Annotated in this window: 104 protein-coding genes and 2 tRNA genes (1 of these 106 only partly in view); 56 read left to right on the forward strand and 50 right to left on the reverse strand. The window is 62.3% G+C overall.

Annotated elements, in window-relative coordinates:
- A partial coding sequence (locus ACR0IR_RS00005) for an EF-Tu C-terminal domain-related protein (RefSeq protein WP_217359872.1) occupies positions 1–86 on the forward strand: 86 nt, incomplete at its 5' end.
- Between the two features lie 177 nt (positions 87–263).
- Complete coding sequence (locus ACR0IR_RS00010; protein WP_170365191.1) at positions 264–527, forward strand: hypothetical protein; 264 nt, start codon at positions 264–266, stop codon at positions 525–527.
- On the opposite strand, the gene ACR0IR_RS00015 is transcribed toward ACR0IR_RS00010, so the two are convergent.
- Positions 528–1,232 carry a lysophospholipid acyltransferase family protein gene (locus ACR0IR_RS00015; RefSeq protein WP_170365189.1) on the reverse strand — a complete coding sequence of 235 codons (705 nt, stop codon included), beginning with the start codon at positions 1,230–1,232 and terminating at the stop codon, positions 528–530. It abuts the gene before it with no gap.
- A gap of 144 nt (positions 1,233–1,376) precedes the next feature.
- Here ACR0IR_RS00015 and ACR0IR_RS00020 point away from each other — a divergent pair.
- The 8 genes from ACR0IR_RS00020 (at position 1,377) to lptF (ending at position 14,095) form a co-directional block, all read left to right on the forward strand.
- A tRNA-Trp gene (locus ACR0IR_RS00020) sits at positions 1,377–1,452 on the forward strand.
- Between the two features lie 204 nt (positions 1,453–1,656).
- Entirely contained in the window at positions 1,657–4,971 is a 3,315-nt protein-coding gene (locus tag ACR0IR_RS00025) for an adenylate/guanylate cyclase domain-containing protein (protein WP_170365187.1), read from the forward strand.
- 123 nt (positions 4,972–5,094) lie between these two features.
- On the forward strand, positions 5,095–6,654 hold the full coding sequence (locus ACR0IR_RS00030) for an FAD-binding oxidoreductase (RefSeq protein ID WP_170365185.1): 1,560 nt from the start codon (positions 5,095–5,097) through the stop codon (positions 6,652–6,654).
- Between the two features lie 44 nt (positions 6,655–6,698).
- Positions 6,699–8,399 (forward strand): hypothetical protein, encoded by a 1,701-nt coding sequence (locus ACR0IR_RS00035; protein ID WP_170365183.1) that lies wholly within the window; start codon positions 6,699–6,701, stop codon positions 8,397–8,399.
- Positions 8,392–10,149, forward strand: coding sequence for a ferritin-like domain-containing protein (locus tag ACR0IR_RS00040; RefSeq protein WP_170365182.1), 1,758 nt, complete (start codon positions 8,392–8,394; stop codon positions 10,147–10,149). Before ACR0IR_RS00035 ends, ACR0IR_RS00040 begins: the two co-directional genes overlap by 8 nt.
- Positions 10,146–11,453, forward strand: a complete 1,308-nt coding sequence (locus ACR0IR_RS00045) for a radical SAM/SPASM domain-containing protein (RefSeq protein ID WP_170365179.1) — start codon at positions 10,146–10,148, stop codon at positions 11,451–11,453. The genes ACR0IR_RS00040 and ACR0IR_RS00045 overlap by 4 nt, the downstream gene beginning before the upstream one ends.
- An 11-nt stretch (positions 11,454–11,464) precedes the next feature.
- On the forward strand, positions 11,465–12,904 hold the full coding sequence (qhpG, locus tag ACR0IR_RS00050) for a flavin-dependent monooxygenase QhpG (protein ID WP_170365177.1): 1,440 nt from the start codon (positions 11,465–11,467) through the stop codon (positions 12,902–12,904).
- A 51-nt stretch (positions 12,905–12,955) separates the two neighbouring features.
- Positions 12,956–14,095 (forward strand): LPS export ABC transporter permease LptF, encoded by a 1,140-nt coding sequence (gene lptF / locus ACR0IR_RS00055; RefSeq protein ID WP_170365175.1) that lies wholly within the window; start codon positions 12,956–12,958, stop codon positions 14,093–14,095.
- Positions 14,096–14,097: 2 nt separating this feature from the next.
- Here the strand turns inward: lptF and ACR0IR_RS00060 are convergent, their stop codons facing one another.
- Entirely contained in the window at positions 14,098–14,940 is an 843-nt protein-coding gene (locus tag ACR0IR_RS00060; RefSeq protein WP_170356944.1) for a LysR family transcriptional regulator, read from the reverse strand.
- Positions 14,941–15,038: 98 nt separating this feature from the next.
- On the opposite strand from ACR0IR_RS00060, the gene ACR0IR_RS00065 reads away from it, so the two are divergent.
- Positions 15,039–15,629, forward strand: a complete 591-nt coding sequence (locus tag ACR0IR_RS00065) for an HD domain-containing protein (protein ID WP_170365171.1) — start codon at positions 15,039–15,041, stop codon at positions 15,627–15,629.
- On the opposite strand, the gene speB (ACR0IR_RS00070) is transcribed toward ACR0IR_RS00065, so the two are convergent.
- From speB (ACR0IR_RS00070) to ACR0IR_RS00115, 10 genes are all read right to left on the reverse strand, one after another.
- Complete coding sequence (gene speB, locus ACR0IR_RS00070; RefSeq protein WP_170356946.1) at positions 15,626–16,468, reverse strand: agmatinase; 843 nt, start codon at positions 16,466–16,468, stop codon at positions 15,626–15,628. The two genes, ACR0IR_RS00065 and speB (ACR0IR_RS00070), sit on opposite strands and share 4 nt — an antisense overlap.
- Positions 16,465–17,634, reverse strand: coding sequence for a carboxynorspermidine decarboxylase (gene nspC, locus ACR0IR_RS00075; RefSeq protein ID WP_170365169.1), 1,170 nt, complete (start codon positions 17,632–17,634; stop codon positions 16,465–16,467). Before nspC ends, speB (ACR0IR_RS00070) begins: the two co-directional genes overlap by 4 nt.
- Before the next feature lie 130 nt (positions 17,635–17,764).
- Positions 17,765–18,976 (reverse strand): saccharopine dehydrogenase family protein, encoded by a 1,212-nt coding sequence (locus ACR0IR_RS00080; RefSeq protein WP_170365168.1) that lies wholly within the window; start codon positions 18,974–18,976, stop codon positions 17,765–17,767.
- Positions 18,977–18,999: 23 nt separating this feature from the next.
- Complete coding sequence (gene speA, locus ACR0IR_RS00085) at positions 19,000–20,889, reverse strand: biosynthetic arginine decarboxylase (protein WP_170365166.1); 1,890 nt, start codon at positions 20,887–20,889, stop codon at positions 19,000–19,002.
- Positions 20,890–20,988: 99 nt separating this feature from the next.
- The gene (locus tag ACR0IR_RS00090; RefSeq protein ID WP_170365164.1) at positions 20,989–22,077 is read right to left on the reverse strand and encodes a DUF1513 domain-containing protein; all 1,089 of its coding nucleotides are present in this window, start codon (positions 22,075–22,077) and stop codon (positions 20,989–20,991) included.
- Between the two features lie 3 nt (positions 22,078–22,080).
- Complete coding sequence (locus tag ACR0IR_RS00095) at positions 22,081–23,091, reverse strand: imelysin family protein (RefSeq protein WP_170365162.1); 1,011 nt, start codon at positions 23,089–23,091, stop codon at positions 22,081–22,083.
- Positions 23,092–23,094: 3 nt separating this feature from the next.
- On the reverse strand, positions 23,095–24,630 hold the full coding sequence (locus tag ACR0IR_RS00100; RefSeq protein WP_174825003.1) for a di-heme oxidoreductase family protein: 1,536 nt from the start codon (positions 24,628–24,630) through the stop codon (positions 23,095–23,097).
- Complete coding sequence (gene bfr / locus ACR0IR_RS00105) at positions 24,602–25,087, reverse strand: bacterioferritin (protein WP_149776400.1); 486 nt, start codon at positions 25,085–25,087, stop codon at positions 24,602–24,604. Before bfr ends, ACR0IR_RS00100 begins: the two co-directional genes overlap by 29 nt.
- Complete coding sequence (locus ACR0IR_RS00110) at positions 25,035–25,328, reverse strand: (2Fe-2S)-binding protein (protein WP_170365157.1); 294 nt, start codon at positions 25,326–25,328, stop codon at positions 25,035–25,037. The genes bfr and ACR0IR_RS00110 overlap by 53 nt, the downstream gene beginning before the upstream one ends.
- Positions 25,329–25,444: 116 nt before the next feature.
- Entirely contained in the window at positions 25,445–26,716 is a 1,272-nt protein-coding gene (locus ACR0IR_RS00115) for an imelysin family protein (RefSeq protein ID WP_480778949.1), read from the reverse strand.
- Positions 26,717–27,000: 284 nt separating this feature from the next.
- Between ACR0IR_RS00115 and ACR0IR_RS00120 the strand changes: the two genes are divergently transcribed.
- On the forward strand, positions 27,001–27,519 hold the full coding sequence (locus ACR0IR_RS00120) for a ZrgA family zinc uptake protein (RefSeq protein ID WP_170365153.1): 519 nt from the start codon (positions 27,001–27,003) through the stop codon (positions 27,517–27,519).
- A gap of 12 nt (positions 27,520–27,531) precedes the next feature.
- On the opposite strand, the gene speB (ACR0IR_RS00125) is transcribed toward ACR0IR_RS00120, so the two are convergent.
- Complete coding sequence (speB, locus tag ACR0IR_RS00125; RefSeq protein ID WP_170365151.1) at positions 27,532–28,497, reverse strand: agmatinase; 966 nt, start codon at positions 28,495–28,497, stop codon at positions 27,532–27,534.
- A 350-nt stretch (positions 28,498–28,847) separates the two neighbouring features.
- Between speB (ACR0IR_RS00125) and ACR0IR_RS00130 the strand changes: the two genes are divergently transcribed.
- Entirely contained in the window at positions 28,848–32,516 is a 3,669-nt protein-coding gene (locus tag ACR0IR_RS00130; RefSeq protein WP_170365149.1) for a flavoprotein, read from the forward strand.
- On the opposite strand, the gene ACR0IR_RS00135 is transcribed toward ACR0IR_RS00130, so the two are convergent.
- Positions 32,497–33,714, reverse strand: a complete 1,218-nt coding sequence (locus ACR0IR_RS00135; RefSeq protein ID WP_480778950.1) for a hypothetical protein — start codon at positions 33,712–33,714, stop codon at positions 32,497–32,499. The genes ACR0IR_RS00130 and ACR0IR_RS00135 overlap by 20 nt on opposite strands.
- Complete coding sequence (locus ACR0IR_RS00140) at positions 33,711–37,010, reverse strand: adenylate/guanylate cyclase domain-containing protein (protein WP_170365148.1); 3,300 nt, start codon at positions 37,008–37,010, stop codon at positions 33,711–33,713. Before ACR0IR_RS00140 ends, ACR0IR_RS00135 begins: the two co-directional genes overlap by 4 nt.
- Positions 37,011–37,290: 280 nt before the next feature.
- Between ACR0IR_RS00140 and napF the strand changes: the two genes are divergently transcribed.
- From napF to ACR0IR_RS00180, 8 genes are read left to right on the forward strand one after another with little or no spacing between them, the layout of a single operon-like run.
- On the forward strand, positions 37,291–37,803 hold the full coding sequence (gene napF, locus ACR0IR_RS00145; protein ID WP_170356959.1) for a ferredoxin-type protein NapF: 513 nt from the start codon (positions 37,291–37,293) through the stop codon (positions 37,801–37,803).
- Positions 37,800–38,093: a chaperone NapD gene (locus ACR0IR_RS00150; protein WP_093964450.1), complete on the forward strand. Its 294-nt coding sequence runs from the start codon at positions 37,800–37,802 to the stop codon at positions 38,091–38,093. The genes napF and ACR0IR_RS00150 overlap by 4 nt, the downstream gene beginning before the upstream one ends.
- The gene (napA, locus tag ACR0IR_RS00155; protein ID WP_170365146.1) at positions 38,090–40,582 is read left to right on the forward strand and encodes a nitrate reductase catalytic subunit NapA; all 2,493 of its coding nucleotides are present in this window, start codon (positions 38,090–38,092) and stop codon (positions 40,580–40,582) included. Before ACR0IR_RS00150 ends, napA begins: the two co-directional genes overlap by 4 nt.
- Before the next feature lie 27 nt (positions 40,583–40,609).
- On the forward strand, positions 40,610–41,428 hold the full coding sequence (gene napG / locus ACR0IR_RS00160) for a ferredoxin-type protein NapG (protein WP_170365144.1): 819 nt from the start codon (positions 40,610–40,612) through the stop codon (positions 41,426–41,428).
- Positions 41,425–42,342: a quinol dehydrogenase ferredoxin subunit NapH gene (napH, locus tag ACR0IR_RS00165; RefSeq protein WP_170365142.1), complete on the forward strand. Its 918-nt coding sequence runs from the start codon at positions 41,425–41,427 to the stop codon at positions 42,340–42,342. Before napG ends, napH begins: the two co-directional genes overlap by 4 nt.
- Before the next feature lie 12 nt (positions 42,343–42,354).
- Positions 42,355–42,792 carry a nitrate reductase cytochrome c-type subunit gene (locus tag ACR0IR_RS00170; protein ID WP_170339556.1) on the forward strand — a complete coding sequence of 146 codons (438 nt, stop codon included), beginning with the start codon at positions 42,355–42,357 and terminating at the stop codon, positions 42,790–42,792.
- Positions 42,793–42,822: 30 nt separating this feature from the next.
- The gene (locus tag ACR0IR_RS00175; RefSeq protein WP_093964455.1) at positions 42,823–43,518 is read left to right on the forward strand and encodes a NapC/NirT family cytochrome c; all 696 of its coding nucleotides are present in this window, start codon (positions 42,823–42,825) and stop codon (positions 43,516–43,518) included.
- A 12-nt stretch (positions 43,519–43,530) separates the two neighbouring features.
- Positions 43,531–43,788, forward strand: coding sequence for a hypothetical protein (locus tag ACR0IR_RS00180; protein WP_170340171.1), 258 nt, complete (start codon positions 43,531–43,533; stop codon positions 43,786–43,788).
- 14 nt (positions 43,789–43,802) lie between these two features.
- Here ACR0IR_RS00180 and ACR0IR_RS00185 read toward each other — a convergent pair whose 3' ends face one another.
- The 3 genes from ACR0IR_RS00185 to ACR0IR_RS00195 form a co-directional block, all read right to left on the reverse strand.
- Positions 43,803–44,273, reverse strand: a complete 471-nt coding sequence (locus ACR0IR_RS00185; protein WP_170365140.1) for a phage holin family protein — start codon at positions 44,271–44,273, stop codon at positions 43,803–43,805.
- An 11-nt stretch (positions 44,274–44,284) separates the two neighbouring features.
- Positions 44,285–44,560: a hypothetical protein gene (locus ACR0IR_RS00190; RefSeq protein ID WP_170339561.1), complete on the reverse strand. Its 276-nt coding sequence runs from the start codon at positions 44,558–44,560 to the stop codon at positions 44,285–44,287.
- A 72-nt stretch (positions 44,561–44,632) separates the two neighbouring features.
- Positions 44,633–45,715: an AI-2E family transporter gene (locus ACR0IR_RS00195; RefSeq protein ID WP_170340177.1), complete on the reverse strand. Its 1,083-nt coding sequence runs from the start codon at positions 45,713–45,715 to the stop codon at positions 44,633–44,635.
- A 173-nt stretch (positions 45,716–45,888) separates the two neighbouring features.
- On the opposite strand from ACR0IR_RS00195, the gene ACR0IR_RS00200 reads away from it, so the two are divergent.
- The 4 genes from ACR0IR_RS00200 to ACR0IR_RS00215 all read left to right on the forward strand — a co-directional run bounded on the left by ACR0IR_RS00200 (position 45,889) and on the right by ACR0IR_RS00215 (position 51,560).
- Positions 45,889–47,382, forward strand: a complete 1,494-nt coding sequence (locus tag ACR0IR_RS00200) for a BCCT family transporter (protein WP_170365139.1) — start codon at positions 45,889–45,891, stop codon at positions 47,380–47,382.
- A 472-nt stretch (positions 47,383–47,854) separates the two neighbouring features.
- On the forward strand, positions 47,855–49,312 hold the full coding sequence (xylB, locus tag ACR0IR_RS00205; RefSeq protein ID WP_170365137.1) for a xylulokinase: 1,458 nt from the start codon (positions 47,855–47,857) through the stop codon (positions 49,310–49,312).
- On the forward strand, positions 49,309–50,262 hold the full coding sequence (locus ACR0IR_RS00210) for an aldose epimerase family protein (RefSeq protein WP_302477417.1): 954 nt from the start codon (positions 49,309–49,311) through the stop codon (positions 50,260–50,262). Before xylB ends, ACR0IR_RS00210 begins: the two co-directional genes overlap by 4 nt.
- Entirely contained in the window at positions 50,259–51,560 is a 1,302-nt protein-coding gene (locus tag ACR0IR_RS00215; protein ID WP_170365133.1) for a cytochrome-c peroxidase, read from the forward strand. Before ACR0IR_RS00210 ends, ACR0IR_RS00215 begins: the two co-directional genes overlap by 4 nt.
- Here the strand turns inward: ACR0IR_RS00215 and ACR0IR_RS00220 are convergent, their stop codons facing one another.
- Both ACR0IR_RS00220 and ACR0IR_RS00225 read right to left on the reverse strand, forming a co-directional pair.
- A complete protein-coding gene (locus tag ACR0IR_RS00220) occupies positions 51,561–53,072 on the reverse strand; it encodes a CRTAC1 family protein (protein ID WP_170365131.1) in 1,512 nt (503 codons plus the stop codon).
- Positions 53,062–54,279, reverse strand: a complete 1,218-nt coding sequence (locus ACR0IR_RS00225) for an ROK family transcriptional regulator (protein WP_170365129.1) — start codon at positions 54,277–54,279, stop codon at positions 53,062–53,064. Before ACR0IR_RS00225 ends, ACR0IR_RS00220 begins: the two co-directional genes overlap by 11 nt.
- 151 nt (positions 54,280–54,430) lie before the next feature.
- Between ACR0IR_RS00225 and xylF the strand changes: the two genes are divergently transcribed.
- The 4 genes from xylF (at position 54,431) to xylA (ending at position 58,932) form a co-directional block, all read left to right on the forward strand.
- Positions 54,431–55,450, forward strand: a complete 1,020-nt coding sequence (xylF, locus tag ACR0IR_RS00230; RefSeq protein ID WP_170365127.1) for a D-xylose ABC transporter substrate-binding protein — start codon at positions 54,431–54,433, stop codon at positions 55,448–55,450.
- Between the two features lie 63 nt (positions 55,451–55,513).
- Positions 55,514–56,812, forward strand: coding sequence for a sugar ABC transporter permease (locus tag ACR0IR_RS00235; protein ID WP_170365124.1), 1,299 nt, complete (start codon positions 55,514–55,516; stop codon positions 56,810–56,812).
- 71 nt (positions 56,813–56,883) lie between these two features.
- A complete protein-coding gene (locus ACR0IR_RS00240; RefSeq protein ID WP_093965003.1) occupies positions 56,884–57,615 on the forward strand; it encodes an ATP-binding cassette domain-containing protein in 732 nt (243 codons plus the stop codon).
- Positions 57,616–57,624: 9 nt separating this feature from the next.
- Positions 57,625–58,932: a xylose isomerase gene (xylA, locus tag ACR0IR_RS00245; RefSeq protein ID WP_170356974.1), complete on the forward strand. Its 1,308-nt coding sequence runs from the start codon at positions 57,625–57,627 to the stop codon at positions 58,930–58,932.
- A 172-nt stretch (positions 58,933–59,104) separates the two neighbouring features.
- On the opposite strand, the gene ACR0IR_RS00250 is transcribed toward xylA, so the two are convergent.
- Both ACR0IR_RS00250 and ACR0IR_RS00255 read right to left on the reverse strand, forming a co-directional pair.
- Positions 59,105–59,914, reverse strand: coding sequence for a glutathione S-transferase family protein (locus ACR0IR_RS00250; RefSeq protein ID WP_170365122.1), 810 nt, complete (start codon positions 59,912–59,914; stop codon positions 59,105–59,107).
- Between the two features lie 5 nt (positions 59,915–59,919).
- Positions 59,920–60,363: a cupin domain-containing protein gene (locus tag ACR0IR_RS00255; protein ID WP_170365120.1), complete on the reverse strand. Its 444-nt coding sequence runs from the start codon at positions 60,361–60,363 to the stop codon at positions 59,920–59,922.
- Positions 60,364–60,474: 111 nt separating this feature from the next.
- Here ACR0IR_RS00255 and ACR0IR_RS00260 point away from each other — a divergent pair, with 111 nt between their 5' ends.
- Positions 60,475–61,404, forward strand: a complete 930-nt coding sequence (locus ACR0IR_RS00260; RefSeq protein ID WP_170365117.1) for a LysR family transcriptional regulator — start codon at positions 60,475–60,477, stop codon at positions 61,402–61,404.
- A 23-nt stretch (positions 61,405–61,427) separates the two neighbouring features.
- Here ACR0IR_RS00260 and ACR0IR_RS00265 read toward each other — a convergent pair whose 3' ends face one another.
- The 6 genes from ACR0IR_RS00265 to ACR0IR_RS00290 are packed head-to-tail and all read right to left on the reverse strand — an operon-like array spanning position 61,428 to position 66,022.
- Positions 61,428–62,168: an energy transducer TonB gene (locus ACR0IR_RS00265; RefSeq protein WP_170365115.1), complete on the reverse strand. Its 741-nt coding sequence runs from the start codon at positions 62,166–62,168 to the stop codon at positions 61,428–61,430.
- Positions 62,165–62,560 (reverse strand): ExbD/TolR family protein, encoded by a 396-nt coding sequence (locus ACR0IR_RS00270; protein ID WP_170365113.1) that lies wholly within the window; start codon positions 62,558–62,560, stop codon positions 62,165–62,167. The genes ACR0IR_RS00265 and ACR0IR_RS00270 overlap by 4 nt, the downstream gene beginning before the upstream one ends.
- Positions 62,557–62,886: a biopolymer transporter ExbD gene (locus tag ACR0IR_RS00275; protein ID WP_170365111.1), complete on the reverse strand. Its 330-nt coding sequence runs from the start codon at positions 62,884–62,886 to the stop codon at positions 62,557–62,559. Before ACR0IR_RS00275 ends, ACR0IR_RS00270 begins: the two co-directional genes overlap by 4 nt.
- Positions 62,887–62,917: 31 nt before the next feature.
- The gene (locus tag ACR0IR_RS00280; RefSeq protein WP_170365109.1) at positions 62,918–63,583 is read right to left on the reverse strand and encodes a MotA/TolQ/ExbB proton channel family protein; all 666 of its coding nucleotides are present in this window, start codon (positions 63,581–63,583) and stop codon (positions 62,918–62,920) included.
- A gap of 4 nt (positions 63,584–63,587) precedes the next feature.
- The gene (locus tag ACR0IR_RS00285; protein ID WP_170365107.1) at positions 63,588–64,034 is read right to left on the reverse strand and encodes a hypothetical protein; all 447 of its coding nucleotides are present in this window, start codon (positions 64,032–64,034) and stop codon (positions 63,588–63,590) included.
- 23 nt (positions 64,035–64,057) lie between these two features.
- Complete coding sequence (locus tag ACR0IR_RS00290) at positions 64,058–66,022, reverse strand: TonB-dependent receptor domain-containing protein (RefSeq protein WP_254441573.1); 1,965 nt, start codon at positions 66,020–66,022, stop codon at positions 64,058–64,060.
- Between the two features lie 307 nt (positions 66,023–66,329).
- Between ACR0IR_RS00290 and ACR0IR_RS00295 the strand changes: the two genes are divergently transcribed.
- The 8 genes from ACR0IR_RS00295 to ACR0IR_RS00330 all read left to right on the forward strand — a co-directional run bounded on the left by ACR0IR_RS00295 (position 66,330) and on the right by ACR0IR_RS00330 (position 75,122).
- Complete coding sequence (locus ACR0IR_RS00295; protein ID WP_170365103.1) at positions 66,330–67,382, forward strand: hemin-degrading factor; 1,053 nt, start codon at positions 66,330–66,332, stop codon at positions 67,380–67,382.
- A complete protein-coding gene (locus tag ACR0IR_RS00300; protein ID WP_367647685.1) occupies positions 67,382–68,230 on the forward strand; it encodes a heme/hemin ABC transporter substrate-binding protein in 849 nt (282 codons plus the stop codon). The genes ACR0IR_RS00295 and ACR0IR_RS00300 overlap by 1 nt, the downstream gene beginning before the upstream one ends.
- The gene (locus tag ACR0IR_RS00305) at positions 68,227–69,300 is read left to right on the forward strand and encodes a FecCD family ABC transporter permease (protein WP_170365099.1); all 1,074 of its coding nucleotides are present in this window, start codon (positions 68,227–68,229) and stop codon (positions 69,298–69,300) included. Before ACR0IR_RS00300 ends, ACR0IR_RS00305 begins: the two co-directional genes overlap by 4 nt.
- Positions 69,301–70,077 carry a heme ABC transporter ATP-binding protein gene (locus ACR0IR_RS00310; RefSeq protein ID WP_170365097.1) on the forward strand — a complete coding sequence of 259 codons (777 nt, stop codon included), beginning with the start codon at positions 69,301–69,303 and terminating at the stop codon, positions 70,075–70,077.
- A 347-nt stretch (positions 70,078–70,424) separates the two neighbouring features.
- Entirely contained in the window at positions 70,425–71,375 is a 951-nt protein-coding gene (locus ACR0IR_RS00315) for an ABC transporter substrate-binding protein (protein ID WP_093964480.1), read from the forward strand.
- Between the two features lie 84 nt (positions 71,376–71,459).
- The gene (locus tag ACR0IR_RS00320; RefSeq protein WP_170339611.1) at positions 71,460–72,497 is read left to right on the forward strand and encodes a quaternary amine ABC transporter ATP-binding protein; all 1,038 of its coding nucleotides are present in this window, start codon (positions 71,460–71,462) and stop codon (positions 72,495–72,497) included.
- Positions 72,490–74,079 carry an ABC transporter permease gene (locus tag ACR0IR_RS00325; protein WP_093964482.1) on the forward strand — a complete coding sequence of 530 codons (1,590 nt, stop codon included), beginning with the start codon at positions 72,490–72,492 and terminating at the stop codon, positions 74,077–74,079. Before ACR0IR_RS00320 ends, ACR0IR_RS00325 begins: the two co-directional genes overlap by 8 nt.
- A 62-nt stretch (positions 74,080–74,141) precedes the next feature.
- Positions 74,142–75,122 (forward strand): arginase family protein, encoded by a 981-nt coding sequence (locus ACR0IR_RS00330; RefSeq protein WP_170365095.1) that lies wholly within the window; start codon positions 74,142–74,144, stop codon positions 75,120–75,122.
- On the opposite strand, the gene ACR0IR_RS00335 is transcribed toward ACR0IR_RS00330, so the two are convergent.
- Together ACR0IR_RS00335 and ACR0IR_RS00340 are read right to left on the reverse strand one after the other, a co-directional pair.
- The gene (locus ACR0IR_RS00335) at positions 75,119–76,087 is read right to left on the reverse strand and encodes an agmatinase (protein ID WP_170365092.1); all 969 of its coding nucleotides are present in this window, start codon (positions 76,085–76,087) and stop codon (positions 75,119–75,121) included. The two genes, ACR0IR_RS00330 and ACR0IR_RS00335, sit on opposite strands and share 4 nt — an antisense overlap.
- A gap of 83 nt (positions 76,088–76,170) precedes the next feature.
- Positions 76,171–77,688: a trimethylamine methyltransferase family protein gene (locus tag ACR0IR_RS00340; protein ID WP_170365091.1), complete on the reverse strand. Its 1,518-nt coding sequence runs from the start codon at positions 77,686–77,688 to the stop codon at positions 76,171–76,173.
- 185 nt (positions 77,689–77,873) lie between these two features.
- On the opposite strand from ACR0IR_RS00340, the gene ACR0IR_RS00345 reads away from it, so the two are divergent.
- Both ACR0IR_RS00345 and ACR0IR_RS00350 read left to right on the forward strand, forming a co-directional pair.
- Positions 77,874–80,309, forward strand: coding sequence for a GcvT family protein (locus ACR0IR_RS00345; protein WP_170365089.1), 2,436 nt, complete (start codon positions 77,874–77,876; stop codon positions 80,307–80,309).
- A 90-nt stretch (positions 80,310–80,399) separates the two neighbouring features.
- Positions 80,400–81,371: a LysR family transcriptional regulator gene (locus ACR0IR_RS00350; protein ID WP_170339623.1), complete on the forward strand. Its 972-nt coding sequence runs from the start codon at positions 80,400–80,402 to the stop codon at positions 81,369–81,371.
- Positions 81,372–81,385: 14 nt separating this feature from the next.
- On the opposite strand, the gene ACR0IR_RS00355 is transcribed toward ACR0IR_RS00350, so the two are convergent.
- Positions 81,386–82,411 carry a LacI family DNA-binding transcriptional regulator gene (locus tag ACR0IR_RS00355; protein ID WP_170365088.1) on the reverse strand — a complete coding sequence of 342 codons (1,026 nt, stop codon included), beginning with the start codon at positions 82,409–82,411 and terminating at the stop codon, positions 81,386–81,388.
- Between the two features lie 135 nt (positions 82,412–82,546).
- Here ACR0IR_RS00355 and ACR0IR_RS00360 point away from each other — a divergent pair, with 135 nt between their 5' ends.
- The 11 genes from ACR0IR_RS00360 to ACR0IR_RS00410 all read left to right on the forward strand — a co-directional run bounded on the left by ACR0IR_RS00360 (position 82,547) and on the right by ACR0IR_RS00410 (position 91,553).
- On the forward strand, positions 82,547–82,729 hold the full coding sequence (locus tag ACR0IR_RS00360; RefSeq protein ID WP_170356992.1) for a hypothetical protein: 183 nt from the start codon (positions 82,547–82,549) through the stop codon (positions 82,727–82,729).
- A gap of 24 nt (positions 82,730–82,753) precedes the next feature.
- Positions 82,754–83,899 carry a TRAP transporter substrate-binding protein gene (locus ACR0IR_RS00365; RefSeq protein WP_170365085.1) on the forward strand — a complete coding sequence of 382 codons (1,146 nt, stop codon included), beginning with the start codon at positions 82,754–82,756 and terminating at the stop codon, positions 83,897–83,899.
- 98 nt (positions 83,900–83,997) lie between these two features.
- The gene (locus ACR0IR_RS00370) at positions 83,998–84,510 is read left to right on the forward strand and encodes a TRAP transporter small permease (RefSeq protein WP_093964490.1); all 513 of its coding nucleotides are present in this window, start codon (positions 83,998–84,000) and stop codon (positions 84,508–84,510) included.
- Between the two features lie 11 nt (positions 84,511–84,521).
- The gene (locus tag ACR0IR_RS00375; RefSeq protein ID WP_170365083.1) at positions 84,522–85,850 is read left to right on the forward strand and encodes a TRAP transporter large permease; all 1,329 of its coding nucleotides are present in this window, start codon (positions 84,522–84,524) and stop codon (positions 85,848–85,850) included.
- A gap of 12 nt (positions 85,851–85,862) precedes the next feature.
- The gene (gene hisD / locus ACR0IR_RS00380) at positions 85,863–87,170 is read left to right on the forward strand and encodes a histidinol dehydrogenase (RefSeq protein WP_170365081.1); all 1,308 of its coding nucleotides are present in this window, start codon (positions 85,863–85,865) and stop codon (positions 87,168–87,170) included.
- Complete coding sequence (locus tag ACR0IR_RS00385; protein WP_170365079.1) at positions 87,163–87,924, forward strand: SDR family NAD(P)-dependent oxidoreductase; 762 nt, start codon at positions 87,163–87,165, stop codon at positions 87,922–87,924. Before hisD ends, ACR0IR_RS00385 begins: the two co-directional genes overlap by 8 nt.
- A complete protein-coding gene (locus tag ACR0IR_RS00390) occupies positions 87,921–88,901 on the forward strand; it encodes a zinc-dependent alcohol dehydrogenase (protein ID WP_170340247.1) in 981 nt (326 codons plus the stop codon). The genes ACR0IR_RS00385 and ACR0IR_RS00390 overlap by 4 nt, the downstream gene beginning before the upstream one ends.
- Positions 88,902–88,923: 22 nt before the next feature.
- The gene (locus ACR0IR_RS00395; protein WP_170365077.1) at positions 88,924–89,334 is read left to right on the forward strand and encodes a universal stress protein; all 411 of its coding nucleotides are present in this window, start codon (positions 88,924–88,926) and stop codon (positions 89,332–89,334) included.
- Between the two features lie 49 nt (positions 89,335–89,383).
- The gene (comD, locus tag ACR0IR_RS00400; RefSeq protein WP_170365075.1) at positions 89,384–89,890 is read left to right on the forward strand and encodes a sulfopyruvate decarboxylase subunit alpha; all 507 of its coding nucleotides are present in this window, start codon (positions 89,384–89,386) and stop codon (positions 89,888–89,890) included.
- The gene (comE, locus tag ACR0IR_RS00405; protein ID WP_170365073.1) at positions 89,887–90,441 is read left to right on the forward strand and encodes a sulfopyruvate decarboxylase subunit beta; all 555 of its coding nucleotides are present in this window, start codon (positions 89,887–89,889) and stop codon (positions 90,439–90,441) included. The genes comD and comE overlap by 4 nt, the downstream gene beginning before the upstream one ends.
- Positions 90,441–91,553 carry an alpha-hydroxy acid oxidase gene (locus tag ACR0IR_RS00410; protein ID WP_170365072.1) on the forward strand — a complete coding sequence of 371 codons (1,113 nt, stop codon included), beginning with the start codon at positions 90,441–90,443 and terminating at the stop codon, positions 91,551–91,553. The genes comE and ACR0IR_RS00410 overlap by 1 nt, the downstream gene beginning before the upstream one ends.
- Here the strand turns inward: ACR0IR_RS00410 and ACR0IR_RS00415 are convergent.
- The 12 genes from ACR0IR_RS00415 to ACR0IR_RS00470 form a co-directional block, all read right to left on the reverse strand.
- A complete protein-coding gene (locus ACR0IR_RS00415) occupies positions 91,550–92,779 on the reverse strand; it encodes a membrane dipeptidase (RefSeq protein ID WP_170365070.1) in 1,230 nt (409 codons plus the stop codon). The genes ACR0IR_RS00410 and ACR0IR_RS00415 overlap by 4 nt on opposite strands.
- Positions 92,780–92,843: 64 nt before the next feature.
- On the reverse strand, positions 92,844–94,025 hold the full coding sequence (locus tag ACR0IR_RS00420) for a carbohydrate porin (protein ID WP_170365068.1): 1,182 nt from the start codon (positions 94,023–94,025) through the stop codon (positions 92,844–92,846).
- Positions 94,022–94,825: a DUF3299 domain-containing protein gene (locus ACR0IR_RS00425; protein WP_480778951.1), complete on the reverse strand. Its 804-nt coding sequence runs from the start codon at positions 94,823–94,825 to the stop codon at positions 94,022–94,024. The genes ACR0IR_RS00420 and ACR0IR_RS00425 overlap by 4 nt, the downstream gene beginning before the upstream one ends.
- A gap of 7 nt (positions 94,826–94,832) precedes the next feature.
- Entirely contained in the window at positions 94,833–96,212 is a 1,380-nt protein-coding gene (locus ACR0IR_RS00430; protein WP_170365066.1) for an amidohydrolase family protein, read from the reverse strand.
- A 230-nt stretch (positions 96,213–96,442) separates the two neighbouring features.
- Positions 96,443–96,519, reverse strand: a tRNA-Met gene (locus ACR0IR_RS00435).
- A 71-nt stretch (positions 96,520–96,590) separates the two neighbouring features.
- Entirely contained in the window at positions 96,591–97,565 is a 975-nt protein-coding gene (locus tag ACR0IR_RS00440; RefSeq protein WP_170365065.1) for an alpha/beta fold hydrolase, read from the reverse strand.
- A complete protein-coding gene (locus ACR0IR_RS00445) occupies positions 97,562–99,043 on the reverse strand; it encodes a flavin-containing monooxygenase (protein ID WP_170365063.1) in 1,482 nt (493 codons plus the stop codon). Before ACR0IR_RS00445 ends, ACR0IR_RS00440 begins: the two co-directional genes overlap by 4 nt.
- Positions 99,044–99,115: 72 nt before the next feature.
- Entirely contained in the window at positions 99,116–99,916 is an 801-nt protein-coding gene (locus ACR0IR_RS00450; protein ID WP_170365062.1) for a PaaX family transcriptional regulator C-terminal domain-containing protein, read from the reverse strand.
- 51 nt (positions 99,917–99,967) lie between these two features.
- On the reverse strand, positions 99,968–101,998 hold the full coding sequence (paaZ, locus tag ACR0IR_RS00455; protein ID WP_170365060.1) for a phenylacetic acid degradation bifunctional protein PaaZ: 2,031 nt from the start codon (positions 101,996–101,998) through the stop codon (positions 99,968–99,970).
- 43 nt (positions 101,999–102,041) lie between these two features.
- A complete protein-coding gene (locus ACR0IR_RS00460; RefSeq protein ID WP_170365058.1) occupies positions 102,042–103,394 on the reverse strand; it encodes a TRAP transporter large permease in 1,353 nt (450 codons plus the stop codon).
- The gene (locus ACR0IR_RS00465) at positions 103,391–103,897 is read right to left on the reverse strand and encodes a TRAP transporter small permease (protein ID WP_170339726.1); all 507 of its coding nucleotides are present in this window, start codon (positions 103,895–103,897) and stop codon (positions 103,391–103,393) included. The genes ACR0IR_RS00460 and ACR0IR_RS00465 overlap by 4 nt, the downstream gene beginning before the upstream one ends.
- Positions 103,898–103,953: 56 nt before the next feature.
- On the reverse strand, positions 103,954–104,973 hold the full coding sequence (locus ACR0IR_RS00470) for a TRAP transporter substrate-binding protein (RefSeq protein WP_170365057.1): 1,020 nt from the start codon (positions 104,971–104,973) through the stop codon (positions 103,954–103,956).
- Between the two features lie 166 nt (positions 104,974–105,139).
- On the opposite strand from ACR0IR_RS00470, the gene paaG reads away from it, so the two are divergent.
- The 5 genes from paaG to ACR0IR_RS00495 all read left to right on the forward strand — a co-directional run bounded on the left by paaG (position 105,140) and on the right by ACR0IR_RS00495 (position 108,569).
- Positions 105,140–105,925, forward strand: a complete 786-nt coding sequence (gene paaG / locus ACR0IR_RS00475; RefSeq protein ID WP_170365055.1) for a 2-(1,2-epoxy-1,2-dihydrophenyl)acetyl-CoA isomerase PaaG — start codon at positions 105,140–105,142, stop codon at positions 105,923–105,925.
- A gap of 2 nt (positions 105,926–105,927) precedes the next feature.
- The gene (gene paaI, locus ACR0IR_RS00480; RefSeq protein WP_170365212.1) at positions 105,928–106,356 is read left to right on the forward strand and encodes a hydroxyphenylacetyl-CoA thioesterase PaaI; all 429 of its coding nucleotides are present in this window, start codon (positions 105,928–105,930) and stop codon (positions 106,354–106,356) included.
- A 15-nt stretch (positions 106,357–106,371) separates the two neighbouring features.
- On the forward strand, positions 106,372–107,682 hold the full coding sequence (gene paaK / locus ACR0IR_RS00485) for a phenylacetate--CoA ligase PaaK (protein ID WP_170365053.1): 1,311 nt from the start codon (positions 106,372–106,374) through the stop codon (positions 107,680–107,682).
- 3 nt (positions 107,683–107,685) lie between these two features.
- Positions 107,686–108,282, forward strand: a complete 597-nt coding sequence (locus tag ACR0IR_RS00490; protein ID WP_005978266.1) for a TetR/AcrR family transcriptional regulator — start codon at positions 107,686–107,688, stop codon at positions 108,280–108,282.
- Between the two features lie 71 nt (positions 108,283–108,353).
- Entirely contained in the window at positions 108,354–108,569 is a 216-nt protein-coding gene (locus tag ACR0IR_RS00495) for a hypothetical protein (protein WP_170365052.1), read from the forward strand.
- Here ACR0IR_RS00495 and ACR0IR_RS00500 read toward each other — a convergent pair whose 3' ends face one another.
- The 7 genes in view from ACR0IR_RS00500 to pcaF are tightly spaced (at most 23 nt apart) and all read right to left on the reverse strand, a layout consistent with a single transcriptional unit that may run on beyond the window.
- Positions 108,570–109,328 carry a Phenylacetic acid catabolic protein gene (locus tag ACR0IR_RS00500; RefSeq protein ID WP_170365050.1) on the reverse strand — a complete coding sequence of 253 codons (759 nt, stop codon included), beginning with the start codon at positions 109,326–109,328 and terminating at the stop codon, positions 108,570–108,572.
- A 13-nt stretch (positions 109,329–109,341) separates the two neighbouring features.
- Positions 109,342–110,415 carry a 2Fe-2S iron-sulfur cluster-binding protein gene (locus ACR0IR_RS00505; RefSeq protein WP_170365048.1) on the reverse strand — a complete coding sequence of 358 codons (1,074 nt, stop codon included), beginning with the start codon at positions 110,413–110,415 and terminating at the stop codon, positions 109,342–109,344.
- A gap of 10 nt (positions 110,416–110,425) precedes the next feature.
- Positions 110,426–110,887 (reverse strand): 1,2-phenylacetyl-CoA epoxidase subunit PaaD, encoded by a 462-nt coding sequence (gene paaD, locus ACR0IR_RS00510; RefSeq protein ID WP_170365046.1) that lies wholly within the window; start codon positions 110,885–110,887, stop codon positions 110,426–110,428.
- 6 nt (positions 110,888–110,893) lie between these two features.
- Positions 110,894–111,655, reverse strand: coding sequence for a 1,2-phenylacetyl-CoA epoxidase subunit PaaC (gene paaC / locus ACR0IR_RS00515; RefSeq protein WP_170365044.1), 762 nt, complete (start codon positions 111,653–111,655; stop codon positions 110,894–110,896).
- Positions 111,655–111,939: a 1,2-phenylacetyl-CoA epoxidase subunit PaaB gene (gene paaB / locus ACR0IR_RS00520; protein ID WP_005978248.1), complete on the reverse strand. Its 285-nt coding sequence runs from the start codon at positions 111,937–111,939 to the stop codon at positions 111,655–111,657. The genes paaC and paaB overlap by 1 nt, the downstream gene beginning before the upstream one ends.
- Before the next feature lie 23 nt (positions 111,940–111,962).
- On the reverse strand, positions 111,963–112,955 hold the full coding sequence (paaA, locus tag ACR0IR_RS00525; protein WP_170365043.1) for a 1,2-phenylacetyl-CoA epoxidase subunit PaaA: 993 nt from the start codon (positions 112,953–112,955) through the stop codon (positions 111,963–111,965).
- 15 nt (positions 112,956–112,970) lie between these two features.
- Positions 112,971–114,078: the 3' portion of a 3-oxoadipyl-CoA thiolase gene (gene pcaF / locus ACR0IR_RS00530; protein ID WP_170340300.1), read on the reverse strand. Its footprint extends 95 nt past the window's final position; the window shows 1,108 of its 1,203 coding nt (coding positions 96–1,203); its start codon lies off the right edge, out of view; the stop codon is at positions 112,971–112,973.

Raw genomic sequence — 114,078 nt, forward strand, 5'->3', positions numbered from 1 at the left:
TCGCCATGGAAAACGGTCTGCGCTTCGCCATCCGCGAAGGCGGCCGCACCGTCGGCGCAGGCGTCGTGTCCAAAATCATCGAGTAAGGCGCATCAGCGCATATTGATTGAAAGGGCGTCCCTTGGGGCGCCCTTTTTCTTATTGGGAAGCCGCTCAGACGGTTCCAAGTCTGCCATTGTTTTCGATTTGGTAGTGCCCCCGACCCTCGGCTTGAGAAATCTTAACCTTCCGCCCATCTGCTCCAGAAGCTGAATGTCTACCTGATGTGCAACGCCGAAAGCGACCTGTGCACGCTCGGCAGAATGCCCGAACAGCAGGAGGACGCGATGTTTGGCTTTGAGTTTCTGAATTACGGGGCGCAAATCCTTCACAACAAGGACCTGGAAGACATGCGCGACGCCATTCTCAGCGATGATGATCACGAAGTCGACTGCACCGTCAGCGATTTTTTTCGGGAACGCAGAAGGCTTGGGGGCAAGCAAACCGGTGCCCTTCGCCGTGACTTTGGCGGAAAGCAGGCGGGCTGATCAGAGCTTTGGTTCCCACGGGGCGCGACCGACCATACGATCCGCCTCGGCGGTGATGTCATTCATGTGCTTCTCGAGGCTTTGACGCAGTTGCTCGATCTGCTCTTCCGACGCCTTGCGGGGTACGGTCTCAGTCCATTCGCGGCAAAGGAAGACGCCTTCGTTGCGCCAGGGGCGCGGCAGCAGCAGCCGGTCCCAGGTGCCCGCCTCACGGCCATGGCGGGCCGAATAGGTGATGCCAAAAACGCGTTTGCCCGAGCTGCGCGCCCAGACCAGCGGGACGGTCGAGCACACCCGTTCCGGGCCGCGTGGACCGTCGGCAGCTATGCCGATCGAGATCCCCTGCTTCATCTTGCCCAGCACTTCACGCGACAGGGCCACGTGACGCTTGTGGCTGGACATGGCGATGGTGTCCATGCCGAAGAGCTTCTGCACCCGGCCCACCATGCTGCCGGCGCGCGCGGCCGATGTGATCGAGCAGATGCGCCCTTTTTCCAGCGGAAAGAAATAGGGCGATTGGGCCAGCCGCTGGTGCCACAGCACGACGATGACCGGCTCGCTCTGTTCCGCGAGTTTGTCCAGTTCGTCATAGCCGATCCGCTGCCATTTGGTGTTGCGATGGACCATCCTGATGTAGCTGGCGATGCGGCGCGCGGCCCAGTTCAGGGTCGTCTCGCTGTCGGCAATCTTCTTGCGAAGGCTCAAGGGTAATTTCCTCTCGGTGGGCCGAACCTTGTCTTATAGAACTGCACGACGCACGCAACTTCTTTGTCGATTGCATATGTGCCCGAGAAACTGAAAAAGCCTCTTGAGTCCGTCGCGCCGCTGGCATATCTGATGGCGCACCACAGGGGTATAGCTCAGTTGGTAGAGCGACGGTCTCCAAAACCGTAGGTCGCGGGTTCGAACCCTGCTGCCCCTGCCATTCTCCAAGCAATTCAGCAATGCTGCCTCCACGGTCAACCGTGCTGCGCCGGTTTGGTTCGCCAAACCTCTTGACGTGCGGGTAAAGAACGAAAAGGCTGTTCAGTCAGTTGGATAGTGAACGGGCCACGGTTCGCGACGCGCGATCTGCGCGGGGTGGACCGAGCCAAAACAAACCGGCGTTGGACAGGCCGTTGGGGGAGAAATGACGGATATCGCCGCTTTTCTGGAGAAGTTGGGGCTGTCCAAATACGCCCCCGCTTTCGCTGCGGCAGAAGTGGCCTTGTCCGACCTCGTTCATCTGTCCGAACATGATCTGATCGATCTCGGGCTGCCGCTGGGTCCCAGACGTCGCCTGCTTGCCGCAACCGCGCGTTTTGCCCAGGACACGGCCGGTGACGCCGTGCACACTCGCCGACAGGGCAAAATCGTGGCCGAACGCCGGCAATTGACGGTCATGTTCGTTGACCTCGTCGGTTCAACGGCAATGTCCGAGCGCCTGGATCCGGAAGATCTGGGCGAGCTGGTGCGGCGATTCAAAGAGACTTGCACAACCGCCGTTTCGAAATTCGGTGGTCACATCGCCTGTTTCATGGGGGATGGTGCGATGATCTATTTCGGCTATCCGCACGCGCAGGAGGATGCGGCCTCGCGCGCGATCGAGGCCGGGTTGCAGATTTTGGACGAACTGCCTGCGATCGACCGAAAGGAAGAGCTGCAGGCGCGGATCGGAATCGCCACGGGACTTGTGGTGGTCGGCACCATCTATGGGGACGGGTTGCGGGAAAACGACGTGGTCATGGGGCGGACGCCGAATCTGGCCGCCCGCCTGCAGGGGCTGGCCGAACCAAATTCGCTAATCATCAGCCCCTCGACGCGCCGCCTGATCGGGGGCGCTTTTCGACTGAAGGATGCCGGAAGGCATGTTCTGAAGGGGTTTGCGGACGAGATTCAGGCCTGGACCGTGGAGGGTGCCGCACGGATCGAACGGCGGTTCGAGATCAATCCCGAAGCGGGTTCCGGCCGCCTGATCGGGCGCGGCTCCGAGTTTCGCAAGCTGTGCGACAAGTGGAACGAAGCCAGTCACGGGGCGGGTCAATCCGTTCTGATCTCGGGTGAGGCGGGGATCGGAAAGTCGCGGCTGATCGAAGGGTTGGCGCACGAGTTGCAGGGTCAGGACATTCTGCGTCTGAATTTTCAATGCTCGCCGCTGCACTCAAGCAGTGCTCTGTATCCGATCGTGCAGCAACTGGAACGTTCCGCCGGGTTCGCGCCGGCGGATACGGACGCCCAAAAGCTGGACAAGCTTCTGCCGCTGCTGCGGTATCTGACGTCCGAACAACAGCGCCTTATTGCGGATCTGTTGAGCATCGATGCCGATGATGCACTAGGACCCTTGGACTTGCCGCCGCAGGTCAAGCTTGAAAAGACGCTGGAAGCTGTCACGCAGCAATTGGTGTCGATGGCGCGAAGCAAACCCGTTCTGTTGCTGTTCGAAGATGCGCATTGGGTGGACCCGACCACGCTTTCGCTGACGGATAGGGTGATCGAGCGGATTCGTGACCTGCCGGTTCTGATCGTAGTTACGGCCCGGCAGGGATTCGACCCCAGCTGGGGGCACCACCACAACACGTTGCACATCCCCCTGACCCGATTGTCGAATGCCGAGGTGGCGGAAATCGTCACGGATGTTGCGGGGGGTAAACCTTTGCCGGGACCGGTCTGCGACCTGATTGCCGCCAAGACCGACGGGATCCCGCTCTTTGTACAGGAGGTGACGCGTGGCCTTCTGGAATCCGGCCAATTGCGGCTGACCGAGGATGGCTATGTACTGCGCGGTCCGCTGCCGTCGCTGTCGGTGCCCAGCACGCTCAAGGATTCGCTGATGGAGCGTCTCGACCGCCTGGGTATGGCAAAGGACGTGGCGCAGACCGGTGCGGTGTTCGGGCGACGCTTTTCGGTGGCTCTGGTTGCGGCGGTTTCCATGCTGCCGGCAGCCTCGATGCAGGCCAGCCTGGAACAATTGGCCATGGCGGGCATCATCCAGCGGCCACCGGACGGGGCCGAGGACGAATACCTGTTTCGCCATGCTCTGATCCGGGACATGGCCTATGACAGCCTTCTGCGATCCGAGCGGCAGGTCCTGCACGACCAGGCTGCGGGTGTATTGCTGGACCAGCAACCCTATCTTGCACAGACCCAGCCCGAAGTTCTGGCCCAGCACTATACGCTGGCAAATCGCCCCGAAGAGGCCGTTACTCATTGGCAAAACGCCGGTCAGAGAGCGATCGAGCGGTCGGCCCTGTCCGAAGCACTGACCCATTTGTCCAAGGCGCTCGGTCTTGTCTCAGACCTGCCGAAAAGCCGCGACCGCGACTTGCGCGAGATTGACCTGCAAGTGCTTCGGGCCGGTGTCTTGCGCTCGACTGACGGGATTGCAGGCGAAGCGACAGGCGAGGCCTATGGCCGGCTGCGCGAGCTGTGCCGTCGGGCCCGCGAGACGGAACGCCTTTTCCCGGTTCTCAATGGGCTTTATGCGTTTCACCTTGTGCGGGCCGAGTACCGCCTGGCCGGTGAGGTGGCGGACCAGATCCTGGACCTGGCCGAAGTCAGCGGCCGGACCGAGCACCGGATGGTAGGGCACCGCGCCATGGGGGCCGTACAACTGCACATCGGCAATCTGACCGATGCCAGAGCGCACCTTGAGCAGGCCTGGACCCTTTACGATTTCAAAACACATGGGAAGCTGGCCTATGTCTATGGCACCGACCATGCGGCCATCACAGCTGGCTTCCTGGGGGTCTGTTACAGCCTGATGGGTGAGCCGGCCCGTGCGCGAAAGGTTCAGGCGCAAGCTTTGGACTGGGCCAATGAATTGCAACACGCGCACAGCGTAGCCCAGGTCTTGACCTATACGTGCATGGTCCATCTGTTGCACCGCGATATCGACGCCCTGATCGCGACCGTCGCACCGCTGGAGGAGATATCTCGCGAGCACAGGTTGGCCTTCATGTCGATCACGGCCCGCATGTGGCTCAGTTGGGCACGGGCGCACCGGACCCCGGACGCCGAGCACATCGCGGCCCTACGGCAGGCGTCGGATGACTGGTGGTCCAGTGGCGCCGGAAACTACAAAAGCTTCTTTCTTTCGCTGATCGCGGAACTTCTGGTGCGTGCCGGGGGGCTCAAGGCCGCCAAGCAGGCGCTGACGCAGGCCGAACTTTGGCGCAAAGATACCGACGAAGGCTGGGCCGATGCCGAGGTTTTCAGGGTCCGCTCGCTGCTTGACGATCATGAGCGGAAAGATCCCCAACCGATGCTCAAACAGGCGGTGTCCGAGGCGCGCAAATGCGGGGCCAGCCTGTTCGAATTGCGCGCAGCCGTTGAGCTGACGCGCCGCGTATCCAAAACCGGGGGGCGGCCGGGGCCATGGCTGTCCGATGCTCTGGATCGTTTCGATCCAAAGGCCGAGATCCCGGAATTGCTCGAAGCCCGGGCATTGCTTGAAACGATCTCTTGACCGGCACGGAAGCTTTCTGCCAGCTTGGGACGGGCAGAAATGGGTTGATGGAAAGACCGTAATACGTGCGCGCAGTGTTTTTTCCCTGCGCGTTCTGCATGTTATGCCAAGGGAGCGTCCATCATGCGCAAGATAAGCAAGACCATTCTGGCCAAGGATCGGGTCGCCTCCAGCCGAACGGACCTGTCGCTGCAGCGCTATCATCCGATTACGCCCGAGCAGATACGGGAGTTTGAAAAAGGCCTCGTTGGATCGGTCGTTTTGCCGACGGATCCGAACTACAACACGGATCGTCAGCTCTGGAACCCGGCCTTTCAGGACTACCCGGAAATCATTGTCTATTGCGAAACCATTCAGGACGTGCGGGCCAGTCTGGCCTTCGCGCGGGCCCATGATCTGTGGGTGGTCAGCCGATCGGGCCGGCACAGTACGGCCGGGTACTCGGTCAACAATGCGATGGTGCTGGATACCAGCAGGATGTGTTACGTGACGGTCGATCCAGATACCCCGATGGCCTATGTCGGCCCCGGTACCCCGTTCAAGGTCCTGAACTCGGTGCTGGATTCCTATCATCTGCACGTGCCGGGTGGCGCGTGTCAGGATGTCTGCGTGGCCGGATTCATGATGGGCGGAGGATACGGGTTCACGTCGCGCCTGTTCGGAATGGCCTGCGATAATGTCCTGGGCGTGACGGTGATGCTGTGGGATGGCAGTATCGTAATCGCGGATGACACGACCAACGCCGATCTTTTCTGGGCGATCCGGGGAGGCACCGGCAACAATTTCGGTGTGCTTCTGGAAATCCGGTTCAAGCTGCACAACCTGTACGAAGTCTGGGGCGTTCATATCAAATGGCCACTGGACAGGGCTGCCAAGGCTTTGGAGTTTCTGCAAGCCAACTACATGAAGGACGGACTCTCGGACAAATTTGGGGCCTACATCTTTCTTGCGTATCAAGGAGACCAGAAGGTTCTTTTGGTCTCGGCCCTATATCACGGGCCCGAAGACGAAGGGCGTCGGGTCATCCAGCCGCTGCTGGACGAACCCATTGGCGGCCACATGGAAAACAGCAAGACAGGGACCTACCAGCAGATCAATTCCTGGCTGTATGACGAGAAATACGACATCCCGGTGGTCCCGGATCAAGCCCGCGAAGACAAGCAGGGCGGGTACATCGCCCGCCAGTTGTCACAAGATGAATGGCAAAGGGTCGTCGATTATCTGGACAGCACGCCAAACGCCTACGGGGCCGCGGCGATCGAGCCGTATGGCGGGGCGATCAACCGAATGCCGGTTGGCAAACAGGGAAACGCCTTCATTCACCGCGACGTGTCGATGAATTTCTACGTTGACGTGTTCTGGTTGTCCGAGGATGAGAAAGACGTCGTGGTCCCGTGGCTGGATAGGTTCATGCAGATGATGACGGACGAGGGGTTCTTTATCGACCGCTGTTATCAGAATTATCCGCGGCGGACTCAGTTGAACTATCGTTGGCTCTATTGGGGCGACAACTTCAACTCACTTCTGTTCGTGAAGCAGAAATTCGACCCACAGAACTTCTTTCACTACCAGCAGAGTATTTCTCCGGTTCCGGACGACGCTCCGCCGGACATCATTCGGGACAAGTCGACTCCGTTCTTCTCGGACCCGACGATTACCTATCAAAGCTATTCGTACCCCTGAAAACGGGTTGCGGACCGGCATGGCCAAACTGGAGAGCGCCCGGCATGGACACGATACAGGAAATCTTCTTTCTGCCGCCGATGGCCGTTGCCAGGCTTGGCCCGGGCGAGACCCCGCTGGAAAGCTACGAATGGCAGCAAGATCTGGACGCGCATGGCAACAACAAGACGGTCATACGCTCGAACGTGACTTTGCGGGAAAACGAGGATGGGAGTGTCTCGGCCTACCTGCCGGACCCGCGGAAGATCCGATTTCGGGATGAAGGCACCGGCGCCCTGCGCCCGGTCGCGCCGTTCTTTGAACTGTGGGCGCGGATGTTCGATGCTGAAACCGGCGAGGCCTATGAAACTCCTGTGACTCTGAACCTTCTTGAAGGGCAGGGGCTGTCGCTGAAGAACATCCGCTACACGGTCGCTGTGGGCAATCAGAAAGCCGCGCGCCGCACCGGAGATGCAGCCTGCGGGTTTCGTACACGGGTCGAGATCGCGGCCGAGGATTTTACTCCCAAACCCTTGCTGGCCTTCAGTCCGCACACGTCGGAACAGCAACCGCTGGTCTATGAACACAACCCGATCCCGCTGGGCTCGGTGCGGGTTGTCCGCCCGGTCCAAGGGACGGACGAGCCGGTGCCCGGCGAGATGGTGGACCGCAGTCTTCTACGTTTGCGGTTCACTCCGCCCAAGGGCGAGGTATACGGCCCGCCCGACGCCGCCTTCGGTCCCGCAACCCTTGCTGTTCCGGGATACAAGAATGACCCGCCCAAATCGGAATATGGCCGGATTCATGAGATCGTGCCGGCCCAGAACCGCATCCTGAACCCGGACACGCCGTGGTCGAAGTGGATCATGATGTCGGGGTTGTCTGACGATCCCGAACCGCATGACAGTTATGATGGTGCACGGGTGGGCAACGATCAGTCCTGGGGGGTGGTTGACGACACGTGTGATGGAACGATCGAGGCCACGCTGGCTGTTCGCGGTCAGCGTTTGGTCGCCCGGGCGCGCATCTTCACCGGACCGCCGGATTTCGCACCGGATTGCCGGCCTTTCTACAGCCTCGAAGACGATCTGGCGGATCGCGACATGTCGTTGATCTCGGTCACCGCCGAAAACTACGTTGATGCAAAAACCGAAGTGGTCGACATCTTCCGAAGGGCGTTCGAGACCAACAGCCTGATCAATCTGGATGACATCCGGGCACAGGGCCTCAAGGACAATGCCTCTCTTCAGGCGCAGACCAATATCGCACCCACACCGGGCCTGCCGTCCACCGATGCGGCATCGATGACGGAAAAGGACGCGGTGCCGCCCGACAAGATCGACGAGTTGATCCGCCCACAGCCGATTTCGGTCTTTTCGAACTCGGTCCCGAATGAACAGCTGCCCTATACGGTCGCCACCAAGTTTGTGCACGAGCAGTTGATCGATGAGGAAAACCTTTTGGACTTTCTGCGCCGCAGGCCTGATTTCGTGCGGCGATTGATGCGCCCGCCCTTTGGCGTTCTGGCCGAGTTCGAAGAGGACCCGAACCCTGACCAGACACCCGATCCCGCCTTCCGCGACCCGCGGATCGTGCGCGACATGATGCACGATGCCCGCATGCCGCCCTACATGCGGGATTCAAACTATTTTCCGCTCTCGCTGTCACGGCGGCAGTACCATCTGGTGATGTCTTTCATCGATTACCTCGAGGCGCACCCGCCCGCGCCCGAAACCGAACCGGTAGGAGAGTCTCGGGATGTCTGACAAACCAGCGCCGATCCGCATCAAACCTCGCAACCTGACGGCCCGTGCGGCCTACAAGGTGCCCGGCAACCCTGACAACACCCGGCTGGACGGGTCGGTCGGAAATTGTTTTCCGGGGCTGGAAATGGACGTACGCGACCTCGATCGCCGGTTCTTTCCGGGACTGGTTTTCAATGCCGTACGTGTCCCGCTGAACCCGGTTCCGGAAGCACCCGAAAACACGCAAGGGTTTCATCTGGTCTATGTCGACTATTTCTATGATCCGATGTTGCCCGATGACAGTTCGGCACCTTGGGTGCAGGATTTGCTGGACGCCTATCGTGGCGAAATCGGCGCCGAGCTGTCCAGCGGCCGGTGGTTTCTGGCCTGGGTCGAACAAGGCGGTCGACGTATCTCGTTCCGTGATGACAAGGGCAAACCCTACGACGGCATGCTGGTCTGGCGGTTCATCCGCAGCCTTGAATGCGGCGACGACCATCCGGTGACCATCGCACTGGAGCGGCGCAATCACGACGGTGTCGTCGACGCACCGCCGGTCGTCCTGCACGGATACCGCCGGCAGTATCGCACCGAAGCCGGCGTGTTCGATACGGCCTACGACCCCGGAGAGCTGACGCAAAGCCTGTGCAATCCCTGGTCGCACGACTTTCGGGATTGCGGCTGCCACTACTGGCCATCCAACCACCCGGATGTGGTCACTGCCGAAGTACCGCATGACAACCGCCTGCCGACTGGTGCGCCCGACGATCCGGTTGTGGCAGAAACCTATCTCGATTGGCTGCGTTCGGACAAATCGCCCTCGGGCAATGTGGCGGCGTTGAATACCGTCGAACAGAACCGCCCGTTCCAGATCGACCACTACGAGGTCAACCAGATGTGGAGCGACCTGCCGATCGTCGTCGAGGGACGCGAGACCGGCGAAGTCTATGAGGCCGACACGGACCTGCCCGGTGTAGAACCGTATGAAAGCGTTGCGGCGATGGTCCAGGACCTGCAGACCCGTCTGGCGCCGATGGAGATGACGCTCAGCCTGCAGTACCTCTATGCCTATTTTTCGCTGGCCGATCCCGAAACCGTCGATTCCGAGCGCTGGCCAACGCTGAAGGATGATTTGATCTTTGCTCGGCGCGCCCTGCTTGAAGTTGCGATTGGCGAGATGACCCACATGCGCTGGGCAAATCAGTTGCTGTGGTCGTTGCAGGGCAAGGATTACACGCCAGTCCTGACGCCCGCGCTTGCACTGCCCATCGGACCCAAGCGGATCATCCCACGGTCGTTGCGCCCCTTGACGCCCGAGGCCATCGACGACTTCATCGAGATCGAACGCCCCGACGGATTCATCGACCGCGCTTATGCGCAGTGCGTGGCGACACTGGAACACAAGGCGTTTACCGATCGGCGCCTGTATGCTTTGGCCGTGCGGATCGACACCGACGGCGACGAGCATTTTCTGCGGTTCCGCCAGATGAAGGACGTTCTGGCCAAATACCAAACGAGCCGTGGCACACCTGCCTATCTGCGCCCGATCCAAGTAGGCTCGGAAACGCAGGCGCAAGAGGCACTGGATCTGTTCCGCCGCATCACCGCTGGGCTGGAACAGGCCTATCAAAACGAGGCTCAGAACCGATTTACCGAAACGCAGGAGTATATCCAGCAGGTGCGCGACACGATGAAAAGCTTTCGGGTCGCCGGTGAAGCCTTGGCGGAAAAGGGTGTCGGTATCCCGTTCTGGCCCGAGGTCGAGACATGACCGACCCATCTGCCGAGGTGCATTTTTTCGAAACGACCTTGGGCGAGCACATGCTGGCCGTAGATGGCTCGCGCGTGTTCGACGTGCCCGACGGAACGGCGGATCACTTCGCCCGTATGGCCGCCGAAGGACAGCGAGAGTTTCTGTCGCAGATGGGCCTTGATGGTGTGCCGTTCATTGACGACGCGCCGCCGCGCCGCATGTCGGTCAGGTCTTTGTCGCTGGCGGTTGCGCAGAAATGCAACTTGGCGTGCACATATTGCTATGCCTCGCAGGGCAGCTTTGGTGGTCCTGCCCGCAGTATGGAATGGGAGGTCGCGAAAGCCTCGGTCGATCGGCTGATCATGGACTCGGAACCCGGCACCCGGATCAATCTGGCCTTCCTGGGAGGCGAGCCGTTGATCAATCGCGACCTGATCCGAAAAACGACGATTTATGCTGCTGAGCAAGCGCAACGCAACAACGTGGATGTGGGCTTTTCGATCACGACGAACGGCACGTTGCTGCGCCGGGAAGACGCTGAGTTTTTTGAAGACCACGCCTTTGCCGTCACCATCAGTCTGGATGGCGTTGGCAGGGCACATGACCGGCTGCGCCCCAACCAGGGTGGGCGCGGCAGCTACGACACCATTCTGCGCAAGGTGCAGCCGTTGCTGGACAAACAGCATCGCATGCAGGTGGGTGCTCGGGTCACCGTGACACCGCGCAACCTCGAGTTGCCTGAGACCCTGAGCCAATTCATCGGCTTGGGTTTCCACTCGGTCGGGTTCTCACCCATGCTGGCTTCGCCAACCGGGCGCGAAGAAATGAGCAGCAAGGATATGGCCGAATTGCTTTCGCAGATGATCCGCTGCGGACGGGCTTTCGAAGACGCTGTGCTTCAGGGCCTCCGCTTTCCCTTCTCGAACATGGCAGCCGCAATGCACGAGGTACACCGTGGCACGCACCGGCCCTACGCTTGCGGAGCCGGTGGCGGGTATTTCGGGGTTTCGGCGGATGGCGATCTGTTCGCCTGCCACCGCTTCGTCGAGGATGACGTGGCCGCGATGGGCAACGTCCATGACGGCCCGGATGCGCGGCGAGAAGCCTGGCTGGCCGAGCGCCACGTGCACAACCAATCGCCGTGCAACACCTGTTGGGCACGGTACATGTGCGGTGGCGGTTGCCATCACGAGGTCATTCATCGTGGCCGCCCGGCATGTGATTATATCCGCGGTTGGCTGGATTATTGCCTGCAGGCCTATGTCCGGCTGTCGGCTGCCCGCCCGGATTTCTTCGGCGATGCTGCCCGCCGTTCGGACTGAGGGCGCAGCGGATGGCTGCCGAGATTGAAGCCGAGATCTGCGTTATCGGCGGTGGTCCGGCCGGGGCCGTGACGGCGATGCGGCTGGCACAGCTGGGGCGACGGGTCTGTCTGCTGGAACGCGCCACCTTTCCGCGCCCACACATCGGCGAGTCACTTCCCTCCTCCATCTGGCCCATTCTGCGGTTTCTGGGTGTAGACGATGCGATGAAAGCTGCGGGATTCCTGCAATCGTCGGGTTCCCTCCTTATGTGGGGCGGGGCGTTTGAAAGGAGAGGTGAGCCAGTTGACGATCCGGGCCTTCTGGTGGATCGCGGCCGGTTCGATGCCATCCTGCTGGACGCTGCACGCCAGTCGGGTGTTCGTGTGTTGCAACGCGCACGCGCCTATCGACCACGGCGCACCGGCGCCGGTTGGGAGGTTCCGATCCTGACGGCGCAGGGAAAAGGCCGGCTGCGCGCCGACCTTTTGGTGGATGCGGCGGGCAAGCATGCGGGACTGGGTCGGAGGTTCCGCCCGGCCTCAGCGCCATTGACGGCGCTCTATGCCTATTGGCAAGCCCCTCCGGGTTTTGGCACGCAGGCCCGCGTGGAGGCTGGTGATGCCCATTGGTATTGGGGCGCAGCACAGCCGGATGGTACGGTCAACGCTTGCATTTTCATTGACCCGTCGGATTGCACTGGTTTGTCGCCGGCAGCCCGGCGTGATCTGTATCTGAACCTTCTGGCACGATCGACTCTATTGGCCGGCTGTCTGGAGCAGGCGCGAATGGGCCCGGTGCGCCGGTGTGATGCCAGCAGCCAATGTGAATTGACACCGCCCGCCGATGATCTGCTGCGTGTGGGCGAAGCGAGTTTCTCGGTCGATGCGCTGTCATCGCAAGGGGTGCAACTGTCTATGGCGCAGGCCATGCAGGCGGCAGTGGTTGCGAACACGATTCTGACCCGGCCCAGCGACACCAACATCGCGCTGGGATTCTATTCGGAACGACAGCGCGAACGCGTCGAAACCCACGCCGAATTGGCGGCGGCATTCTATGCACGTCACCACGAGGTCTCCTCTGGGCCGTTCTGGAGCCAGCGCGCGCAGCCGCTGGACTGGCTTCGCCGCCCGCCTGCGGACCTGCAGAACGCCGAGTTGTCCAAGGGTGAGGTGCTTCGCCTGTCGCCGGAGGCGAAGCTGGTACAGGGCGGTGTGCAAGGCGACGCATATGTTCTGCAGTCTGAGATTCTGACCCACCCCAATTTGCCGCGCCCGGTCCACTCGCTGGCGGGGGCCGAGCTGGCGCCGTTGATATCCGATCTGCGCGACCCACTCTCTGTGCCCGATATTTTGCAGCGATGGTCGAGCCGCATCGGACCCACCTCGGCGGCACAGGTCCTGCGGTGGCTTTGGCACACCAAAATCCTTGTGCCGGCCGGTGAGCTGCGGCGCAATCGCGGTTCCCCTTGACTGGCGAATGGCCTAATGTCCCGCCAGGATAAAACAGCCGAAAGAGGTCACATGTCGCGCTTTGATGGGTATTTCCTGCGGCAGCTATTGGTTCTTTTCGGCTTCTTCACGCTTGTTCTGGTGGGCGTGTTCTGGATCACCCGCTCGGTCAGCCTGTTCGAACACGTCATCAGTGGCGGCCAGTCGGCTATGGTTTTTCTGGAGTTCACGGCGCTGACCCTGCCAACACTTGTCCGAACGGTCATGCCGATGGCGGTCTTTGCCGCCGCAGTCTATGCCACCAACCGGCTGAGCCGGGAAAGCGAACTGACCGTGATGCTGGCCACCGGTTCCAGCCCATGGCGGCTGGGCCGGGCGGTGTTGCTGTTTGGTCTGGTGGCGGGGCTGATGATGGCGATCGTCAGCGTCATTCTGCGGCCCGCTTCCGTAGAACAGCTGGAATTGCGCCAGGCCGAGGTGGCAGGTGACATCACCGCGCAGTTGCTCAACGAGGGGGAGTTCATGCACCCGGCTCGGGGCGTGACCGTCTATATCGGTCGGATTGATCTGGATGGCACATTGCGCGAGGTGTTCGTGTCCGACCGTCGCGATCAGGAAAACCCCGCCACATACTCCAGCACGTCCGCCTATCTGGTGAACAACGGATCCGGCGTTCATCTGGTGATGGTGGATGGGGTTGCACTGCGGTTGAACAAGGAAGGCAAGACCCTGTCGTCGACCCTTTTCGACGATGCATCATACGACATTTCGGAGCTGTCCCGAAACACCGACAATGGACGCCGCAGTCTTGAGGCGATTCCGACGATCGAGTTGTTGGGCGATCTTGACGCCGTCGCTGCGGCGGATGGCTACCCGTTGGGGGAATTGGTGGAAGAGCTGCACCAGCGGTTTTCCTGGATCGCGATCTGCATCACCGTGGCGCTGGTGGGGTATTCGACTCTGATGCTGGGTAGTTTTTCCCGGTTCGGCCTTTGGCCACAGATATTCGCAGCATTCACGATTCTTGTCTTGTTGGAAGGCGTGCGTGGGTTCGTATCTCCGGTGGTGATCAAGGATGCGAAGCTATGGCCGCTGCTCTATGGTCCGGCCGTTGTCGGGTTCGCAATATCGGCCGTGTTCCTCGCTTTCGCCGGAAGACCGATCATTCGCCGGCGGGTGAGAACTGCCGCACCCGCGCCATCCCCAGCCTGAGGTCAGCCCCGCAGCTCTGACAGGCACTGGCGTAATTCATCCAACAGTTTTGGGTGGTCATCCTCGGCGCGCGAGACCAAGTGGACCGGTAGAATTAGTGGTGCGGCTTCCTCGACCTTGCGAAGCGCGCCGTTCTCCAAGTGCGGGGCGACGACGCTGTGCGGGAAAAAACCGCGCCCGCCGCGTTGCAGGATATAGCGCAGTGCCATCATGCAATTGCCCAGAAACACGGTTTGCCCAGCAGAGAGCCGGGCCAGACCGCGTATATGTTCCTGATAGCCTTCACCAAGTTCGAGATTGATGAAAACAGGATCGGTACCGGACTCAGCCAGATGGGGCGTCTCGACAAGGATCAAGTGCTCAGGCGGCAAGTCCTGGCACGAAATCCCGGACCGCGATGGCCTCTCATGTGTCAAAGCCACGTCCAGAACGTGCGAAGCAACGGCCTCGGCCATGTTCAGCGTGTGGTCATAGTTGAGCGTCAACAGAAGTTTGCCAAACCTCTGCTCGAACCGGACGGCCAGATCGACCAGAAGCGGGTCCCAGATGCTGAGCTGAGCGCCCAAGCGAAGGGCCACACGACCCTGACTTTGGGCTGGAAGGTCCTGCGAGGCGAAGGACCAAAGCGACAGAATCTGTTCGGCATAGGGTTTGAACTGTGCCCCGAAGTCGGTGAGGCTGGTACCGCCGGCACCACGTGAAAACAGCGTTTTGCCCGTGGCGGCCTCAAGCTGGCGAATCCGTGCACTGACAGCCGTCTGTGTCACATTCATCCGCCGTGCCGCAGCATGAAAACCACCGGTTTCCGCCACGCACAAAAACGTTTCGAGCTCACGCATCTGCATGTGGCACTATTTTTTGATCGCTGTGATAAAATCAATTCATTTTTTCTATTGGTTGGTCGCGACTAGTCTGGCTGTGACCCGCAGACAAAGGACCCGCCATGCTGGACAAAAGCCACAAACCCACCTGGACCAGTTTCGAAGAGGCCACCAAGGCCGATTGGGACGCCGTCATGGAATATGAAGAGGCGTACAACGCGGCTTTGCCCGACCGGATTCTGGACGCGATCCGGTCCTTGGACGAGGAATGGACACCCTATCCGGTCAACCGGTATCAGCACAGCCTGCAGGCCGCGACGCGGGCCTACGAGGATGGCGCGGATGAGGAACTGGTCGTGGCTGCTCTGATCCATGACACCGGGGACATCCTGTCGCCTTACAACCACGGTGAGCTGTCAGCAGCGATGATGAAGCCCTATGTCAGCGAACGGACCCATTGGATCCTGAAACATCACTGCGTGTTCCAGGGCTATTACTACAATCACCACCTGGGCGGAGACCGCAACGCGCGCGACAAGTATCGCGACAGCCCTTACTGGGAGGACTGCCGCTATTTCTGTCACGAATACGATCAAAAGGCGTTCGACCCGGACTATCTGACCAGGCCGCTGGAGTTCTTCGAGCCCATGCTGCGCCGCGTGTTGAACAAGGGCGAGGGGCACATGGAACTCAACGAAACCGCCGAGGACTAGCAGGAGGCCATCAGGCGATAGACGATCTGTGCCGTGGTGAAATCCCACGCCGCGTTGCCGTCCGGGGCCAGTTCGACCACGTCGAAGCCCACGCAGCGGCGGCCTTTCAAGGCGTGTTCGACCAGATGCAGCGCCTGATAGTATCCCAGCCCGCCCGGAACCGGCGTGCCGGTTGCGGGCATCAATGACGGGTCCAGCCCGTCGACGTCAAAGCTGACATAGACCAGTTCGGGAAAGTCCTCGGGCAGGTCGACGGCATGAATGTTGCCGGTAACCAGCTCTTCGGCATCCACATGGAAGACACGGTTCCTCAGACGGCTTTTGGCTTCTTCGGTCGAGAAGGCGCGTACGCCGAATTGCGCCAGACGGACGCCTTCCTCGGCCAGCAGATGCATGACCGAGGCGTGGCTGTGTTTCTCGCCCTGATAGGCGTTGCGCAGGTCGGCATGGGCGTCGATTTGCACGATGCCGAGGGGCTGACCCAATGCGCGGGCCACGCCCATCACCGCGCCATAGCTCAGCGAGTGTTCACCGCCCAGCGTGACCGGCACCTTTCCGGCGTGGATCGCAGCCTCGGTGCGCTGGGCCAGACGCTCCATGACGTCCGGCAGCGGGCCGGTGCAATCCAGCGAAGGTTCGGTGAAGATGCCATCAACACAGGGTTCGGAATGGCCAGTGATGCGTTCGAGTTCATTGCTGGCTGCGATGATCGCGGCGGGACCGCCTGCCGTGCCCGAACCGTAGGAGACCGTGCGCTCCAGCGGTACCGGGATTACACGGAACCGGGCATCTTCGCTGCGTTCGGCCTCGGTCAGTTCGCTGTCGAGAAAAATGCTCATGAAAGCCTCTCTTTGAAGTCGTCGTAGCCGAATTCCCTGATGATCTTCAGGTCATCGGTTTCGCTGTTCCACAGGGCGATGGTGGGCAGAGGCACACCGTTGAACGTGTTGGTCTTGACCATCGAGTAATGCGCCTGATCGAGGAAGGCAAAACGCTGCCCGATCTGCAGCGGCTCGGCCCAGGTGTAGTCGCCGATCACGTCTCCCGCCAGGCAGGATGGACCGCCCAGACGATAGGTGTGGCCGGTTTCGGCCTCGTCCATCAGAGCGGGGCGATAGGGGGCCTCGATCACGTCGGGCATGTGGCAGGTGGCCGAGATGTCGGTGATCGCCAGATCCATGCCGTTGTGCGGCAGGTCGAGGATTTCGCCCACCAGGATGCCCGCGTCCAGCGCCACGGCCTCGCCGGGTTCCAGATAGACCTCGACGCCGTACTTGGCGCGGATGGCCTTGATGAACTCCACCAGCCCGTCGCGGTCATAGTCGCTGCGGGTGATGTGGTGGCCGCCGCCGAAATTCAGCCATTTCAGGCTGTTTAGGAATGGCGCGAGCTTCGGTTCGATCGCCGCCCATGTGCGCGCCAGCGGCTCGAACCCCTGTTCGCAGAGCGTGTGCATGTGCAGGCCATCCACGCCCTCCAGCGCCTTGGCGTCTAGTTGGCTGACCGGGGTGCCGAGGCGCGAGCACGGGGCGCAGGGGTCGTATTTCGCAACCTCGCCTTCGGAATGTTCGGGGTTGATGCGCAGCCCGACCTGCCGCCCGGCGGCCTGTGCCTTGGCCAAAAAGCGGTCTTTCTGCGCGGGGCTGTTGAAGATGATGTGATCTGAGAGCGCAAGGATTTCGTCGATGTCGGTTTCCTTGTAGCCCGCGCAGAAGGTCGCGACCTCGCCGCCATATTCCTCGCGGCCCAGCCGGGCCTCGTGGATGCCGCTGGCGCAGGTGCCGCCGATATACTGGCGCACCAGCGGGGCCAGAGCGAACATGGAGAAGGCCTTGAGCGCGGACAGAATATGTGCGCCGGACCGCTCGCCGATATCGGCCAGAACCGCAAGGTTTCGCTCCACTGCCTTTTCGTCGACGACGAAGCAAGGCGTAGGAACGCGATTGAGGTCGAAGGTGCGGAAGGCACCGGCGTCTCCGGCCTGTGTCTGCATCAGTTGGGTCATGTCCGGCGTCTCCGATTGGTGGATAAGCCGGGGGTGCGACTTGTCGCCATTGTCGCTCGGACCAATGGCGACCCCCCGGGATATTTTGGGCCAGATGAAGCAGGGCGGTCGCGCGGACCGCCCCGAGGGTTCAGAACTCGACCGGGCCGTCGAGTTCGTGGACCTGCCAAGGCAGGCCATGCTTGTTCAGCATGTCCATGAAATCATCCGGGTCGAGCTGCTCCATGTTCCAAACGCCCGGCTCGCGCCAGTTGCCCTTCAGCACTTGCGCCGCGCCGATCATGGCGGGGACGCCGGTGGTGTAGCTGACGGCCTGGCTGCCGACCTCGCGGTAGCATTCCTCGTGGTCGCAGATGTTGTAGATGTAGTAGGTCTTTTCGCCCGAGCCGTCCTTGGCCTGGCCGGTGGCGATGTCGCCGATGCAGGCCTTGCCCTTGGTTTCGGCGCCCAGATCGCCGGGATCGGGTAGCAGGGTTTTCAGGAACTGGATCGGGATGATTTCCTTGCCGTCGTGCATCACCGGGTCGATCCGGGTCATGCCGACGTTTTCCAGCACCTTGGCATGGGTGATGTAGGCATCGCCAAAGGTCATCCAGAAGCGGGCGCGCTCGATCTCGGGGAAGTGGGTGCTGAGCGACTCCAGTTCCTCGTGATACATCAGGTACATGTTCTTGGGGCCGATGCCGGGGAAGTCGAACTCGACCTTGTGGGTCATGGCCGGCGTCACTTTCCACTCGCCGCCTTCCCAGTGGCGGGCGTCGGCCAGCACTTCGCGCAGGTTGATCTCGGGGTTGAAGTTGGTGGCGAATTCCTGATCGTTCTGGCCGCCATTGGCGTCCAGAACGTCGATCTGGCGAATCGTGTCTAGCTTGTGTTTCTTGAGCCACTTGGCAAAGACGCTGGTCACGCCGGGATCGAAGCCCGAGCCGAGGATGGCGGTCAGGCCGGCCTGCTTGAACTTGTCCTGATAGGCCCACTGCCAGTGGTATTCGAACTTGGCCTCGTCTTCGGGCTCGTAATTGGCAGTGTCGAGATAGTGGCACCCGGCCTCGAGGCAGGCATCCATCAGCACAAGGTCCTGATAGGGCAACGCCAGGTTCACCAGAAGCTCGGCCCCGGTGTCCTTGATCAGCTTGACGGTGTCGGCGACCTTGTAGGCGTCAAGCTCGGCAGTCTTGATGTCGACCCCGGTGCGCTCCTTGACCGATTTGGCGATGGCATCGCATTTCGCCTTGGTGCGGCTGGCCAGCGTAATCTCGGTGAAGATGTCGGAATTCATCGCCATCTTGTGCACGGCGGCGTGGCTGACGCCACCCGCGCCAACAACCAGTGTCTTGCCCATGGGAAATTCTCCTTTCGCCGGGGTTATTCGTAGTAGGTATAGCCGTTGATGCTGTCGCGATAGGCAGTCATCAGGGTTTTGCGTTCATTCGCCTTGAGCGTACCGGTCGAGATCGCCTCGTCGACCATCTTGCGGAAGGCAGCGATGCAGTCGCTTGGGTCGAACTCGACATAGGACAGGACTTCGCTGATCGTGTCGCCCTCTTGTTCATGCAGCAGGTCGAACCCTCCATCGGGGCGCAGGTCGATGGTGACCACGTTGGTGTCGCCGAACAGGTTGTGCAGGTCGCCTAGGGTTTCCTGGTAGGCGCCGACGAAGAACACGCCCATGTAATAATCGCGATCTTCCGGCAGGGAATGCACGGGCAGGCTGGGCGCGACGCCGTCGGCCAGGATGAACCGGTCGATCTTTCCGTCGCTGTCGCAGGTGATGTCCGACAGCACCGCGCGGCGGTCGGGGGCCTGGTCCAGCATCTGCAGCGGTACGATCGGGTGCAGCTGGTCGATCGCCCAGACATCGGGCAGCGACTGGAACAGCGAGAAGTTGCAGTGATAGATGTCGGCCAGCTTTTCCAGCTGGTCGTCCACATCGGTTTCAACCTCGTCCGAGGCCGCCAGCGCCTTGATCCGCGCCATCAGCGACAGATAGATGCGCTCGGCCCGGGCCATCTGGCGCAGGTCCACGTAACCGCGGCGGAACAGGGCGCGCAGTTCGTTGCGGTAGAAAGTGGCGTCGTTCCAGCATTCCTGCAGCCGGTCGTGGCTGAGATAACCGTTCACCGCCGCCAGATCGGACACCATGTGGTGGTCGTCGGGTTCCACCTCGGGGCCGTTGGGTGCGTCATAAAGCGTGCTTTCCAGTACGTTGAACACCAGCATCGACGAGGTCGCCACCACCGCGCGGCCGCTCTCGGTCACCAGCGTGGGGTGGTTCACTTCGGCCTCGTCCATGGCATAGGCTACGGTTTCCACCACATTGGCGCAGTATTCCTCGACCGTGTAGTTGATCGAGTTCTCGGTCGCCTTCTTTTCGCCCGTGTAATCGACGCCCATCCCGCCGCCCAGATCCAGGTGCGTCAGCGGCACGCCCTCGCGGGTCAGTTCGGTGTAATAACGGCAGGCCTCACCCACGGCGCGGCGCACGTCGTTCACGTCGGGCACCTGGCTGCCGAGATGCGAATGCTGCAGATTCAGGCAATGCAGCAGGCCCGCATCGCGCAGCTTGTCGACGACCGCGACCAGCTGATCGGTGTTCATGCCAAAGGTCGACCGATCCCCCGAGCTTTCCTGCCATTTGCCGCTGATCTGGTTGGTCAGTTTCACCCGCACGCCCAGCAGCGGCTCGATGCCCAGCCGTTTGTAGACCTCGATGACCGTGTCGGCCTCTTTCGGGCTTTCCAGAACGATGACCGTGTTGAACCCGATCTTGCGGCTGAGGATGGCCAGCTCGATGAACTCCGCGTCCTTGACGCCGTTGCACACGATCAGCGCCTCGGGGGCCAGACGATGCGCCAGTGCGATTACCAGCTCGGGCTTCGATCCGGCCTCGAGCCCGTAATTGTATTGCTTGCCGAACTCGACGATCCGGTCGACGACCTGCGCCTGCTGGTTCACCTTGATCGGGAACACGCCGCGATAGGACCCCTTGTAGCCGGTACGCGCAATCGCATCGCGGAAGCTTTCGTTGATATGCGCGATTTCGCGTTCCAGATACGAGCTGATGCGCAGGATCATCGGCGCCTTGATCCCGCGCTGATCAAGGTCGTGCAGAATACCGGGCAGGCTGATAGCCGCCGCATCGGGTGCCATGGGATTGCGCAGACTGATCTCGCCGTCCTCCGTCACCTCGATGAGACCCTTGCCCCATTTTTCAACCCCGTAGATGGAATGCGGTGCGACGGGCGTTTGTTTCAATCAAGTCAGTCCTTGCGTTGCAGGCGTGGAAATTTCGCCCGCCAATACGGCAGCCGTTCGATTCTTCCAAGTGTAATCTGTATCGGAGGTTAGCCCAATTCAGATCGCAGGGCGAATGGGAACCAGATGGTTGTCCCAACGGACCCCAGTATGGGGCGATACCGCCGGGTTTGACCCAACCAGATGCCCCACATCGCCATGCCCGGTGGTAAAGACAAAGCCGGATGGCCCGGGGCCCAACCCGCACACGTCGCTGAACGAATGGGCGCTGTCAAAACGAGCTGCCTCGGCATCAAAGACGTGCAGCGCGTTGCCGCGTGGGCAGGTGATGGCGACCTGCCGCCCCTCGGCGGAAAAGGCGACACTGCCTGCATAGCCGGCCAGCGTCGCCTGAATGTCATCCGTCGCGGACAGAAGGTGGTAACGGCCACCCCGCCGATGCAGCCCCAGCAGGGCCGGCTTGTGGGACAGGTCGCCCTGCCACTGCATCGCAAAGGCCAGCAGGCCATCCGCGCGAACGGCCAGGTGCCGGATCGAGTTTTTGTGCAGCGCCGCGGGCAGCTCGACCTGTTCCAGAACCGATCCGTCGAGGCTGACATAGGTCAGGTTCGGGCGCATGGTCGGCAGGTTCAGCTTGGTGCGCCCTGTGTCCGGATGGGTTCCGATGCCGCCGTTGGCAATGGCAAGAGATTTACCGTCGGGCATCAACACTACGTCATGGGGGCCGACCCCCGCCGAAGAAAACTCGCCCATTCGGGCATAGCCCTCGGCCGCGTCCCAGACGCCGATGACCCCGGTGCCAGCCTCATAGTCGTTTTCGGTGGTGAACAACCGGCGGCCGTCGGGCGAAAACGCGCCGTGGCCATAAAAATGACGCCCGTCCGGCGCGTCGAGCCGGGCCAGCTGGTCCCCGGTCGCGCAATCGATCACCAGCGCAAATCGCCCCGGACGGCGCGCGAATGCAACGGCCCGCGCCAGATGAGGATGGGCGGCGGCGGCATGCCCGCGGCCGGGCAGGGGGACCGAGAACCGCACATCCCCCGAACTGGTCAACCCGACCAGGCGGTACGACCCGTCGTCGAACAGCGCAGCCGACAGGAAATCGGGCGAACCGACCGCAGCCCAGCCCGGCAGGGGGGCAAGAGTGGCCGCTGCCAAACCGGCCAGAAATCCTCGGCGGCTGGTCATCGGTCAATCTCCGTCCAATGAATTGAACCCGGCGCTGATGCCCAGGGTCGGACCCAACTGCGCGGCGGCCAAGCTGCGGATGTCGTTGATCGACTGCTGCAACGCCTCGATCCGCAGCCGCCCCTGTGGCTCGGCCACGCCAGCCAGCGCGGGATCGTCCAGCGCCTGCGCCCGGGCGATGCTGCGGGCAAAGGCATCGTCCAGCGCGGCGGCAATCTGCGGGTGGTCGGCCGCCAGCCGCGCCGCCAGATCGCGCAGCGCCACCAGCGACAGTTCCACATGCCGCAGCGACCGCAGCGACCGGCGGGCCTCGGCCCGGTTGGGGCGGGGGCGGTCGAAACTGCCCATCGGGCGGCCCAGACGCGTATCGGCCGTGAATTCGAGCCCAGTGGTCAGGGCCTTGTAGAGCTCCTGCAGGGCTTCATCGGCGGACCGATAGGGGCTGTCCGGCCCGGGTTGGGTAAGGATGCGGGCATAGCCGTGCCAGTCCCGGTCGATGGCCCGGGCGGTGCGGTGGATGTCGGCGGCGATGGCGCGGATCAACCCGCAGCGATAGGCCGCATCGCCCTGATCGGCAAAGGCCGGGTCGTACAGCATCCTCTCGAGCGCGAGGAAGCCGCGCCCCGCGATCGAGGTTTCGGCAAAGGCATCGGGGTCGGCAATGGCCGGGTCTTCGGCCGCGATCATCGCCGACAGCGCCTTGGGCGTGAACCCTTTGCTGTCGGGCCAAAAGGCCAGGGCAAAGGCACGGTCTCCGACCTCGGTCGGGCCGAACCGCAGATGGCTGGCGGATATCCAGGCGTCGAAGGCAGCGTGATAGGCCGCGCGCAGATCGGCGGACCCCGGCGCGCAGTCCGCGCGAGCAGTGGCATCCAGCGCAGCCGTCGCTTCGACAAGGTGATCGAAACGCGGCAGGATATGGGCTTGGGTCACGTCGGTCAGGATCTCATCGCGGCTTTGCGCTGTGGCGCAGATGGGGATCAGTATGGAGAGTATCAGGGAAATCAGGCGCATAGGTCAGAGACTCTCCAGGAACCGGATCAATGCATCTCTATCTGGCTTGGGCATGGAAACGACCGCATCGCGCGCGGCCCGGGCCTCGCCGCCGTGCCACAGGACCGCTTCGAGAAGCGAGCGCGCGCGGCCGTCATGCAGGAACTGAGTGTGCTCCGAGACCCGTTTGGTCAGGCCGATGCCCCATAGTGGCGCGGTGCGCCATTCGCGGCCTGTGGCGCGGGCCTCGGGGCGGTTGTCGGCCAGTCCCTCGCCCATGTCGTGCAGCAGCAGGTCCGTGTATGGCCAGATCAGCTGGAAACTGTGCTCGGGCCGGTCGGGCAGGCGGTGGGTGACGAAAGCGGGCGTGTGACAGGACGCGCAGCCAATGGTGTGGAACACCTCTTTCCCGCGCAGAACCTGCGGGTCATCCACATCGCGCCGGGCGGGAACGCCCAGGTTGCGGCTGTAGAAGGCCACCAGATCCATGCCCTGCTGGTCGATCTCGAAGCCGCGTTCGTCGCCGTCACCATGCGGGGCGGTCTGGCAATCGGCCTGGGCCGGGGTGCAGTCGCCAAATGGCGCGGGGTAGAGCGGGCTGGAAATGCCGATATCGCCGGCGAAGGCCGCGGCCGACTGCTCCATGATCGTCGGCATGCCCGCCTTCAGCCCGAACCGGCCCAGCATGGGTTCGCCGAATTCCGTCGACCACACGATGTTGGGCCGCCCCGAGATCCCGTCCCCATCGGCGTCGTCGGGGTCGGCCTTGGCCAGGATGTCCTCGGCCGGGATCGCCTCGAGCAGGCCCAGACCGATCATCTGCGGCGCCACGCGTGGGCTGAGCATCGCGTCCGGGTGCAACGGCCCATAGCCCAGATCGGCCGCTCTGTAGGTGGGCTTGCGCAGCGACACGGTTTCGCCGTCGGACAGTTCCACCGGGATTTCCTCGTAGGTGATGTCCAGCCGGTATTCGGCCTGGTGGCCGGGCAGGGCGAAATCCTGCATCTGGCCGCCATAGGTGGGTTCGGGCAGGGTAGCGAGATACCCTTCGATCCCTTCCGGCGCGTCCGCAGGCGTTCCGGGGATGGAAACGCGCAGGAACATCGAAATGGCGTTGTCTTCGGGTCCGGCCGGGGTGTGGCCACGCCCGTCCTTGATGTGACAGCGCTGGCACGACCGGGCATTGAACAGCGGCCCCAGCCCATCCGAGGCCAGAGTCGAGGACGGAGACGACACCCAGACCTTCTTGAACAGCCCGTTGCCGACCTTGAAATCCAGCTCCTGCTCAAAGCTCAGGTTGGCCGAGGGTTGCGAGAACGCATCCGCATCGGTCCGGGCGCGCACCGTCGCGGCGCCTGCCGGCAGGTCCTCATAGCGCTGGGGCTGCGTGAAATCCGACGGCGCTGCGGTGACTGTGGCGATCCGTGCCCGTTCAGCGTCGGTTCGGGGGAGGGGGTTCAAATGACTGTCCCGCAGATCCTGAGACAGGGAAGGGGTGGCCGCAAAAACGGCCACCACGAAGAGGCCCGTCTTATTCGGCCTCGTCCATTTTCGATGCATTGAGTTGCGCATAATTTGCTTCGCCGAGTCTTTCGTACAGATCGAGCTGGGTTTCGAGGAAATCGATATGGCCTTCTTCATCGGCCATCAGTTGTTCGAACAGCGCCATCGACACGAAGTCGCCGGCCTGTTGGCAGTATTCGCGCGCTTCCTTGTACAGGGCCCGGGCGTCGATCTCGGCCGCCAGGTCGCATTCCAGGGTTTCCTTGGGCGTCTGGCCGATGCGCAGCGGGTCGAGCTTTTGCAGGTTGGGGTGGCCGCCGAGGAAGATGATCCGCTCGATCAGCTTGTCCGCGTGCTGCATCTCTTCGATGCTTTCCTCGCGGCTTTTCTTGGCCATGTGGCCCAGGCCCCAGTCCTCCTGCAGGCGGTAATGCAGCCAGTACTGGCTGACTGCGGTCAATTCATGCCGCAGGGACTTGTTTAAGTATTCGATGACTTTGGGGTCGCCCTTCATCTGCACTCTCCTGTGTATCATCCACGCGCAGGGCGCGGAGTTGCATGGGTACTTCGAGGTTATCGGTTGCGCGCATCGTGTCCAGAAACAGCGGCATACACCCGCCACAATCCGCCGATTTTCCCAAAGCATGGTAAATCTTGCCCGGCGTGATGATGGTTTGAGGATCTGCCGCGCGCATCCAGTCGATTGCCGCGCGGATCTCGTGATCCGTGATGTTGGTGCAGTGGCAGACGATCATGGCGACTCGGCCTTTCGTAATTCCTAGTCAAATAGTAGGGTATTTGCTTCGGGTCCAGACACAGCTTGTCGCAGGGTCGGGCGCAAGCGGTCGCTGCGCCCGGCTGCTTTGGTTCATCAGTGGAAAACGGCGTCGGGGTTGTCGAGGCTGTCGGACCCTTCGAATGCGACATTGCCCAAGCCCAGCACGGACACGATACGTTCGATCGTCTTGGTCTGATCGATCAGACCTTCGACACCGCCCATGATCAGCGTTTCGCCACCGACGTTCCCGCGCTCGAGCATCTGATCGTAGGCTAATCCGGCCTCGGCTGCGGTTTTGATCTGGCCTAGCGCGTACATTGTGTTGGCCAGCTTGGTCTTCATCTCGGTGTCCAGAGCCGGGTCCGAGGCCGCAACCAAATCCGACAGGGACGGACCCGAAACCGGAGTACCGTCAATCCGGACATACCGACCCAGATAGACGTTCTGAATCCCCAACCCGTCATAGTAATGGCTGTTGTGCGTGTTGTCTGAGAAACAGTCATGCTCTTCTTCCGGGTCGTTCAGCATCAGTCCAAGGCGCATGCGCTCACCGGCCTGTTCGCCATAGGACAGGGATCCCATGCCCGTCAGAATTGCACTGATGCCCGAGTCGGCGTCGTCGGTCAGGGCCGCCCGCGCGGCACCGTCGTCCTGCCATTGCGCGGCCATCCATTCCAGGTCCGAGACCAGCAGGTCGGTCGCGGCCACCAGATACTGGGCCCGGCGATCGCAGTTGCCGCCGGTGCAGGACTTGTCCTGTGCATAGTCCGTCCACGGACGGTTGCCGGCGCCCTCGCCGTGAACGTTCAGATCCTGGCCCCACAGCAGGAACTCGATGGCGTGAAAACCCGTTGCCACATTGGCCTCGATCCCGTCGGCCTCGTGCAGGGTCTCAGACAGCAGCTCGGGCGTGATCTCGGTCGCGTCGACCGGCTGGCCAGACAGCTCAAAGCTAGGCGAGGCAATCACGTTCAGAACTGCAAGCTCGTTTTCGTCCGTCACGCCGCCATAAGCCGCATCCACATAGTCGATCAGACCCTCGTCCAGAGGCCACGCATTCACCTTGCCTTCCCATTCGTCGACGATGGGATTGCCGAAGCGATAGACCTCGGTTTGTTGATACGGAACACGCGCCGCAACCCAGGCCTGGCGTGCGGCGGTCAGATTTTCAGCAGAAGGCTGGTCAACCAGCGCGGCAACGGCGGCCTGCAAGTTGCGGGCAGCACGCAGGCTGTCATCATATTTTGCTTCGGCAATGTCAGCATAGGTTTCCAGAATGTCGACCTTGGCGGGGGCGTCGCCGGCGGCTGCCGCCGTTGCCATCAGCAAGGCTGCCAGGCTGGTCGTCGAAAATACGCGGGTCATGAAGTTCAGGCCTTCCTGTCGAAATGAATGGGCAAGAGCACCCGGTGCGGGTGCTGAGATGAATATTAACTGAGTGAAATTGTAAGTTATGTCAACCCGAGTCTTTAAGTCGGGAATTAATTGTGAAACACGCCGTTGTTTTGGCCAAATACGGTTTGGCTGGATGGGTTCTCTGGATCTGCCTAGCCATTTCCAGCGGGGTCAGACGGGGTTGCGCGCCGTTGCCTGCGGAAGGCGTGCAGATACAATGATGGTGTGATTCTTGAGTTAGTGGTGGTTGCGTGATGAGATCCTTGGCGTTTGCCCTTTGCGTGTTTCCCCTTGCGTTGGACGCGCAGCAGGAAGGGGCGCCAAAACCCGCAGCACTGGAGATCGCGTTTTTGGATTCGGGGTACACGCTGTCCCTGTCTGTTCCTGCGTCTGAAATCGTTGGCTTTGAACTTCCCGCTTCGAGCGCAGAGGAAAAGGCGAAGGTCGCGGTCGCGATTTCGGACTTGTCGCAGCCCATGACCTTGTTCGCGGTCACTGCCGAGGCGGGTTGTGCCACGGCCACGGCGAACGTGGCGCTGGTCGGCGGCGAAGCCGGGTCGGCCTTGGGGGCTGACGATCACCGGCCCGAATTTCAGGCCGAATATACGGTCAGGTGCAGCAACCTTCAGGCGCTTGGTGAAATGAGATTTGATTACTTCGATCGGTTTTCGCAGGCTGAACGTGTGGACGTGCGGGTTCAGTCACCGGGTGGTAGTCACGCCGTTGCGGTCACACGAGAGACCCCGTTGGTTGATCTCTCCGAGTTGATGTGACCGGGGTTTCTTTCATTCCTTGTGGTGAAAGATGAAGCCGATGAAGTTCAGCAACAGTTGCGCGGCAAGGATCTGCGTGCTTTCGGTCGGGTCATAGGCCGGGGCAACTTCGACAAGGTCGATGCCAGCGACCTGCCCTTTCCGGGCAAGGGCCTGCAGGATTTCCAGAACGTCGTAGTACAAAAAACCGCCGTGGCTTGGTGTTCCGGTGCCCGGTGCAATGGATGGGCAAAACGCGTCAATGTCGATGGTCACGTAGTATCGGACGCCCGAGGGGATGCGGTCCAACACTCCTTCGGTCCCCAGCTTGCGGACCTGCCGTACCGACAAGATGTCGGAGCCGCGCGCGCGTGCATCCTCGTAACCTTCTTTCGCCGTCGATGAGACATTGCGGATGCCCAGCTGGGTCATACCCAAGACATAGTCCTTCTCGATCGCCCGCCGCATCGGGTTTCCATGGCCCGCCGTAACGCCATGACGCTCGTCCACGAAATCCAGATGCGCGTCGATCTGGACCACGTGAATGGGACCGTTTCGGGCGCAGTCCTGATCAAAGGCGTTGATGCAGGGAATGTTGACGGAATGGTCACCACCGATCGTCACGGGCAGAGCGCCGGCCTCAAGGATCTTGCGCACCCCGTATTCGATATTCGCGTGGCTGGCTTCGGTCTTGGTGTGGATGATGTCGGCATCCCCCAGATCGACGATGCGCACCTCTTCGCCCAAGTAGGTGGCATCGTCCTCGTGATCATAAGCACCTGCATGACCAAAGCTGAACAGAGTGGACGCCTCGCGCACCGCACGCGGGCCAAACCGGGCTCCGGACCGGTATTGGCAGCCGAAGTCGAACGGGGCGCCCAGGATGGCGACATCGGCATCGATCCGGTCCCAATCCTGCACATATGGCTTCTTGCCGAATGTGGCGATGCCGACGAACGGCAGATTCAGGCGGCCGGATTCATATCCATGTTTTGACATTGGGGGCTCCATTGCTTTGAACCGGCCGCGGGTCTGGCGGGTTGCTTGCACGTTGGCGTCTATCACCCGATCAATCAAGGCCGCTCTGCCCCAGCGGTGCATCAGGTTGCGAAGCTGGGTAAACCCCACAATTCCAGTGATTTTTCTGCAAATCTGTACTAAGTGTGAAGGTATCGCTCGTATTGCCTGCGCAAATTGAGGGGTGGAGCCAGCATTGAATGGCGCCACGCGTCGGGCGGTCTGCCGTTTGTCCGGCGGGGGAGACTGCAAAGTACAAATGCTGATTTCAGGAAAGTGACCACGAAATACGAAACCATTGCGCCACTGACTTTTTGGGGGAGGAACTGGCCGTGACCACACAAACGATTTCCAATTCAAAACCGATTGAAGCCACATCTGCCGATTGGGAGAAGATATTCGCCGTTCTGCCCGGCGAAAAGGTGCGGCAGAGCACCGAGCGGCTCAGGCAGCATTTCGATCTGGTCGAAGTTCTTGAGGACACGGTTCTGCCGCCGCGCGGGATGTATGTGGTTTTGGATGGCATCGTGAAGCTGCGCCAGAACGACGTTGATCTGGCGACCGCCGATACGGGGGACTATTTCTACGAAGAGCATCTGGAGATCCGCGACATACCGGTCAGCCTGCAGGCCGTGGCCTTGCCCGGCACTCGGCTGGCCTTTCTGGCCAGTAACGAGTGGCTGGATATTCCCGCGGAAATTCGACGCGAATGCTACGCCACTCTGTTCGGCGATCTGGTCAGCGTGCATCTTCAGAATTTCCAGCAGCCGATCAACTGCTGCAGCGTGACCGCGGCCGCGCTGAGCATGTCGGCGCTGGGCTTCAGCTGCGAGGTGAACGACATCTTCCGGGTCTGCGAACTGCCCACCAGCTTTGTCGTCAATGACGGCATCTCGCTGGGTGAACTGTTCGACGTGGCCTGCACCTATATTCATTCGCAGGGTCTGCGCGACCTTGTGCAGGTCCAGGCCTATTTCATGGACGAGGCAACGACCTCGGTGCCACTGCTGCTTGAGGCGATTGACGAGTCCAATCGTCTGGGCGGAGACAACGACATTCTGGTGGCGAATTTTCAGGTTGGGGTCGCGCATGGCAAGCCCACCATGCCCGGCGGCCATTTCGCGGTGATCGCCAAGTGCAACCCCAGCACCGGGTTGGTGCACATGATGGATGTGCATCCCGAAAAATACGGCAAGCTGTGGGTCACCACGATCGACCGCCTGTACGCAGCCATGTCCGACCGCGACGGCACCTCGATGCGGGCGCGCGGTCTGCTGCGGTTTTCGGCGCGCGAGGCGGTCAAGACCACGTTGCAGACCTTCCGGCAGGACTGCAACTATGTGGACAGCACCCGGTATCTGGCCCGAGACCCCAAGAAGCGCCGCAACCTGTTCCGGCGGGCCAGCCCGAACATGAACAGCCTGGGCGTTCTGGCCGAAAGCCTACAGATTTTGGGCGATGTCCAGGTCACCGAAGACAAGCTGCTGATTGCGACCCAGACCTCGTACACCGAGGCGCTGAGCCGGGTTTCGACCGCCAAGAAGATGAGCGAGATGGCCCAGCGGTATCTGGCTGGAACGTCCGAGGTGCATATCGGCAGCACGTTCCGCAGTTATGCCGAGCGACCCGGGAAGGACAAAAGGTCGCCGCAAGACTGGTTCCAGGATCAGCTGCGCAGTCTGAACGAACATGAGGGGCGCCACCTAATGATCAACATCGACTTCAACCGCGTGTTGGGGTTCGAGGTGATCCGGCCGCCCGAAAACGTGTTCCGCGAGACGGCGCTGCTGGAAGAGTTCTGGTGCTTGTGCGTGGCCTATGACGAAAAGGCCGACCTTGTCACGGTCGTCGATATGAGCCCGGCGACTTCGCAGGTCTGGCAGGCGCCGCGCGGGCATATCTTTCGAGGGCTGCGCGACCTGAAAAGCCCGGCCATGCTGGTGATCGAAGAGACCCAGCCCCCGGAAGACCCCAGCGACGTGGCGCGGATCGTCCGGGAAAACCCGCTGGTTCTGTTCTACGAGGATGAGGACCCGTGGTCGAACATGCTGAAGAACATTCTGGCCAATATCGGCGCGACCGGTCTGAAACTGGTCGATGTCGCCGGACACGGGGCCAACGCCATGAAAATGCGCCGGCAACTGGTGGCGGAAAGCGGCAAGGAAAAGGTGCCGTATCTCTTCTTCCATGGGAAATGCCTGGGCAAGCGCAGCGATATCGTTGATATGATCCTGGATGGCGGCCTGCAGGAAGACATGAAGAAAGCCGGTCTGCCTGTCTTGCTGCGCCACGAGTCGCCGAGTCTCGACAAGAACATCTTCGGATATCCCAAGGGCGGGTTGACGGCCCCGCCAAACGGTCGCCGGAACGTTCTGTTGTGCGCCTGCGGCTCGTCGGCTGCGGACAAGGTGCCTCAGTTGGTCGCCCGGATCACCGAGGCAGGTCACAACGTGAAACTGATCCCTTCGGTTTCGGCCGAAAAGTTCTTTCGCGATATCGGGACCGACAAGGCCAGCGAGGCCCGCAAGGCGGAAAAGACGGGGAAGAAAACCAAGACGGTCGACGACTACATCACCCACAATGACTACTACCGCGACGATGACGAGTGGAACTTTCGCTATACCGAGTTCGGGATGCCCTTGCGCGCGTCGCATCTGGCCCTTTGCGACTGGGCCGATTGCGTCATTGTCGCGCCGGTCACCTGCAACACGATGGGCAAGATCGCCAACGGCATTGCCGACAACCTGCTGACCTCGGTTTTTGTGGCCTGGCAGTACCGCAACAAGCCGGCGATCCTTTGCCCGGCTTGCAACACCAACATGTGGAACAACGTCACCACCCAGAACAACGTCGAAAAGCTGCGCGATCTGGGGATTGATCTTGTGGGTCCCCGCAAGGGGCGCTTGTCGAACGGGATGATGGGCATCGGCATGATGGCCACGCCCGACCAGATCATGGAGGTGTTGGAAGAAGCCTTCGAAGAGCTGGAAAACCACGAACACAATATCTGCAAATGGGCGCAGGATGCTGCGGCCTCGGATGACTTCGCCCAATGGGAGCCGGTGTTTCAGGCCATAGATGATGGGGTCGCCGGTATCGACATTGTCGATGACCATAATGGCGACACGCTGCTGCACTATGCGGCGGGCGGCGAGGGGGAGTTGACCGAGAACGGGCAAGACCTGGGAAAACCGGACATCGAGGCTGCCAAAGCCCTCATCGCAAGAGGTATCAACGTGAACGCGGTCAATGACCACGGATTTACCAGCCTGCATGTCGCCGTGATGAACAACTCGGCCGAGATGGTCGAAACCCTGCTGGCGGCGGAGAGCATCGATGCAAGCCTTCTGATCCACTTTCTGCAGGATCCGGCGCGGTCCAGGGGCATCAGGGTGTCGGACGAGATCCGCGCGATGTTGGACGAATGGGCCAACACGCACGCCCTGTCGGAACCGGAAGAGGTGGAAGACGAAGACAACCTGATCGATGAACGCGAAAAGACCTACCTTTATTTCACCTACGGATCGCTCAAGAAAGGATTCCCAAACCACGACGCTCATGCGGACGTTCTGGATGATTTCGTTGGACAGGCGGTCACTCGGCAGCCCATGCCCCTGATCGTTCCGAAAGAGCCGTTTTGCGACAACCCGAACTGTGCCTATTTGCACCGCATGGCAACACTGGTGGATCGCAAGGGCACTGGCCGTCCGATCAAGGGCGAGGTCTACCGGGTAACCTCGGGCGGGTTGAAGGAACTCGACAAGCTCGAGGGTTTTCACGGACCGGCCGCGGCTGACAATGTCTATGTCCGCAGGCGGATCAATGTCCTGATGGATGGGGTGAAAAAACCCGCCTATGTCTACGTCATCGCCAATCCGGAAAAATATCTTGCCGAACTGGAAAGCGGTGCGTCCGAGTTGGTCGACGAATACTCGATCGACATGGCCACCGGGACGCTCAAGCCCGGGTATGAGGCGGCCACTAGCCGTCCTGATGCGTGATGGCTTCGGGCGCATCCGTTGGCGGAGGTGACTTGAGGCTGAGGTTGTAGGCCGTGATCGCGATCATGCAGCTCAGGACAAAAGGCCAGAACGCGGCCTTTGGAATCAGGTTGTCACGATAGTGGATCAAGCGCAGCGACGGTGCGGACTCGGAGACGAACAGATAGGTGTTCACCGAGACTACAAGCAGCATGAAATACATCAAGAAAAAGAAGGACTCCATGTAGATCACCGGTGACCCGGCAAAACCTTCGCGCAATTGCACATGGGCCAGCAGGATCACGAAGAACAGGACCGAGCAGGTTCCGATCACGCTTGAGGTGCTGAAATCGTGCCGTTCGACCAGGTTCGGCTTCCGCGTCACCGTCATTACGGCGCCGAACAGAAGCATCGTGACCACGATCAATGGGATCATATGCACAACGAAGGCGTTCGCAAAGTTGCGTTTGATGACAAAGTTGTAGTGCAGTTCGGGCAGTCTGGTCTGAAACTCGTTCTGGTTGATGCCCAGCGTCGTGTCCAAATCGGACAGCTTGTAGTCAAAATAGGTGTTTTCGCGCTCCCAAGTGCCCATGACGATGCGGTTGTCGATCCCGAAAATGTCCTTTGGCCCAGTCGCGGGATAGGCGTCGAAGTCGGGAACCAAGGCGACGTTCACGTCAAACCGGCCCGGCCAGAACCGCACCCAGACGGTTTTGTGGTCGAAAGGATAGCTGGTGTAGTCGAAGGACTGGCGCAGGGTCTGCTCAAAGTACCAGCCGATCACTTCGCCACCGGGTTCTGGCATCCGGTAGGCTTCTTCGATAAGGCCGCTCCCGACATCCACGGACTCGGGCAGAAGGAACCCGGCCTGACCGGGTTCGGGCTTGATCGCGTCATGGATGCCGGTTTGATAGTGCTGCCAGACATAGCCAGTGACGTGGACATCGCTTGCGTCGACGAAGCTGAAGGATTTGAGGAATATTCCCGTCCTGACCCGATAATCCGGCGCGTTCTCCAGCGAGTCCAGATAGGTATCGACCGAGGCTTGATCCGGCAATTGGGTCGGGTCCTGCTCGAAATGGTTCAGCGATGCCCAAAGGTAGAACAATACGGCCGTCAGTATCAGCGACACGAGGCCTGACAGGCCCCAGACCTTTTTCTCGACCGTCATTCCGCGCCCTGTTTCTTCCTGTTGTTCCATCGTCATGCGGCTCATGCCGTCGGTTGACCGGCCATCCCGGCCACCGGGGAATCCAGATGCCCCATCAGCGACCGCACCACGCCCAGATCATCGAACTGTGATCGAAGTTCTGGAAACTCGGCGTGGTCAGACAGGGCGAGGCCCTGTTGCCCGGTCGCAGCAAGAAGACGGGTGTGACGGATGGACAGATCGGCCATCGGCAGCGGCTCCGAGGCGGTGAACTCAGACAAGGCGTCGGCAAAGCGGATCGCGCGGTCCCAATTCTGGCGGGCCAGCATCACGGCGCAGGCATCTGCGTAGAAATGCAGGTGGCTATGCCCAACGCAGCCTTCGCCCAGTATCCGAACGCCCTGATCCAACAGATCATCCTGGGCATCCGGATCGTCCAGAGCCAAGGCCAATGCCGACAGCGCCTTGGGGCCGACAAAGTTGCGGCCATGTTCCAACGCGATTTCCACGGCGCGCCGCCCCACCTGTTCAGCCTCGTGCCTTTGCCCGGCATAAACCTGCGCCCGCGCTAAGTGTTCCAGAGCCTGAGCCTCGAGTCGCTTGGCACCGACGCGCTGGGCGATATCGGCGGATTGGATGAAGGCCTGCAGCGCACCGTCCATGTCATCCTGAAAGGTGCACGCGACGCCCAGGCAGGTCTGCGCGACACATTCCGGCACGAAGGCAAAGTATTTCTGCGAGATTTCGATGGCTTCCTGCGCGTCGGCCCGACCTTGCTCCACGTCACCTGAGTAACTGCGGGCGACACTGAGATTGTGAAGGTTGGCGGCCAGGTCCCGGACCAGTCCTTTGTCCCGCGCTCTTTCGACGGCCTGAGTGTAGAACCCTGCGGCGGTGCGCATGGCGGCATTCATGAAATTCGCATCGCCAAAGCCGCTGAGGGCGCCGACCTCCAGCCGGACGGATTCCAGTTTGCGCGCCAGCGTCAGTGCTTTTTCGTTGCTTTGCAGAGCATCCGCGACTCGTCCCAATGGGAAATAGATGTTTCCGCGAACATAGCTGATCTGGGCCAGATCCCGTTCCGATCCGATACGTTCAGCGGCGGCCTCGGCGATGTTGAGGCTGTGCAGCGCATCCTGGTACAGGCTGGCCTGGCGTGCGGCTTGTGCAAGACCGATATGAACGCGGCAAATCTGCGCGTCAGTCTCGGCCAAGGCAGCGGCTTCGTTGAACTCGCTCAGGGCCTCGTCCGACAGGCCCTGAAGTCGATGGGTTTCCGCGCGGGCACACATCAGGTCAAACCGGATACCCGGCGGCGCCGAAAGCTCGAGCGCGCGTTCGATCAGCGGGCTGGCCTCGTCAAACTGGAAGGCCTGGATCAGGTTTTCGGCGGCCTCCAGATAGGCTTCGGCTGCGTTTGAGGCGTCGGCACGGTCCAGGTGTTGGGCGCGCAAGGTGGCGTCCTTGCCCTCGTACCAGCTTGCTGCCTGCCGGTGCAGTCGGGCGCGCTCGGACTTGACCAGTGTCGCATAGGATCCGTCGCGGATCAGAGCATGCGCAAACATCAGATCTGCCCCGGCCTCGCGGATCAGGGCCGAGCGGATCAGGTCGGACGTGTCCAGATGGCCTTCACCCAGCAGATAGTTCAGAACTTCGGGCGAGAACCGCTGCCCCAGAACCGATGCTGCCTGAATCGCCGTTCTGCTTCGACGATCCAACCCGTCCAGACGGGATTGCACGATGCCTTGGATGCTGCCGGGGACGGTGTCGCGGGTCAGGCCGTCGATATTGCGCAGCAGTTGCTCGAGAAACAGCGGATTGCCTCCGGCGCGTTGCACGCAGGTTTCCAACAGCTCGGGGTCGATGGCGGTGAATTCTTCGACCAGTTTCCGCGCCTGTTCGTCGCCCATCGGCGAAAGCTCAAGCTTGGACACCAGCGCACCGTCCGTTCCCATCTGCCATTCCCGATCGATCGGGTCGCCTTCGACCCGGCTGGTCATCATCAGAACGCAAGGCAGGTCCCGCGTCGCGGCGGCCATGTAAGAGCACATGGTCAGAATGTCCGGTGGCGCCCAATGGATGTCCTCGACCTGGAGCAGAAGGGGGGCCTCGCGGCTGCGGGCCTGCAGCAGTTCGTCGATGACCTGTCGCCGACCCCGCATGCGTGCGGCGTTGTCCATCGCGGCATAGACTTCGGCCAGCCCGGGATCCTGTTCAAGTTCGAGCAGGGCGCTCAGATGGGCTGAGCTGGCGGGGTTGATCCACCTCCGGCTGATCGCGTCATGAGCGGCTGCGGTGCTGGCATCGGAGTCGTCGGTCGGGTCGAGCCCCAGAAGGCTGCGGGCGATGGACTGGATGGCCGAATGCCCTTCGCGTGTGCCGAAATCCATCACCACGCCCCCGTGGATCGAATAGGACCGGTTTGCGGCCAGCTCGGCCACCTGTTCCGAAAAGTGGGTCTTGCCGATACCGGGTTCGCCAAGAATGATGTGAACCTCACCCTTTCCATGGCGCTGGCACCGGTCGAATGTTGCCGAGAACAGCGACATCTCGCGTTCCCGCCCGATGAATTTGTGGCGCCGCGTGCGAATGTTCCGGGCCAGACGGTCCAGACGCCAGATTCCGACCTCCTTGTTAAGGCCCTTGATTGCCTTGGTGCCGATCGCCTCGCCGACGAACAGTGGGCCAAGCGCGCGCTGGATGTCATCCGACACCAGCGTCTGACCCGGCGCAGAAATGTCGGTCAGGCGGGACGCTAGATTCACGCCGTCCCCGGTCACGGTGTATTCGGTATGGGCCTCGCTTCCGGTGGTGCTGGCGATGACCTGCCCCGAGGCGATGCCGATATGGCACGACAGGGGCGGGTCAAGTGTGGGCAGCGCGGCGTGAATCTCCAGCGCGGCGCGGGCCGCCCGTTCGGTGTCATTGGTGTGCGAGATCGGCGCCCCGAACACCGCCATGACGGCGTCTCCGATATGCTTGTCGATCCGGCCTCCAAATTTCTCGACGGCGCGGTCGACCTTGCCGAAGAATGCATTCAGCAGCGCGTGCATGTCTTCGGCGTCGTGTTCGCTGGACAATTTGGTAAAGCCGGTCAGGTCCGCGAACAGAACCGTAACCTGACGTTTTGCCGGTTCCAGTTCAACCTCGGGTTCAAACGCGCCGACGGTTTCCGGGACGTCCAACTCGGATATCGCGCGCAGCAACCGACGACGGTCGCCGACGGCAGTCACTCCGATCTCGCGCAAATCCTCGCCCGTAAGTTCAGGAAGAATTGCAAAGTCGATTTTGTTTTCCGCGAACGCTTGGGTGTAATCGGACAACCCAAGGGCGCTCAGCCATTCCCTTAGGTCGCCAGACATTGGTGCCCTCAGAAGTATCCACCCGCAGGCAGCCTAGTACAGACCACCGGGTCGAGTCTGCATTTTTTATAGTAATATTCGATTATGACTGCGCAATCCGCCGTTTCCGGTTTTCGGATCAGCTTTGTGCCGCGCCTTTCCAGAGTTGGATTTCAGGAAGGATTCGTTTGCTCAATCCATGAGCAAATCTGATCAAGATCAAGTCAGAGTTGACTCGTATCCGCTATCCACGCAGCATGAACGGAGTACCACAAATGTTTCTAGAACAGGTGGGCGGCACATGTCTGCAGTAGCCAGCAGGCGCGCGTTCCTGACAGGACGCCTGCCTCGCGAAGACGACAGCGTGAAGCGGCCGCCAGGAGCGGCGCGCGAAAACTTCCACGATCTCTGCACTCGATGCGGCGACTGTGTCTCGGTTTGCCCCGAGGATGTTTTGGCGATGGACGACGCGGGCTTGCCGGTGTTTCAGCCGCAGCAGGGTGGCTGCACCTTTTGTGGAGACTGCGCGGTTGCCTGCAAGACCGACGCATTGAGCCTGGACCGGTTCGCCGAGTGGCCGTGGCGCGCGAAAGTGTCCGACACCTGCCTTTCGGCAAATGGAGTCAGTTGCCGGGTGTGCCAGGACAGCTGCGATCAAGGGGCCATCCGATTCCGCCTGAAAACCGGAGGCCGCGCCGAAGTGAACCTGGACCTGGCATCATGTGTCGGTTGCGGGGCCTGCTCGGCCGCATGCCCGACCGGTGCCGTTTCCCTCGAGAGATACCAGCCCGCCACAGTGGAGGTGCGTGAATGAATATCTGTGGATGCCTGGTGCATGTCGCGCCGGACCAGACCTCAGCGGCACGGTCGGCGATGACCGCGTTCGACGGGGTCGAAATCCATGCCGAATCCGACGACAGCCGGTTCGTTGTCGTCGTCGAGGACACGCCGACACGGCTAGCGTCCGAGATCATCATGGACCTGCATCAGATCCCCGGGGTCGTTTCACTGACCCTGACTTATCACCATTTCGAAGATCTCGCGGAGACCCGTCCGCGTCCCGAAACTCCCAGCCAAGATTCCAGCCGGAGGCCCTTGTCATGACCATTTCCGAATCTCGCCGTACATTTCTGAAAGCAACCGCCGCCGCCGCGACAGCGTCCGCGGCCGGTATCCCGCTGGCGACTGGCCAAGCTGCCGCCCAAGTCGCCAATGCCGACATCCGCTGGGATAAGGCGCCTTGCCGGTTCTGCGGCACGGGCTGCTCGGTTCTGGTGGGCACCAAGGAAGACCGCGTGGTTGCCACGCAAGGCGACCCGGACGCTCCGGTGAACCGGGGGCTGAACTGCATCAAGGGCTATTTTCTCTCCAAGATCATGTACGGCAAGGACCGTCTGACCACCCCGTTGCTGCGCAAATCTAACGGCGTCTATGACAAGAACGGTGACTTCGAACCTGTCAGCTGGGACGAAGCTTTCGACGTGATGGCCGAGAAGTGGAAAGAGGCGCTGGCCAAGAAAGGCCCGACCAGTGTGGGCATGTTCGGCTCGGGACAGTGGACCGTGTGGGAAGGCTATGCCGCGGCCAAGTTGATGAAGGCCGGGTTCCGCACGAACAACATCGACCCGAACGCGCGGCACTGCATGGCCTCGGCCGTGGTGGGCTTCATGCGGACCTTCGGCATTGATGAGCCGATGGGCTGCTATGACGACCTCGAGCATGCCGACACCTTCGTGCTGTGGGGCTCGAACATGGCCGAGATGCACCCGATCCTGTGGTCGCGCCTGACCGATACGCGCCTGACCAAAGCGGGCGCGCAGGTACATGTGCTGTCGACCTTCGAGCACCGCTCGTTCGAGCTGGCCGACAATGGGATCATCTTCAAGCCGCAGACCGACCTGGCGATCCTGAACTACATCGCGAACCACATCATCCAGACCGGTGCGGTGAACGAAGAGTTCGTCAAGAACCACGTCAACATCACCAAGACCGCTACCGACATCGGTTACGGCCTGCGCGAGACCAACCCGCTGCAACAGGCCGCGGCAAACCCGGACTCGGGCAAGCTGGAGCCGATCTCGTTCGAGGAATACGCCGCCTCGGTCGCCGACTACACGCTGGAGTACGTCTCTGAGCTGTCGGGCGTACCGGCGAACCAGCTTGAGCAATTGGCCAAGGAATATGCCGACCCGAACCGCAAGGTCATGAGCCTGTGGACCATGGGCTTCAACCAGCACACACGCGGGTCCTGGGTGAACTCGTTGATGTACAACGTGCACTTGCTGGTGGGCAAAATCTCCGAGCCCGGCAACTCACCGTTCTCGCTGACCGGTCAGCCTTCGGCCTGTGGCACCGCGCGCGAGGTTGGCACTTTTGCCCACCGCCTGCCCGCCGACATGGTGGTGACCAATGATGAACACCGCAAGATCACCGAGACCAAGTGGAACATTCCCGAAGGCACCATTCCGCCCAAGCCGGGCTTCCACGCGGTTCTGCAGAACCGCAAGCTGAAGGATGGTGACCTGAACGTCTATTGGGTGCAGTGCAACAACAACATGCAGGCCGCCCCCAATATCAACGAAGAAGGCTATCCCGGCTATCGCAACCCCGAAAACTTCATCGTCGTATCGGATCCGTACCCAACGGTCACTGCCGTTGCGGCCGACCTGATTCTGCCGACCGCCATGTGGGTCGAGAAAGAAGGGGCCTATGGCAACGCCGAACGCCGCACCCAGTTCTGGCGTCAGCAGGTCAAGGCCCCGGGCGAGGCCAAGTCGGACCTTTGGCAGCTGATGGAGTTCTCGAAACGCTTCACCGTCGAGGAGGTTTGGGGCGAAGAACTGCTGGCCAAGATGCCGGAGCATCGCGGCAAGACCCTGTTCGACGTACTGTATGCCAACGGCAAGATCGACCAGTATCCGCTGTCAGAAACCGCCGAAGGGTTCCACAACGACGAATCCGAGCATTTCGGCTTCTACGCCCAAAAGGGCCTGTTCGAGGAATATGCCAGCTTTGGCCGCGGCCACGGGCACGATCTGGCACCGTTCGAAACCTATCACCAGGCCCGCGGTCTGCGCTGGCCGGTCGTGGACGGGAAGGAGACGCTCTATCGCTTCCGCGAGGGCTACGATTCCTATGTGCCTGAGGGTGCCGGCGTCAAATTCTATGGCCACAAGGACGGCAAGGCCAAGATCATCTTTGCGCCCTACGAACCGGCAGCAGAGGAGCCGGACGAAGAGTTCGATCTGTGGCTGTGCACCGGCCGGGTGTTGGAGCACTGGCATTCCGGGTCGATGACCCGCCGCGTGCCCGAGCTGCACCGCGCCTTCCCCGCCGCCGTTGTGTTCATGCACCCCGAGGACGCCAAGGAACGCGGCGTGCGCCGCGGGCAGGAGATCGTGCTGTCCACCCGCCGCGGCGAGGTTATCAGCCGTGTCGAGACCCGTGGTCGCAACAAGGTGCCGCGTGGCCTCGTGTTCATGCCATGGTTCGACGAAGGCCAGCTGACCAACAAGCTGACGCTGGATGCGACCTGTCCGCTGTCCAAGGAGACGGACTTCAAGAAATGCGCCTGCAAGGTCGAGCGGGCGTAAGGACAGGGGTCGCAAAGGTCGCGTGTGATGTCTCTGGTCGGCAAACCTCTTTCGCCGCAACGGCGCCGGTTCCTGCAGGACTCGGCGCGCGCGGCGGGTGGCTGTCTGGTCGCCGGGTCGGTGCTGGCCTATCTGGCCCTCGACGCCCGCGCCCTGCCGGCCGAGGCCCTGCGACCGCCGGGGGCATTGCCCGAAGATGGCTTTCTGGGGGCCTGCATCCGCTGCGGTCTCTGCGTCCGTGATTGCCCCTATGACACGCTGAAGCTGGCCGAGCTGGGCGTCGATGCAGTGGCAACCGGAACGCCGTATTTCATCGCCCGCGACGTGCCCTGCGAGATGTGCGAAGACATCCCCTGTGTCGCGGCCTGCCCGACCGGGGCGCTGGACAAGGGGTTGCAGGACATTGACGACGCCAAGATGGGTGTTGCGGTTCTGGTGGATCAGGAGAACTGCCTGAACTTCCTCGGTCTGCGCTGCGACGTGTGCTATCGCGTCTGCCCCGTCATCGACGAGGCGATCACGCTGGAGTTGTCGCACAACGACCAGTCCGGCCATCATGCGATCTTTGCGCCGACGGTTCACGCCGACCGCTGCACCGGTTGCGGCGTCTGCGAGAAAAGCTGCGTTCTGCCCGAGGCGGCTATCAAGGTTTTGCCCGCACGGCTTGCGCGCGGCAGTTCGGCCGAGCATTACCGCAAGGGATGGGAAGAAAAGGCCGAAAAGGGCGGGCCGATTGTCGAAGGCATCATCGACCTGCCCGATCGCCTGCCCGGACCGGGCGCGGACAACCTTGCCGCGCCGGGCGGGTACGAGCCGGGCTACAACCTTCCGGGGGCAGGCCAATGACGGCGCGGACACATATGCCCGTCGGGCACGAGGCCCGCGAGGTCAAGGGATGGGTCGGCGCTCATCGGTTCCTGCTGCTGCGGCGGTTCAGCCAGGTGTTCTTTCTGGTCCTGTTCCTGCTGGGGCCGTGGTTCGGCATCTGGATCGTCAAAGGCACGCTGGCCGGATCGCTGACGCTGGACGTGCTGCCTCTGACCGATCCGTTCATCCTGCTGCAGGGGCTGGTGGCCGGCCACTGGCCGGAAATGACCGCGCTGATCGGCGGGCTGATCGTTCTGGTGGCCTATGCGCTGATCGGAGGGCGGGTCTATTGCTCGTGGGTGTGCCCGATCAACCCGGTCACGGATGCCGCGCATTGGCTGCACCGTCGGCTGGACCTGTCCAAAGGCTGGCAGCCCAAACGCAGCACCCGATTGTGGATATTGGCGACCGTTCTGATCGTGTCCGCCCTGACCGGCGTGATTGCATGGGAACTGGTGAACCCCATCACCATGCTGCACCGCGGGCTGGTCTTTGGCATGGGTTTTGTCTGGGCGATGGTCGTGGCGATCTTTGTCTTTGACCTGTTCGTGGCCCGGCACGGATGGTGCGGCCATATCTGCCCGGTCGGTGCCTTCTACGGCCTGATCGGCGCCAAGAGCCTGCTGCGGGTCAGCGCGACCAATCGCGCCGCCTGTGACGATTGCATGGATTGCTATGCGGTCTGTCCGGAGAACCAGGTGATCTCGCCCGCACTGAAGGGCAAGCCGGGATCCAGCCCGCTGATCCTGTCGCCCGATTGCACCACATGCGGCCGCTGCATCGACGTGTGCTCGGTCGACGTATTCAAGCTTACCCACCGGTTCGATGACGCCGTCGTCGCGCCACCCGATCCAGCCGCCGCGCCAGAACCGCGCGCCGCCAGACCTGCTTAAGGGAGTGCCAAGATGAAAAAATCAATAGCGACAGGCGCAATAGCCCTGATCCCTGTTCTTCTTGTGACCGGGCTTGCCTTTGCGCAATCCGCGTCCGTGACCACGTTGCGAGGCGTGGATATCGATGATCCGGCCATCCTAGATGATGTGCACCGCAACATCGAAGGGCGCATGCAGCGCAACTATCGCCAGCAGCCGCCGCTGATTCCGCACAAGATCGACCAGTACCAGATCGACATCCGTACCAATCAGTGCCTGTCCTGCCACGACTGGACCAAGGCCGGTGAGCGCAACGCGCCGACCCTGTCGATGACCCACTATCTGGATCGCGAAGGCAACGAGCTCGATCAGATCGCGGGCACCCGGTATTTCTGCAACCAGTGCCATGTGCCGCAGGCGGATGCGCCGGCCCTGGTCGACAACCTGTTCCAGCCCTCGGCCGGAAACTGATCCAGCTTTGGACTGAAAGGAGCACCAAATATGGCAGACTCTCCTGAAAAGCGCGGCTTGATCGGCCGCATCTGGGCGTGGATCTGGACTCCGGCCGCCGCGTTCAGCGCAGGCTTTCTGGTTCTGGCGGGCTTTCTTGCCGGCATCCTGTTCTGGGGTGGGTTCCACTGGACCCTTGAGATGACGAATACCGAAGAATTCTGCGTCTCGTGCCACACGATGGAAACCAACCTTGGCGAATACCGGGAGACGATCCACTACAACAACCATTCCGGCGTACGGGCCATCTGTTCCGATTGCCACGTGCCCAAGGAATGGAGCTTCAAGATCGAAGCCAAGATCATGGCGGTGAAAGACGTCTATCACGAGCTGGTCGGCACCATCAGCACGCCCGAGAAATACGAGGATCACCGCCTGCAGATGGCCTCGGCCGTGTGGAAAAAGATGAAGGCCTCGGACAGCCGCGAATGCCGCAACTGTCACAATTTCGAATACATGGACTTCACCATTCAGGAAACGCGCGCCGCCAACGAACACCAGCGTGCGATCGACGAGAACATGACCTGCATCGACTGCCACCAGGGCATCGCGCACAGCCTGCCGCCGGGCTATCTGGAGGAGTATCAGAAAGTGGTCGCCTCGCTGGATCCGGTGACCGGCACCGAAATTGCCCAGAGTACCGGCGCGGCCGAGATCCGATCATTCCTGAACAGCACATCCGACTAGGAGTGGCACGACATGCTTGAAATTCTTGGAACAATCGGCGGCAATATCCTGAGCCTGCCCGGCATTCTGGGCCTTGCGGTGGGCATGATGACCCGCCAACTGTGGTTGGCCGCGACCATGGGCGCGGTGATCGGCATACTGGAAACCCTGGCTTTTGCGCATTGGGCCTTTGCCAAGGTCGAGCCCATGGAGCTGATCATCGGCGTTCTGGTCGGTGTTTGCGCCAGCAGCATTGGTTGTCTGATCCGCCAGAAAGGGGCGACGGTCTAAGCGACAGTCGCCGCCTACTCCTTGCGGTTCTTCAGGTGTTTCAGAACGGCGCTTGCGATCATGGTCACCAACCCGGGGGCAAGCGTTCCCAAAGGGTCGCGTGAGACTGTTCTCAGGTCGCGGACCGTCTCGCGAGCCTCTGACATCATGTCCTGAATCTCGGCCTCGATATCGCCGATCGCCATGTCGCGCAGTTCTGCTACTGGCGCAGTGTCGGCCTCGGCGCTGACCGAGTTGGCGATGGCCGCGAGTATCAGCGCCACGATCAGGTTGATCAGGGCGATGACCAGTGCAGCCAACGGCTTGGACATCATTGACGCCAGAGCAAGATAGCCCGCGACATTCAGCATGATGATGGCCAACCCGCCCGCCAATCCGGCTGCGGCGAAAAAGCCTGCGCGTTTGGCCAAGACGGTCATGTTCCGCTGAGCGATCAGCCGTTCGGTGCGCAGGATGATGGAAATGTTTCGGGAAATGCGGCTCATCTGACTGTCTCCTACCTGGACCGACCGATCACGTAGCCCAGAGCGAAAACGCCCAGGGCGAACAGGATGGCTTTCTTGTGTGGCATGGCATCCAGCTCGGCCAGCGCGGTCTCGATCTCACCGGACCAGTCTTCGAACTCGGCCGACAACTTATCGGGAATGTCCTGGACGGCCTCTTTCACCTTTTCGCCCGCCTTGCGCGCGCCCGATTTTTTGTCCTCGGCCTGCTCCTCAAGCTGCCGCTTCAACTCAGCGACCTGCTGTTCAAGTTCCGCTTTGGTAACCATTGGCGTTGTCCTTTCGTGAAGCGGCCAGTCGCGCGGGCGATGGGCCGATAATCCGGTTTGGCGGCATCGAGATCAGTCTTTGGGACCCACGCGGCCATCGCCCGACATCAGTATGGCGATGGGGCGCGTGGCCGGAATGTGGGTCAGAATGATCATGATGCAGACAGTGATCGGCACGCTCATCAGCGCACCGGGAATGCCCCAGATCGCGGTCCAGAATGTCAGGGCCAGTATGACCATGAGAGGGGACAAGTTCAGACTTTTGCCCAGCAAGGTCGGCTCAAGAATATTTCCGACCGAGAATTGCACGGCCCCGCATCCCAACAGCACCATCAGGAACGGGCTTAGTTCCTCGAACTGGACAAGAGCGACCAGAGAGGGCAGGGCGACACCGATGATCGAGCCGACCGTGGGGATGAAATTCAACAGAAAGGCCAGAACCGCCCAGGTCTCGGCGAAATCCAACCCAACCGCCCACATGACAAGAAAGCTGCCGAACCCGGTTAGCGCGCTGACGAAAGTCTTGATCCCGACATAGCGCTGGATGCTGGCGGACGTGCTGTGCAGCACGTTGCGAACTTTGTTGGCAAGCCTTGGATCCGAGATCGCGAGGTCAATCTTGGTCTGCATCGGCAGGCGTTCAACCAGCATGAACGGCACGTAGAGCAGCACAAGGAAGAAGGCGCTGAGGAAGGCGCCAGCGGATCCGATGATGCTGCCGGCAAAACCCGACAGGTTGATCTGGCTCAGCGCCTTCTGGGCCGCGGCATAGTTCTCGTTGCCGACGAGGGCGACAAGTTTTGCCAGGATACCGGACAGGCGCTCTTCGTATTTCGGGAAAGCCTCGGACACCAGACCGGCCTGGCTGGACAGGATCGACAGGATGATCAGCAATCCAAACAGGATCAGGCACAAGGCCCCAAGATGCGCCATCCATTTCGGTACGGAATGGCCCAGAATGACGATCCGGTGGATCCGGTCAGATGTTGCAGTAAGCAGCACAAACAACAGTATGGCGAAGGAAAGCGGTATCAGAACCGAGGACGCCAGCACCAATGACGCGATGGTCAGAAACAGCAGAACAACCAGCTGATACCAGAAGGTCAGCCCAGGCTTGCCCACGCGCTGGTTGTCGGCCTTGGGTTGAGTTGCCATGCACGTCTCCTGCGGGCTCAGCACCATTGCGGCCCGCCACCGTTGGTCGGTTCCGCCATTAGGCACAGATATTCGGCTGTTCTCAAACAAAATTCTCGAAAGAGTTGATTTCTGGACAGGTTGCAAACGGGTCTCTACGCTCGGCCTTGGATCAAATCCAAGGACCAAAGCCCATGCGCCGCACATCGACCAATTCGCTGCTTGTCATCGCGCTTGCGATCAGCGCAGGCATTGCGATTTGGGGTCTTGTCGACCCGGCGGGGCTGGGCCGGTTGGCGTCTGCCGCTGTTGCGACGCAGTTCGAAAGCCGGGGCTGGTTCATCATGCTCGAGGCCAGCGGCCTGTTGTTCGTTGCGCTGTTTCTGGCCTTTTCGCGCTTTGGGCGCATCCGGTTGGGGCCGGATGGTGCCGATCCCGAGTTTTCGACTCCCGCATGGATCGCCATGCTGTTTGCGGCCGGGATGGGGGTTGGGCTGCTGTTTTATGGTGCGGCCGAGCCGCTGACTCATTTCGAAGAGCTCAGAAAATACGAACCAGATCCGAGGGCCGCCGGAAACGCTCTGTTCGTAACCTACCTGAACTGGGGCTTTCATGCCTGGGCAATCTACGGGGTGGTCGGTCTGATCATTGCCTATTTCGCCTTCCGCCGTGGGGGCACTCTGCTGCTGAGCGCGCCGTTGAACGACGCTCTGGGGTCGGCCCCGTGGGTTCGGGCGATGGGCTGGGGCTTTGACCTTCTGTCAATCGTTGCCATTGCCGTGGGGTTGGCTGGTTCGCTGGCCATGGGGGTGTTTCAGGTGCAGACCGGGCTGGCCGGATTGCTTGGCGTGGCAGATTCGGCGGCTCTGACGCTTCCGGTCTTTGTCGCCATGTGTGTGGCATTTGTCATTCCTCTGCGCCGGGATCTGGGGGACGGCATGGCGAAGCTATCCAATGCTGCGATGCTGATTGCCGTGGCAATGATGATCTATCTGTTGATCCTTGGCCCCACCTCATACCTGATGAACGGTATCGTGAGCGGCTTCGGAAGATACGTGTTCCACGTTCTGCCCGCAGGGTTTGCCACGGCCGAGTTCTTTGGTGACGACCTCGTCAACTGGTTCCAGGATTGGACTCTGAACTACATGATCTGGTGGCTGGCCTGGTCGCCGTTCGTCGGTATCTTCATCGCCCGGATTTCCCGGGGCCGAACGATCCGGGCGTTTCTTTTGGGTGTGATCGTCGCGCCAACCTTGTTCTCGATCCTTTGGTTTGGCGTGTTTGGCGGGCTTGGGTTTTTTGACGCGCTGCGGCAGCAAGGTTCCTTGTCCGTGGTCAATCAGCAGAATCTTGACGCGACCACATTCGCGTTGCTTCAGCGGTTTCCACTGTCCGGACTGACGCAGACAGCGACCATCGTCGCGGCGTTTCTGTTTGTGGTCACCAGCGTCGTCAGCGCCGGATTTACCCTCGCGATGATCGGAACCGGTGGTGATGAAAACCCGTCTCCCCGGATCCGAACGGTGTGGGGGGCAATTCTGGGTGCGTTGGGGCTTGCCATGGTCTTTGTCGGGGATATCGGGCTGGTGCGATCTGTGATCGCAATTTCGGCGATCGCCTTTGTTTTCATAGTTCCGGTTCTGGTGGTCTGTCTGTTCCGGGTGCTGGCGCGGGAGGAAGGGCCATGACAGGTGAGTTTCTGGATACCGTTCTGAACGTCACCGTCTTTCTGTACCTGGGTTTTCTGATCTGGCTGTGCCTGCGCCCGGACCCCTGAGGCCCGTTCGCCGGGAAAGGGGATGTCACCATCCGTCAAACCTGATGGGCGTAACCCAGAGAACGCCGCGTCTTCCCTGCAGGTTGAATTCCAGCCACGCCCCATGCAGATGGCGTCATCAACGAGACAACCGCCTTGATCTCGGAGATATAGGGCGGCATGCGCAAGAGTTGGCAACCCACAGCGAACTAAGTCTTGAGCGCCCAAACAGCGTATTGGCGGAGAGCTTTTTGATCCGCTGCCGATCAAAGAGGTTGGGTGAGGACCGGGCATTCCGCCCTATTTGTGTCGTATGAATTTGCGCGCCGGATTCCGGTGTTGACATTTTCTGATCTCGGCTAATAATTTTACCAACTAAAATAATGTGGGTGAGGGCGCGTCTCGTGTATCTGGGTTTGGATCTGGGGACCTCGGGTCTCAGGGGAATTCTTGTGGACGAGGCCGGGCAAGTTCTGGCCGAGGCTGAGGCTGAGATCGCCACGTCGAACCCACAACCGGGCTGGTCCGAACAAGCCCCGCAGGACTGGATCGACGCCTGCGTAACCGTCATGGGCCGGCTGCGTAAGACGAACGGCGATGCACTGGCGCAACTGCGGGCGATCGGACTGAGTGGCCACATGCATGGCGCAACGCTGTTGGATCGGGACGGCGCCGTCCTGCGGCCATGCATTCTGTGGAACGACACCAGATCGGCGCAAGAGGCCAAAGAATTGGACCAGACCCCAGGGATGCGCGAGATCACGGGCAATATCGTGTTTCCCGGGTTCACCGCGCCCAAGCTGGAATGGGTCCGTGCCCATGAACCCGACCTGTTCTCCCGTACGGCCATATTGTTGTTGCCGAAGGATTATCTGCGGTTCTGGCTGACCGGGGAGTATGTCAGTGACATGTCCGACAGCGCAGGAACGTCCTGGCTGGATGTCGGCGCGCGGGACTGGTCGGACAGGGCGCTGGAGTTGGGTCACATGAGGCCCGATCAGATGCCGAGACTGGTCGAGGGCACCGACCCCGGTGGCGAGCTGCGGAATGACCTGCTTCGGGAATGGGGGTTGTCCGGCCCGGTCATCGTGGCTGGCAGCGCTGGCGACAACGCCGCTGCCGCTTGCGGTATCGGCAGCATCGACGAGGGGTCCGGTTTTCTGTCTCTAGGCACCTCAGGTGTGCTGTTGATGGCCCGGAACAGCTATGCACCGGCGCCAGAGACGGCGGTTCATTGCTTTTGCCATGCGGTGCCTCGGCGATGGATTCAGATGGGCGTCATCCTGTCGGCGACCAACAGCCTGAACTGGCTGTCACGCAATCTGGGCCAACCGGTCGAGGCGCTGGCCGGGGCGCTGCCCGACCAGCCAAACGGGCCGTCGTCGTTGACCTTTCTGCCCTACCTGTCCGGCGAGCGGACGCCGCATAATGACAGCACCATCCGAGGAGCTTTTCTGGGCCTAGACATCGCTTCGGAGCCGACGGATCTGGTGCAGGCAGTGATGGAGGGTGTCGGTTTTGCAATGCGCGATTGCCTTGAGGCCCTGAGGAGCACCGGTACCGAACCGGCGCAGTTGATTGCCGTAGGTGGCGGTGCGCGGTCCCGCTATTGGCTTCAGACCCTCGCGACCACGCTGAATGTGCCGCTGGCCCTGCCCAAGGGGAGCGCGTTCGGGGCTGCGACTGGTGCCGCGCGGCTGGCCATGTGCGCTGTCGGGGACGCAACGCCCGAACAGGTCATGACCTCGCCAGAGATCGACGCCATCATCGAGCCGCAGAGTGATTTGACCGAAGCCTATGACAGCGCCTACAGACGATACAGAGCGTATTACAAGGCGCTGGCGCCATTGGCTGGACGATGAACAAAAGTCGCACTGATTGCACTGATATCCCGGTTATCGCCTTGCAAGACGGGGACATGCGGGTGTCATTGCTGGGCTATGGAGCGATCACGCAAGGGTGGTGGTACAAGGGCCAACCGCTGATCCTTGGTTATGACGACCCGACTGAATACCTGAACGACCCGTTCTATCTGGGCGCGATCGTCGGGCGGGTCGCCAACCGGATCGGCGGCGCAGGGTTCGATCTGGACGGCACCCATCATGCGCTGATTGCGAACGAAGGCGCGAACACGCTGCATGGGGGGGCAGAAGGGCTCTCGCGCCAGTTCTGGCAGGTCGAGCAGCTTTCGCCGTGCGAGGCGGTGCTGGTCCATGTCTCGCCCCACGGCGCGGGCGGATTTCCGGGGGCTGTGCGCTTCGAGGTCAGGGTCCGGTTGGATTTCCCTCGCCTGACATATTCGATCTCCGCTTGGCCGGACAGGCCGGCCCCGATCAGCATCGCGCAACACAACTACTACACGTTGGGGTCTGCTCGAGGCATCTCCGAGCACCGATTGCAGTTGGCGTCAGATCGTCACTTGGAACTGAACGATCAGGGGATACCGTCTGGCGGGATCGTCGACTCTGCATCCGTCGGGTTCGATTTTGCGGCCCCCCAGCCGATCGGACAGGCCGCCTCGGACCTCGATCACTTCTTCCTGTTCGGCACCAGCGGCATGGTGGCCCAACCGGTTGCCACCCTTGCGGCGCCGTCGGGATTGACGATGACGGTCCATTCAGATCAGCCCGGGGCGCAGGTCTACTCTGCCGCCCATTTGTCCGCGCCATTCGCGCCGCATGCCGGGGTCTGTATCGAACCATCGGGCTATCCGAATGCGCCGAACGTCCCCGCGTTTCCATCGATCATATGTACGCCCGAAAAACCGTATCACCAGACGCTGATGCTTGAGATATCCGAGGAAGGGGCATGAGCGTGATCCGTTCCTTATCGGCCTTGGCTGTTTTCGCCAGCTTTGCCACCGGGACAGCGGCCCAGAACCTTGGCCCGGCTCCCGAGTTCATCGAGCCCGACCTTGCGATCGTGGAACTGGGGCAAATGCTGTTCTACGACCCGATCCTGTCGGGAAACGAAAACATCAGTTGCGCCACCTGCCACCACCCAAGGTTCGGGACCTCGGACGGGATGTCGCTGGGCATCGGAGAAGGCGGGGTGGGGCTGGGCAGCGCCCGCGGGCTTGGGTCCGACAACCTGCCCGAGCAGCGCATCCCGCGCAACTCTCCGGCCCTCTGGAACCTTGGCGCGACCGAGTTCACGACGTTTTTTCACGACGGCAGGCTCGAGGATGCTCCTGAGCAACCTTTCGGCATCAGAACACCGTTGGGGCAGCATATGCGGCCGGGGTTCCGCTCGGCATTGGCGGCTCAGGCGATGTTCCCGGTTCTGTCGCCGGATGAGATGGCCGGACATTATTCGGAAAACCCGATCAGCAAGGCGGTGCGGCTGGGCCTTCTGACGCAACAGGGTGGTGCATGGGACCTGATCGCCGGGCGGGTGGCTTTGGTTCCGGAATATCAAAGGATGTTCCGCGACGTGACCCCCGAAAAGGAGGTCTCGTTCGTAGCCATCGCCAACGCGATTGCCGACTTCATCGCCTTTGAATGGCGTGCCGACAAGAGTCCCTTTGATCGCGCGATGCGCGGAGAGGAACCTCTGCCGCCCGACGCGGCGCGCGGCATGCAGCTGTTTTACGGCAAGGCCGGTTGCGGATCGTGCCATTCGGGGTGGTTTCAGACTGACCACGGGTTTCATGCGATCGCGATGCCGCAGATCGGCCCGGGAAAGGCTGCTCGTTTTGAAAACCACGTCCGGGATGATGGTCGACTGCGCGTAACCGGTGCAACCGAAGATGCGTTTGCGTTCCGGACGCCGTCGCTGCGCAATGTGACGCTGACTGCGCCCTATGGTCACGATGGCGCCTATGCTCGGCTCGAGGACGTGGTACGGCACCACCTTGACCCCGAAGGCGCGTTGCGGCGCTACTCGATCGAAATGGCAGATCTGCCTGTCTTTCCCGGAGCCGATGATCAACGGCCGCTACAGGATCCGGCCTTGGTCGATGCCATCGCCGCGGCCAACGAACTGCAACCGATTGCCCTGTCAGATGCAGAGATTGACGACATCCTGAGCTTTCTGGCTGCACTGGAGGATCCCGCCGAACGGCTGGGTGTACCAGAGCGGGTGCCCAGTGGGCTGCCAGTCGACAAGTGATCAGCGCCGCAATCGGATGATCCGGTTGGTGTCGTATGTCTCCCAGTCCGAGCGGTCTCCGCCGGGCCAGACGACACGAATGTCCACGGTCTTGGCGTCGCCCAGACCGAAATGCTGCGGCCCTGCCATCCCGCTGGCATGGCCTCCGCCGATCGTGATCTCGCGGGTCTGAATTCCGGCAGCGGTCCGGACTTCGACAAAGGCGCCGATGGCCTGCGAATTGACGTCGAGCTGGCCCAGATCCACCATGACCCAATTCCCTGTTGCGGGCTGGTTCTGATAGATTTCGGCGGGTGATCCGCGATTGACCACAACCAGGTCCAACCAGCCGTCATTGTTCAGATCATGCAGCGCGGCGCCGCGAGATTTTGCCATCGATGCCACACCGGCCCCAGCCGCGGATTCGAAAAACTGACCGGATTCCAGCTGCAGCAACAGGCTGTTGGGATCGTCCTGAGCCGCATCCGGCATCTGCTCGACATTGCCCTTCGCGACGAAAATGTCGTCACGCCCATCGTTGTTCACATCCGCGAATTGCGCGTGCCAACCGGTCGATGGTCGCCCGTCCGCGCCGATGTGCGGCCGATGTGCGGTCGTGCCCTTGTCATAGGTCGCATCACGCCATGTGGGACCGCCGGCCTTGGGGTCGAAAATCTGGAATTTCTGATCTCCCATCGAGGTCAGGTATACATCGGGATAGCCATCCCCCGTCAGATCGCGCGAGGCGATGCCCATGCCCCAGATCGAATAGGGCAGCCAGCCTTCGGCCTGATCATACAGGCGCGGAGTGTCTTCCATCGCCCACATCTGTTCCTGTCCGTCACGGACATAGTAGTGCCGATCGTTGCTGATCCGCAGATCCGCGCGCCCGGTCCGGCCCCAATCCGAGAACAAAGCCGACAGCGCACAGTATCCGGGTTCCAGCCGAACGGGCGGGCCATAGGCTTCGCCAAGGGGGCGGTACAGCAGAGTGGGGCCGCAGGCCTCGAATGGGCCATTCGGATTGTCGCGGTCCACATAGGTTCCGAAGGCGAGAGTGGGCAGTGTCCGCCCGGGTTCCCACGTGGCCGAGAAGGCCGTGGTCCAGTGGTCATCGGGCTCAAACCCCGGCCCCGCGAATGGGCTGAACTGGCAATCGGGCCCACCTTTGAGCAACAGGTCCGGCCCAACGCGCAGAACCACAAGGTCCAGGATGGTATCGCCGTCGATGTCCATCGGGTAGGCGCCGGTTACACCTGTCAGCGACAGCGGCTCTGGCGTGTTGGCCTGGAAGGAGATTTGCGCCTGAGAGGTGTTTCGGAACAGCTGCGATGGGTTCGCCCCACCAGCAAGGAAGAGTTCCGGCAAGCCGTCTCCGCTGCAGTCGAAAACCGCGACGCCGCCACCCACGAAATGCTCCCAACCGCCGTCGTAGACATGAGAGGGAACATCGATCGGTTGATACCGGGGGATGGCAGGATCGGCACTGGCGGTCGTGGCGAGGGCCGCCACCAGGGCGAGTTCAGCTCGCATGGGCTGCGATCTCCTGCACCTTCAGGATCGACACTTGTTCGATCCCGTAGGCCGCCGCGCCCTTGGCCCACATGAGGTCGCCCCAATGATGCACCTTGATCTCGGGCAGGGCGGTGTCGACATTCACCACTCCGTTTCGAATGCGCGCCATCACGTCGTCCGAACACAGGTGCTCAAAGCTGACCTGGGCTCCGGACAGAATGATGCAATCTGGGGCAAACAGATTGATGAGGTTGGACAGGCCCAAGCCGAACATCTGGCCCGCGCGAGCCAGAACGGAAATCGCCCGTTGGTCTCCGGCGTGCGCGCGGTCGTGAATGTCGGATACGGTTTCCAACGCGCTGCTTTGACCGGCGACCGTCATTTCTCGGATCAATGCATAGTCGCCGACATAGGCCTCGAGGCATCCCCGTTGCCCGCATTGGCACAGCGCCCCGTCCAACTGGACCTTGGCATGCCCGAATTCGGCCCCGCAGCCGTGGTGGCCCCGGAATAGCTTGCCGTCCAGAACGATGCCCAATCCGACACCGTGCTCGATCGTGACGACAAGAAAGTTCGACAGGCCCTTGCCCAGCCCGAACAGCTGTTCGGCCTTGGCCACCAGGTTCGCATCGTTCTCGATGAAGCCCGGGCAGGGCAGGCCTTCGTCCAGAAACGCGGCGAAGTTCACATTGCGCTCGGTGATCGAAGATGACCAGTGCACGAAATTCCTCTCGGCATCGACCAAACCGGCGATGCCTATGGAAACACCTGAAAGCCCGTCGATCGTACGGTCGATCTTTGCGCAGGTCTCCTCAAGCGCAAGGCGCACGGTGCGGACGAAATCGCGCGGAGACATTCTGGCATCTTGCAGGGAGTACATGTGCGAGGTGACTTCGTTGCCTTCGAAATCGACCAGGATGACCGAGATGACCTGGCGCGCGACCTTGAGGCCCGCCACAAGATAGGAGGGCCCGTCCAGTTGCAGAAGAACCCGCGGCCGTCCGCGTTTGGCCGATTTGGAATGCGCCTCGCCTTCGGTCTCTCGGACCAGGCCGGCGGAAATCAGGTCAGCGGTTGCGGCGGTGACGGTCGCCGGGCTGGTCTGCAGGGCCGATGCGATGTCGATCCGCGAAATCGATCCCTTGGTCCGGATATGCTCCAACACCCGCAGGCGCGTGGCATTCCGTTGGTCCAGCGAGTTTTGAGAAGCCTTGCTTTTCAGCATCTTGTCTCCGCGAATCTTCTGTTGGCCTCAATCTATTGGGATTTGGAGCCTACGAACAGAGTAAATATTTTACCCGCTGAAATAAATATGATACGCAGAAATACGAGGGCCGCGAATCATGACGCGATGGCCCCATCAACGGGAGGAAATCATGAAACGAATTCTCAGCTTTTCAGCTGCTGTTGCCGTGGTTGGCTCGGCTGTCTTTGCCGAGCCGGTCGTCGGCGTAAGCTGGTCCAACTTTCAGGAAGAGCGCTGGAAGACGGACGAAGCGGCAATCAAGTCTGCGCTTGAGGCTGGTGGCGCCGAATACATCTCGGCGGACGCCCAGTCGTCCTCGGCCAAGCAGCTGTCCGACATCGAAAGCCTGATTGCACAGGGTGTGGACGCCCTTATCATTCTGGCGCAGGACGCGCAGGCCATCGGTCCGGCCGTACAGGCCGCCGCGGATGAGGGCATTCCCGTCATCGCCTACGACCGCCTGATCGAGGACGATCGCGCCTTCTACCTGACCTTCGACAATGTCGAAGTGGGACGCATGCAGGCGCGCGCCGTGTACGAGGCGATACCCAAGGGCAACTACGTAATGATCAAGGGTTCGCCTACGGATCCGAACGCGGACTTCCTGCGCGGTGGTCAGCAGGAAATCCTTCAGGCGGCGCTGGACAGCGGTGACATCGTGATCGTCGGTGAAGCCTATACCGATGGCTGGTTGCCCGCCAATGCGCAGCGGAACATGGAACAGATCCTGACCGCCAATGAAAACAAGGTCGATGCGGTTGTCGCGTCGAATGACGGCACCGCAGGTGGTGTTGTCGCGGCGCTGACCGCGCAGGGCATGGAAGGTATCCCAGTGTCGGGTCAGGATGGCGATCACGCCGCGCTGAACCGCGTGGCCCTGGGTACGCAGACCGTTTCCGTCTGGAAGGACGCACGCGAGCTGGGCAAGGCAGCCGGCGAGATTGCCGTCGCACTTAGCAGTGGCACCGACCCGTCGGAAATCGACGGAGTGGTCAGCTGGACCTCGCCGGGTGGAACGACGATGAATTCCGTCTTCCTGGCTCCGGTTCCGATCACCAAGGACAACCTGTCGGTTGTTGTGGATGCCGGATGGATCGCGCTGGAAGATCTGTGCCAGGGCGTCGAGAACGGCCCCGCACCCTGCAACTAAACTCCAAAGTCCCCGGCCTGCATGGGCGGGCCGGGGACCCTTGCTGAATTTGAAAGATCGGAAATGACCGAAGCTTCGTCTCAGCCGATACCTCGGAAAACCAAGCCAAGCCTGTTCCAGCAGCTGGAACTGGACATGCGGCTTTTGGGCATGATCGGCGCATTCGTGATCCTGTGCATCGGGTTCAATATCGTCACTGACGGACGGTTCCTGACGCCCCGCAACCTGTTCAACCTGTCGATCCAATCGGTTTCGGTGGCGATCATGGCCTGCGGTATGGTGTTCATCATCGTAACCCGGCACATCGACCTGTCCGTTGGCGCTTTGCTGGCGACCACATCGGCGGTGATGGCGATGACGCAGACCGAGTTGTTGCCGCGCGTGTTGGGGATGGGTCTGGACCATCCCGCCACCTGGATCATCACCATTCTGGTCGGTCTTGCCATCGGAACGCTGATCGGAGCGTTTCATGGCTGGATGGTCGGCTACCTGACCATTCCGGCGTTCATCGTGACCTTGGGTGGCTTTCTGGTCTGGCGCAACGTCGCCTGGTATCTGACAAGCGGGCAGACTATCGGGCCGCTGGACAGCAACTTCCTGATGTTCGGGGGAACGAACGGAACCTTGGGAACAACGGCAAGCTGGATGTTCGGGTTGTTTGCGGCGGCCATTGCGATCTGGGCGCTGTGGGGCAGCCGCCGGGCCAAGGCGGCGCATGGCTTCCCGGTCAAACCCGTCTGGGCCGAGGCAACGCTCGCCGGGATCATTGCCGCGAGCATCCTGGGATATGTGTACATCCTGAACAGCTATGCCATTCCGACCCGCCGGTTGCAGCGTATGTTCGAAGCCCGCGGCGAGACGATGCCCGAGGGCCTGATCGTCGGATACGGCATCCCGATCTCGGTCCTGATCCTGATCATCGTCGCCGTGACCCTGACGGTCGTGGCCCGCAAGACCCGGTTCGGGCGCTATATCTTCGCGACCGGCGGCAACCCGGACGCAGCCGAGCTGTCGGGTATCAATACCCGCCTGCTGACCGTCAAGATCTTTGCGCTGATGGGTTTCCTGTGCGCGGTTTCTGCAGTGGTCGCCTCGGCGCGGCTGGCCAACCATTCCAACGACATCGGAACACTGGACGAACTGCGAGTGATCGCGGCAGCGGTCATTGGCGGAACCGCCCTGTCCGGCGGGATCGGTACCATCTATGGCGCGATCCTTGGTGCGCTGATCATGCAGGCGCTGCAGTCGGGCATGGCCATGGTCGGCGTGGATGCGCCGTTCCAGAACATCGTCGTCGGCAGCGTGCTGGTTCTGGCCGTCTATATCGACATCGTCTATCGCAAGCGATTGGGTGGAAAATGACGCAAGCGCAGGAAACTCAGAAAACGCCGCCGGCAACCGGTCGCGGATCCGGGCAACCACCCCTGGTCGAGATGCGAGACATTTCGATCTCTTTCGGCGGGATCAAGGCCGTCGACCAGGTCTCGGTCGATCTGTATCCCGGCGAGGTGGTGGGATTGCTGGGGCACAACGGGGCTGGCAAATCGACGCTGATCAAGGTTCTGTCCGGAGCCTATCAGATGGACCACGGGCAGATCCTGATCGATGGCAAGCCGGTCGAGATCAACAATCCGCGCGACGCGCGGGCCAACAATATCGAGACAATCTACCAGACCTTGGCCTTGGCCGACAATCTGGACGCCACCTCGAACCTGTTCCTGGGACGCGAAATGACTACGCCTTTCGGTCTGGTCAACGACGCGGCGATGGAGGCCGAATGCCGTAAGATCATGGCGCAGCTGAACCCCAATTTTCAGAAGTTCAACGATCCGGTTTCGGCTCTGTCCGGTGGCCAGAGACAGTCGGTGGCCATCGCGCGGGCTGTCTATTTCAATGCCCGCATCCTGATCATGGACGAACCGACCGCCGCCTTGGGCCCGCACGAGACTCAGATGGTGGCCGATCTGATTCACCAGCTCAAGGCGCAGGGGATCGGAATTTTCCTGATCGACCACGACGTCCATGCGGTCATGGATTTGTGTGATCGGGCCTCGGTCATGAAGAACGGCAAGCTGGTCGGCACGGTCGATATCGCGGACGTGACCGACGACGATCTGCTGTCGATGATCATTCTGGGCAAGCAGCCCGGGCAAAACTCGGAATAGGGGGCAGGTATGACAAGCGGTTTCTTCGAGGGTATCGAAAAGGTCCGGTACGAAGGCGTAGACAGTCGGAACCCGCTGGCGTTCCGTCACTATGACCCGGACGAAGTGGTGTTGGGCAAGCGCATGGAGGACCATCTGCGCTTTGCCGTCGCCTGGTGGCACTCTTTCGCATGGGAGGGCGGAGACCCGTTCGGCGGTCCGACTCTTGTTCGCCCGTGGCACCCGCAAGACGACATGGGACGCGCCAGGATGAAGGCCGATGTCGCCTTTGAGATGTTTGAAATACTGGGGCAGCCCTATTTCTGCTGGCACGACGCGGATATTCGCCCCGAACAGGGCAGCTTTGCCGAAAACCTGCGCACGCTCGAGGAAATCACCGACTATATCGGTGAAAAGATGCAGGCGTCGGGAACCAAGCTGCTTTGGGGCACCGCCAACATGTTCAGCCATCGCCGCTGGATGGGGGGTGCCAGCACGAACCCTGATCCGGACGTCTTTGCCTTTGCCGCAGCAACCGTGAAATCCTGTATGGATGCAACCCACAAGCTGGGCGGCGAGAACTATGTGTTGTGGGGCGGGCGCGAAGGCTACGAGACGTTGCTGAACACCGATCTGGGGCTGGAACTGGACCATATGGGACGGTTCCTGAACATGGTGGTCGACTACAAGCACAAGATCGGGTTCAAGGGCACCATCCTGGTCGAGCCGAAGCCACAGGAACCCTCCAAGCACCAGTACGACTACGACGCCGCAACCTGCATCGGGTTTCTCAGGAAATACGGGCTGGAAGACGAAGTGAAGCTGAACCTGGAACAGGGCCACGCGATCCTGGCTGGCCACAGCTTTGAACATGAGATCGCCGTGGCGGCGGCCGAGGGTATGCTGGGTTCGATCGACATGAACCGGAACGATTATCAATCTGGATGGGACACCGACCAGTTTCCCAACAACGTGCCCGAAGTCGCGTTGGCCTACTACTACATCCTCAAGGCCGGAGGGTTTTCGACCGGGGGCACGAATTTCGACGCCAAGATCCGCCGCCAGTCGATCGACCCCGAGGATCTTGTCGCGGCGCATGTGGGCGGCATGGACGTCTGTGCCCGCGGGTTGAAGGCCGCCGCCGCGATGATCGAGGATGGCGGGCTTGATGCCGCGTTGACCGACAGATACTCCGGATGGGGCAGCCCGGAGGCGCAATCCATGCTTGCCTCATCGCTGGATGAAATCGCGGCTCGAGTGTTGGCCGAAGGTATCAATCCCGAGCCTCGATCCGGAAGGCAGGAGCGCCTGGAGAACTACGTCAACAGGTTTGTCTGACGGCTAAAGGTTCAACGGTTCCGCGCCCGGAAGCCTAAGACTGGTTCGGTTTAATCAGCCGGTATTCATGACTTAAGACCGACTGTGCACCACCGGGCCATATTCGAATGCGTGTTGTGGGCGCCGGTCCTCCGCGGCGGGTGCCCCCGATCGACCCGCGTGCCTTCTGGCTTCAATCAGATGCCGGGACTACCAGCCCAAGTTCTTTGTCCGATGCCGTCCCGGCATATTTGTCCCGCGGTGGCATTGGCCTCGACTTCCAATGTGGCTCGAACGCAAAGCTCGACACTTTGCGGCCGCCCACCAACGCTCCGTTTCCGGCACCCAATGCATAGTCGTAGTAGAGTTTCACGATTTCGTCTTGTGTCACCTGCCCCGTGGCCTCATGGGCCATGCAGGCGGCTTTCCAGTTTCGGACTCTGTCGTACTCGCCGTTTTGCGGGAGTTCAAAGTCTTCGTAGTATTCCAGAAACCAGAAGCGCTGGAACATCGGTGTGAATACCGCCTCGGCCAACCCGAACTGATCGAACAGAAAAACACCGTTCGGGTTGTGGGTCAGAAGAAAGTCATTGAGGTCACGATAAAGCGCGAGCAGTTTTTCGTTGTGGGCGTCTTTCTGCGCGGGGTCCTGGTTCATCACATAGACGTAGCCGGTCATCGTGAAGGCGCCCTCTTTGGCAATCAGCATCGACTCGACCGCATGCTCGGCCGGGTCGCTGCGCCGCAGCTTTGGCCCTTCGAGCATTTCATCGAGATAGCGCAGGATCACGAGGCTTTCCTTGATGATCTGCCCGTCCGGAGTCTCGACAACCGGCAGAGCGGTCGTTCCGCGCGTTTTCTTCAGCAGCTCTGGATCGCGGGGTTTGGTGATGTCCACGACGCGGAACTCCACCCGGTCCCTCATCCCCCGCAACGCCAGCAGAATTTCAAGCCGCTGTGAAAAGGGACACACAGGAATATGATAGACGATGTGCTGGGTCATGACGTTCAATCCAATGGAGGGCCAGTAAATGACAGGTTGTACTTGGCGGCTACGGCCTCGATGTCAGGCATGTCTTCCGGAATTTTGTACTGGGCCGTTGCCATGGCGTGGAAAAAGCCCTCGAAACCTCCCGGTGTGAGAATGACAAGGTGACGGCTGGGCTCATCACCGATGACCTTGAACGTGTGTTCTTTTCCGCGGGCTATGAAGATGCTTTCGCCCGGGCCGACACGTGTTTCGATACCTTCGACCCAGACTTTGCAGACACCGGTCAAAATCACGAAGACTTCGTCCTCGGCGTGATGGATGTGCCGTGGCGGACCGCTTCCGACCGGCGAAAGGCTGTCTACAATCGACATGGCGCCCCCGGTTTCAGCTGGGTCCAGAATTGTTTTGTAACGAACGCCCTGCCATTCGAGCGTGGCGTCATCAACCAGATGATCATGCATCGCTTCTGTCCTTTGATCCGACATGAAACGAAAGCGCTTTCGGTACCTTACTTGTAGGTGCAAAAAACGGTATTAATCTAACGAAAGTTCATAATACACGGTATTACCAACATGAATTTCGCAACGCTTGATCTGAACCTGCTCCGTGTTCTTGATGCGATTCTGACGGCGGGGTCCACCACCAAGGCAGGGGAAAGACTTGGGGTCTCGCAATCCGCAGTGTCGAATGCGTTGAACCGCCTGCGGCACGCCTTGGGTGACGATCTGTTTGTGCGGCGGGGAAATCAGCTTGTCCCAACGGATTTTGCGGTTTCGATCAAGGACGGGCTGCGTGAGGAACTCAATCGACTGGAAAGTTTGCTGAGCCACAATGACGATTTCGACCCCAGGCAGGCATCCGAAACTTTCAAGATCGCGGCCAGCGACTTTTTCGCCGAGCTGCTGATGCCCGGTCTTGGGGGTGTTCTGAACCGCAAGGCTCCGAAGATGGTCGCGCAATTGGTGGATCTTGTTCCCGAGAACTATGTCGAGAGTATTGAGCGCTACAATGCTGATCTCGCGTTGATACCGGATACAGATGCACCGGATTGGATCAGCAGAGAGGTGCTGTTCCGGTCGTCCTTCATGGTCGTCGGCCGCGTTGACAACCCATTCCTTGCACAGATCGAAGACGGCACCGAACTTCCGATGGAAACGTTCTGCGCCTTGTCGCATGTGCTGTTTTCACCCGAGGGCAAACTGGCGGCGATGGGTGATGCGGCTCTGGCGAAAGTTGGTCGGAAAAGGCACGTCGCGATGACCCTTCCGGTGTTTTCAGGGGTGTGCCGAGTGGTCAGTGCAAGCGATCTTGTGGCCTTGGTGCCTTCTCAGCTGGCCAGGAAGTTTGCGCCGGAGTTCGGCCTGAAGGTCCTTGCCCCGCCGTTCGAAATCGAACCCGTCAACATCATAGCTATCTGGCACAGACGATCGGATGCAAATCCGATGGCAAAATGGATGCGGCAACAAGTGTTCGATCTGCTGAAGCCGCTGGACACCAGGTAGTCGGACAAGCGCGGGTTGAGTTTCTATTTGCTGACGATCTCCAAGGTATAGGCGCGCCGGGCCGAGGCCGGCGGCGGCGGGAAGGGCGCGGCGGCCCGGACCTGCGCCAGTGCGACCTGATCCAGCCGGGACGAGCCCGAGCTGCGGGCAACGCTGACCGACGCAAGCGCGCCGTTGTCGGCGATGCGAAGGGCCACCAGAACCGAGCCTTGGATATTCACGCTTTTGCGACGGGCGCGCAAAATCTTGCGCTTGACCAGACCGGCATAGCTGCTGGCCTCGGCATTTCCCTGTTCCTGCGCGGCGCGGTTCGTCCGTTTCGCCGAGGCCGCCCCCGTCGCCGCTTTGCCGGTGGCGCTGCCCTTTTTGCGGCTGTCCGCGGCATTGCCGGTCGGCGTGGGTGGTTTTGGAGGCCGGGCCTGTTGAGGCTCGGGTTTTTGCAGGGTCGGTGTCTGGGCGTTCAGCCGCTGTGCCGGGGCCTGCGCCTGCACCCTGGTGGCCGGCTGCGCGCGCGCACGGTCCGCTGGGGCCTCCGGCGCGGTCCCGGCCGGGGCAACGGGTGACTGCTGCGTTGCCGCCGGGGGCGGGGCCACGGTTCCGGCCGCGTAATCCCGGAACGAGGACCCCAGCGCCGCAGGGGCGACCGCGCCACCGCCTTCGATGAGAATCGCCTCGTCCGTGTCGAATTCGAATAGGGCGGCGGCGTGGGTCGCAGCGGCCAGCACGACCAGCACGGCGGCCATGATGCGGGATTGCGGGATCATGGCAGGCCCCGCTCGGTCACGACGAAGACCCGGTTGGCGCCCAGGGCCCGCAGGGCGTCGCTGGTCTGTTTCAGCCGCACCGCTGGCAAGGCCCGGTCGGGCACCAGCCGCACGGCGTCCAATGGCAGGTCGATTGAGGCGCGCTCGACATAGGCCGCCACGTCCGTCAGCTCGGCCCCGCGATATTCCAGCACGCCGTCGGCGCGGATGACCAGCGCATCCGGGGGCTCGCGCCCTTCAAGATCGGCCGTCCGCACCAGTTGCACCGACTTGCCCAGGGGCGGCGCCAGCGTGCCCGCGATCATGAAGAAGACCAGCATCAGAAAGACCACGTTGATCAGGGCGATCGTCGGCTCGCGGCCGGGTTTCGTTTTGGGGGTCAGCCGGATCATCCGATGACCTGCGTGCTGAGCCGGGGCACGGGCGCAAGGGCGGTCAGCAAGTCGATCAACTGCTGCGAGGTCGCCCCGCCGCCCAGGCTGATCAAGGCCAGCTGGTTGGTTCGGCCGTCGAACCGGGCGGCGACCGCGTCGGGCGCGACTTCGGTGCCGTCGATCAGGATGCGGTCGCGTTCCAGCTTGATGAACCGGATGGACCTCTGGGCCTGCGCCCCGCCCGCCGCGGCGGTGGTCAGCTCGATCTCGGCATATTTTGAGAAGGTCGAGGTGAGCATGAAGAACAGCAGCAGCAGAAAGATGACATCGATCAGGGATGTCATGGACAGGCGCCGGCGCCGAATTTTGCGGGTTTCAAGCGCCATGGATCAGCGCCTCGGTTGGCGGGGTGGCCGGGCGTGGCGCGGCGGCGTGGCCGGGGGCAAACACCGTGCGCAGGGCGCGGTTGGCAAAGACCCGTTCGCGGGTCATGCGCGCCTCGAACCAGGTCAGGACCAGCGAGGTGGGCATGGCCAAGGCCAGCCCCGCGGCGGTTGTCATCAACGCAACCCAGATGCCCCCGGCCAGCAGCGCCGGATCCACCGCGTTGCCGGCCTCCTGAAGGGTGCGGAAGGCCTCGATCATGCCCAGCACGGTGCCGAACAGCCCCAGCAGCGGCGCAAGCTGCGAGACCATGTCCAGCACGTTCAGCCCGCGTTCCAGCCCGGCAAAGCGCGCTTCGGCCTCGGCATCGGCGCGGTCCATCAGTTCCGGCCCGTGCCCCTCCAGCGCCATGGCGACCACCGGCGCCAGATAGCTGCGGCTTCGGTCCAGATGCCCGCGCGCGGTTGCCCGGTCGTTGCGGTCCCAGGCTTCGATGGCCCGCGACAGCTCGACATGCCGTCCGACCCCGGCGGCCTTGTATTGCCACAGCTTGTAGAGGATCAGCGCCATGGTCGCGACCGAGGTCGCGATCAAAACCGCCACGACCGGGCCGCCCAGGTCCAGAATTGCGGTCAGTCTTTGCAGAAACGCATCCATCGGATCATCCAATCAATTCGGTCTCAAGGCGGCTGCGCAGCGTCAGACCGAACAGGCAGGCATCGGCCAGATCGCCGGGATAGGCGCAGTCCTGCACCCCGTTGATCAGGATCCGGCTGATCTGATTGCAGGCCAGGCCGGCGAATTTGAACTGGCGCACGCGGGGCCGCCCGGCGGGCAGGTCCTGGAAATCCAGCAGCGTCAGCAGGGCCACTTCGCCTTGCGCGCCGAACAGCACCGTTTCATAGACGGCGCCGCCGATATCGGCGGGGTGGGCGTTTTCGACCACGAAGCTCAGCAGGCAGCCCTGATCCTGGTCCACGGCCGAGCTTAGCTCGATCGTGACGCCGCCCGCGCCCTGCGTGTCTTCGGCACTGGCCAACCCCGCCCCCGCGATGGGGGGCAGGGCCAGCAGGACCGCCCGAACAAGATTTTGCACAGCTTTTGTCATGACGGGTCCTTTCCCTGAGGGGTTCAGAAGGTCTTGGCCACGGTCAGCTTGAAATTCCGGCCCGGCGAATTGCGGGTCGACAGGTTCGGCTGATAGGCCTTGTCAAAGATGTTCTCGATCCCCGCGCGCAGCTCGAACCCGGCCAGCGCGCCCTCTTGCGGCAGATAGGTCGCGCGCAGGGTGTTCACCCCGTATCCGGCTACTGGATCGCCCGAGGTATCGAGTCCCGACTTGGCGCCGAAGATCTCCCAGCTGACATCCAGGGTTTCGCCAAACCGCTTGCCCAGGGTAATCCGCGCCGAATCCGTGGGTTCGTTGCGCCACGGCGATCCGATGCCCGCCGCGCTGAACTCGGTGGCGCTGACGATGTTGGCGTTGAAATCGAAGTAGAAGCCCGTGGCATGGGCATAGGAGGCTTCAATCTCGACGCCCTCGGTTTCGACCTTGGACAGGGGCTGGGACGGAGTGCCCGACACGTACGAGGTGATGTCCCACAGATCGGTGCTGTAGAGGTTGACCTTGGCGCGCACAACGTCGCCGGCGGCGAAGATGTCGCCGCTGTCATAGGAAATGCCGGCCTCCCAGGTGCGGGATTTCTCGGGCTTGGTCATGTAGAGCGGTGTGCCCAGATCGTCGATGATCGGCAGGCTTTCGGTATAGGCCCCGCCCGCGAATACCGCGAAGCCGCTGGCGAATTCATAACGGGCCGACAGGCCGCCCATCAGCGCGTCGTTGTCATAGCTGCCGTTGAAGGGCGCGGCCGCGTCGCCGTTGCCCTTGATGTCCTGCGTTTCGTACCGCAGCGCGGGCGTGACGGTCAGCCGGTCGTTGAACTGGACGTCGTCAACCGCAAACAGCGCGATGCGGCGGTCGGTGCCGCCCGGCGCCGATGGGGCATCCAGCCGCTCGCGGTCGATGAATTCCACCCCGAACCGCAGATCATGCGACGCGGCCCCGGTCTGGAAATACGAACTGTTCTTGATCGTAAGCTTGGTGGTTTCGTAATTGTGCGTGGCATCGGCCAGCGCCCGGATGCCGGGGAAGAAGGGCGTTCCCTCCAAACTGGACGAACCGGGCACATAGCTGCTGTCGATGGCCTGCTCGGAATAACTGAGATTGACGTCCAGATCGACCAGATCGTTGCTGGCCGGCCGGTACTGATAGCGCAGAACGGCGATCCGGGTTTCGATGTCGCGGTCCACGTTGCCGAAGGCGTCCGCCGTCGTGCCGAAGGAATCATAGGGCACGTCGCGCTCTTCCGAGGTGGACTGGTTCCAGGACGCGGTGATCGAATGCTCAAGGTTGTCGCCAAAGCTGTATTTCCCCTTGGCCAGCAGCGAAGGCAGGGTAAAGGCGCTGTTGCCGATCGTGTCGCCGTTCCCGTCCTTCTGATCGTCTTGGTCGCGATAGGTATAGTTGAACAGGAATTCGGTCTGCCGGTTGGGTTGCCACGCCAGGATCGACGACGAGGCAAAGCCGTTGCCGTTGGAATACCCCTCGAGCGTCTGGCGGAAGCGGAACCCCGGCTCGCCGCCGGTAAAGTCGGACGCGTCCTTTGTTTCCAGCTGAACCACGCCACCGACGACGCCCGAGCCGTATTCGAAGGACCCGACCGTGCCGCGTATGACCGAGACGCTTTTGTACAGCTGCGGATCGGTGAACAGCTGGTTGCCGATTCGGTACAGCTCTTCCGCGCCGGTGGTTGCGCCGTCGACCAGGATCAGAACCTTCTGGTCGGTGCCGAAGGTGCCGTTGGCCCCGTATCCGCGGATATTGATGCCCGATCCTTGCGGGGTCGAGCCGTTCACCAAGGTGACGCCGGGAACCGAATCGATCAGCTCGGCCACCGTGTTGGCCTGACGGTCATCAATCTCTTCCTGGTCGATATTCGTGACCGGAACGGATGTGCCGGTTTGGATCTCGCGTTTGCTTTCGCCCAGTTCCAGGGTCCCGAGGAACCCGTCATCCTGTTCCTGCGCCCAAACCATGGACGCCGTCAAACCAAGGCAAGAGGCCGTCCCAAGCAGGCCTGCAATATGAGTACGCGCACGCATTTCTGTCCCTTCGAAACAAGTGTGAGGACCGGAGATGCTTGCAGTTCGCTGGCGCTGGTCAGTTTTTTTTCTGTTTTTTGGAATCGCCTGTTCGCGGCGACTTGTGCTCGTTAATAAAGGTGACTAAAACAGTCAACATAATTTCGTGCCTGTAATTTTGGCACTGCCAGCAGGGCGCTGTTTGCGATCAGCACCCGGGCCAGCACCCCCTTGGAACCACGAAGAAGACGGGAAACCCGCTATGGAACAGGTGCTTATGGCTCCTCAGGATATTCGTGCTGCCTATGCGCAGAAGACAGGCCAGCGAGACCGCGATTTCGCGGAATCGCTGGGGTTGAGCGAGGGCCAGCTGGTCGCGGCCTTTGCAGGGCAGGGCGTGACGCGGCTGAACCCCGGCCTTGACGGGCTGTTCGGCCAGTTGGCCGGCTTGGGCGAGGTCATGGCGCTGACGCGCAACCCGTCCTGCGTGATCGAAAAGATCGGGCGATACGACAATTACCACAGCGGCCAGCATGCCGCGATGGTGCTGACCGAAGAGATCGACCTGCGTATGTTCCCCGCGCAATGGCGCCATGTCCTTGCCGTCGAGCGGGAAACCGAGGCCGGTCTGCGCCGCTCGATCCAGGTGTTCGATGCGGCCGGGGACGCGGTTCACAAGATCTTCCTGCGCGATGGCTCGGACCTGGGCCACTGGGACAGTTTGGTTCGGACACTGGCCGCCGAGGATCAAGGCCAGACGATGACGGTCGCGCCGCGCAAACCGGCCGAAGCGCCCAAGGCCAATGCCGACAAGGCCGACGCGCTGCGCCGCGAATGGGCCAAGATGACGGACACGCACCAGTTCCTGCGCCTGACCTCGAAGCTCAAGATGAACCGGCTGGGCGCCTATCGCATCGCGGGCGAACCGCTGGCCCGCGCGGTTGATCCCGCGGCGGTCACCGACCTGTTCGAACAGGTGCGGGACCGGCACATCGAGGTGATGATCTTCGTCGGCAACCGCGGCTGCATCGAGATCCACGGCGGCCCGGTGCAAAATCTTCAGCAGATGGGGCCTTGGTTCAACGTGCTGGATCCGGGCTTCAACCTGCATCTGCGCAGCGATCAAATCGCCGAGGTCTGGGCCGTCGACAAACCGACCCAGCGCGGCCCGGCGATCTCGGTCGAGGCTTTCGACGCGGACGGCGCCCTAATCCTTCAGATCTTCGGGCGCCGCACCTCCGCGGCCGATCATCGCCCCGCCTGGGATGCGCTGGTGGCCGCGCTGCCCGGCCCGGCCGACACCGGAGCGGCATGATGCGGGGCCTGGTGACACTCTGCGCGGCATTGCTGGTTTCGGCGGCGGCCGCGCAGGCCGAGAGCAACCGCGTGATCGCCATCGGCAGTTCGCTGACCGAGATCGTCCATGCCCTGGGCCAGCAGCACCGGCTGGTCGGCCGTGACCGCAGTTCGACCTGGCCACCCGAGGCGGCGGATCTGCCCGATGTCGGGTATCGCCGGGCCCTGTCGCCCGAGGGCGTTCTGTCGGTTGCGCCCGACATGATCCTGGCGCTCGAAGGGTCGGGCCCGCCCGAGACCATCGCTGTGCTTCAGGAGGCCGGCGTGGATTACGTCACCATTGCCGACGAGTTCTCGCGCGATGGCGTGATCGACAAGATCCGCGCCGTGGGGGCCGCGCTGGGGGTCGAGGCCCAGGCCGAAGCCCTGGCGACCGAAACCGCACGCCGGCTGGACCGGGCGCTGGCCCAGGCGTCCGCCGCGCAGGATACGCCGGTAAAGGTGCTGTTCCTGCTTTCGGCTCGGGGCGGCGAGTTTGTCGTCGGCGGGGCCGAGACCCAGGCCGATACCATCATTCGGATGGCCGGAGGCAAAAACGCGGCTGCGGATGTGACGGGTTTCAAGACGATGACGCCCGAAGCCATGGCCGCCACCGCGCCGGATGTGATCCTGATGATGGAGCGTCAGGGCGGGCCGATCCTCGCGGAGGAAGTGCTGTTCGCGCTGCCCGCGGTCCGGCTGACTCCGGCAGGGCGGAACCGGGCGCTGATCCGGATGCCCGGCGCCTATCTGCTGGGCTTCGGCCCGCGCACCGCCGACGCGGTCATGGATCTGTCGGCCGCATTGCGGGGCGTCCGGGGCTCATGACGCTGGCACTGGACAACGGCGCGCCCCCGTCCGCCGCGGCCCGCAGGTCGCGGGCGACATGGGTGACCCTGGCCCTGGTCGGCCTTCTGGGCGTGACCAGCGTGGCCAGCATCTCGGTCGGCGCGTCCGAGGCCTCGCTGAAGATGGCCGTGTCGGATCTGCTGCATGGCCGGGGCCTTTCGGATCTGAACCGGATCGTGCTGTGGGACATCCGCCTGCCGCGGCTGGCGATGGGCATCCTGGTCGGGGCGGCGCTGGCGGTGTCGGGCGTGGTGATGCAGGGGCTGTTCCGCAACCCGTTGGCGGATCCGGGCATCGTCGGCGTCAGCGCGGGGGCGGGGCTGGGCGCGATCACCGCCATCGTCTTCGGCAACCTTCTGCCCGCCGCCGTTCTGGCCTGGGTCGGCAGTGGCCTGGTCGCGGTTGCCGCCTTTCTGGGCGGCTGGGCGTCGGTCCTGATCCTCTATCGCGTTTCAACGCGCCAGGGGCAGACCTCGGTGGCGACGATGCTGCTGGCCGGCATCGCCCTGGCGGCCCTGTCGGGCGCGGTGTCGGGGGTCATGGTGTATGTCGCCGACGATCAGCAGCTGCGCGATCTGACCTTCTGGGGCATGGGCTCGCTGGCCGGCGCGACCTGGACCAAGGTCGCCACCGCCGCGCCTCTGATACTGGCGTCGATCCTGTGCGCGCAGCGTCTGGCCCGCGCCTTGAATGGCCTGGCCATGGGCGAAGCGGTGGCGCATCACATTGGTATTCCGGTGCAACGCAGCAAGAACATCGCGATCCTGACTGTGGCCGCCGCCACCGGCGCGGCCGTGGCCGTGTCGGGTGGGATCGGGTTCATCGGCATCGTCGTGCCGCATCTGCTGCGGCTGGGCACCGGCCCCGATCACCACCGGCTGCTGGTGAATGCGGCCTTGCTGGGCGCCGCCCTGTTGCTGGCCGCCGACATGATCAGCCGGGTGATAGTGGCCCCGGCCGAGCTGCCGATCGGCATCGTCACGGCCATTCTGGGCGCGCCGGTGTTCTTCTGGATCCTGCTGCGCCGCCACGGATCGATGGGAATGTGAATGATGAAAGCTGAAAATGTCAGCGTCCGCATCGGGCGCAAGCAGATCCTGCGCGAAGTTGATTTCCTGGCCGAACCCGGACAGGTCACTGCGATCATCGGGCCCAACGGCTCGGGCAAATCCACCTTGCTTAGGGCGCTGTCGGGCGATATCCCGTACACCGGCCGTATCACCTTGAACGGTCAGGACATCGCGGCCCTGCAGCCCTGGGAACTGGCGGCGATGCGGGGCGTTCTTCCGCAATCCTCGGTGGTCGCCTTTCCCTTCACCGCGCTGGAAGTCGTAAGGCTGGGCCTGCCCGGCGGCCTGGCAGACGGCGGCGACGCCCTGCCGTCGCGCGCGCTGGCGCATGTCGATCTTGCGGGTTTCGAGCCGCGCTCGTACCAGAACCTGTCCGGCGGCGAGCAGCAACGCGTGCAGCTTGCGCGCGTTCTGACCCAGGTCTGGAGCTCGGTGCGGCGCGACCGGCCGCGCTGGCTGTTGCTGGACGAGCCCGTCGCCAGCCTGGACATCGCGCATCAGTTCACGGTTCTGCGCATCGCGCGCGAATTCGCCGATCAAGGCGGGGGCGTCGTGGTCGTGATGCATGACCTGAACCTGACCGCGTTGTTCGCCGACAAGGTCTGCGTTCTGTCGAACGGAGAGGTCTGGCGCACCGGGGCGGTTTCGGACGTCATGACCGACGAGGTGATGCGGCAGGTCTACGGCATCGATCTGCCGGTCAGCACGCTGCCGGCAACTGACGTTCCGTTTGTCTTGCCGCAGGCTCTGGTTTGAGGCCCAATCCCCACTGAGCCAAACTTCATGGCAGCCAGATTTCATGCTGCAGGCGTACCAATCCAACGCACGGTCTAACGGGCTTCACCCCGACGCGTGGGACCGTTATTCGGAATTTAGCGAAACCATTTTGCGAGAATTTCGAAACCGTGACCCCGGTTCGAAGTTGCGCTTGATGGGTCAAACGGCAGGTGCTTCACTTTTTTAAGTGCGGGGCGTGTTCACATGCGAAACGCGCTCAATACACCCGAGACGCTGACCCGATCTCGACGATCAGGCCCGTCTGCCTGGTCGCTTTCGATCAACGAGAATCAGCGCCGAAGACGACCAACATGGAGAGATGCAACATGAACAAACTTGCTACGTTACTGGGGGGCGCATCGATGGCGGTCGCTGCCCCGGTTTTTGCTGCCGATATCGTGATCGGTGTCCCGAACTGGGCGTCGGTGAACGCCACCGCGCACATTCTTGAAGTCGTTATCGAAGAAAACCTTGGCCTTGATGTCGAATTGCAGAACGGCACCAACCCCATCGTGTTCGAAGCGATGGATTCCGGCGCGATGCACGTCCACCCGGAAGTCTGGATGCCGAACCAGCAGAACCTGCACGACACCTATGTCAAACAGAATGGCACAGTCGTGATGAACGAGAACCCGGTTCAGGCCGAGCAGGGTATGTGCGTTCCGACCTACATTGCCGAGGAATATGACATCAAGTCCATCGACGACCTGAGCGATCCGGACAAGATGGCCATCTTCGATACTGACGGAAACGGTACCCCCGAGGTTTGGATCGGCGCACCCGGCTGGGCGTCGACCGTGGTCGAGAAGATCCGCGCCAAGTCCTATGGCTATGACCAGATATTCGAACTGACCGAGTACGAGGAAACCATCGCCTACGCTAATTTGGCAAACGCGACCAAGGCCGGCGATCCGTGGATCGGGTTCTGCTACAGCCCGCACTACATCTTCGTGACCCAGGAACTGACCGTGCTGGAAGAGCCGCCGCATGATCCGGCCACCTGGACGATCGTTCAGCCCACCGATGACCCGGACTGGCTGGACAAGTCCGAGGCCTCGACCGCGTGGAACGGGGCAACTCTGCACCTGCACTACGCCAAAGAGCTTGAGGAAAATCACCCCGAGGTCGCGGCCCTGTTCCGCAACTACCAGATGCAGGGTGATGATCTGAGCGCGATGGGCAAGGCGCTGGCCGTGGACAACATCGAAGCAGCCGATTTCGCCCGTCAGTGGGTGGCGGAAAACGAAGACACCGTTATCGGCTGGCTGACGAACTAAATCACAAACGCATGGGGCCGTCGCGACTGATCGCGGCGGCCCTTTGCCTGTTTGCCGGGATGCAACCCCGTAGATGAGGGGCAAATGGACGAACCTGTCGTAAAACTAGAAAATGTCTGGAAAATTTTCGGCGCACGGGCCGAGGAAGCCATGGCTGCGGTCCGGAATGAAGGTATTGGAAAACCTGAAGTTCTTGAAAGATTCAATTGCGTGGTCGGCGTTCAAGGCGCCACGTTCGAAGTGCCGCGCGGCGAGATTTTTTGCATCATGGGCCTGTCGGGTTCGGGCAAATCGACCCTTGTGCGCCATGTCAATCGCCTGATCGAGCCCACGGCCGGAAAGATCGAGATCATGGGGCAAGACGTGTCCAAGATCTCCGAGTCCGAGCTGCGTCGCATCCGCGCCCAGCAGATCGGGATGGTGTTCCAGCACATGGCGCTGATGCCGCACCGCTCGGTGCGCGACAACGTGGCCTATCCGCTTGAGATCCGCAAAGTCTCGAAGTCCAAGCGCTGGGCAGTGTCCGATCACGCGCTGGGACTGGTGGACCTGACCGGCTACGAGGACCGGCTGCCCAAGGAACTGTCGGGCGGGATGCAGCAGCGCGTGGGCATTGCGCGCGCGCTGGCCTCGGACCCGGAAATCCTGTTGATGGATGAACCATTCTCGGCACTGGACCCGCTGATCCGGCTGCAATTGCAGGATCAGTTCAAGGCGCTGGTTGCGCAGCTGAAAAAAACCACGCTGTTCATCACACATGACCTGGACGAGGCCATTCGCATCGGCCACCGCATCGCCATCATGAAGGACGGTGTGATCGTCCAGATCGGCACGCCCGAGGACATCGTGATGAACCCGGCCGACGACTACGTGCGCGAGTTCGTGCAGGGCATATCCAAACTCAAACTGGTCAAGGCGCATTCGATCATGGAGCCGCTGGACAGTTATTCCGGCCCGCTGGATGGCGCGCCGCGTGCCGATGAGGGCGCAGACCTCGACCAGCTGATCGACCTGGCCGTGAACACCGAGCTTCCGGTGGTGATCACCGATGGCGGTCAGGATGTCGGCGTCGTGACCAAACCACGCCTGTTGCGCGGAATTCAGGGGGGCAAAAATGACTGATGCAACCACGGAATTGAAAGTCACGGCCGCCTCCGACATCGAGGTGGACCGCGAGGCGCTGGATCGGTCGATCCATGAATTCGCCGGCCCCAACGGTGACTATTATGTCAACGCCTTTCACAAGATCCACGACGCGACCAGTCCGATCCCGAATACGTTCAACCTGTGGGCGGCGGTGCTGGGGCCGTTCTGGTCCGCCTCGCGGGCGATCTGGGGAATGTTCTGGACCTTCCTGATCCTTGAGATCATCGCCTGGGTGCAGATCGGTCGCGGTGCCTGGGGTAACCCGGGGGCCGATCTGGCCGAACGCGCGGCCCGTCAGCAGGAACGCGCAAATGAGCTGCTGGCCCGCGCGGCGGATGCAACCGAGAAGGCAGACATAGACCGGTTCAACAAACTGGCCGCGAATATCCAGAAAGCGGCGGACAGCAGCCTTGAGAAAGCGCAGCTGGCACAGTCCGAAGCCCTGGGGATCATGGTCACCGGGCTTCTGATGCTGTTGGTTTTCAAGCTGGTTCAGGGGTTCTACGCTGACCGAGTGTACGAAAAACAGTACTCGAACTGGCGGATCAACCCCGACAACACCGAAAGCGGCCGCTCGACTCGGAACACGGTTCTGGGGGCAGTTCTGATCGCTGCGATCGGACCGCTGATCGTTTACAAATTCACGGTGAATGCCTCGCTTCCACTGCTGGATGCCTTCCCCGAAAAACAGGTGTCCGAGATGATACTCGGGCCTGATCAGGGAACACTGTTCTCGGTCGTGGCCAGCTGGATGGAGGCCCGGATCGACGCCGCAGCCGCCGCGGGCGGAGACATTTTCGACGGGATCGTTGCCGGTGTGCGCTCGGTTCTGGACGGGCTGACCGTGGCCCTGATCGGGTCGCCCTGGCCGGTGGTCATGCTGGTGATCTGCGTGACCGCGTGGCGCGCGGCGGGTCCGCGCGTGGCGATCTTCACCGCCGCGTCGTTGGCCTATATCGCGCTGCTGGGCTATTGGGACGTGGCGATGGAGACGGTGGCTTTGGTGGGCGCGGCCGTGCTGCTGTGCGTCACCTTCGGCATTCCGCTGGGCATCTGGTTCGGCAAATCCAAACGCGCCTATCGCGCGGCCGAGCCTGTGCTGGACCTGATGCAAACCCTGCCGGCCTTCGTCTACCTGATCCCGATCATCGCCTTCTTTGGGACCGGCAACCCGCCGGGCATCCTTGCCACGATCATCTTCGGCATGCCGCCGGTGATCCGCCTGACGGCGCTGGGCATGCGCGGGGTGCCGGAAAGCATCAAAGAGGCCGCCGTGGCCTTTGGCGCCTCGAAATGGCAGTTGCTGAAGGACGTGGAAATCCCGCTGGCGCTGCCGTCGATCATGACCGGCGTGAACCAGACCATCCTGATGTGTCTGTCGATGGTCGTGATCATCTCGCTGATCGGCGGCGGGGGTCTGGGCAAGGAAATCCTTGAGGCGCTGCAATACGCGGCCAAGGGGCCGGGCCTGCTGGGTGGCTTTGCGATCCTGTTCCTGGCCATGGTCATGGATCGCATCGTTCAGGGCGCCTTCCGACGCGAAGACGAAAAGATCTGACGCGACAGCCGCCCCTCTGGAACACCAATTGGGGCGGTTTCACTTCAGGGCGGGGAGACACGATGGCGGACCGCTACGAACAATCCATGATGGACAACCTGTACTGGTGGGGCGTGCCGACCCTGTTCCGGTGCCCCCATGTGGGGCCGCAGGATCAGGATATCGCCCTTGTAGGCGTGCCGCATTCCGCCGGCAACGGCACCACCGAGCGCGACCAGCATCTGGGCCCGCGTGCGCTGCGTCATGTCTCGGCCGTGCAGCGCCGGGTGCATTCGCTGTTCCAGATCGATCCGTGGTCGAGCGCGCGCATTGCCGATGTTGGCGACGTGCCGTTCCCGCGCGCCAATGACAACGAGGATTGCATCGAGCGTATAACCGCCTTCTACCGTGACATCGACGCCGCCGGTGCGCGGCCCGTTTCGGTGGGCGGCGATCACTCGATCACGGGCGGGATCGTGCAGGCGCTGGGCCGAGGCGAACTGGCGGGCGGGCAACCGGTCAGCTTTCTGCATCTGGATGCGCATACGGATGTGTTCACCAAGGTCGATCATTTCCTGGGGGCCAAGAAGTCGGCCGCGCATTGGGGGGCTTACCTGGCCGATCAGGGGCAGGTGGACCCGACCCGGTCGATGCAGATCGGGTTGCGGGGGCATCCGCGCAGCTTGGACTGGCTGCAGCCTTCTTATGACTATGGCTACAACATCGTCACCATGCGCGAGTTCCGCCAGCGAGGCTTGGCCGATGTGGTGGCCCAAACGCGCGAGGTTCTGGGCGACCGGCCGGTCTACATCACCTTCGATCTCGACTGCCTTGACCCGACCATCGCCCCAGGCGTGTCGAACCTGGAACCCGGCGAAAAGGGTTTTGACATCGACGAAGCCGTGGGCATTCTGCATGCCGCGCGGGGGCTCAACATCGTCGGCGGCGATGTGGTCTGCATGATGCCGACCAAAGACAGCCCCAACAACATCACCGCGCTGACGGCGGCGGCGGTGATGTTCGAGATGATCTCGATGATCGCCGAGAACGTCGCGCGGGCCTAGCGCCGCGCGTCGATCGCCTGGGCCAGCACGCAGAGCAGCTCGAACATCAGAGAAATGCCCAGCCACGCGGTGCCGCCCGCCGGGTCGAAGGGCGGCGAGACCTCGACCAGATCCGCGCCCACAAGGTTCAGACCTTCCAGCTTGCGAATGACCTGCTGGGCCTGAAAGCTGTTGGGGCCGCCGATCTCGGGCGTTCCGGTGCCGGGGGCATGGGTCGGGTCCACGAAATCGATGTCATAGGTACAATAGCAGGGCGCATCGCCGACGATGGAGCGGACCTCGGTCATGACATCGTCGATGCCGCGGTCGAACAGCTCTTCGATGCGGATGATGCGGATGCCCTGCGCCTCGCCCCATTCGATATCCTCGGTGTTGTAGGCGGTGCCGCGAATGCCCACCTGCACGAACCGTTCGGGATCGACCAGCCCCTCCTCGACCGCGCGGCGGAACGGGGTGCCGTGGGTGTATTTGTGCCCGCCGAAATAGCTGTCGAAGAGGTCGGTATGGCTGTCGAACTGGATCAGCCCCAGCGGGCCGTCGCTGGCCAGCGCCCGCAGGACGGGCAGGGTGGTCAGGTGATCGCCGCCCGCCGTCAGGGGCACGATGCCGCGCAGCATCAGGTCGGTGTAGAAGCGGGTGACACGGTCCAGCGTATCCTCGATATCCACCGGGTTGGGCGGCACGTCGCCCAGGTCGGCACAGTTGACCAGCTCGAACGGGGCAACCCCGGTCACCGGGTTCATGGCGCGGATCATGGTGGACTGGTCGCGCAACTGCCGCGGCCCGTGCCGCGCGCCGGGCCGGTTGGTGGTGCCCCCGTCCCAGGGGATGCCGACCAGCCCAAGCTCGACCAGATCCATCCGGTCGTCGTCCGGGGTCAGGGCCGGCAGGCGCATGAAGGTGGGGACACCGGCGAAGCGTGTCAGCTCCATCGCCGAGACGGGTTGAAAGAACGCATTTGCCATGGGGCCCTCTGTGTCGTGGTTTGCCCGAGCCTAGCGCCAAGCCCGCGTCAAAAACACCCGGTCCGCGACACAGCAACGTCGGATCAGGACAGAATCCGGAAATTGGCGCGGATCTCGGCCTCCTGTTCGGGGCTGAGGTATTGCGGGTGATGCGTGCGCAGGATCTCTCGCGCGCGGTCGCGGGCGGTGGACCAGGCATCGCGCGCGCCGCTGTCCTGCCAACTGCGCGGTTCGGCCCGGTCGGCAAGGGCGGGGTAGAAATAGTCGCGCTCCATCGCTGCATGGGTGTGGGCGCTGCCCAAGAAATGGCCCTCGCCCAGAACCGACTGGCAGATCGCGTAAAAGCCCAGGTTTTCTTCGGTCACCTCGATCCCGCGCAGGGCGCGATAGGTGTGCGAATGCATCTCGTCATCCAGAACGAACCCCTCGAAACTGACCCCCAGCAGCGAGGCCGTCATGCCCGAGCTTTCGTAGATCAGGTTGCCCCCGGCCAGCGCGGCGGCCAGCGAGGTGATGCCCTTTTCGGCGCCGTATTGCGCGTCGATGGCCTTGGCATCGGTCATCGAACAGGCCACGCCCGAGGGCAGCCCCAACCAGTTGGTAATCTGGGCCGAGGCCGCGTTCAGCACGGCGGTTTCGCCACTGCCGCCCGAAAACGCGCCGGTGCGCAGATCGATGATGAAGGGCCAGTTGGAAAACACCATGGGAAAGCCCGGCCGGATCGCGTTGACCATGACCAGGCTGGCCAGGGTTTCGGCCAGCGACTGGGCCAGAAACCCGGCCATGGTTGCGGGCGCGGTCGCCCCGGCTTGGGCTGCGGTGATGCAGGACATGGGGATGTTGTGCGCGATGCATTCATAGACCACGTCCACCGCATCTTCGCCGTACCGCAAGGGCGAGATCACCGGGCTGATATGCGCCTTCAGAAACGGGCGTTCCGCAAAGGCGCCCTGGCCTCCGGCGGCGATATCCAGCATCCGCACGATGGGCGCGACATGTTCAGCCAGCGTGAACGAGGTTGCCACTGGTTTGGTGGTATTCCGGATCAGCGCATACGCTGTATTCACGTCCAGATCGAAATTGTCCGGCACGTCGGTGGCGACGCAGCATCGGGTGAACCAGCTGACATTGGCCAGCGTGTCCTGAAGGCGGGTGAAGTCATGCAGATCGGCCAGCGTCGACGGGCGATAGAGCCCGCTGTCCAGGTCCAGCGTCTGCACCGCTGCGCCGCCAGTGCCGAAATACACGCGGTCGCCGCCCACCTCGATCGACCGGGCCGGGTCGCGCCCGTGCAGGGTAAACCGCTTGGCGGCCTGCCGGACCGCGCCTTCGACCATCGCTCGAGGAAAGACCAGCCGTCCCGGCGGGCCGGGCCGCGCACCTGCGGTGATCAGGTCCTGTGCAAGACGGTCGGGCACTTCGCCCATGCCCAGCGTTTCCAGCAGGCGCAGGGCGGTGTCGTGGATCGCCGCGATCTCGGGCGGGGTCAGGGGTTTGTACTGGCCGCCGATCTGGCCGGGCGGGCAGGGGTCAAAGGCCGGTTTGGCCGCCCGCTGCGCCAGCCTGGCGCGCCGCCCGCCGCGTTTGCCCTGTTCTGGCATCTCCGAAGGCTCCTGATCCGATCCTGCCCCGCAGGGTACGCGGCAACGCGGGGTGCGGCCAAAGCGGAAATGCCGTTTTGAGAAATCTCAATCCCCGTTTCGATTTTTCGGGACCGGCCACTGCGCCATTGCCCGCCCGCTGCGTCGTTCGGCAGGGTTCGGGGCATGTCAGAAGGAGCACACCCATGAAATCGCGCACCAAGGTCGTGGTGATCGGCGGCGGAATCGCCGGCTGTTCAACCCTGTATCACCTGACGCAGGAAGGCTGGAGCGACGTGGTTCTGGTAGAGCGCAACGAGCTGACATCCGGCACCACATGGCATTCGGCCGCGCAGGTGACGAATTTCGGAATGAACCAGACGATGGTGGGGCTCAAGTCGCATTCGATCCGCCTGTACAAGGAACTGGCCGAGGACCCGGACTATCCGATCAACTACCATCATGGCGACGGTGGCATCCGGTTGGCCAATACCGAAACGCAGATGCAGGGCTATCGCCATTTCGCTTCGATGGCGCGGGGGATGGGCGTGCAGTTCGAGGTGATCGACGCCCAGGAATGCGCCCGTCGCCACCCGCTGATTTCCACCGACAATCTGTTGGGCGGGTTGTGGGATCCGCTGGACGGAGACATCGACCCCGCCCAGCTGTGTCAGGCGCTGGCGCGGCGGGCGCGCAAGGCCGGGGCCGAGGTCTATCGCAACACGCCGGTCACGGCCCTGACCCAGCACAAGGACGACACCTGGACCGTTCATACCGAGCACGGCGACATCGACTGCGACATCGTGGTGAATGCCTGCGGGTACCGCGTGAACGAGGTGGGCGCGATGATGGGCGTACACCATCCCGTGGCCTCGATGGAGCACCAGTATTTCCTAACCGAGGAAATCCCCGCGATCCGCGATGCCGGCCACCGCATGCCGCTGCTGCGCTGCCCGATCAGCGACTATTATTGCCGGCAGGAAAAGAACGGGCTGCTGTTGGGCTTCTACGAACAGGACTGCAAGACCTGGGGCATGGACGGGATCGATCCGAACTTCGTCAACGCGCTGTGCCCGGACGATCTGGACCGGGTGACCGATGTGCTGGAAGGCGCGTTTGCCCGCATGCCCGCCCTGATGGAGGCCGGGATCCACACGGTCGTCAACGGCCCTATCACCTACACGATCGATGGTGCACCCCTGGTCGGGCCGATCCCCGGCAAGCGCAACGCATTCTGCATCATCGGCCTGCGGGCCGGGCTGGGTGAGGGGGGCGGCCACGGCTGGCTTCTGGCCCAGCAGATCGTGCATGGCGAGGCCTGCTATGACACCTGGTGCCTCGACCCGCGCCGGTTCGCCGGGCATGCCAATGTCGAGCTGACCGCGCTGAAGGCAATCGAGGATTACCAGAATGAGTTCCGCTTTCACTTTCCGCACGAACACCGCCCCGCCGGGCGGCCCGCCAAGACAACGCCGCTGACCCCGGTTTTGGCCGCCGAGGGCGCGGAATTTACCGTGGTGAATGGCTGGGAGCGGGTCGAGTACATCAAGCCCGCGCCCGATTTCACGCCGACACTCAGTTTCGATTTTGACGAAACATTCGACGTGATCGCCGCCGAGGTTGCCAATGTGCAGCAGAATGCCGGGCTGGCCGAGGTGAACGGGTTCAACCGGATCGAGATCACCGGTACCGACCGGCATGCGTTCCTCGACAGGATGGTCTGCGGCGCGCTGCCCCGTCGCCCGGGTCGGGTGGGGTTGGCCTATCTTCTGAATCACAAGGGCATGGTCAAGGCCGAGGCGACCATTGCCAATCTGCCCGCCAGTGACCGGGGGCCGGATCGGGTTTGGTACGGCTCGGCCGCAGCGGCCGAACTGCATGACATGGATTGGCTGTCCCGGCACATCGCCCCCGACGAGGACGTGCAGTTGCGTAGCCTGACCAACGACCAGACCATCCTGGTTCTGGCCGGGCCACGGGCGCGTGACGTGCTGTCGGCCTGTTCGCGCGGGGATTGGTCGCGGGACGCCTTCCCGTGGCTCAGCGTGCGCGAGTGCTTTGTCGGCATCGCGCCCGCCACCGTGATGGGCGTCAGTTTCTCGGGCGAACTGGCCTATGAGATCCATGTGCCCAACGCCTCGCTTTATGCGGCCTATCTTGCGCTGCGACAGGCCGGACAGGCCTTTGGCCTGCAACTGTTTGGTGCGCGGGCGGTCGAGTCGATGCGGATGGAAAAGACTTTCCTGCATTGGAAGGCCGACCTGATCACCGAGTTCGACCCTTTCGAAACCGGGCTAGACCGCTTTGTCCGGCTGGACAAAGCGGAGTTCATCGGGCGCGCGGCGCTGATCGAACGGCAGGCCAAAGGGCCGTCGCGCAAGCTGGTTGCCCTGCAAGTGCAGGCCGCGCACGCGCCCGCGCATCCGGGTGCGTCGCTGATGGCCGAGGATCGGGTGGTGGGAACGGTGACCTCGGGCGACTGGGGGCATCGCACCGGGCTGAACCTGGCGCATGCCTTTGTCGAGCCGCACCTGTCAGCCGAGGGCAGCGAGATGATGCTGGACCTGTGTGGCGACAGGGTTCCGGCGCGGGTAATCCCTGCCTGCCCCTACGATCCCGACTTCACCCACATGCGCAGCTAAAGCGGGTGACCAACATTCACCATTGCCCGAAAGCCAAAACTCTGTTTCGCTAGTTTCGATGAAATCGAAATTGCGGGAGGGTTTTGCCCCGTGTCCAAAACACTGAGCCTGCGCTGGTTGGAAGTGTTCCGCCTGATCGCCAAGTCCGGTTCGATTCAGCAGGTGGCCTCGGAAACGGGTTTGTCGATCAGCACCGTTTCCAACCATCTTCGCAGCCTGGAAGACGCCCTTGGCATCGCACTTGTGGATCACGGCCGTCGTCCGATGAGCCTGACACCGGCTGGCGAGGTATTTTCGCGCTATGTACGCGATGGCCTGACCGTGTTGAAGCGGGGCGAGGCCGAGATCCGGTCTGGCAACTGGCGCCACGCCACCGATCTGCGGCTGGCCCTGGTGGATGATTTCGACAACCAGATCGCGCCTGAACTGATCCGGTTTCTGGCCCATGCGCTGCCGCGCTGCAATTTCCGGCATTTCACACGGCCCAGCCACGAGATTATCGAGAAATTGCAGGAGCACAAGCTGGACGCGGGCGTGGCGACCCGACCGCCGGGCGGCACACAGGGGCTGATCGAATATCCTTTGATGCGAGATCCGTTCATCGTGATCGTGCCCGAAAAGTTCAAAGGCGAGGTGCAGGATCTGTTCTCGCCCCATTCCGACCTGCCGCTGCTGCGGTATTCGCGTGACTACACGATCGGCAAGCAGATCGAGATCCAGCTGACGCGCAACAAGTACAACCTGCCCAACCGGTTCGAGCTGGAATGCAACCAGTCGATCATGGGGCTGGTGGCCGAAGGAAGCGGATGGGCGATCACCACGGCCGGGTGTTTCCACCGGGCGCATCGCTATCATGACTCGGTTCGGGCAACCCCTTTTCCGGGTCGGAACTTTGTCAGGATCGTTTCTCTGTTCACGACCGAGGTCTATCCGGACACCACCTCAAAACTGATCCACAAGGCCCTCAGCAGCTTGATCCGGCAGTATTTCACCGAGCCGATGTGCAAACGGCATTTGTGGCTGAAGGGTGATTTCCGGACGATGGAAGATCAGGCCGCCTGACCTAGGCACACGGATCACGCCGAGTTGGCAGGACCCAGGGACTGTCGTTCCACGATATGCGTGAACAGGTGGTCACCGGCCGCCGGGGCCCTTTTTTCTACCATTTCGATCAATGCCTTGGCGGCTTTTCTACCCATTTCCCGATGCGGCACGTGCACGGTCGTCAGCGCCGGGCGCAGGATCCGGGCCAGTTCGATGTCATCGAACCCGGTGATCGAGACATCCTGCGGCACTTTCAGCCCCATGTCCTGAGCCCTGAGCAAAGCGCCGGCGGCCAACACATCGTTGCCGCACATGACGGCCGTCGGCGGCGTGTCCTGCGACATGAGACGCGCGAAGGCTTCTGCGCCGTTTTCGATCTCGTACGGGGTCTCGATGACCTGAAGCACCTGCGGGTCAAGCCCGTGCTGCCGAACAGCGGCGCGCACCCCGTCCAACCGAAGGCGTGCACGGTCGTTGCCGTGGGTGATACCCGATATCACTGCAAGCCGTCGGTGCCCGAGGTTGATCACCCTTTTTGCCAGCTCGTACATAGCCGCTTGGTTGTCGAAACCGATGGAGGGCAAACGCCCGTCCGGGGAAAATGACCACGCGATCAGCGCCGGAATTTCCCGGTGTTCAAGAAATTCGTAGATGCGCGACGCCCGGTCGTGTCCGATCAGCAGCAGGCCATCGGCGCCGCGGGCGACCAGAGTTCGGATTTGCTCTTCTTCGGTTGCCGGTTTGTAGGCCGAACTGGATACCAGTAGCGTATAGCCATGTTGGTGCAGCTCTTCCTGAAAGGCCTGCAAGCCGCGCGCAAAGATGGCGTTTTCCATCGTCGGGATGATCGCGCCTATGGTAAACGTGCGCTTGGCCGCCATGACCCGAGCCGCGAAATTTGGTGTATAGCCCAAGGCTTCGATCGCCGACTGCACGCGTTCGCGGGTCGCTTCTACAACCCGATCCGGCGTATTGATGCAGCGCGAGACCGTAGCCGTGGAAACGCCCGCCTTCCTGGCAACGTCATCCAGTGTCGGGGCGGGCTTCAGCTTCGACATTTCCAAACCTAATCTTTGCTCTTCGCAATTCTAACCGGATCGGATTGGCAATGAAAGTTGAATTGTAAGCGCTTGCATTTTCCATGTAAGCGCTTACAAATGGCCTCAGTGCCGATTCTAGCCGGAGTCCCGAACATGTTTCTTGCTGCATCCGCCATCGTCTTCGTCGTCTATTTCGCGAACGTGGCGCTGGGTGCGTTTGCAGGCAGCGCGTTTCTTGGGGATGTGGGTGAGATGCTGGTTCTGTTCGCGGCGTCGATCCTGTTCGTTGTCGCAATTCTGAAAAAAGAGGCCGAACGCGAGGAGAACGGCGGCTGAATTTTTCCAATGGGAGGGCAATCAATGAACAAAGATCAAATGGAACTGGCGTCAGCTGAACGCCGCAATTTCCTCAAACTCAGTGCCAGTGGCGCGTTCACGGCCGCACTGGTGGCGGGCGCAAGCGGCGTGTTGTGGTCATCCGAGGCCGCGGCACAGACCGCGAAGGAGGAAAAGGAGCGCGAACAAGCCGCCGAGCATGTGATGACGGTGGCTACGGCCTATGTGCTGGGCGCCTCGCGCAGCTATCCGATCATGCAGCTGGACCTGAAGGAGAACATCCAGAACGCAACCAACGGCAAGGTCTATGTCAAGCTGGCCCCGGGCGGGCAGCTGGGCGCGGGCGGCGCGTTGGTGCAGAAGGTGCAGGGTGGAACCATCCAGGCCGCGCAGCATTCGCTGTCGAACTTCGCACCCTTCGCTTCGACCGTGGACCTGATCAACATGCCGTATCTGTGCGGCTCGAACCAGCGGTTCACCAACCTGGTGCATTCGGACACCTGGAAGAACGAAGTGCATCCCAAGGTCGAGGCCGCAGGCTTCAAGGCGCTGTTCTATGTCGTGATCGACCCGCGCGTCGTGGCCGTGCGCCAGGGCGGAAATGCCATCATTACCCCATCGGACATGAGCGGTGTGAAGTTCCGCGTGCCCGGGTCCAAGATGCTGCAGCAATACTACCGCATGGCCGGCGCCAACCCGACCCCGGTTGCCTGGGGCGAGACCCCCTCGGCCATCAAGCAGGGCGTGGCGGATGCGCTCGACCCGTCGGTCGGCGCGCTCTACGTGTTTGGCTTCAAGGACATTCTGTCTCACGTCACCTTCACCCAGGCGGTGCCGGACAGCCAGGTCTATTCCTGCAATCTGGAATGGTTCAACTCGATGCCGGCCGATGTGCAGGAAGGCATCATGTGGGGCGCGGAGATGACCGGACACCAGAACCTCGCCAAGGTTCCCTCGGCTCGCGCCTATGCAATGGCCGAGTTGAACAAGGCGGGAGTCGAGTTCCACTCGCTGACCGACGACCAACTGGCCGAGTGGCAGGAGGCCGGCGGTTATCAGCGCTCGGAGTGGGACCCCTTCAAGACCGAGCTGGCCGGGTCGATGGATGCCTTCGAAAAGCTGGTCGAGGCGGCCGGTACCCAAGGCAAATACTACGTCCACGACGCCTGATGCGGACCGGGCGGGCGCCGGACGCGCGCCCGCCTTTTCGCCAGACCTGCAGGGCCTGAGCTTTCAGGCCCATCCCCCCAGCCTTGCCGAGGGAAGCGATGTCCTTACTCAAAACCATAGACCGCAACGCCGAACGCTGGCTGCTTCTGGTGTTCTACGTGATGCTGGTCATCACGATGGCAATCGAGGTGCTGCGGCGCGAGATCTTCGCCTATTCCTCGATCTGGGGCGAGGAGATCGTCCGCTATTCCTTCATCTATCTGGCCTGGATCGGCGCAGCGGCGGCGGTCAAGGAACGCGCCCATATCCGGATCGACGTGATCATGCATTACCTCGGCCCGCGGCCCAAGGCGGTGCTGTATATCTTCGGTGATCTGGTGATGTTCGCGGTGGCGGTCATCGCGCTCTACTGGTCCTACGAGGCGGTTCATGTCTCGGCCAAATTCGGCTCGGTCACCGACGGGCTGCGGGTATCGAAGGTGTGGTTCCTGATGGCGGTGCCCACGGGCTTTGCCCTGATGATCTGGCGCCTGATCCAATCGTTGATGAATGACATCAAAAGTCTTCGTGACGGCACGCCCGTCTTCGAAGGCGACAAGCTGTTTGACTGAGGAGAAACCGGATGCTTTGGAGTTCTCTCAATCAAACGGTCGAACTTGGCTGGGATTTCTACCTGCCCGTGATCCTGTTCGTCGGCCTGATCGCGCTGGCGGTTCCGGTCTGGGCCGCGATCGGCTCGGCTGCGATCGTGATGCTGATCATGTCGGGCGACCTGCCGCTGAGCCTTGTAGGCGAAAGCCTGTTCACCGGTATCGACGCCTTTGCCCTGACCGCGGTGCCGCTGTTCATCCTGACCGGTGACGTGCTGGTGCGCACCGGGCTGTCGCGCAAGTTTCTGGACGTGGCCGAGGCGCTGACCTGTTTTGCCAAGGGCGGGTTCGGCTCGGCCACGGTTCTGGTTTGCGGCATGTTCGCGGCCATTTCGGGGTCCGACGCGGCAGGAGCGGCGGCGGTGGGTCGGATGACGATCAACCGACTGGTCGAAAGCGGCTATCCGCGCCCCTATGCCTGTGCGCTGGTGGCGGCGGGGGCCTGTACCGGCATCCTGATCCCGCCTTCGATCGCCTATATCATCATCGGGCTCGTGCTGGGTATCTCGGCCTCGACCCTGTTTCTGGCCGCTCTGATCCCGGGGCTGGCGATCCTGATCTCGATCCTCGTGACCAACATCATCATGAACCGCCTCTATGCCTATGAGGGCGGCGGCATGATGACCTTTGGCGAGTGGGCCGCCAACCTTGGGAAGGCGCTGAAATCAGGCTGGTATGCGTTCATCGTGCCCGGCATCATCTTCTATGGCATTTTCTCGGGCCGCCTGACCCCGACCGAGGCGGGCGCGACCGCCGTTGTCGTCACCATCATCATGGGGTTCATCCTGCGCACGCTGACGCTGGCAGACTTCCCGTCGATGCTGGTCAGCTCGGCCAAGGTGAACGGGGTGATCCTGCCGATCATCGCCTTCTCGGCCCCGCTGGCCGAGGCGCTGGCGATCATGGGCGTTCCGCAGGGCTTCGTGGCCTCGGTGACCTCGCTGACCGAGGATCCGTTCCTGCTGATCCTGCTGATGATCGGCATTCTGATCGCGGCCGGTTGCGTCATGGAGACGACACCGAATATCGTCATTCTGGCCCCGATCCTGAAACCGCTGGCGGATAATATCGGCATGAACGAAATCCAGTTCTGCATCATGATGATCACCGCGCTGGGCGTTGGCTTCATCACGCCGCCACTTGGGCTGAACCTGTTCGTGGTGTCGGGGATCACGGGTGAATCCATCCTCAAGATCGCAGCCCGCGCCGTGCCCTTCGTGCTGACCATGCTGATCGTCGTCATCCTGATCGCCTACTTTCCGGCACTGTCGACCACTTTGCTTCCTGAAATCTACCAATAGGATCTTCTGAATATGTCGCGTGAATACCTCAAGAAGGCCACCCTGACCGCACAATCCCACGCGTCCGAGGTGCATGACACGGTCAAGACCATTCTGGCCGACATCGAGGCCGGCGGCGACGCCAAGGCGCTGGAATACGCGGCCAAGTTCGACAAGTTCGAGGGCAACGTACTGATGACCCCCGCGGAAATCGACGCCGCCTGCGCCCGGGTGCCGGAAAAGCTCAAGGCCGACATCCGCTTTGCCCAAGACAACGTGCGCCGCTTTGCCGAGGCGCAGAAGGCCACCGTGTCGGATGTGCGGCTGGAAATCGTGCCGGGCTTCATCGCGGGGCAGAAGGCCATCCCGGTCGATGCGGCGGGCTGCTATGTGCCCGGCGGGCGGTATAGCCACATCGCCAGCGCCATCATGACCGTGACCACCGCCAAAGTGGCGGGGTGCCGTCACATCACCGCCTGTTCGCCGCCCCGCCCGGGCGAGGGCGTGGCCCCGGCGATCGTCTACGCCGCCCATATCAGCGGCGCTGACAGCATCCTGGCCATGGGGGGCGTGCAAGGCGTGGCCGCCATGACCTATGGCTTGTTCGGGCTGCCGCGCGCCAACATCCTTGTGGGGCCGGGCAACCAGTTCGTGGCCGAGGCCAAGCGCATTCTGTACGGCAAGGTCGGCATCGACATGATCGCGGGTCCGACCGATAGCCTGATCCTGGCGGATGCCACGGCCGACCCCTTCGTCGTGGCCACCGACCTGGTGAGTCAGGCCGAGCATGGCTACAACTCGCCCGTCTGGCTGGTGACCGATGACCGCGATCTGGCGACCCGGGTGATGGAGATGGTCCCGACCCTGATCGCCGATCTGCCCGAGCTGAACCGCGACAACGCCGCCGCCGCCTGGCGCGACTATGCCGAGGTGATCCTGTGCGCGGACCGCGAAGAAATGGCCGCGTGTTCCGACGACTACGCCCCCGAGCACCTAACCGTGCAGGCCGCGGATCTGGATTGGTGGCTGGATCGGCTGACCTGTTATGGATCGTTGTTCCTGGGCGAAGAAACGACCGTGTCCTATGGCGACAAGGCCACCGGAACGAACCACGTCCTGCCCACGTCAGGCGCGGCCAGCTATACCGGCGGGTTGAGCGTGCACAAATACATGAAGATCGTCACCTGGCAGCGGGCCACGCGCGAGGGTTCGAAACCCATCGCCGAGGCGACCGCGCGGATTTCGCGGCTGGAAGGGATGGAGGGCCACGCCCGCGCGGCCGATGTGCGTCTGGCCAAGTATTTCCCGGACGAAAACTTTGACCTGACCGCAGATGAATGACCCCCGCGACCTGTTCGATCTGACCCGCCGGGTGGCCTGCGTCACGGGCGCCAGTTCTGGGCTGGGCCGGCGTGTTGCGCAGGTGCTGGCGGCTGCGGGCGCGCGGGTGGTGGGCGTTGCCCGCCGGGCCGAGGCACTGGCCGAGTTGCAGGCCGAGATCGGTTCAAGCGCTGCGGTGGTCGCAGGTGACGTGGCCGACCGAAGTGGCTTGCCATCGCTGGTCGAACAAATCTCGGCCCCGTTCGGCGCGCCGGATATCGTGGTTCATGCCGCCGGGGTGAACACGCGACAGGCCGCCGATGACGTCACGCCCGAAGGCTGGGATGCGACGCTGGGCGTGAACCTCGGTGCGCCGTTCTTCCTCAGCCAGGCCATGGTTCCTGCGATGAAGGCGCGTGGTTGGGGCCGGATCGTGAACTTCGCCTCGCTGCAGACGACGCGGGCCTTTCCCGGCGGGATCGCCTATGGGGCCAGCAAGGGCGGGATCGCACAGCTGACCCGCGCCATGGCCGAGGCCTGGTCGTCCCACGGGATCACCGCCAACGCCATCGGCCCGGGCTTCTTTCCGACCGAGCTGACACAGGCGGTGTTCGATGACCCCGCCCGCGCGGCCCGCAACGCGGCGCAGACATGCATCGGTCGCAATGGCCGTATGGAAGACATCGACGGGCCGATCCTTTTTCTGTGCTCGCAGGCATCCGACTATGTCACCGGGCAGATCCTGATGGTTGACGGGGGGTTCACGGCGAAATGAAAGCTTTGGTTTATGAAGGTGTCGAACAGCTGGTCTATCGCGACGTACCGGACGCCGCGCCGCAGCCCGGTGAGCACCTGATCCGGGTCGAGGCCGCTGGGATCTGCGGGTCCGACATGCATGCCTATTTGGGTCATGATGCGCGCCGCCCGGCGCCCCTGATCCTGGGTCACGAGGCGGCGGGCACAGTGATCGGCGGCCCCAAAGACGGAACGCGGGTCACGATCAATCCGCTTGTAAATTGTGGGCAGTGCCCGGCCTGCCAAGCGGGGCGGGAAAACCTGTGCCCCGACCGTCAGATCATCTCGATGCCCCCGCGTGAAGGCGCCTTTGCTCAATATGTTTCGATGCCCTGGGATAATCTGGTCGAGGTGCCGGATCACGTGCCCTTCGCCAAAGCCGCCTTGGCCGAGCCGCTGGCCGTCAGCTGGCATGCCGCGCGCCTTGCGCTCGAGGCGCTGCACCCGGCGATGGAGCGTCGTGCGCTGGTGATCGGGGGTGGGGCGATTGGCCTTGCGGCGGCGCTGGCGCTGCGGGCGATGGATGTCGTGGATGTGACCATCGTCGAACCCAACGACCTGCGGCGTAAGTTCCTGCAAAGGCTGGATTGCGCCAAGGTCGCACCCGAAGCGCAAGGCGAATTTCCGATCGTGGTCGACGCCGTGGGCTTTGCCGCCACCCGTGTGGTTGCCTCGGAACGGGCCCAACCCGGCGGAGTGATCGCGCATGTGGGCCTGGGCGAGGACGCCGGCGGGTTGGACGTGCGACGCATGACCCTGCAAGAGATCACCTTCATCGGAACCTACACCTATACCGCGCAGGATTTCCGTCAGACTGCGCAGGCCATCTTTGACGGCGCTCTGGGCCCTCTGGACTGGATCGAAGAACGCGATCTGGCCGATGGCGCCCGGGCCTTTGCCCAGTTACGCTCGGGTGAGGTCGCGGTTCCGAAAATCGTGCTGTCCCCGTGGGCCTGACTGCCCGGAACTGGAGGTAACCATGTATAAGAAAATTCTTGTCCCCATGGCGCTTGACCACGGCATTTCGCCACAAACGCTCGAGATTGCCCGCGCCTTGGGCGGCGGATCCGCCGAGATCGTGGCGCTGCATGTCTATGAGATGCCGCAGGGATCGGTCAGCGTCTATCTGGATAAGGATGCCGTGGCCGATGGCTTTGCCCGCGCCCGCGAAGTCCTGATGAACAAGCTGGAAGGCCTTACGGACGTAAAGCCCGAACTGGTCAAAGGCCACACCGCGCGCACGATCATCGACTATGCCAACGACCACGGGTTCGATTGCGTCGTCATCGGCTCGCACCGTCCCGGACTGACTGATTATTTCCTTGGCTCGACCGCGTCGCGCGTGGTGCGGCATGCAAAATGTGCCGTCCACGTCCACCGCAGAACCTGACCCGTCCATCGCGCCCTCGGCGCCCCAACCCAGGAACAGAAGTTTCGACATGAGCATAGACAAGAAGATCACCGAAGATCTTGTGGCCAACGACATCTCGTTCGTCACCACGGTGCCGTGCAAGCAATTGGCCGGCGTCATCGCCGAGATCGACGCCCACGACTCCATCTACCACATCCCCTCGAACAAAGAGGACGAAGGCATGGGCCTGTGCGCCGGGGCCTGGATGGGCGGCAAGCGCCCCGCGATCATCATGCAGAACACCGCGATCGGGGTCACGATCAACACGCTGGCGACGCTGATCCAGTATTACCGGATGCCGCTGCCGATGCTGATCTCGTACCGGGGCGAACTGCGCGAGCCCATCGCCTGCCAGGTCGAGATGGCCGTTCACACCAAGGCCCTGCTGGCGCAGCTGCACATCCCGACCTACCATTTCCACCATCAGGAGGACGTGGCCGAGCTGGATGCTATCCTGAAATACACTTTCATGTGCAACAAGCCCGTCGCGATCCTGACCGACGCCAATTTTTGGGGAGGCTATGGCGACCAATGATCCGTTCTGAAATCCTGAAGGAAATCGCCCCGATCCTGCGAGACCAACTGGTGGTGTGCAACATCGGCATCCCCAGCCAGGAACTGCATGCCATCGACGATCAGCCCACCAATTTCTACATGCTGGGCACGATGGGCCTGGCCTCGAGCATCGGTCTGGGGCTGGCGCTGTCCCAGCCGAAACCGGTGATCGTCATCGACGGCGACGGCTCGATCCTGACCAATCTGGGGACGCTGCCGACCATCGCCAACAACGTGGCCGACAACTACATCCTGCTGATCATCGACAACGGCTCGTACGGCTCGACCGGAGATCAGCCGACCTATGCGGGGCAGAAGACCTCGCTGGCCAAGATGGCCGAGGCGGCGGGCTGCGAGCGCGTGATCGAATGCCAGGCCGAAGAGACCGGCAGCGTGCTGCAAGAAGCGCTGGACGCCCGCCAGATGACCATCATCGTCAGCAAATGTGAAAGCGGCAACGCCAAGATGCCGCCGATCACGATGGACCCGGTCGTCATCCGCGACCGCTTCATGAAGGCCGTTCAGGCCTGATGGGCGCAAGCGCCATCCACAGCGCCGAAGATGCCCGCCGGTTGGCCCGGCGGCGTCTGCCGTGGATGGTGTTCGACTATATCGACGGGGCCGCCGGGTCCGAGGCTGGGGCCCGGCGCACCCGCGCGGCGCTGGACGCCATGACCCTGCAGCCCCGGATCCTGCGCGATGTCAGTAGCCGGTCACTGGCAACCCGCGTATTCGGGCAACCAGCCGACAGGCCCTTCGGTATCGCGCCCATGGGCATGTGCAACCTGTCAGCTCCGGGCGCCGACCTGATGCTGGCGCGGCTGGCGACGCAATACGGGGTGCCGCTGGGCGTTTCCACGGTGGCCTCGACACCGATGGAGGCGCTGATCGAAGAGGCCCGGGGCCATGCCTGGTTTCAGCTGTATTTCAGCGGCGATGGCAACGGCACGTTCAAGCTGGTCGATCGGGCAAGGGCCGCGGGCTACAAGACTCTGATCCTGACGGTTGACGTGCCCGAAGTCGGCCGCCGCCCGCGCGAACTGCGCCACGGCTTCCGTATGCCGTTCCGGGTCGGGCCGTGGCAGTTTCTGGATTTCGCGCTGCACCCGCGCTGGTCGATCTCGACCTTGCTGAAGGGCAAACCGCAGATGGCGAATTTCCTGATGGAGGGGTTCGCGTTCGACCGCACCGAAAGCCGTGCAATGGCCGATTGGGACACGCTGGCAAGGTTGCGCGACCGGTGGCCGGGCAAGCTGGTGGTCAAGGGCGTGCTGGATGTCGAAGACGCGGTTGCGCTGAAGACGGCCGGAGTCGACGCCATCCAGGTCTCGAGCCACGGGGCCCGCCAGTTGGAAAGCGCACCCGCACCGATTTCAGTCCTGCCGCAGATCCGGGCGGCGGTCGGCGACGACTATCCGCTGTTTTTTGACAGCGGCCTGCGGTCCGGCGAAGATGCGCTCAAGGCGCTGATGGCCGGCGCCGATTTCCTGTTCTTCGGGCGGATCCTGCAATTCGCCATCGCGGCGGGCGGCGAGGCCGGTTTGCACAGGTTGTGGGCGGTGCTGTCCGAGGAGATGGACATCGCCATGGCCCAGATCGGTGTCAGCACCTTGTCGGAGATTCAACGACCGGACGGGGACTAGCGCGAGTGGAACAGGTTCTGGAACTCCTGCCTCATCCGCAGGCGTTCAGGGTATTCCTGCAAGAACCGTTCGGGCGGCTTGCCCTCCCAGACCTGGGAATAGACGCGCATTTTGTTGCCGCCGTAGATTTTGGCGAGGTCCTCGTTTGAATAGCCGCGCGCCCACAGATCATCGGTTATCGCGGCAAGGATCTTGGCCAATTCACCATTCCCGGTTGCGCCTTTGTTGAACGCATCAATCATGTAGCCACCGTCGTCATACATGCTGGCATTCGCGGTCGCGAACTGAACGACAAGTTCGGTTGAAAACATGTCGTCCGTCGCGATCCCGACATGCTCGACGCCGACAAGTTGGACATAATAGTCGATCATATCGGCGGCTTGTTTGGGTGAGATGTCTTCGGGCCATACCCCGTCCATCATCCATTCTGTGAATGTGGGCGATATGTATCCTCCGGACTTGGCGGCCCGCAGTGCCTCGTCGTCCGGGATGGCTCGGTAACAGCCCTTGGTCGTGGCGTTGGGCTCATTCGCGTAGAGCCCCGCCGGAACCGAGTGGGTGTAGACATAGGGCACGCCGGGATAGTTCTCGTCCATGTAGTCCATCGCGTCGTTGGCCGTTTTCGACCCGGTGTGGCTAAGGTCCAGCAGGATGCCAAAGCGCACCATCTCATCGATCACGGATTTGCCCCATGGGGTCAGACCGATGTCCCGTCCGTTGTAAGCTGCCAACTGCCCTGAACCGGTTCGGAAAATGTCGTTGTAGGCCAGGATCATGCTTTTGATGCCCATGTCCTTGAGCAGGGCCATCTTCTTGAGGTCGCCATCCAGAACCGTTGCCGTTTGGCTGTTCCAGATCACAGCCGTCTTGCCCTGAGCATGCGCGGCCTCGATATCGCGTGTTTCATTCACGATCAGATAATTCTCGGGCTGCTGCGCCATGGCGGCGCGGAAATGATAGTGCTGTTCAAGCAACGTGTCGCACGACATGTCAGCGGCGGCCAATGTCATTTCATGGCCGGTGATGCCGTTGTCCCGGGCGCGTTGGAAGTAGGTGTGCAGTTGTTCGTCTTCGGTCCAGCCGGTTCCGTAGGGGCTGGCCAGCATGCCCAGTACGATCGTGTCCTGCACGAACTGCCTGGCTTCGTCCGATGCGTCCCAGGTCTTGCTCTCTTCGCTGGCGTGAAGGGGTGCGGCGATTGTCAGGACAGTTGCGGCTGCAGTCATCAGTGGCTACATCGAGTGTCCTTCCATGGGTTGCATTGCCTCAAGTGGGCAGACCCGGCCAGCGTCAGAACACGAGCCTTGTCCGCAGGCCGAACAGGGCCACGCTGTCCTGGCCGGGGTTCAGCAGTGGGTTCGAGATGAACTGCACCGACGGCGTGATCTGCAAGCCGGGCGAAATCGAAAAACGGTAGAAAGCTTCGAGGGTGAACTGATCGCCGTCGATGCCACGGGCTTCGGCCCAGTTCAGCCCCAGCCCAGCCAGATCGGTGTTCCGGCCGTAGTACCCGATGCCGGCTGACAGGGACCGATCATACAGCGCCGCCGTTCCCTTTGCAGCGCCGGCGCGCAGGAACGGCATCCATTGGTTGCCCACGAACCACGCGGCGGAGAAGGCCGCGCCGTAGTCTTCGGCCCGGCTGCCGTCATCGGCTGCATCCGCGTGCCAAAGTGTCAGATGGATGTTGTCGAAATAGATCCGATCAAAGCCCGACGTGTAGCCCAGTTCGAGCGATTTGAAGAGGTTGCCGTCGCTGAAAACGTCGAAGTTCGGATCGGACGGATCGGCGTTTGCGTCAGCGACACTGGCCACAGCATAGAAATTGCTGCCCAGCCGCACGCCCCCGGCAAGACCCAGCCCGGGGTTGGGGGCGTTTATCGTCGGGTTGGTGTTGAACGACAGGTTCTGGAAACCGCTATAGGGACTGACAAGGCCATAGATGTCGACGAAGTCGGTCACGTCGATCTGACCGAATTGCAGCGTCCACGACCCGTCCGCGGCCCGCTGCGACCAGAACAGGTTGGTCAGCAGCAAACCCGTGTCGTTGAAGGCGGTTCCCGTGATCGAAAGCGCGCCTCCGTCCAGGCCCAGAAACTGCGGCGCGACATCGGTATAGCTGTGCCGGTGTTCGACCTTGAAGGTCAACGAACCCTGTTCGGTTGCCTGCCAGCTGCCATAGAAACGGGCAATTCCGCTGGCGGCTTCGCCGGCGCCAAGGTCGGCGTCCGTCGTTTGCCCAAGGGCCAGATAGTCAATGTTGAAACGGAACCCGTCTTCGGCCAGACGATCCTTCCAGGCAAACCATCCAAGCGCGATATTGCGTGGAAAACCCGACCGGAATTGCGGATCGGTCAAGCCGTCTCCGGGCTCAAGCTCGGCATTCACCGACGAGGGACCTGACAATCCCTGAGCGACCGCACCCGAAGCCCAGACAAGGGCCGCCAGCACCAGCGCAATCCGCCGGATCATTCCGAGGCCGCCTGACCACCGGTTTTGCGCCGCCCCGCGGCCCGAAGAAGATCTGTCGCGTCCTCGCTCCACTCCAGCCCGTCGGTGCGGTTCTGGAGCGTCTCGACCTTGTCTGCCTCCAATTGGAACGTGGCGCGCATCGGCATCAGCCCGTCGACCACGACCATCTGGTGATCGGTCGGCGAAATCGTCAGACGTCCCGTCAGGCGGACGGGTTCGTGGACATAGCTGGGAACCCAGTCGGCATCCAGCATCACACGGATCATCTGGTTCGGCGGCGGCGGCGGCATATGGCTGCACATGCCCCGTTCGGGCACCAGATAGACAACGGATCGCCCGTCCGCGTCCGCAGGAGCCGGAATGGCGAAACCGGACAGCGTGACCTCTTGCCCGTCATACAAGGGGTTGCCAAGCGTGGCTGCTTTTTCCCTGCGTTCGGTCACGACCTGGCGTTGACCCAACAGCCAGTCCACGTCGACACCGCCCGCGGCTAGCGCATCCTCGGTCTCGTGCAGAAGTTCCTGCCACTTCTGGCGGTCCTCGTCCGCTCCGACATCCTGCTGCAGCCGGCCACGCAGCCGAACGACGAACAGGACGTCGTCGAACTGTTCGGGGCTGAGGTCGCGATAGGGGTCCTCAAAGGTCTGGACGGTCGGATCGGGCAGATCGTCCCAACCAACCGAGAGGCCGGCCCAAGTGGGCGCGCCCGTACCCAAGCTGAGCGTCGCCGCAATCAGCAGAGTTCCGACGGAGTTCAGAAAGGCGGGCTTGTCATGGCGGTCCCGACCGCGAATCCTCATCATGGCCCTAGTTGAGCGTATTTTTGTAGATCACGCCATCCTTCATGATCAGGCGGATGGTCTCGGGGCTGTCAGGCCGCGGGTCCGCACCGAACCACTGATCGCCTGTACCCACGACCGAGAAATCTTCGAGCGGGTTGCCGTCGATCAGCAGGATATCCGCATAGGCGCCTTCCTCGATCACACCGAGCTTGCCAGCCGTGTAAGGGTTCGAAAAATCGCCTGACAATGCTACGACCTCACCGCCGATTGACGTAAGCGTCACCATCGACTGGTACGGTCCGAAGAACTCGTTATTGAGATGTTTTTCATAAGCAATCTGGATGTTGCATGCTTCCACCGATCCCACGCAATCGGTCTGAAATCCGCGTTTTACCGGGCATTCCTTCATATTCGGAATGTAGTTCGCGAAAGTCGCGGACGCCGATATCGCTTTCGCGAGGCTCTTGGGCTCGTTCTTGACCGATGGGATATCCAACAAACCCGGATCAAAAGCCGTGAGGTTAGTCGTTATGTAAGCCCCTTTCTCGTTCATAATCTCGGCAATCTCGCAATCGAAGGAGAAGCCGTGTTCAATGGACATTACACCGGCCTCAAGGGCGTTCATGATTGCTTCCTTGCGGTAAGAATGCGCCATGACATAGGTGCCGTATTCGTTGGCAACCTGAACGGCAGCTTCGATTTCTTCCTTGGAGCCGGCGAGCAACTGCCATGGGTCAAACGCCGAGATCACCCCACCCGACTGCATGAATTTCAGCTGTGTCGCCCCCATGCGCATGTTATTACGACCATACAAGTAGACATCATCGACACCGCTGACCTGTTGCGCCATGTTCAGATTACCGAAGTTGGTCTGCCCGCCCGGCGGCGAAGTGAAGGATGCGAAGTCAGCGTGGCCGCCGCGTGTCCCGAGGAACGCGCCTGACGCATAGTGACGTGGACCGACGATCTGTCCGGCGTCGATGGCCCTCCGCAGACCGCCGTTGGCGCCGCCCGCATCTCTTACAGTCGTAAATCCTTGCATCAGGTACATCTCGGCCATCCTGGTTCCATGGATGCCAAAATCCTCCCAGGTTGAGTTCGTTTCCATGGAAGCGATAGACGGTCCCATGAGCATGAGGTGTGCGTGAAGCTCGATGAAGCCAGGTGTCAGTGTCCTACCGCCGCCATCGATCACCTCCGCATTGGGGGCATCAATCGCATCGGTTGATACTGCCTTAATCAGGTTGCCTTCGATCAGAACGCTGGCATTCTCGATGCGCTGTTCATTCACGCCATCAAAGACATGCACGTTGGTGAACAGTGTTTGAGCTGGTTTTTCATCCTGGGCCGCCGCCGGCCAAGCGAGACTGAGGGCACAGACCACTCCAAGGTATAGACGTTTCATCACTGTTCCTCCCGTTTGTGCCTGTTTTGCTGTCATTATCCTAGATTTGAATATGATAGGGCCGGCGATCCAAAGTCAAACCTTCGGGGTTGATCATTGGAGGGGGAACAGGCCGTTTGTCCGATCCGCTTGATGCAGACGGGTGGCATGAGGGCATTGGCGCCGTCGATGATAACCGCGACTGGCTCAGCGGGCGCGGCCCAAGGCCAAACTCGAGGATTTCAGGGAAGTGGTAGCGGAGGAGGGACTTGAACCCCCGACACGCGGATTATGATTCCGCTGCTCTAACCAACTGAGCTACTCCGCCACGGTGAGAGGCGATTTAAGGGAGGGGCCGGAGAGGGTCAAGAGGGAAATGCCACGAAAATGCGGGATTCTTCATCCGGCCGTGTTGGCGGGTTTCGACGGCGATTGCGAAGCGTTGGCCATGCGGCGGACGAACTCTACGCAGGCCTCGGGCGCGGTCAGGGGGATCATGTGGCCGCGGTTCTCGAGCTGTTCAAAGCTCAGCCCGTATTCCACCATCGGTGCACCTTGCTGGCTGGGTGACAGGATCGGATCCTCGGCCCCGTACAGGATGCCGCCCCCAACCTTCAGTTCGTGGTAGCGTTGGGACTGGGCGTCGATGCTGGCGTCCACGCCCGCCAGATCCTGCGATCCGGTGATGTAGGCTGACGGCCGCAGCCCCAAGGCGCCACCGGCGCGGTCCAGGAAATCACCCGGGGCCGGTTCCGGGGCGAACGCTTCGCCGATCACATGCGGCGCCGTGGTTTTCGCCAGGGGAACAGCGATCGTGTTGGCGATCAGGCTGCGCAGCCATTCGGTCCGGATCTCCAGCGCCTTGAAGATGGCGGGTGTGCTGGGTACCCGATGCGTCAGCGGGGCCAGCAGGGCCAGTGCCCGAACCCGCTCAGGATTGTCCAGCGCCATGGCGAGCGACACCGCGCCCCCGAGCGAGTGTCCGACCAGAATGGCCTGCGATACGCCCTTGGCTTCGAGGAATTCGTGGACCATCCGCGCCTGTTCCGGCAGGGTGGCCAGCCGCGCGTGGTCGCGGGTCGAATACCCGCACCCGGGCCGGTCAACCGCGATGACGTGAAAGTCGTCGGCCAGAAGGTCGGTCATGGCATAGGTGAAGTGCTGCAACTGGCCGGTCAGCCCGTGGATCAGAACCACCGTCGGCTTCTCTGGATCGCCCTGTTCGACATAATGGATCGAACCGCCGTTCACCGGCAGGATCTGCCCGGGCTGAGGCACGGATTGGGCTCCCATCCGCGTCAGGCGCCGGGTCCAAAGATGCATCAGGATCAACGCGGCGCCGATGATCAGCGCAATGGTCAGCAGGGTGGTCATGTCGGCGGTCCTTTGGTCTGGGCGGGATCAACGGGATGGTAATGCTCGAGCCCGGCCTTCGCCAGACGTTTGCGGAATTCCGAAACGGTGCCGGGCCACAGCGTCGTATTGCGCCCCTGTGCGTCCTGATACCACGAAGTGCATCCGCCGGCCTGCCAGACACTGTCAGTATGTCGTTCCTGCATTTCACGGGTGAAGTCGGCCTGCCGGTCAGCGTTTGGAGCAATCGCGGGCAGACCCGCGCGCCGCATCTCCTCCAGCACCCGGCCGATATGGGCGACTTGTGCTTCGATCATCAGCACGACCGAATTGTGACCCAGCCCGGTATGTGGCCCCAGCAGGATAAAAAAGTTGGGAAACCCGGCAATGGCGGTGCCCAGATTGGCCTGCATGCCGTCGGCCCAGACCTCCTGCAGGCTCAGCCCGTCCGCGCCGCGGATGTCCAGCCTTTGGACCGCGTCCGTCACATGGAACCCGGTGCCCCAGATCAGAATGTCGGCCGCCGTCCGACTGCCGTCGGTCGCGACGATCTCGGACCCTTCGATCCGCTCGACCCCATGCGGGATCACGCTGACATTGTCGCGGGCCAGCGCCGGGTACCAGTCGTTCGAGCTGAGGACGCGCTTGCAGCCGATCCGGTAGTCCGGTGTCAGAATGCGGCGCATTTCGGGGTCGGATATGGCCTCCTCCAGCCCTTTGCGCCACATCTTCATGGCAAAGTCGACCGCGCGTTTTTCGCCGCGAAATACCCGGTGGCGGAATTCGAACAGCCAGTAGATGAACTGCCTGCGGATGCGCGGCAGCAGCGGAATGCGGCGATAGAGGTGCCGGACCCAGGGCGCAATCGGCCCGTCGGGACGCGGCAGAACGTAAGGCGCGCTGCGTTGGAAGATGGTGACATGGGCGGCGGTTTTGGCGATTTCCGGCACGAACTGAACGGCGGAAGCGCCGGTGCCGACAACTGCTATGCGTTTACCCTGCAGCGGCACCGTGTGGTCCCATTTGGCCGAGTGGAATGCCGGACCCTGAAAGCCCGCTGCTCCCGGGATCTCGGGAATGCTGGGTATGTGCAGGGCGCCGATGGCCGACACCAGGAACCGTGCCGTCCATTGCGCGCCGCCGGTCGTCTCGACCTGCCATTGCGTGCCGTCCCATTGGGCCGACTTCAGTTCGGTGTGGAAATGGCACAGATCGTACAGCCCTTCGTCACGCGCAACGCGGCGCATGTAGTCCCAGATTTCGGCCCCGCCTGCATAGGCGCGGGTCCAGTCCGGGTTCGGATGGGTGGCCATCGAATACAGGTGCGAGGGCACATCGCAGGCTACGCCGGGATAAGTGTTCTCTCGCCATGTGCCGCCGATGTCGTCGGCCTTTTCAAGGATCGCGATATTGTGGATGCCGCGTTTGCGGGCTTCGATCGCCATGATCAGCCCGGAGAACCCGGCCCCTACGATCAGCATGTCAGTGTCGTGGGTCATGCCTGCACCTCCTCCCAAAGGTACAAGGTCAGGATAGGGTCAAACTGCGTTTCAGGAAAACCTGCCGTGGGGTCAGTCTTGGTTCAGATCGTCGGGAAGGGGGCGCGGCAGTTGATCCAGCAGGCGGAACACCTGCGCACGACAGGCCGGTCCGGTCCAGTCCGGCGGGCAGAATCCGTCGGGCAGGTCGGGCAGGCGCAGAACGACGCGCCGCCACCGGTGCACGATCAACGTGCGCAGGGTCGCGATCTGACAGGCTGTGGGCTCCCAACTGGCCGGGCGGCCTTGGGACACGTGGCGCACGGCCTCGTGCAGGGATCGGTAAGCTGCGCGCAGATCCGGCGGAAACAGCTTTTCATGCACCCATCGCGGGACCGAGCGAGCGGTGACCTCAAGGACCAGCAGCTCGTCCTGGTCCACGGGCGGTGCCCCCGATCCCAACGCGGCGTTGCGCCCGATCGGCGTGTAGTCGTGGCTGAGCAGGATGTCTTCCAGCAGCCGGGTGCCGCTGCCATCTTCGGCGATCAGCAGGTGCAGCGGCGTATCCGGCGCAGGATCACGCGCATAGATGCGCGGGGTGACACGGGCCGACTGCGTGCGGCCATATTCGGTCAGGAAATGCATCGAGACGCGCCCGATCCGGTCGCTCTCAATCCAGCCATCCTTGCGCAGACGGTGCAGGGCCACGCGGATCGCCTCGGGCTTGATGCCCATCGGTTCGATGATGCGGCCCAGCGCCCCGCCTGAGATCTTGGCGCCGCGCTCCTGCGCCATGTCGCCGAACAGCGACACGATGATCGACCAGACCCGCTGATTCTGCGGGTCGGCCAGTTCGGCCACGGCCTGGGTGAACCACGGATGCGCATTGGTCATGCGCTTAGTCTATCCGGCCCGGCTGTGCAAGAAAAACACTTTGCCGTGCGCTCAGTAGGCGTTCATGGTCAGCAGTTCGTATTCGGCGACCTTCTCGTCATCCTGATTGGTCAGGGTCACGTGCCAGCGCACCTCGCCATAGTCGTCGGTGCGGCGGGTCTTTTGCTTGACCGTCAGGCGGACCTTGATGCTGTCGCCGGCCACGACCGGCTTCATGAAGCGCAGACCGTCCAGCCCGGTATTGGCCAGCACCGGCCCTTCGTTCGGCTCGACGAACAGGCCAGCGGCAAAACTCAGCAGCAGATAGCCATGCGCCACGCGGCCCGGAAAAAACGGGTTTCTGGCCGCCGCGTCCTCGTCCATGTGGGCATAGAAGGTGTCGCCGGTGAAATGGGCGAAATGTTCGATGTCGTCCAGCGTGATGGTCCGGGGCGCCGTGTGCAGCGTCTCGCCGATCTGCAGGTCCCCGAACTTGCGGGTAAAGGGATGGGCGGGGCCTTGGATCTCGGGCGCGCCGGGGATCCATTTCCGGCCGATCGTCGCCAGCATCCGGGGCGAGCCCTGCAGGGCCGTGCGCTGCATGTAGTGTTTCACGCCGCGCACGCCGCCCATTTCCTCGCCGCCGCCGGCGCGACCGGGGCCGCCATGGACCATATGCGGCAGGGGCGAGCCATGGCCGGTGGATTCCTGCATCGAGTCGCGGTCGTTGATGTAGATCCGCCCGTTGAAGGCGGCCGCGCCCATCACCACCTGGCGCGCGACCTCGGGGTCATGGGTGATCAGCGAGGTGACCAGCGACCCCTGGCCGCGATTGGCCAGCGCGATGGCGTGGTCCAGATCGCGATAGCCCATGATGGTCGAGACCGGGCCGAACGCCTCGGTGTCATGCACGTGCCGGGCGGCGTCGGGATCGGCGCAGTGAAACAGCATCGGCGGGACGAAGGCGCCCTTTTCGGCATCGGCGCCGACCACCTCGAAGGCATCTGGGTCGCCGAACACGCGTTCGGCCTCTTGCCCGATGAGGCGGGCCTTGGCCAGAACGTCGGCCTTCTGCCCGTTCGAGACCAGCGCGCCCATGCGCGTGCCGTCCAGCCGCGGATCGCCGATCGTGGTCTGCGCCAGCTTGGCCGAGATCGCCGCGATCAGCGGCTGGACCTGCGCCTGCGGAGCGATGATGCGGCGGATAGCGGTGCATTTCTGCCCGGCCTTCGTCGTCATCTCGCGCACGACTTCCTTGACGAAAAGGTCAAATTCGGGCGTGTCGGGTGCCGCGTCGGGGCCAAGGATCGACGCGTTGAGGCTGTCCTGCTCGGCCACGAACCGCACCGAGTTGGTCACGATCACCGGGTTCTGCCGCAGCTTCATCGCGGTGTCGGCCGATCCGGTAAAGCTGACCACGTCCTGACAGGTCAGGTGATCCAGCATGTCGCCCAGCCCGCCCGAGACCAGCTGCAGTGCGCCGTCGGGCAGGATGCCGCTGTCCAGCATGATCCGCACGGCCAGTTCGGTGACATAGCAGCTGTTTGTGGCCGGTTTCACGATCGCCGGAACCCCGGCCAGCAGGGTGGGGGCCAGTTTCTCAAGCATCCCCCAGACCGGGAAGTTGAAGGCGTTGATATGCACCGCGACACCCTGCAGCGGGGTGCAGACATGCTGGCCCAGGAAGGTGCCGTTCCGCGACAGTTGCTCGACATCGCCATCCAAATAGACATGGCCGTCGGGCATCTCGCGCCGCCCTTTCGAGGCAAAGACGAACATGGTGCCGATACCGCCATCGATGTCGATCAGGTGATCCTTCTGCGTGGCGCCGGTTTCAAAACTCAGGTCATAGAGCGCCTGTTTGCGTTCCGACAGCGCCTGCGCCAGCGCCTTGAGCATCTTGGCGCGTTCATGGAAAGTCAGCCGGCGCAGGGCAGGCCCGCCCACGTCGCGGGCATGGGCCAGCATCGCCTGCACGTCCAGCGTGTCATTGCCGGCGGTGGCGAAGGGCGCGCCGGTGATGGCCGAGGCGATGGTGCGGGCCCCGGCGCCGGGCGCAACCCACTGGCCCGCGGCGAAACTGGAAATCTGTTTCAGAGACATGAGATGCTCCTGTATTGGGGCCGCCTTGCGCGGCGAAATCTGCTCAGTGACCCAACGCGCCCATCTGTTGCGGCAAGTACAGAACCACGATCGGAACCAGAACGATCAGCGCCAGGCGGAAGATGTCGGCCACCCAGAACGGGGTCACGCCGCGAAAGATCGTTCCGGTCGAGACATCGCCCACCACGCCCTTGAGGATGAAGACGTTCAGGCCTACCGGCGGGGTGATCAGCGAAATCTCGGTGACCACCACCACGACGATGCCGAACCAGATCGGGTCATAGCCCAGCGAGGTCACCAGCGGGAAAAAGATCGGAACCGTCAGCAGCAGCATCGACAGGGATTCAAACACGCAGCCGAGGATGATGTAGATACCCAGGATCATCAGGATCACGACGAAGGGTGCCACGTCATAGGCGGTGACCATGGCGATCAGCGCCTCGGGCAGGCCGGCCAGGTTGATGAAGTTCGAAAAGATCTGCGCGCCGATCAGCACCGCGAACAGCGCGGCGGCGGTAAAGCAGGTTTCCTTCAGCACCTCGAAGGTCGATCCCACGGTCAGCCCGCCGCGGAACAGCGCGATCAGAAAGGCGCCGGCGGCGCCCATGCCTGCGGCCTCGGTCGGCGAAAAGGTCAGGTTCAGCGGTTCGAAATCGAACACGCCATACAGCCCGCCGATCACAAGGAAGAACAGCAGCAGCACCGCCCAAACGGACCCCAGCGCGCTGATGCGCTCGCCCCAGCTGGCGCGTTCACCGGCTGGTCCGGCCTGAGGGTTGCGCCACACGGTCCAGCGCACGGCGAACAGGTAGAACAGGATGCCTAAAATGCCGGGGATGATGCCGGCCATGAATAGCTTGCCGATCGAGGTTTCGGTCAGCAGCCCGTAGATGACCAGGATGACAGAGGGCGGGATCAGGATGCCCAGCGTGCCGCCGGCCGCGATCGAGGCGGTCGACAGTTCGTCGGAATAGCCGTAGCGGCGCATTTCGGGCATGGCCACCTTGGACATGGTCGCGGCGGTGGCCAGCGACGATCCGCAGATGGCCGAAAACCCGCCGCAGGCCGCGACGGTCGCCATGGCGATGCCGCCGCGCATATGGCCCAGAAAGGCGTTGGAAACGGCGTAAAGCTCGCGCGCCATGCCGCCCTTGTTGACGAACAAGCCCATCAGGATGAACAGCGGCACGACCGACAGGCCGTAATCCTGCGCGGTATCGGTGATCTGGCGGCCGACCATCGACATAGCGGCCTTCAACCCGCGTTCGTCAAAGATCGAGCCGCCGCGTTCATAGGCAAAGCCCAGCGTGCCGACCAGCCCCATGGCAAAGACGATGGGCAGGCGCATCAGCACCAGGATCAGGACAAGGGCAAATCCGATGAGGGCAGCGGTCATTGAGTGGATTCCGTCAGGGTCTTGGGGGCAAACAGGTACAGCAGTCCGGTGATGATCATCACCACGGCGGTGATCGCCACCGATGCAGTGATGAACCAGCCGACGAGGTAGGTCGGGATGCTGAGGTATTCGGTGACATCGCCATAGTCGCGGGCGCGTTCGGCCAGGATCCACACGCGCTGGACCGGCCAATACAGCATGGCGCCGCTGAGGATATAGATCACAGCATCGCGCAGGCGGCTGAGCCGCAGGCGGTGGAAGATACCGTCGGTCAGGTCCACGGCGATATGCCCGTTGGTGACCGAGATGATGGGCAGCACCGAGAACACCAGAATGGCCATCAGGATGCGCGTCAGTTCGGTGGCGGCCTCGATCGGCGCGTTGAAGACCGATCGCAGGATCACGTCGCAGAAGGTCATCACCATCAGGATGAACAGGGCCGTGCAGGCGACGATCACCGGCAGGACGCTGGCGCGCCGTACAAGCTGGATGAGAGGGGTCATCGGGTGGCTCCGAATGGGGCTGGGTGGGGGCGGCCTGCGCCGCCCCGCAGCAGGGATCAGTTCGAGGACATTTCCGACTTGATCATGTCATAGGCGGCTTGAGCATCGACACCGGCATCGTTGACTTCGGCAATCACCTTGGCGCGAACGTCCTCGGCGATCGTCGAGAATTTCTCCATGTCCTCGGCAGCGGCTTCGTGGATCGCATTGCCCTCAGTGCCTTGGGTCGCTTCACGACCGATGGCGTCAATCTCGTCCCAGATCTTGCCGATTTCGCGGCTCAGCGGTTCGCCGAACACGTTTTCTTCCAGCGCTTGCTGGATGTCTTCCGGCAGGTCGGCAAACGTGTCTTCGTTCATGATGAAGGCAAACGACCCGCGATACAGGCCACCCGGCATCTCATAGACGTTCGGGGCAACCTCGGTCAGCTTGAAGCCCTTGCGCGATTCGAGGGGCATGACCACGCCGTCGGCGGCCTTCGAGGCCAGAGTCTCATAGACCTTCGGCGCCGGAACCTGGATGCCGGTCGCACCCAGCGCGGTGCCCACGTCGCCACCGACGCCACCGGGGATCCGCACTTTGAGGCCCGAGATCTGGTCCATCGAGGTCACCGGGCTGCTTGTGTGCAGCTGGGCGGGGCCGTGGGTGTGCAGGGCAATGACCTTGACGCCGCGATGTTCGTCGGCGGCCTTCAGATACTTGTCATAGGCGCGCCAATAGGCAACCGAGGCGGCCTCGGCCGAGCCTTCATAGCCCGGCAGCTCGATCAGCTTGGTCGTCACGAAGCGGCCCGGCTGATAGCCGTGGAAGATGATCGACGCATCCGCCGCACCATCCATGATCAGGTCCATCTGGGCCGGGGGCGGGGCGATGCCTAGCTTCAGCTCGGCGGTCACCTTGCCGTCGGTAGCCTCTTCGACCATCTCGACGAATTTGGGCCACATCTTGGCGTTGATCCCGTGGGTGGGCGGCGCCCAGCTGGAAATCGTCAGGGTGTAGTCCGCCGCAAATGCCACGCTGCCCGACACTGCCAAGGCAGCCGTCGCCAACAGCGTTTTGATCCCGTTGAGTTTCATGACTGGTTTCCTCCTCCAAAACATGAGTCACAAATGCGTTAATGGTCCTTTTTGTAACCATCAACCGGCCGAAAGCCCGGATTCGGCGCTTCGTCGGAGAAATTTATTGACCAACCGTTCGGTTAATGCAAGAAGAATATCGAAACGAATGCAAAGCGAGCGGCCCATGAGCGATACGATTCTTGCGCAGCGGCGTGGAAATTATGTGGAAATCACTCTCAACCGCCCTGATCGCCTGAACAGCTTCACCGAGGAAATGCACCATGCCCTACGCCGCGCCATCGAAGGCGCGCGCGATGAGGGCGCGCGGGCGATCCTGCTGACCGGGGCCGGGCGCGGGTTCTGCGCGGGGCAGGATCTGGCCGATCGCGACCCGTCGAAAATGGACGGCCCACCGGATCTGGGCCACACGGTGCGCACCTTCTATGCGCCGCTGGTGCGGTTGATCCGGTCGCTGAAATTTCCGGTGATCTGCGCGGTGAACGGGGTGGCCGCGGGCGCGGGTGCCAATCTTGCGCTGGCCTGCGATATCGTGCTGGCCGCCGAGTCCGCGAAATTCATCCAGTCCTTCGCCAAGATCGGGCTGATCCCCGATACCGGCGGCAGCTGGCACCTGCCGCATCTGCTGGGCGAGGCGCGGGCCAAGGGGCTGGCCCTGACCGGCGAGCCCTTGGCGGCGAAAACGGCCGAGGACTGGGGCCTGATCTGGAAAGCCCTGCCCGATGCCGATCTGATGGCCGAGGCACGCGCGCTGGCCGAACGCTTGTCGAACGGCCCGACGCTGGGCCTGGGTCTGACCAAGCAGACCATCCAGGCCGCCGCGACCAACAGCCTGACCGATCATCTGGAAATCGAGGCCGACGCCATGAAGACCTGCGGTGAATCCGCCGACTATGCCGAAGGCGTCGCAGCCTTTCTGGAAAAGCGCAGCCCGGAGTTTCGGGGCGAATGAGCATGACGCCGAAAGAACGCGCCGAAAAGGCCGCCGCTGCGATGTGGGCGCAGGACCATGCCTCGAAATGGGCGGGGATGGACCTGGTCGAGGTCGACGAGGGCAACGCGACACTGGCGCTGACCGTGCAGCAGCACCATTGCAACGGGCACGGGATCTGCCATGGCGGCGTGACCTTCATGCTGGCCGACAGCGCCTTTGCCTTTGCCTGCAACAGCCGCAACCAGTCGACCGTGGCCCAGCACAACGTGATCAGCTATGTCGCGCCGGGCCGGCTGGGCGACCGGCTGACCGCCCGCGCGACCGAGCAGAGCCTGACCGGCCGCAGCGGCATCTATGACGTGACAGTGACCAACCAGGACGGTCAAAAGATCGCCGAGTTCCGGGGCTTTTCCCGCGCGATCAATGGCACCCTGTTTCCAGAAACTTGAGGTGAGGAGGACATCATGAAGGATCTGACCCCGAACAAAGCGGATCTTGACCCGATCGAGATCGCGTCGATCGATGAAATCCGCAGCTTGCAGTTGGACCGCCTGAAATGGTCGCTGCGTCACGCCTATGACAACGTGCCGATGTACAAGCAGCGGTTCGACGAGGCCGGGGTACATCCCGACGATCTGAAAACCCTGGCCGATCTGGCCAAGTTTCCCTTCACCTACAAGAACGACCTGCGCGACAACTACCCGTTCGGTCTGTTTGCCATGCCGCGGGAGCAGATCATCCGCCTGCATGCCTCGTCCGGCACCACGGGCAAACCGACCGTGGTGGGGTACACCAAGGCCGATATCGACAACTGGGCCGATCTGGTGGCCCGCAGCCTGCGCGCCAGCGGTCTGCGCAAAGGCGACATGGTTCACAACGCCTATGGTTACGGCCTGTTCACCGGCGGTCTGGGCGCGCATTACGGAATCGAGCGTCTCGGTGCCACGGTCGTTCCCATGTCCGGCGGTCAGACCGAGAAGCAGGTGGCCCTGATCACCGATTTCAAACCCGACGGCATCATGGTCACGCCGTCCTACATGCTCAACATCCTGGAACAGTATCACAAGGTCGGGATGGACCCGCGCGAAAGCTCTCTGTCGGTGGGCGTATTCGGGGCCGAGCCCTGGACGGATGCGATGCGCAAAGAGGTCGAGCAGGCCTTTGACATGCATGCCGTCGACATCTACGGCCTGTCCGAGATCATGGGGCCGGGCGTCGCCAACGAATGCGTGGAAACCAAGGACGGCCCGGTCATCTGGGAGGATCACTTCTACCCCGAGATCATCGACCCGCAGACCGGCGAGGTTCTACCCGACGGCGAAATGGGCGAGTTGGTCTTTACCACGCTGACCAAGGAAGGCCTGCCGATGATCCGCTACCGCACCCGCGACCTGACGCGGCTGCTGCCGGGCACCGCGCGTTCGATGCGGCGGATGGAGAAGATCACCGGCCGCAGCGACGACATGATCATCCTGCGCGGGGTCAACGTCTTCCCCAGCCAGATCGAGGAACAGGTCATGGCCACCGGCGGCATCGCCGCGCATTACCAGATCGAGCTGTACAAATCCGGCCGCATGGACGCGATGCGTGTCTATGTCGAGGCGATGCCCGACGCGGCCGACGAACTCAGCAAGACCGCCGCCGCGCGGATGCTGACCAAGCGGATCAAGGACATCGTTGGCGTTTCCACCGAGATCGTTGTAGGGGACCCCGGCGATGTCGAGCGCAGCCAGGGCAAGGCCAAGCGCGTCGTCGACAACCGAGACAAGGAGTGAGGTTTGGCCCGTACGATTGCAAAAGATCACGACCAGAAACGCGCCCAGATCCTGAAATCGGCGGCGCGGGTCTTTGCCCGCGAAGGCTTCGACCGCGCCTCGATGACCCAGCTTGCGCGCGAATGCGGGATCTCGAAGGCCAACATCTATCACTACTACGACAGCAAAGACGCGATCCTATTCGACATTCTCGAGACCTATCTGCGGGAACTGCGCGACCTGATCTGCGGGCTCGAGATGGACGGCCTCAGCCCGCCCGAAAAGCTGCACCGCGTGGTGGCCGAGATCCTGCTGGCCTATCAGGGCGTGGATGACGAACACCGGGTCCAGACCAGCGGCATGTCGGCTCTGCCCGAGGATCAGCAGCGCCTGTTGCGCGGGTATCAGCGTGACATGGTGAATTTCCTCAGCGCGATCCTGTCCGAGGTCGCACCCGACGTGTTCCAGGGCGACGGGGCCAAGCTGCGTTCGGCCACGATGTCGGTCTTCGGCATGCTGAACTGGTATTACATGTGGAATTCCGGTGCCGATGCGCAGGCGCGCCGGGACTATGCCGCGCTGGTCAGCAACCTGACCCTGTCGGGCGTCAAGGCGCTGTAGCACCGGTTCTGCCGGCATTGTGATTTGGCTTTCGCGGGTGTCCCGGCGTTTACTTGCGGTCGGAGGGCGCCATGCAAAAACCGGAACGGTTCGACGAATTCTATTTCGCCAAGGTCGGGATGGGCGAGGCCTGCGGCTGCGCCGAGCGCATCATCGACGTCTATGAATTCAACCGCAAAGCGGGTGCGCGTGACGCGGGCACGGGCAAGCTGGCCCGGTCAAGGCGTCGCGGCCTGCGATCGCTTGCCCTGAAATACGGCCTGATCAACCGCCCCAGCGGGCGGTGATCACGGGGTGCGCAGGCCCAGCCGCGTGACGACCTCTGCGGCCTCGGCCAGCCAGCGGTTTTTCAGTTCGACCCCCGAGGCCCGGCGCAGGCCCATCTGGCGCAGCTTTTCTATCCGGTCGGGGTTGCCCGCGCCGAAACTTGCGGCCACGCGGGGCCACCAGTAGTCGACCGAGTCCTGCAACGCCGGCGCCGCGCCCTGATCCAACAGCTTGACCGCGCCTTCCAGGGCCAATTCACCGTGATGCGCCTCGATCGGGGCGATAGCGCGGAACACCTCGGCCAGCGGCTGATAGGACACCAGCGCGAACTCGGCCAGTTGCACGCCCACGGCCCGGCTCATCAGCAGGTTCATCACCACCGCATCGGTCCAGCCTTCGATCGGATAGTTGAAGACCGCAAGGCGCATGTCATGTTCGCTGCGCGTGGCCCCGATATCGGCGGAACGGTTCAGCCGTGCGGTCCACGGGTGATGCGTGGCATAGCGGTCTGTATCCGCGCCGAACTCGCCCATGATCTTCAGAACGCGGTCGGCATTGTCGGTCTTTTCCAGAACGATCTTCGCCGCCGCGATACGTTCCTTGATGCCCGGGCCCTGGTTGATGATGTCGGCGAACCCCGCCGCACCGGCCAGTTCGCTGTCGACGAAGGTCGCCATCAGCTTCATCAGCTCGGCCCGGTATCGGGGTGGCACGTTGGTCGGGTTGGTCAGAACGCCGCCTGCGGCCAGGTAGCTTTCGATGCTCATGTCTTCGGCCATGGTCCCTCTCCCTTTACTGGTCGTAATCGACGACGACATTGTCGGTCAGCGGGTAGGCCTGGCAGCTGAGCACATAGCCCTTCTCGACCTCGTAATCCTCGAGTGCGTGGTTGGCGACCATCTCGACCTCTCCTTCGATCACCTTGCAGCGGCAGGTCGAACAGACCCCGGCCTTGCAGGCATAGGGGGCGTCCATCGCGTTTTCCAGCGCCGCATCCAGAATGGTCTGGTCCTTGGGCATGGTGAGGGTCTGGCTGGCGCCGTCCAGCGTGACGCGGGCCTGAGTCTGGTTGGCCTGTGCAGCCGTTGCCACATCGCCATGCTTGCGTTTGGCGCGGCCGGGTTGGGCGCTGGCGAACAGCTCGAACTTGATCTGGCTGTCATTCAGCCCGTGTTCGCGCAACGCCTCGGCAATGCCCAGCATCATCGGCTCGGGGCCGCAGATGAAGGCGGTGTCGGTGTTTTCGACGTCGATCCAGTGCTGGAACAGTTCGGCGCATTTCTCTTTGGTCACCAACCCGGTGAACAGGTCGATCTCCTGCGCGTCGGTTTCCAAGATGTGGATCACGTTCACGCGGCCCATATACTGGTTCTTCAGGTCTTCCAGCTCTTCGCGGAACATGATCGTGTTCACGCCCTTGTTGGCATAGACCAGCGTGAAGCGCGCATTCGGCTCGCGTGCCAGCGTGGTCTTTAGGATCGACAGCACGGGCGTGATGCCCGACCCGCCGGCAAAGCCCAGGTACTGCCGATGCGCGGCCGGGTCCAGCGGTGTGTGGAAGGCCCCCATCGGCGGCATCGCCTGCAGCCTGTCGCCCACTTTCAGCTCGGTGTTGGCCCAGGTTGAAAAGGCGCCGCCCTCGACCCGTTTGATGCCCACCTGCAGAACGCCGTCATCCTTGCCCGCGCAGATCGAGTAGGAGCGGCGCAGCTCTTCCCCGTCAAATTCGCGGCGGAAGGTCAGGTACTGGCCCTGGACAAAGTCGAATTCCTCGGCCGCGCCGTTCACCGGCTTCAGCGTGACCACGACCGCGTCGCGGATGGTCTTGTGGATGTCGATGACTTCCATATCGTGAAAACGTGCCATCCGGTCCTCCTCAGATGCACTTGAAATAGTCGAAGGGTTCCAGGCAGTCGGTACAGCGCCAGTGCGCCTTGCACGGGGTCGAGCCGAACTGGCTGACCTTTTCCACTGCCGTGCTGCCGCAATGCGGGCAGCGGTCGGGTCCGCCTGCGGGCTGGGGCGGTGCGATGCCGTATTCCTCAAGCTTCGCGCGGCCCTTGTCGCTGAGCCAATCGGTCGTCCAGGCCGGAGAGATGCGGGTCTCCAGCTTGATCTTGTCGATGCCGTGGTCGCGCAGGGCGGTTTCGATGTCCATCGCGATGACCGAGGTCGCCGGACAGCCCGAATAGGTCGGCGTCACGGCAACCTTCAGCGTGTCGCCCTCCCATGTCACATCGCGCACGATGCCCAGATCGACGACCGAGATCACGGGGATCTCGGGATCGGGTACGGCGTCGAGCCATTCCCAGACCTGCTCTACGGTGGCACGGTTCATCGGCCTTTACCAGGTTGCGCCCGGATAGGCCCGCTGCAGCCACTGCATCTGGGTCAGTAGATGGCCCAGATGTTCGGTATGCATGCGCCCGTCGCGGCCGCCCTTGTGGGCAAAGCGGCTGTCGGGAATGGTCAGGGTGGCTTCGATCAGCACGCGCTGAACCAGCACGTCGTATTCCTCGCGCAGGCTGGCCGGATCGGGGGCGATGCCCGCGGCGGCCAGCTCGGCATCGACCTCGTCGCTGGCGAACATCTCGCCCAAATAGGGCCAGAGGTAATCCAGCGCCTCCTGCATGCGCCTGTGGCTTTCCTCGGTGCCGTCGCCCAGCCCGACCACTGTGTCGCTGGACCGTTCCAGGTGATAGGCGACCTCTTTGCTGGCCTTCTCGGCAATCGCCGCGACCCGGTCGTCGGACGATTTCATCAGCCGGCCCAGCATGATCGAGTGCCACGCATCAAACAGGAACTGGCGCATCAGGGTGCGGCCGAAATCGCCGTTGGGCACCTCGACCAGCAGCACGTTGCGGAAATCCCAGGCGTCGCGCAGAAAGGCCAGATCGTCGGCAGACTTGCCTTCGCCCTGAACCTCTCCGGCCAGGCCCAGCCACATCTGCGTCTGGCCGATCAGGTCCAACGCGGTGTTGGCCAGGGCGATGTCCTCCTCTAGCACCGGCGCGTGGCCGCACCATTCGCTGACGCGATGGCCCAGGATCAGCGTGTTGTCACCCATCCGCAGCAGGAATTGCAGGAATGCCTCGTCGCGGGTCATCACATCGCCCCCACTTCTTCGGGGATGTCGAAAAAGGTCGGATGACGATAGACCTTGCTCTCGCTGGGCTCGTACAGCGGGCCCTTGTCGCTGGGCGAACTGGCGGTGATGTTGTTGGCCTCGACCACCCAGATCGAGACGCCCTCGTTGCGGCGGGTATAGACGTCGCGGGCGTTCTTGATCGCCATTTCGGCATCGGGCGCGTGCAGCGAGCCGACATGGCGGTGGCTCATGCCGTGCTGGCCGCGGATGAAGATTTCCCACAGGGGCCATTCGTTTTTCATCAGGTGTCCTCCTATCGGGTGGGTTATTCGGCTGCGACCTTGCGGGTGCGTTTCTTGCGGGCATGTTCCAGCAGACCGTCACGCACCCATTTGCCCTCGTCCCAGGCCTTGTTGCGGGCGGCCAGGCGGTCGGTGTTGCAGGGGCCGTTGCCCTTGATCACGTCAAAGAATTCCGACCAGTCGGGCTGAGTGAAATCGTAATGCCCGCGCTCTTCGTTCCATTTCAGGTCCGGGTCGGGGATGGTCAGGCCCAGATACTCGGCCTGCGGCACGGTCTGATCCACGAATTTCTGGCGTAGCTCGTCATTGGTGTTGATCTTGATCTTCCACGCCATCGACTGGGCCGAATGCACCGAGTCCTTGTCGGACGGGCCGAACATCATCAGCGACGGGTACCAGAACCGGTTCAGCGCGTCCTGCGCCATCTTGCGCTGTTCGGGCGTGCCCTCGGCCATCTTGCGGATCGCGTCATAGCCCTGGCGCTGGTGAAAGCTTTCTTCCTTGCAGATGCGGATCATCGCGCGCGAATACGGCCCGAACGAGGTGCGCTGCAGCGGCACCTGGTTCATTATCGCCGCCCCGTCGACCAGCCAGCCCACCGCGCCGATATCGGCCCAGTTCAGCGTGGGATAGTTGAAGATCGAGCTGTATTTCATCCGCCCGTCCAGCAGCATCTCGGTCAGTTCGTCGCGGCTGACGCCCAGGGTTTCGGCGGCGCAGTACAGGTACAGGCCGTGCCCGGCCTCGTCCTGCACCTTGGCCAGCAGGATCGCCTTGCGTTCCAGCGTCGGCGCGCGCGTGATCCAGTTGCCTTCGGGCAGCTGTCCGACGATCTCGGAATGGGCGTGCTGGCCGATCTGGCGAATCAGCGTCGCGCGATAGTCGTCGGGCATCCAGTCCTTGGGCTCGATCTTGATGTCGGCGTCGATCTTGTCCTGAAAGGCGCGTTCCTGCTCGGTCATTTCCTCGCGGGATTTGACGCCTGTTCCTGCCGTCTTGATCATCTGAGCGTACATGTCGGGTCTCCTCCCTTACACGCGTTCGAGAATTAGCGCGGCGCCCTGGCCCACGCCCACGCACATGGTGCACAAGGCATAGCGCCCGCCGGTGCGGCGCAGCTGATAGGCCGCCGTCATGACCAGCCGTGCGCCGGACATGCCCAGCGGATGGCCGATGGCGATAGCGCCGCCATTTGGATTCACATGGGGGGCGTCATCGGCCACGCCAAGTTCACGCAGGGTGGCCAGACCCTGGGCGGCGAAGGCCTCGTTCAATTCTATCACATCCATCTGCTCGATGCTCAGCCCCGTGCGGGCCAGCACTTTGCGGGTGGCCGGGACCGGACCGATTCCCATGACCCGAGGCTCGACCCCCGCGACCGCCATGCCCACGACACGGGCCATTGGGGTCAGGCCGTTTTTCTGCGCGGCGGCCTCGTTGGCCAGCAGAATGGCCGCGGCGCCGTCATTGACGCCCGAGGCATTGCCCGCCGTCACCGTCTTGTCCGGCCCGTTGACGCCCTTCAGGCCCGCCAGCTTTTCGGCCGTGGTGCCGGGGCGGGGATGTTCGTCGGTGTCCACCACCAGCGGATCGCCCTTGCGCTGGGGGATGGTCACGGGGGTGATTTCCTCGGCAAAAACGCCGGCCTGATGCGCGGCCGCCCAGCGGGCCTGGCTGCGCGCCGCAAAGGCATCCTGATCGGCACGGCTGATGTCATAGTCCTCGGCCACGTTGTCGGCGGTCTGCGGCATTGAATCCGTGCCGTACATCTGCTGCATCCTCGGGTTCACGAAACGCCAGCCGATCGTGGTGTCATAGACAGCGTTGGCGCGGGAAAAAGCGCTGGTGGCTTTGGGCATCACGAAGGGCGCGCGCGACATGCTTTCGACGCCACCGGCAATCGCCATGTCATAATCGCCCGCCTTGATGGCCCGCGCGGCCATGCCGACCGCATCCATGCCGCTGGCGCACAGGCGGTTGATCGTGGTGCCGGGCACCTGAACCGGGAAACCGGCCAGCAGGGCGGCCATGCGCGCCACGTTCCGGTTGCTTTCGCCGGCCTGGTTGGCATCGCCCAGGATCACGTCATCCAGGCTGGCCCAGCCCACCTGCGGGTTCCGCTCTTTCAGCGCAGCCAGC

This window comes from Ruegeria sp. CF2 (genome assembly GCF_056537385.1).

Bases quoted from the DNA above. Each gene is read 5' to 3' on its own strand.
- ACR0IR_RS00010 (WP_170365191.1), top strand. From the start codon at position 264: ATGTGCAACGCCGAAAGCGACCTGTGCACGCTCGGCAGAATGCCCGAA.
- ACR0IR_RS00025 (WP_170365187.1), top strand. From the start codon at position 1,657: ATGACGGATATCGCCGCTTTTCTGGAGAAGTTGGGGCTGTCCAAATAC.
- ACR0IR_RS00030 (WP_170365185.1), top strand. From the start codon at position 5,095: ATGCGCAAGATAAGCAAGACCATTCTGGCCAAGGATCGGGTCGCCTCC.
- ACR0IR_RS00035 (WP_170365183.1), top strand. From the start codon at position 6,699: ATGGACACGATACAGGAAATCTTCTTTCTGCCGCCGATGGCCGTTGCC.
- ACR0IR_RS00040 (WP_170365182.1), top strand. From the start codon at position 8,392: ATGTCTGACAAACCAGCGCCGATCCGCATCAAACCTCGCAACCTGACG.
- ACR0IR_RS00045 (WP_170365179.1), top strand. From the start codon at position 10,146: ATGACCGACCCATCTGCCGAGGTGCATTTTTTCGAAACGACCTTGGGC.
- qhpG (WP_170365177.1), top strand. From the start codon at position 11,465: ATGGCTGCCGAGATTGAAGCCGAGATCTGCGTTATCGGCGGTGGTCCG.
- lptF (WP_170365175.1), top strand. From the start codon at position 12,956: ATGTCGCGCTTTGATGGGTATTTCCTGCGGCAGCTATTGGTTCTTTTC.
- ACR0IR_RS00060 (WP_170356944.1), bottom strand. From the start codon at position 14,940: ATGCAGATGCGTGAGCTCGAAACGTTTTTGTGCGTGGCGGAAACCGGT.
- ACR0IR_RS00065 (WP_170365171.1), top strand. From the start codon at position 15,039: ATGCTGGACAAAAGCCACAAACCCACCTGGACCAGTTTCGAAGAGGCC.
- speB (WP_170356946.1), bottom strand. From the start codon at position 16,468: ATGAGCATTTTTCTCGACAGCGAACTGACCGAGGCCGAACGCAGCGAA.
- nspC (WP_170365169.1), bottom strand. From the start codon at position 17,634: ATGACCCAACTGATGCAGACACAGGCCGGAGACGCCGGTGCCTTCCGC.
- ACR0IR_RS00080 (WP_170365168.1), bottom strand. From the start codon at position 18,976: ATGGGCAAGACACTGGTTGTTGGCGCGGGTGGCGTCAGCCACGCCGCC.
- ACR0IR_RS00090 (WP_170365164.1), bottom strand. From the start codon at position 22,077: ATGACCAGCCGCCGAGGATTTCTGGCCGGTTTGGCAGCGGCCACTCTT.
- ACR0IR_RS00095 (WP_170365162.1), bottom strand. From the start codon at position 23,091: ATGCGCCTGATTTCCCTGATACTCTCCATACTGATCCCCATCTGCGCC.
- ACR0IR_RS00100 (WP_174825003.1), bottom strand. From the start codon at position 24,630: ATGCATCGAAAATGGACGAGGCCGAATAAGACGGGCCTCTTCGTGGTG.
- bfr (WP_149776400.1), bottom strand. From the start codon at position 25,087: ATGAAGGGCGACCCCAAAGTCATCGAATACTTAAACAAGTCCCTGCGG.
- ACR0IR_RS00110 (WP_170365157.1), bottom strand. From the start codon at position 25,328: ATGATCGTCTGCCACTGCACCAACATCACGGATCACGAGATCCGCGCG.
- ACR0IR_RS00115 (WP_480778949.1), bottom strand. From the start codon at position 26,716: ATGACCCGCGTATTTTCGACGACCAGCCTGGCAGCCTTGCTGATGGCA.
- ACR0IR_RS00120 (WP_170365153.1), top strand. From the start codon at position 27,001: ATGAGATCCTTGGCGTTTGCCCTTTGCGTGTTTCCCCTTGCGTTGGAC.
- speB (WP_170365151.1), bottom strand. From the start codon at position 28,497: ATGTCAAAACATGGATATGAATCCGGCCGCCTGAATCTGCCGTTCGTC.
- ACR0IR_RS00135 (WP_480778950.1), bottom strand. From the start codon at position 33,714: ATGAGCCGCATGACGATGGAACAACAGGAAGAAACAGGGCGCGGAATG.
- ACR0IR_RS00140 (WP_170365148.1), bottom strand. From the start codon at position 37,010: ATGTCTGGCGACCTAAGGGAATGGCTGAGCGCCCTTGGGTTGTCCGAT.
- napF (WP_170356959.1), top strand. From the start codon at position 37,291: ATGTCTGCAGTAGCCAGCAGGCGCGCGTTCCTGACAGGACGCCTGCCT.
- ACR0IR_RS00150 (WP_093964450.1), top strand. From the start codon at position 37,800: ATGAATATCTGTGGATGCCTGGTGCATGTCGCGCCGGACCAGACCTCA.
- napA (WP_170365146.1), top strand. From the start codon at position 38,090: ATGACCATTTCCGAATCTCGCCGTACATTTCTGAAAGCAACCGCCGCC.
- napG (WP_170365144.1), top strand. From the start codon at position 40,610: ATGTCTCTGGTCGGCAAACCTCTTTCGCCGCAACGGCGCCGGTTCCTG.
- napH (WP_170365142.1), top strand. From the start codon at position 41,425: ATGACGGCGCGGACACATATGCCCGTCGGGCACGAGGCCCGCGAGGTC.
- ACR0IR_RS00170 (WP_170339556.1), top strand. From the start codon at position 42,355: ATGAAAAAATCAATAGCGACAGGCGCAATAGCCCTGATCCCTGTTCTT.
- ACR0IR_RS00175 (WP_093964455.1), top strand. From the start codon at position 42,823: ATGGCAGACTCTCCTGAAAAGCGCGGCTTGATCGGCCGCATCTGGGCG.
- ACR0IR_RS00180 (WP_170340171.1), top strand. From the start codon at position 43,531: ATGCTTGAAATTCTTGGAACAATCGGCGGCAATATCCTGAGCCTGCCC.
- ACR0IR_RS00185 (WP_170365140.1), bottom strand. From the start codon at position 44,273: ATGAGCCGCATTTCCCGAAACATTTCCATCATCCTGCGCACCGAACGG.
- ACR0IR_RS00190 (WP_170339561.1), bottom strand. From the start codon at position 44,560: ATGGTTACCAAAGCGGAACTTGAACAGCAGGTCGCTGAGTTGAAGCGG.
- ACR0IR_RS00195 (WP_170340177.1), bottom strand. From the start codon at position 45,715: ATGGCAACTCAACCCAAGGCCGACAACCAGCGCGTGGGCAAGCCTGGG.
- ACR0IR_RS00200 (WP_170365139.1), top strand. From the start codon at position 45,889: ATGCGCCGCACATCGACCAATTCGCTGCTTGTCATCGCGCTTGCGATC.
- ACR0IR_RS00210 (WP_302477417.1), top strand. From the start codon at position 49,309: ATGAACAAAAGTCGCACTGATTGCACTGATATCCCGGTTATCGCCTTG.
- ACR0IR_RS00215 (WP_170365133.1), top strand. From the start codon at position 50,259: ATGAGCGTGATCCGTTCCTTATCGGCCTTGGCTGTTTTCGCCAGCTTT.
- ACR0IR_RS00220 (WP_170365131.1), bottom strand. From the start codon at position 53,072: ATGCGAGCTGAACTCGCCCTGGTGGCGGCCCTCGCCACGACCGCCAGT.
- ACR0IR_RS00225 (WP_170365129.1), bottom strand. From the start codon at position 54,279: ATGCTGAAAAGCAAGGCTTCTCAAAACTCGCTGGACCAACGGAATGCC.
- xylF (WP_170365127.1), top strand. From the start codon at position 54,431: ATGAAACGAATTCTCAGCTTTTCAGCTGCTGTTGCCGTGGTTGGCTCG.
- ACR0IR_RS00235 (WP_170365124.1), top strand. From the start codon at position 55,514: ATGACCGAAGCTTCGTCTCAGCCGATACCTCGGAAAACCAAGCCAAGC.
- ACR0IR_RS00240 (WP_093965003.1), top strand. From the start codon at position 56,884: ATGCGAGACATTTCGATCTCTTTCGGCGGGATCAAGGCCGTCGACCAG.
- xylA (WP_170356974.1), top strand. From the start codon at position 57,625: ATGACAAGCGGTTTCTTCGAGGGTATCGAAAAGGTCCGGTACGAAGGC.
- ACR0IR_RS00250 (WP_170365122.1), bottom strand. From the start codon at position 59,914: ATGACCCAGCACATCGTCTATCATATTCCTGTGTGTCCCTTTTCACAG.
- ACR0IR_RS00255 (WP_170365120.1), bottom strand. From the start codon at position 60,363: ATGCATGATCATCTGGTTGATGACGCCACGCTCGAATGGCAGGGCGTT.
- ACR0IR_RS00260 (WP_170365117.1), top strand. From the start codon at position 60,475: ATGAATTTCGCAACGCTTGATCTGAACCTGCTCCGTGTTCTTGATGCG.
- ACR0IR_RS00265 (WP_170365115.1), bottom strand. From the start codon at position 62,168: ATGATCCCGCAATCCCGCATCATGGCCGCCGTGCTGGTCGTGCTGGCC.
- ACR0IR_RS00270 (WP_170365113.1), bottom strand. From the start codon at position 62,560: ATGATCCGGCTGACCCCCAAAACGAAACCCGGCCGCGAGCCGACGATC.
- ACR0IR_RS00275 (WP_170365111.1), bottom strand. From the start codon at position 62,886: ATGACATCCCTGATCGATGTCATCTTTCTGCTGCTGCTGTTCTTCATG.
- ACR0IR_RS00280 (WP_170365109.1), bottom strand. From the start codon at position 63,583: ATGGATGCGTTTCTGCAAAGACTGACCGCAATTCTGGACCTGGGCGGC.
- ACR0IR_RS00285 (WP_170365107.1), bottom strand. From the start codon at position 64,034: ATGACAAAAGCTGTGCAAAATCTTGTTCGGGCGGTCCTGCTGGCCCTG.
- ACR0IR_RS00290 (WP_254441573.1), bottom strand. From the start codon at position 66,022: ATGGTTTGGGCGCAGGAACAGGATGACGGGTTCCTCGGGACCCTGGAA.
- ACR0IR_RS00295 (WP_170365103.1), top strand. From the start codon at position 66,330: ATGGAACAGGTGCTTATGGCTCCTCAGGATATTCGTGCTGCCTATGCG.
- ACR0IR_RS00300 (WP_367647685.1), top strand. From the start codon at position 67,382: ATGCGGGGCCTGGTGACACTCTGCGCGGCATTGCTGGTTTCGGCGGCG.
- ACR0IR_RS00305 (WP_170365099.1), top strand. From the start codon at position 68,227: ATGACGCTGGCACTGGACAACGGCGCGCCCCCGTCCGCCGCGGCCCGC.
- ACR0IR_RS00310 (WP_170365097.1), top strand. From the start codon at position 69,301: ATGATGAAAGCTGAAAATGTCAGCGTCCGCATCGGGCGCAAGCAGATC.
- ACR0IR_RS00315 (WP_093964480.1), top strand. From the start codon at position 70,425: ATGAACAAACTTGCTACGTTACTGGGGGGCGCATCGATGGCGGTCGCT.
- ACR0IR_RS00320 (WP_170339611.1), top strand. From the start codon at position 71,460: ATGGACGAACCTGTCGTAAAACTAGAAAATGTCTGGAAAATTTTCGGC.
- ACR0IR_RS00325 (WP_093964482.1), top strand. From the start codon at position 72,490: ATGACTGATGCAACCACGGAATTGAAAGTCACGGCCGCCTCCGACATC.
- ACR0IR_RS00330 (WP_170365095.1), top strand. From the start codon at position 74,142: ATGGCGGACCGCTACGAACAATCCATGATGGACAACCTGTACTGGTGG.
- ACR0IR_RS00335 (WP_170365092.1), bottom strand. From the start codon at position 76,087: ATGGCAAATGCGTTCTTTCAACCCGTCTCGGCGATGGAGCTGACACGC.
- ACR0IR_RS00340 (WP_170365091.1), bottom strand. From the start codon at position 77,688: ATGCCAGAACAGGGCAAACGCGGCGGGCGGCGCGCCAGGCTGGCGCAG.
- ACR0IR_RS00345 (WP_170365089.1), top strand. From the start codon at position 77,874: ATGAAATCGCGCACCAAGGTCGTGGTGATCGGCGGCGGAATCGCCGGC.
- ACR0IR_RS00355 (WP_170365088.1), bottom strand. From the start codon at position 82,411: ATGTCGAAGCTGAAGCCCGCCCCGACACTGGATGACGTTGCCAGGAAG.
- ACR0IR_RS00360 (WP_170356992.1), top strand. From the start codon at position 82,547: ATGTTTCTTGCTGCATCCGCCATCGTCTTCGTCGTCTATTTCGCGAAC.
- ACR0IR_RS00365 (WP_170365085.1), top strand. From the start codon at position 82,754: ATGAACAAAGATCAAATGGAACTGGCGTCAGCTGAACGCCGCAATTTC.
- ACR0IR_RS00370 (WP_093964490.1), top strand. From the start codon at position 83,998: ATGTCCTTACTCAAAACCATAGACCGCAACGCCGAACGCTGGCTGCTT.
- ACR0IR_RS00375 (WP_170365083.1), top strand. From the start codon at position 84,522: ATGCTTTGGAGTTCTCTCAATCAAACGGTCGAACTTGGCTGGGATTTC.
- hisD (WP_170365081.1), top strand. From the start codon at position 85,863: ATGTCGCGTGAATACCTCAAGAAGGCCACCCTGACCGCACAATCCCAC.
- ACR0IR_RS00385 (WP_170365079.1), top strand. From the start codon at position 87,163: ATGAATGACCCCCGCGACCTGTTCGATCTGACCCGCCGGGTGGCCTGC.
- ACR0IR_RS00390 (WP_170340247.1), top strand. From the start codon at position 87,921: ATGAAAGCTTTGGTTTATGAAGGTGTCGAACAGCTGGTCTATCGCGAC.
- ACR0IR_RS00395 (WP_170365077.1), top strand. From the start codon at position 88,924: ATGTATAAGAAAATTCTTGTCCCCATGGCGCTTGACCACGGCATTTCG.
- comD (WP_170365075.1), top strand. From the start codon at position 89,384: ATGAGCATAGACAAGAAGATCACCGAAGATCTTGTGGCCAACGACATC.
- comE (WP_170365073.1), top strand. From the start codon at position 89,887: ATGATCCGTTCTGAAATCCTGAAGGAAATCGCCCCGATCCTGCGAGAC.
- ACR0IR_RS00410 (WP_170365072.1), top strand. From the start codon at position 90,441: ATGGGCGCAAGCGCCATCCACAGCGCCGAAGATGCCCGCCGGTTGGCC.
- ACR0IR_RS00415 (WP_170365070.1), bottom strand. From the start codon at position 92,779: ATGACTGCAGCCGCAACTGTCCTGACAATCGCCGCACCCCTTCACGCC.
- ACR0IR_RS00420 (WP_170365068.1), bottom strand. From the start codon at position 94,025: ATGATCCGGCGGATTGCGCTGGTGCTGGCGGCCCTTGTCTGGGCTTCG.
- ACR0IR_RS00425 (WP_480778951.1), bottom strand. From the start codon at position 94,825: ATGAGGATTCGCGGTCGGGACCGCCATGACAAGCCCGCCTTTCTGAAC.
- ACR0IR_RS00430 (WP_170365066.1), bottom strand. From the start codon at position 96,212: ATGAAACGTCTATACCTTGGAGTGGTCTGTGCCCTCAGTCTCGCTTGG.
- ACR0IR_RS00440 (WP_170365065.1), bottom strand. From the start codon at position 97,565: ATGACCACCCTGCTGACCATTGCGCTGATCATCGGCGCCGCGTTGATC.
- ACR0IR_RS00445 (WP_170365063.1), bottom strand. From the start codon at position 99,043: ATGACCCACGACACTGACATGCTGATCGTAGGGGCCGGGTTCTCCGGG.
- ACR0IR_RS00450 (WP_170365062.1), bottom strand. From the start codon at position 99,916: ATGACCAATGCGCATCCGTGGTTCACCCAGGCCGTGGCCGAACTGGCC.
- paaZ (WP_170365060.1), bottom strand. From the start codon at position 101,998: ATGTCTCTGAAACAGATTTCCAGTTTCGCCGCGGGCCAGTGGGTTGCG.
- ACR0IR_RS00460 (WP_170365058.1), bottom strand. From the start codon at position 103,394: ATGACCGCTGCCCTCATCGGATTTGCCCTTGTCCTGATCCTGGTGCTG.
- ACR0IR_RS00465 (WP_170339726.1), bottom strand. From the start codon at position 103,897: ATGACCCCTCTCATCCAGCTTGTACGGCGCGCCAGCGTCCTGCCGGTG.
- ACR0IR_RS00470 (WP_170365057.1), bottom strand. From the start codon at position 104,973: ATGAAACTCAACGGGATCAAAACGCTGTTGGCGACGGCTGCCTTGGCA.
- paaG (WP_170365055.1), top strand. From the start codon at position 105,140: ATGAGCGATACGATTCTTGCGCAGCGGCGTGGAAATTATGTGGAAATC.
- paaI (WP_170365212.1), top strand. From the start codon at position 105,928: ATGACGCCGAAAGAACGCGCCGAAAAGGCCGCCGCTGCGATGTGGGCG.
- paaK (WP_170365053.1), top strand. From the start codon at position 106,372: ATGAAGGATCTGACCCCGAACAAAGCGGATCTTGACCCGATCGAGATC.
- ACR0IR_RS00495 (WP_170365052.1), top strand. From the start codon at position 108,354: ATGCAAAAACCGGAACGGTTCGACGAATTCTATTTCGCCAAGGTCGGG.
- ACR0IR_RS00500 (WP_170365050.1), bottom strand. From the start codon at position 109,328: ATGGCCGAAGACATGAGCATCGAAAGCTACCTGGCCGCAGGCGGCGTT.
- ACR0IR_RS00505 (WP_170365048.1), bottom strand. From the start codon at position 110,415: ATGGCACGTTTTCACGATATGGAAGTCATCGACATCCACAAGACCATC.
- paaD (WP_170365046.1), bottom strand. From the start codon at position 110,887: ATGAACCGTGCCACCGTAGAGCAGGTCTGGGAATGGCTCGACGCCGTA.
- paaC (WP_170365044.1), bottom strand. From the start codon at position 111,655: ATGACCCGCGACGAGGCATTCCTGCAATTCCTGCTGCGGATGGGTGAC.
- paaB (WP_005978248.1), bottom strand. From the start codon at position 111,939: ATGAAAAACGAATGGCCCCTGTGGGAAATCTTCATCCGCGGCCAGCAC.
- paaA (WP_170365043.1), bottom strand. From the start codon at position 112,955: ATGTACGCTCAGATGATCAAGACGGCAGGAACAGGCGTCAAATCCCGC.